Origin of the sequence: Novosphingobium aquiterrae (assembly GCF_042434435.1) — a bacterium.
GTDB classification, from domain to species: Bacteria; Pseudomonadota; Alphaproteobacteria; order Sphingomonadales; family Sphingomonadaceae; genus Novosphingobium; species Novosphingobium aquiterrae.
Genome location: NZ_JBHLTL010000004.1, coordinates 1 through 111,332, shown reverse-complemented (window position 1 = coordinate 111,332; position 111,332 = coordinate 1). Strand labels below are relative to the sequence as shown.

The following is a 111,332-nucleotide window of genomic DNA, read 5'->3' as shown; positions in this document are numbered from 1 at the left end:
CCAGGCCTGGCTCGACGCGCTCGATCCGCTTACTGCCGGGTTCAACATCGCCGAACCCTGACCCTGAAAGGCCATTCAATGAAAACGCGCACACTCGGCAAGAGCGGTCTGAACGTTTCCGCCCTCGGGCTTGGCTGCATGGGCATGAGCTGGGCCTATGGCGCCGCGCCCGACAAGGCGGCGATGATCGCGGTATTGCGCCAGGCGGTCGAACTAGGGGTGACCTTTTTCGACACTGCCGAGGTCTATGGCCCCTTCGCCAATGAGGAGCTGCTCGGCGAAGCGCTGGAACCGCTGCGCGACGGGGTGGTGATTGCCACCAAGTTCGGCTTCGACCTGACCGCCGATCCCGCCCAGGGGCCCAAGGCGGACAGCCGGCCTGAGCATATCCGCGATGTCGTCGATGCGTCGCTCAAGCGGCTGCGGACCGACCGGATCGACCTGCTCTATCAGCACCGGGTCGACCCGGCAGTGCCGATCGAGGACGTCGCCGGCACCGTCGGCGAGCTGATCCGCGCCGGCAAGGTCAAGCATTTCGGCCTGTCCGAGGCCGGTGCCCAGACCATCCGCAAGGCCCATGCGGTGCAGCCGGTAACCGCCCTGCAAAGCGAATATTCGCTATGGCAGCGCGAGGTCGAGGGCGAAATCCTCCCCACCCTGCGCGAGCTGGGCATCGGTTTCGTGCCCTACAGCCCGCTGGGCCGCGGCTTCCTCACCGGGGCGATCACCGCCGACACCGTGTTCGACAAGAACGATTTCCGCGCCCGTCTGCCCCGCTTCCAGCAGGACGCGGTGGCGGCAAACCAGGCACTGGTCGATCTGGTGCGGGATATCGCCGGGCCGCTGGGGGCAACCTCGGCGCAGGTCGCGCTGGCGTGGTTGCTCGCCCAGGGCGAAGACGTGGTGCCGATCCCCGGAACGACCAAGCTGGCGCGGCTGGAGGAAAACCTCGGCGCGATCGAGCTGTCGCTCAGCGCGGAAGACCTGACCGCGCTCGATACCGCGAGCCGCGCGGTCGAGATCGTCGGCGCGCGCTATCTTCCGGCAATGGAGGCGATGACCGGGCGCTAGAAGTCGCCGCGTTCCTTGCGGATCGTGTACCACTTCTCGACGTTGGCATTGTGTTCTTCCAGCGTGGCGGCAAAGGCGTGGCCGCCGGTGCCGTCCGCCACCATGTAGAGCGCGTCGGTCTTGGCCGGGTTGAGCACCGCGGCGATGCTGGCCCGGCCGGGGTTGGTGATCGGCCCCTTGGGCAGCCCGACCATGGCATAGGTGTTGTAATCGTTGACCGCCTGGATTTCCGACTGGCGGATGCGGCGGCCCAGCGGTTTGCCCTTGGTGATCGGGTAGATGATCGTCGGATCGGCCTGGAGCATGATCCCCTGCTTGAGCCGATTGGAATAGAGCCCGGCAACAATCTCGCGCTCCGACGGCTTGCCGGTTTCTTTCTCGACGATCGAGGCCAGCGCCAGCGCGGCTTCGGGCGTTGCCACGGCGGTGCGGTCGCTGCGCTTGGCCCATAGTTCGGCCAGGGTCCGCTGCATCGCGGTCTGCATCCGCAGCAGCACGGCCTGGCGGCTCTCGCCCTTTTCGACTTCGTAGGTGTCAGGCAGGATCGAGCCTTCGGCCGGCACCTCGATGCTGCCGGTCAGGTTGGGCTGGGCCATCAGCCGTTCGTAGACCATGATCGAGGGCATGCCTTCGGGCACGGTGACGAAGCGGCGCAACACTTCGTCGCCCTGGATGATGCGCAGGATCTTGCTGGCGCTCGCGCCCTTGGGCAGCAGGAATTCGCCCGCCTTGATCGGCGCGCCGCCCGACAGGATCCGCGCGCGCAGCTTAAAGGCGCTGGCCGATGAAATCGCGCCTTCATCCTCAAGCTTGGCGGCGACTGAACCCAGGCTGGCCTTGTCGGGCACGATGAAGGCGGTGTCCTTGGCCAATGGCCCCGCAGCATACCAGCCGCCGAAGAACCAGCCCAGCGCGCCCAGCACCAGGACCGCGGCAAGGATGACCGGCAGGCACCCCCGCCGCGAACCAAGCATTATTCTTCGAACGCCTTGACGATTACCGCGGCATTGGTGCCGCCAAAGCCGAACGAGTTGTTGAGCGCGGCACGCACCTGACGCTTGCGCGCCTTGTGCGGGACCAGGTCGACGCCTTCGGTGCCCTCGTCGGGATTGTCGAGATTCAGCGTCGGCGGGACAATCTGGTCACGGATCGCCAGGATGCAAAAGATCGTCTCGACCGCGCCGGCCCCGCCCAGCAGGTGACCGATCGCCGACTTGGTGCTGCTCATCGAAGCGCCGGTCAGGTCATCGCCGAGCACGCGCTTGACTGCGCCGAGTTCGATCGTGTCGGCCATGGTCGAGGTGCCGTGGGCGTTGACATAATCGATGTCGCCCGGCCCCATCCCGGCCTTTTTCAGCGCCATCCGCATCGCCAGTTCCGCGCCCCGCCCTTCCGGATGCGGCGCGGTGACGTGATAGGCATCGCCCGACAGGCCGTAACCGACCACTTCGGCATAGATCTTCGCGCCACGGGCCTTGGCGTGTTCGTATTCCTCAAGCACCACCACGCCTGCGCCTTCGCCCAGGACAAAACCGTCGCGGTCCTTGTCGTAGGGACGGCTGGCCTGTTCGGGCCGGTCGTTGAAGCTGCAGTTGAGCGCGCGGGCCTGGGCGAAACCGGCCACGCCAAGCGGGTTGATCGTCGATTCCGATCCGCCGGCCAGCATGATGTCGGCATCGTCGTCGCGGATCATCCGCGCGGCATCGCCGATCGAATGCGCGCCAGTCGAGCAGGCCGTAACCACGGCGTGATTAGGGCCCATCAGGCCATAACGGATCGAAACCTGACCACTGATCAGGTTGATGATCCGGCCGTGAACAAAGTGCGGGCTGACCCGCCCCGGGCCGCGCTCGTGGAGGTTGACCGATTCGAGTTCGATCCCCGGCAAACCGCCGATCCCGGCACCGATCGACACACCGGCACGCTCACGCGTCGCTTCGTCCATTTCGGTCAGCCCGGCATCCTCGATCGCCTGTCCGGCGGCATCCAGGCCGTAAACGATGAACGGATCGACCTGGCGCTGGATCTTGGGGTCGACCCGCTTGTCGGGATCGAAACCGAATTCGTGATCCTTGCCTTTCACTTCGCAGGCAATCGTCGCCTTCTGGTTCGAGGCATCGAAGCGGGTGATCTGACCCGCGCCACTCTTGCCCGCGATCAGGTTGGCCCAGGTGGTTTCGACGTCACCGCCCAGCGGGGTGACAAGACCAAGTCCAGTTACGACAACACGGCGCATTCGCATCTCCAAGGTTCAAAAATGCAACAGGCCCAGCCCGTTATGGGCTGAGCCTGTCAAAGGCCTTTAAATCCGTCAATCGCCAGGCCACGGCTTGGCGAAACAGGATGGCCAAAGGCCAGGGCGATCAGCCCTTGTTGTCGTCGATGTACTTGATCGCATCCGAAACGGTGCTGATCTTTTCAGCTGCATCGTCGGGGATCTCGACGCCGAATTCTTCTTCGAAGGCCATGACGAGCTCAACGATGTCAAGGCTGTCGGCGCCCAGATCGTCGATGAAGCTGGCGTCTTCGGTGACCTTGTCGGCTTCGACGCCAAGATGTTCGACGACGATCTTCTTAACGCGGTCGGCGGTGTCGCTCATGGTGTGTCCCTTCGTGAACGGCAGATAAACGGTTGTTGCCAAGCGCCCTAGAGAACGGCGCGGACTAAGGCAAGAGGGGGGCGATCAAGTTACCCTTTGGGCGGCTCAACGATACGTATGTGAAGCTCGCGCAGCGCCTTGGGTTCGGGCAGCGACGGCGCGCCCATCAGCAGGTCCTCGGCGCGCTGGTTCATCGGGAACAGCGTGATTTCGCGCAAGTTCTGCACCCCGCAGAGCAGCATCACCATACGGTCGACGCCTGCAGCCATTCCGCCGTGCGGCGGCGCGCCGAACTGGAACGCGCGGTACATCCCGCCAAAGCGTTCCTCGACGTCGGCCTGGCTCAGCCCGGTCAACTCGAACGCCTTGACCATCAGGTCGGGGTGCTGGTTGCGGATCGAGCCCGAGGCAAGCTCATAACCGTTGCAGACCATGTCGTACTGATAGGCCTTGATCGTCAGCGGATCCTGCGTCTGCAGCGCTTCCAACCCGCCCTGCGGCATCGAGAACGGGTTGTGGGCGAAATCGACCTTCTTGTTGTCCTCGTCCCATTCGTAGAACGGGAAGTCGATGATCCAGCAGAAGCGGAACGAATCCTTGTCGATCAGGTCAAGCTGCTCGCCCACGCGGCTGCGCGCTGCCCCGGCCAGCTTGGCCGCCTGGGCTTCGTTGCCGGCGGCGAAGAACGCGCCGTCGTCCGGGCCAAGGCCGAGCGAATCCCACAGCGCCGCCATCTTGTCGGCGCCGTGGTTCTTGGCGATCGGCCCGCCGAATTCACCGGCCTTGCGCGTGGCATAGCCGAGGCCGGCGTGGCCTTCGCTGCGCGCCCATTCGTTCATGTCGTCGAAGAACTTGCGGCTGAGACCGGCAGTGTTCGGCGCCGGGATCAGGCGGACCACCCCGCCCCCGCCAACGATCTTCTCGAACAAGCCGAAGCCTGAGGTCGTGAATTCGCTGGTGACGTCACGGATGATCAGCGGGTTGCGCAGGTCGGGCTTGTCGGTGCCGTAGTCCAGCATCGCCTGGGCATAGGGAATGCGCGGGAACTGGCCTGCGGGGGTCACCGCCTTGCCCTCGGCAAAGGTTTCGAACACCCCGGCCATGACCGGCTCCATCGTTTCCCACACTTCTTCCTGGGTGACGAAACTCATTTCCAGGTCGAGTTGGTAGAACTCGCCCGGCAGACGGTCGGCGCGCGGATCCTCGTCGCGGAAGCACGGGGCGATCTGGAAGTAGCGGTCGAACCCGGCAACCATCAGCAGCTGCTTGTATTGCTGCGGGGCCTGCGGCAGCGCGAAGAACTTGCCGGCGTGGATGCGGCTCGGCACCAGGAAGTCACGCGCGCCTTCGGGGCTGGACGCGGTCAGGATCGGTGTCGAATATTCGGTAAAGCCGATCGCTTCCATCCGCTTGCGGGTTTCGGAAATGATCTTGGTGCGCTTGACGATATTGGCATGCAGCGTCTCGCGCCGCAGATCGAGGAAGCGATAGCGCAGCCGCACGTCTTCGGGATATTCCTGCTCGCCCGCCACCGGCAGCGGCAGTTCCTCGGCCCGGCTCAGCACGGTCGCGCCGCGGGCATAGACCTCGATCGCGCCAGTCGGCAGGTTGGGATTGACCGTGGCCTCGCTGCGCGCCTTGACGTCACCGTCGATGGTGACAACCGATTCCACCCGCAAGCCTTCCAGGATCGCCAGCGCCGGGCTGTCGGCATCGGCGACGATCTGGGTCATGCCGTAATGGTCGCGCAGGTCGACAAACAGCACGCCGCCGTGGTCGCGCTTGCGGTGAACCCAGCCCGACAGGCGGATGGTCTGGCCGACTTCGGCGGCGGTAAGCGCACCGCAGGTGTGCGTACGATAAAGATGCATCGAAACTCTTTCCAATCGCCCCGCATTGGTGCAGGGGGCCATTCACTGAATGGCGCGGCTAACAGGCGATGGCCGCGTTTTTGTCAAGCCGCGGGCTCGCACGGGCCCATACAGAAAAGACCCATGAAGATACACCCACTGATTACGACGTCTGCACAGCTGGCAGACCTCTGCGCCCGGTTGTCGAAAGCCGATTTCATCTGCGTCGATACCGAGTTCATGCGCGAGAACACCTATTGGCCCGAACTGTGCCTGATCCAGGTTGCCGACGAGCATGAGGCCACGGCGGTCGATCCGCTGGCCAAGGACATCGACATGTCGCCCCTGCTCGACCTGCTGGTCGACAACGAGGACGTGCTCAAGGTGTTCCACGCCGGCGGCCAGGACGTCGAGATCGTCTACAACCTGACCGGGCGCACCCCGCACCCGATCTTCGATACCCAGATCGCGATGATGGCGATCAGCCAGAGCGAGCAGATCGGCTATTCCAACCTGGTCGAATCGTGGCTGGGGCTGCAGATCGACAAGGGCGCGCGCTTTACCGACTGGTCGCGCCGCCCGCTGTCCGAACGGCAGATCGAATATGCCATCGGCGACGTGACGCACCTCGCGAAAATATTCCCCAAGATCCTGAACCGGCTCAAGAAAACCGGACGCGGGGTGTGGCTCAACATTGAGATGGAAAAACTCGCCGATCCGGCCGGCTACCGCAACGATCCGGCGCTGTCGTGGCTGCGGATCAAGGCCGCCGGGCGCAATCCGGCGATGCTTGGCCGCTTGAAGGCGATTGCCCAGTGGCGCGAGATCGAGGCGCAGGACAAGAACATCCCGCGCGGCCGCATCGCCCGCGATGAAACCCTTGCCGATATCGCCAGCCACCCGCCCAAGAAGCAGGAAGACCTGGCCAAAGTTCGCGGGCTTTCCCCGGGGTGGAAGGATAACGAGATCGGCCGCCGTCTGATGCAGGCGATCGAGAATTCGGTTCCGCTGTCGGACGACGAACTGCCGCCGCGCACCCCGCGCGGCGCGCCCTTGGGCAAGGAGGGCGCGCTGGTTGCCGACCTGCTCAAACTCCTGCTCAAGATCCGCAGCCGCGAAATCGACGTCGCCGCGCGGCTGCTGGCGCGCAGCGAAGACCTGGAACTGCTGGCCGCGGGCGTGCGCCAGTTGCCGATGCTGGAAGGCTGGCGTTTCGAGGTATTCGGCAAGGACGCGCTCGATCTCGTCGAGGGCAAAATGGCCTTCGCGGTGGTGAACGGCAAGCTGAAGATGACTCACGTCGATGACATTGTCGAGGAGCCGGAGAGCGCCGGGTGAACAATTACCTGCCCACGCTCAAGCAGTTGCAATATCTGGTTGCACTGCACGAACATGGGCATTTCGGCCGCGCCGCTGACGCCTGCTTCGTTTCGCAATCGACGCTATCTGCAGGTCTGCGCGATCTGGAAACGCTGCTCGGCGTTGTCCTGGTCGAACGCACCAAACGCACGGTGCGGTTTACCCCGCTGGGCAACGGTGTAGTCGCCAAGGCGCACCGCGTGCTGCGCGAGGCTGAGGAACTGGGCGATATGGTCCGCTCGGCAGGCCAGCCGCTGTCCGGCGAAGTGCGGATGAGCGTCATTCCGACGATCGCGCCGTTCCTGCTCCCCCGCATGCTGCCGCGCCTGCGCCGCGAACGGCCGCAGCTGAAGCTATTCCTGCGCGAGGAAACCAGCGCGGCGGCAATCGAATCGCTCCACCACGGGCGCAGCGATTGCGTGCTGCTGGCCCTGCCCTTTGCCACCGGCGAGGTGGAGCGCGAGACGATCGAACTCGATGCGCTGTGGGTCGCTTTCCCCCGCGACGATCCACGCGATCCACCCGAGGAAATCAGCCCTGACCTGATCGACGAATCCCGCCTGCTATTGCTGGAAGACGGTCACTGCCTGAAAGAGCACGCCCTGGCTGCGTGCAACCGTCCCGAATTGCGGGCGAGTGCGACAATGATCGGCACCAGCCTGCACACGCTGGTGCAAATGGTCGACAACGGCCTGGGCCTGACCATGCTGCCCGAAATGGCGATTGACGCCGGCATCCTCAACGGCACCAATGTGGTCGCAAGGCCGCTCAAGAGCAACGGCGCCAACCGCGAGATCGCCCTGGTCTGGCGCAAGAATTCGCCCCGCAGCGACGAATTCAGACTGCTGGCCGAGGAATTGCGCGCCGGATGAGCGATCGACGACCCGCCAACCTCACCCGCAACGATGTCAGGGCTTGACCGTCGATCCGAACCATCCGCCGGCGTCATGGACCTCGGTGCGGCTGTTGCTGCGCTTGAACACGCAGATCTTGCGGTGAAAGCGGTTGGCCGAATCGTACCCGCGAACCAGACGGATCTCGACGCCGAGGGTGTCACTGGTCCTGATCTTCTGAGCCAGCACCTGCGGGCGAGCCAGTCCGCTCATTGCGATGCAGGCCCGGTTGACCCGCGTATCAAGGTTAGCCCAGCTTTCCGGCGTCGAGGCCCAGGCCGGCACCGTTGCAGCAAAGAGCGACGCTAAAACTATCATGGGACGTGCAAATTTCATGGTAGGCATTCCTCTGCTGGAAAGTGGCCGGGCAAGCTTGGGCTTCAGGTTGCGCGCTCATACCTGCACAAAGGGGAAGCTGGCATGATCGGAACGGTTCCGTTGGTTCTGCTCGGCATCGTGCTGATGGCCGCGATGCTGCTGGCCTATGAGGGCGGCTTGCGGCTGCATCGCTCGATTTCCCACCGCGCCGACGGCGGCAACAGCGAATCGAGCGACGAAGGCTATGTCCTGTCGGGGGTGTTCGGCCTGCTGGCGCTGCTGATGGCTTTTGCGTTCAGCCTTGCCCTGGGCCGCTTCGACGAGCGGCGCGCGCTGGCGGTGGCAGAAGCAAATGCCATCGGTACCATGGCCAGCCGGCTAGCACTTGTCGGTGCAGATCAGCAGCAGCCCTTGCGCCAGGCGCTGAGCGACTATGCCAGCGCGCGGGTCGCGACCGGCACGGCCGCGGACACGGCGCGCTGGGACCGACTTGGCCGGGATGCCGGGCAGCTGCATGACCGCTTTGGCAGCCGGCTGTACCAGGTCATCGCCAGCGGCCCGGCCGATGCGCGCACCACCTTGCTGGTCCAGGCCTATGACGATCTGGGCGATACCGCTGCGCTCCGGCGGTCGGCGCGCGCCGCCAGACTACCCGAGGCTGTGCTTGCGCTGCTTGCGGTCTACTGCATGGTTGGCGCGGGTATGCTTGGCTACACGATCGCGGCGAGCAGAGCGAAGCACCGCATCGCTTCGGGGATCTTCTTCCTGCTGCTGACCGCTGCCTTTGTCACCGTGCTCGATCTCGATCGTCCGCGCGGCGGGACCATCGTCGTGCCGCAAACCGAACTGGAAGACGTGGCACGGGCACTGGCTCGCCCGGCCTGATCAGATCGATCGGCATGAACTCATGGCGGCCTGGCCGGCAAAGCGCGCGGCAATCCAGTCAAGTGTGGGACCGGCGCTGTCGCGGGCGCTATGGGCATGGTCACCGCCGGGCAGGCTGAGCCACTGCACCCGGGTACCGCGCTGGCACAGCTTGCGGGCGAAGGCCCGTGTCACCGACGGGGCCACCACCGGATCGGACACACTCTGCGCGATGAACACTGGTCCCGGCACCTGCGCTGCACTGATGCTGTTCGACGCAGCAAAGCCCGACCACGGCGCCCGCGACCCGAAGTCGACTTTCTTTAACGCATTGCGCAGCGTGACGATGCCCAGGATTGTCCCCAGCTTCGGGCTCTTGTTCAATTCCACGCAATTGTTCTGCGCCAGGCGCGTGATGACGCCCTGGGTCGACTTGTTGCCCAGCGAGGAGAGCGGCGCGCCATAGTGTTTTGACCAGCTGTAGGAGGCATAAGCCGTGAGCATCGTGCGCACATTGGCGTCGCTCCCCAGCTTGAGGTTGCTGGCAAGATCGGTCGGCGGTGCGGCTGCGGCAATTCCTACCAGTGAGAGATCCGGGGCATAGCGGCGGGCGCGAATGCCCGTCCACAGCGCCGCGTGACCGCCCTGCGATTCGCCCCACACGGCAAAGCGCGACCCGGCATAGGCGCCGCTGATGCTGCGCGCGGCGCGGACCGCATCGAGCACCGAATTGCCGGTGTCGACGCCGACAAGATAGGGATGCGCGCCGCTGCTCCCCAGCCCCGGATAGTCGGGAGCGACAACCACGAAGCCGCGGCGGACCATATCGGTCAACCCCGGCGTGAACGTGAAAAAGTCGCTGCGCGCCGACAGCCCGCAGCGCTCGACAACGCCGGAGGTGCCGTGCGTCCATGCGACGACGTTGCGCGGCGCGGCAGGCTGGGCTTCGCGCGGGGCGACAACCATGCCCGTCACAGTTCGCGGCCGGTTGGCTGCATCGGCGGTGACATAGGTCACCCGCCAGGCCTGCAAGCCGCCGGGCGTATCGACGACAGGATCGGCCGAAACAAGCGTGCCGGCGGTTTGTGCAAGACCTGCCGAAGATGTTGCCAGGACTGCGCCAGCCAGAAACAGGCGAAATGAAGTTCGTGCGCGGTGCGACATGCTCAACCTCAACAGTTCGGTCGAACACAACAGCACAGAAGTGCCGGAAGCCCAATGCGTTCCCGCGCCGACTTCCCTTTAGTCCATATGCTTCAGGCCGACCCGCAGATAATCCCAGCCGGTAATCACTGTCAGCACCGCAGCGGCCCACAGCGTGGCCAGACCGACCGTGTGCGGCACATTCATTTCCAGCCCGCCCAGCTCCACGTTCCACCACGGCAGCGCATGGCCCAGAATCAGCGCACCCAGACATACCATCTGGAACGTCGTCTTCCATTTGGCCAGACGGCTGACCGGGACCGAAACCTGCAACCCGCCCAGGAATTCGCGCAGGCCCGACACCGCGATTTCGCGCGCCAGGATGATCAGCCCCGCGATGACATGGAGATCATTGACATAGGGGCCCGTCAGAACGCCCTGCGCAGCCAGGACCAGAATGACCGTGGCGACCATGATCTTGTCGGCAATCGGATCGAGAAACTGGCCCAGCTTGCTGACCGCGCCATAGGAGCGCGCGACATAGCCGTCGAAATAGTCGGTGATCCCCATCAGGCAATAGAGCCCGAAAGCCATCAGATAGCCCCACTCCCACTTCGGCCACCACAGCAGGAATGCCAGCAGTGGCAAGGTGACGATTCGCGACAGCGTCAGGATATTGGGCAGCGAGAGCATTGCGGCGGACCTTAGCGGCACAATGCCCCGTGCAAAAGAGTGCCAAGCCCTCTTGTCCGCAGGCCAAGTGCCGCTAGGGTCCGCGCCAGTGCCGGGCTGCCGCAAAGCGAGTTCATGACCACCCAGACCCATCTGATCCACAGCCGGCGCTTTCTGCCGCTGTTCGTGACGCAGCTCCTTGGTGCCTTCAACGACAACCTCTTCAAGAACGCGATGGTGCTTTACGTTGTCTACAGTGTCTATCAGTCCGAGAAGGCCGAAGGGCTGTTCAGCGCGGTCGCCTCGGGTGTGTTCATCCTGCCGTTCTTCGTGCTTTCGGCCATATCGGGACAGCTCGCTGACATGCGCGACAAGGCGCAGATCATCCGCATCGTCAAAGCGGCTGAAATCGGCATCATGATCGTCGGCGCTGCCGGTCTGTTTCTGGCGTGGAAGGGCCTTCTCGTCACCGGGCTTGCCATCCCGCTGATGCTGCTGGCGCTGTTCGGCATGGGCGTGCATTCGACATTCTTCGGGCCGATCAAGTACGCGATCCTGCCGCAGCATCTGCATGAGAACGAGGTTCTGGCCGGCACCGGGCTGGTCGAAGCGGGGACCTATATCGCGATCCTGGCCGGCACGATCGTCGCCGGATGGATTCCGGTCGAATGGGCCGCTGCCGGAGTCATCCTGACAGCATTGATCGGCTACATGGTCAGCAGGCAGGTACCCCCGGCCCCGCCCTTCCACGCTGCGGAACCGCTCGACTACCACTTCATTCGCGCCTCGATCACGCTGGTCCGCAACACCGCCCACGATCGCCGGGTGTTTCTGGCGATCATGGCAATCAGCTTTTTCTGGACCATCGGGGCGGTGCTGTTCATCCAGTTCCCGCCGCTCGCCAAGAACGTGCTGACCGCCAGCAAGGAAGTCGCCAGCCTGTTTCTGGTCATCTTCTCGATCGGCGTGGCGGTCGGCTCCCTGTCGGTCAACGCCTTGCTCAAAGGCACGGTCTCTGCCCGCTTCTCGCCGCCGTCGGTTATCCTGATGGGGGCCTTCGTCGCCGCATTCTACTTCGTCTGCCGGCAATGGGTGCCGCATCCGGAAAACGGGCTGATGGACGTGAACCACTTCATTTCCCAGCCGCTCGCGATTCCCTTGATGCTGGCGCTGCTGGGGATCGCCGTTTCCGGCGGGATGTTCGTGGTGCCGCTCTATGCCTTCCTGACGACCTTCGTCCACAGGTCGCAGACTTCGCGCACGATTGCCGCGAATAACATCGTCAATTCAGGAGCGATGGTGCTGGGTTCGCTGATCGCCACCGGGCTTTCGCTGGCCGGGGTGGCAATCGTCAACCAGCTGCTGCTAAGCGCAGCGATGTGCCTGGTGTCAGCCTGGATCGCCGCGCAACTGGTGAAGGCCGAACGCGCAGCGCTCTGATCTCAGGCGATGAACACACTGACAGCGATAAACGACGCGCAATAGGTCGCGGCCATGTCGCGGAGCATGGCGCGTGACAGGCCAGGCCAGCGCGGACGGCTGATAGCCGCCTCGTCGGTCAGACGGACATGGGCCGGAAGGCTCGCCAGGAACGGGTGCCGGGCGGCTTCGTCGGAAAGGACAAGTGCTCTTCTCATGGGCGTGAAGTTAAGACTTTCTTCACCATGCGCCAGCCGGAAAATCGTGGTTAATGAAAGGTTTCCCAGGCTGGGACAGTAACCATCCCCGGTCATCAGTTTTACGCCGCGTTGCTCCGCGGCGGCGCACTGGCTAAAGCGGCTGCATGACCCAAGCCAAGACCCTTACCGGCGGGCGCCTGCTCGTCGATTGCCTGATTGCCCAGGGCTGCGACCGGATCTTCACGGTGCCCGGCGAAAGCTTCCTTGCCGTGCTGGATGCGCTGCACGACAGTCCCGAAGTCCAGACCGTGATCTGTCGCCAGGAAGGAGGCGCCGCGTTCATGGCCTGCGCTGATGGCACAATGACCGGGCGGCCCGGCGTGTGCTTCGTCACCCGCGGGCCGGGCGCAACCAACGCCAGCATCGGGGCCCATGTCGCGTTCCAGGATTCGCAGCCGATGCTGCTGTTCATTGGCGACGTCGATCGCGGGATGAAAGACCGCGAGGGCTTTCAGGAGGTCGATTTCGGCCAGATGTTCGCCCCACTGGCCAAGTTGGTCCTGCGCATCGACGATCCCCGGCGAATCCCGGAATATGTCGCGCGGGCCTGGGCTACGGCGATTTCCGGACGGCCCGGTCCGGTGGTCATCGCCCTGCCCGAGGATATGCTGCTGGAAGAAGTTTCCGGCATCGTGCCGCGCCCTGCGGTCCACCGCCCGGCACAGGCGATGTGTCCCGATGCGATGGCCACGCTGATGCAACTGATCGGCGACGCCGCGTCACCGGTCGCGATCGTCGGCGGCGCGGGCTGGCACGCCAAGGCGCGCGAACACTTCACCACATTTGCCGAGCGGATCGGCTTGCCGGTGGCCGGGGCCTTCCGCCGACAGGACGCCGTTTCCAACGCCAGCAAGGTCTGGGCTGGCAATCTTGGCTACGGTCCAAATCCCAAGCTGGTCGAACGGATCAGGCAGGCCGATCTGGTTCTGGCAGTCGGCGCGCGGCTGGGCGAGGCGACGACCGACAGTTACACGCTGCTTACGCCCGATCATCCTGGCCAGATCCTGATCCATGTCCATCCCGATCCCGCCGAGCTCGGCCGGGTCTATCGCCCCGACCTGGCGATCTGCGCCGACATGGGCGAATTTGCCGAGATGGCCGCGCTGTGGGACGACGACGTGGTGCCGTTCGATGCCGGTGAGGCGGCGCATCTCGAATGGCTCGACTGGACCACGGCCAAGCCGGCCTTTTTTCCGCTCGACATGGCCGCCTGTGTTACCGCCATGCGCGAGACCTGGCCCGACGATGCGATCATCTGCAACGGCGCCGGCAACTTTTCAGGCTGGTGGCACCGTTACTGGCGCTACAACGGGTTCCCGACGCAACTGGCGCCGACCGCCGGCGCGATGGGCTACGGCGTCCCCGCTGCCGTTGCCGCAGGATTGCGCCATCCCGAGCGCCAGGTCGTCGCCCTGGCCGGTGACGGCGATTTCCTGATGAACGGCCAGGAACTGGCGACTGCGGTTCAGTATGGCTGCGATCTGACCGTCATCCTGATCGACAATGCGACATATGGAACCATCCGGATGCACCAGGAGCGCGAGTTTCCGGGCCGCATCTCGGGCACGGCGCTGCACAATCCCGATTTCGCTGCCCTGGCCCGCGCCTATGGCGGCTGGGCCGAGCGGGTCGAAACCACCGATCAGTTCAAGACTGCGCTGGCTGAATCGAGGGACCGCAAGGGCCTGCGGCTGATCCACGCGCTGATCGACGTCGAGCAGCTCAGTGCCGGCGGCGCGACCGTGTCGGGGTTGCGAGCGAAAGCGAAGGGTTAGGTAGGGCGTTTCGCAAGTTCGACGATATGCGCCCATTCTTCGGGTTTAACCCCGGATACCGATAGCCGGAACTTGGTGAGCAGTTCCATGTCGGCCAGCGCTGGATCGGCCTTGATTTCCTTGAGGCTGACCGGCCGCTTGAGTTTACGCACTGGCTTGACCTTGACCGAGGACCAACGCTCGGTCGGGTCGGTTGGATCGGGGAATGCCGCTTTGGATATCTTCGCGATACCAACGATTTCAAGCCCGATGTTCGAGTGATAGAAGAATACTTCGTCGCCCACCTGCATGGCCCGCAAGTTGAGCCGTGCGGTATAGTTGCGCACCCCGTCCCATGTGCCTTCGCCTTCTGCCACCAGGTCATCCCAGCTATAGACGTCGGGTTCCGATTTCATCAGCCAATAGGATTTGATTTTGGTCATGCCAGCACCCGCAAAAGCGTCTATGCGCGCGCCATAGACTGATTCTTACGGACCCGTCCACCATGGCACTAACCTCCCTCCCCGTTCTTTCGCTGGCCGATGACAAGGCCAGCTTTTCGCAGGCAATCGGCGAAAGTTTTCGCACCTTCGGATTCGCGCTGGTCAAGGATTTCGACATCGACCGCGGCCTGATCGATCAGGCCTGGCAGCTCTCGGAGCAGTTCTTCGCCCTGCCCGAAGCGGAAAAGCGCAGCTACCACGATCCGGCAATCGGCGGCGCGCGCGGCTACACGCCGTTCGGCGTTGAAATCGCCAAGGATGCCAAGCATCACGACCTCAAGGAATTCTGGCACATCGGCCGCGACTTGCCCGAAGGCAGCCCGCTGGCCGATGCATCGATGCCGCCCAACGTCTGGCCGGCGCGTCCCGACGGCTTTCAGGACGTCTTTTCGGAGCTTTACCGCCAGTTCGACGCGACCGGCGCGACGATCCTGTCGCGCATTGCGGTCTATCTCGGGCTTGACGAACACTGGTTCGATCGGGGAATCGAGGACGGCAATTCGGTGATGCGCCTGCTGCACTACCCGCCCCTCGAAAATGTCGAGGGCGAGGCGATCCGGGCCGGAGCGCATGGCGACATCAATCTGATCACCTTGCTGCTTGGTGCCGAAGAGGCCGGGCTAGAGTTACTGGGCAAGGACGGCAGCTGGATCAATGCGTCACCACCTGAAGGCGCCATGGTCATCAATGTCGGTGACATGCTGGAACGGCTGACCAACAATTACCTGCCCTCGACCATCCACCGCGTGCGTAATCCCGATGCCACGCGCGCCGCGTTCAGCCGCTATTCGATGCCGTTCTTCCTGCACCTGCGCAGCGATTTTCCAATCCGCACGTTGCCGCAATGCGTCTCGGCAGAATGCCCCGATCGCTATCCGGTTGCGATTACGGCGGACGATTTTCTGCAGCAACGGCTGCGCGAAATCGGGCTGAAAAAGTAGCGATAAGCAATAGCGCATCCCGCTCCAAAGCGGCCTTAACGCTAATTTCAGCAAACCTGTGCCATTGTGCTGTCTTGCGACAGGCAGGGGCAGAGAGCGCATGTCAATGATGGGGCCGCAGACTGGCGGACACCAAATCGATCGGACCGCAGAGCAGAGTAGCGCCAGCCGCGACCTGCTGACGCTCGGAACGGTCTTCGCCGCGTTGATGCTGTTCATCAGCACCGGTGGGACTGTGCTTTCGCGCACGATCGCTTCGATAACCGGGCATGGGCTGGGTCCGGACAACCTGCCCGCCACGGCCTTGCTGCTCAATATCGCGCTGATCGTCTTTGGCTGGCGTAGATACCGCGATCTGATGAGCGAAGTGCGTGAGCGCCGCGGTTCCGAGGCGCAGGCCCGGCTTCTGGCCGAGACTGATCCTCTGACCGGATGCCTCAACCGCCGTTCGATTGGCCCGGCCACCGATCAGCTGATTGCCGAGGCCGCGACGCGCGGCGAGGTGGTGGCCTTCCTGATGTTGGATCTCGACAACTTCAAGCAGGTGAACGATGTCCATGGCCATGCTGCGGGCGACAGACTGCTCAATGAATCAGCGCGGCGTATTGCAGCCGCCTTGCCGGGCGATGCCTTGCTGGCGCGTATCGGCGGCGATGAATTTGCCTGTGTCCTGCCTTTTGCGCCAGCGCGTCCCGATGTGGTTGACCGCCTAGCCGAGCAACTGATTGCCGCCGTTGCCGAGCCGGTCACCTTTGATGACCTCTCACTGGAGACCACGATTTCCGCCGGGGTGACCCGGAGCGACGCGAATGGCGGCAAGCAAAGCGCCCAGACCCTGATGCACATGGCCGATATCGCCATGTATCATGCCAAGAAGCACGGGCGGAATCGCCACTTCTGGTTCGAACCGGCAATGGAAAGCGAACTGCGCTTTCGCAGCGAGCTGGAAACCGGCATCCGCCGCGGGCTGCACCACGACGAGTTCGTGCCCTATTACGAAAAGCAGATCGACCTGGCGACGGGTGAGCTGGTCGGATTTGAAATGCTGGCGCGCTGGCACTCGCCAACGCTGGGCACGGTCAACCCCGATCTGTTCATCCCCATCGCCGAAGAAATCGGCGTGATCGCCCAACTCTCAGAAGGGTTGATTCGCAAGGCGCTGATCGATGCGCGTGCTTGGGCTCCCCGCCTGACCCTGTCGGTCAATATTTCGCCAGTGCAACTGCGCGATCCGTGGTTCGCGCAAAAGATCCTCAAGATCCTGGTCGAGGCCAATTTTCCGCCCAGCCGCTTCGAGATCGAAGTCACCGAAAGTTGCCTCCACGAAAATATCGGTCTGGTCCGCTCGCTGATTACCAGCCTGAAAAACCAAGGCATTCGCGTCAGCCTCGATGACTTCGGAACCGGCTATTCCTCGCTGTCGCAGCTGCGCTCGCTTCCGTTCGACCGGATCAAGATCGATCGCAGCTTCGTGACCTCGCTGCCCGGCAACAAGGAAAGCGCCACCATTGTCCAGTCGATTGCAGCACTGGGCGAAGGCCTTGGCCTGCCGATCACAGTTGAAGGGGTCGAGAACGAAGCCGTACTGCGGGAGTTGGAGCAATTCGGCAAATTCAAGGTTCAGGGCTATCTTTACGGCCATCCCGAGCCGGGCGATCGGACGGCTGCCGAATTGGGCCAGCTCAACCTGCTCCTCGAACCGCAGGTGCCCACGACCAGCGTTGTTTCAGGCAAGCGCAAGGCCGCTGGCTGAGCCGCTGAGACTGGACGCCGCGCGCGCCGCAGCCTAGAGCGCGGCCATGCGGATCGCCTTCACCAAGATGCACGGCCTGGGCAACGATTTCGTTGTGCTCGACGCGCGCGCAGCGCCGCTTCCGGCGATTACCCGCGGCTTTGCCCAAGCTCTTGCCGACCGCCGCACAGGTATCGGCTGCGATCAGTTGATCGTGCTGGAAGACGCGCAAGTCGCTGACTTTCGCATGCGCATTTTTAACGCCGACGGGGGCGAGGTCGAATCCTGCGGCAATGCCTCGCGCGCGGTTGCCTTGCTGCACGGCAAGCCGGCGCGGATTGAAACCGCTGGTGGCATGATCGAAGCGCTCCCTACCGACGCCGGGATCGCCATCGACATGGGCGAGCCGCGCTTTGAATGGAACCAGATTCCCTTGGCCTATGCCATGGATACCCTGTCCATGCCGGTCGCCTGGGAACTGCTCGACCAGCCCACGGCGGTTAACGTCGGCAATCCGCACGTGATCTTCTTCGTCGAAGATTGCGACCGGGTCGAACTCGATCGGCTGGGTCCGGAAATCGAGCATGACCCGCTGTTCCCCGAGCGCGTCAACGTCAACGTCGCCACTGTCACGGGCCGCGATGCAATCCGTCTGCGCGTCTGGGAACGCGGTGTCGGCCTGACCCGCGCTTGCGGCACCGGCGCCTGCGCGACCGCGATCGGCGCGATGCGGCGCGGCCTGGTTGACCGAGCGGTGACAGTAACCCTGCCTGGCGGGCCCCTGCGGATCGAATGGAACCGCGCGGGCCGCATCATCATGACCGGCCCTGCTGCCGAAAGCTTTCGCGGGACTTTCGACGCCCGCGACTTCGGGGGCTGAGGCGTGGCCGAAGTGGTGTCACTGGGCTGCCGGCTCAACCTGTCGGAAAGCGAAAGCCTGCGGGCCATGCTTTCGGGCAACGATGACCTTGTCGTGGTCAACAGCTGCGCCGTCACCGCCGAAGCGGTACGCCAAACCCGCCAGGCGGTCCGCCGCCTGCGCCGTGACCGGCCGCAAGCACGGTTGATCGTCACCGGCTGCGCCGCCGAAGTGGAGCGCGGCAGCATTTCCGCGATGTCCGAGGTCGACGGGCTTGTCGCCAACGCGGCCAAGCTCGATCCGCGCGCCTGGAACGTCGCAACGCCGCCTCCCGTTCTCACCCAAGAGCGCCACACCCGCGCCTTCGTCGCGATCCAGAACGGCTGCGATCACGCCTGCACATTCTGCGTCATTCCCCAGGGACGGGGCCCGTCGCGTTCGCTGACCATTGCCGAAATCATCGTTCTGGTGGCGCGCCATGTCGAAGCCGGGGTGCAGGAAATGGTGCTGACCGGCGTCGACCTGACCAGCTGGGGAACCGACTTGCCGGGCGGACCGCGCCTGGGTGATGCGGTCGCGGCGATTCTGGCAACGTTTCCCGACCTGCGCCGGCTGCGCCTGTCCTCCCTCGACGGGATCGAGATCGACCCACTGTTGTTCGAGCTGATCGCCAGCGACTGCAGGGTCATGCCACATGTCCATTTGTCGTTGCAACACGGGCATGACCTGATTCTGAAGCGAATGAAGCGCCGACACCTGCGGCGGGATGCCGTGGAGCTTGTCGCCGCCCTGCGTGCCCGGCGCCGGGATCTGGCGATTGGGGCCGATCTGATCGCCGGCTTCCCGACCGAGGATGAAGCGGCCCACCGGGCCAATCTTTCGATCATTGCCGAACTGGACGTGGTCCATGGTCACGTCTTTCCCTATTCGCCGCGCCCCGGCACCCCGGCAGCGCGAATGCCGCAGATCGATCCGCAAACGATCCGCCAACGCGCGGCAGACCTGCGCGCAGCCGTGGCGCAAGCGCGCAGCGCGTGGCTGGCATCGCTGCTCGGCCAGCCGCTCGAAGTGCTTGCCGAACGCGACGGGACCGGCCATGCGCAAAACTTCGCCCGGGTGCAGTTGCCCCCCGCCACACCTGCCGGAAGCATCGTGACCGTTACCCCCACCCGTATCATCGAAGGCCTTCTGGCATGAGTGAGGAAACCTGGTCGGACCGCGTCTTTGGCGGCCTTCGCAAGACGTCCGAGCGGCTGAGCGAAAACCTGTCCGGGATCGTCAGCAAGACCCGGCTTGATGAAGGCCAGCTCGACGATCTTGAAGATGCGCTGATCCTGTCCGACCTGGGACCGCGCGCCGCGGCGCGGATCCGCAACCGGCTGGCGTCGGAGCGCTTCGAACGCGGCGCGGACGAACTTGCGATCAAGGAGGCTGTCGCTTCCGAAATCGCTGCAATCCTGCGCCCGGTGGCCAAACCGATCGACGTGGTCGCCTTCCCGCGCCCGCAAGTGATCCTGGTGATCGGGGTCAACGGATCGGGCAAGACCACGACCATCGCCAAACTGGCGCACCTGTTCCAGGAACAGGACTATTCGGTGATGCTGGCGGCGGGTGACACGTTCCGCGCCGCCGCGATCGACCAGCTGGGCATCTGGGCCGAGCGGATCGGCGTGCCGATCGTGTTCGGCGACGAAGGCGGCGATCCCGCCAGCGTGGTGTTCGATGCGGTCCAGGCTGCGACCGAGGAAGGCACCGACGCGCTGATCGTCGATACCGCCGGACGACTGCAGAACAAGCGCGAACTGATGGACGAACTGGCCAAGATTCGCCGCGTGCTTGGCCGCCTCAACCCCGAAGCGCCGCACGATGTGGTGCTGGTGCTCGATGCCACCAATGGACAGAATGCGCTGCAGCAGATCGAGATATTCAAGGAGGTTGCCGGGGTCACCGGGCTGATCATGACCAAGCTGGACGGCACTGCGCGCGGCGGGGTGCTGGTCGCCGCGGCCGAGCAGTACGGCCTGCCGATCCATGCCATCGGCGTGGGCGAAAAGATGGAAGACCTGCGCCCGTTCGATCCCGATCTGGTGGCGCGCGTGATTGCCGGAGTGGTGTGATGAACGATGTTGTCCGACCCGTACCGGGCAAACCCAAAACGGGCTGGCTCAACCTTGTCGTCGATTACGGCCCGATCGTGGTCTTTTTCCTGACCTATCGGTTCTATTCTCCCAAGGATCATAACAGCCTGGCCGAAGTGGCCACGGTCATCCGCGCAACCGCAGCCTTCATGGCCGCGGCGGTATTGGCGCTGATCGTATCGAAGTGGAAACTCGGCCGGATTTCCCCGATGCTGTGGCTGTCGACCGCGATGATCGTGGTGTTCGGCGGGTTGACAATCGTCTTCCAGAACGCCGCCTTCATCCAGATCAAACCGACGCTGATCTACTTGCTGTGCGGGCTGGCGCTGCTGATCGGGGCGTGGCGCGGCAAGGCGCTGCTCAAGGTATTGCTCGACGCCGCGTTCGAAGGTCTGGACGATGCCGGTTGGCTCAAGCTGTCGTGGCGCTGGGGCGTGTTCTTCCTGGTCCTCGCCGCCCTGAATGAGGTGCTGCGCCATTTCTACAACCAGGCCAACGGCAATCTGGAAACGTGGATCGGCATGAAGCTGTGGCTGTTCCTGCCGCTGACCTTCCTGTTTACCTTCACCCAGATCCCGATGTTGCTGCGCCACGGCCTGGCCCAGGAAGCGGAAAAGGACGTGCTCAGCGATCCGCCGCACGAATGAGCACAAGTCGGCAAAAGGGTGTGACAAACGGCGACGTTTGCGGGTAAGCTGGTTGCGCTGCCCGGACGCGGGTAAGGGTCGGAATTGAACGCTTCGAACAAGACAAGGGGGAAGCAATGGGCAAGTTTTTCGGTAATCTGCATCTGGTTCTGGCGACCGGCGTGGTCGCGGCCATCCTGGTGATGTGGCACTTCGGTGCGTCGGCACCAGTCGATGCTAATTCGGTGCTGCGCTGGCTGCACGTGTTCTTCGGCATCGTGTGGATCGGCCTGCTCTATTACCTCAACTTCGTCCAGGTGCCGACAATGCCGGCAATCCCGGCCGAGCTGAAGGGCGGCGTCACCGGCTATATCGCCCCCAAGGTGCTGTTCTTCTTCCGCTATGGCGCTCTGCTGACGGTGCTGACCGGGCTCGCGATTGCCTTCGTCAACGGTTACGGCCACCAAGCGATGACCTTTAGCGGTGAAGGCAACGTCAACCTGATCGGGCTGGGCATGTGGCTGGCGCTGATCATGGCCTTCAACGTGTGGTTCATCATCTGGCCCGCCCAGAAGAAGATCCTCGGCATCGTCGAGGCGAGCGCCGAAGAAAAGGCCGCCGCGGCGCCGCGCGCCCTGTACGCCAGCCGCACCAACGTGCTGCTGTCACTGCCGATGCTCTATGCGATGGCCAGCGCCAACCTGGGCTGAATCATCCTGCAAATGCAAAAGGCGCGGTGCCCGTAGCGGGCGCCGCGCTTTTCTTTTGGCGGCGCACTGACTAACCCCGACGCATGACTGCACAGATCGAACCATTCCAGACCATCGCGATCAGCTTGCTGGCGCACCGATTAAAGGCCGAGGGCAGCTCGGTGATCCACATGGAATTCGGCCAGCCGTCCACCGGAGCGCCCAGCGCCGCGATAGCGCGGGCCCATATGGTTCTGGACAGCGATGCGATGGGCTATTGGCAAAGCCCTGACCTAAAGGAACGGATCTGCCGCCACTACGCCGAAAGCTATTGCGTTTCGGTAAGCCCTGAACAACTGGTGCTGACTTGCGGCGCTTCGCCGGCGCTGGTCCTGGCATTATCGGTGCTGTTCGATCCCGGTGCGCGGGTCGCCGTCGCCCGGCCGGGCTATGTCGCCTATCGCAACACGCTGAAGACGCTGCACATGGAACCGGTCGAGATCCAGTGCGGCGCAGCGGAATATTTCCAGCTGACCGCGGAGGCTCTGGCCGCGATCGATCCCGCCCCCGACGGGGTGATCCTGGCCAGCCCGGCCAACCCGACCGGCACGATCATCCCGCGTAGCGAACTGGCCGCGATTGCCGCGCTGTGCCGCGCGCGCGGCATCGCGATCATTTCGGACGAGATCTATCACGGCATTGCCTATGGCCACGAAACGCCTTCGATCCTTGAGGTCGAGCCCGATGCCATGGTGATCAACAGTTTCTCGAAATATTTCAGCATGGCCGGTTGGCGGCTCGGCTGGTTGGTCGCGCCGAAGGGCAAAGCCGGCGCGGCGATCGCGCGGATGAGCAACCTGTTCCTCACCCCGCCCAGCCTGTCGCAGCATGCTGGGCTGGTCGCAATGGACAGCCGCGCCGAACTGGACGCGAATGTCGCGACCTATACCCGCAATCGCGAATTGCTGCTGGCGGCGCTGCCTGGCTTGGGTCTGGCCAAATTCGCGCCGCCCGATGGGGCCTTCTACATCTATGCCGATGTGTCCGAATATACCGACGACAGCATGGCCTTCTGCACCGCACTGCTCGAAGCAACCGGCGTGGCCACGGCATCAGGCGTCGATTTTGATCCAGTCGAAGGCCACCATTACATCCGGGTCAGCTTTGCCATCTCAACCGAGGAGACAGAAGAGGCGATCCGCCGTATCGGCGCTTGGCTGGCGACGCAAAAGCGCGAAGCCTAGATCTCGACCTGGCTGCCGAGTTCGACCACACGGTTGGTCGGTAGGCGGAAAAACTCCATCGCGCTGGCGGCGTTGCGCAGCATCCACGCAAACAGCTTTTCGCGCCAGATCGCCATGCCCGGCTTGGATGAGGCGATCAGCGTCTGGCGGCTGAGGAAGAAACTGGTCTTCATCATCTCGAATGGACCGCCGCACATGTTGGCCGCAGTCAGCGCGGCCGGGACGTCGGTCTCCTCCAGGAAGCCGAAGCGCAGGGTCAGGCGCCAGAAGCCCTGCCCCAGGTCCTTCATCGTGCACCGCTCCCCCGGATCGACGAAGGGCACATCCTGAATCGCCACGGTCAGGATCACCACGCGCTCGTGCAGCACCTTGTTGTGCTTGATGTTGTGGAGCAGCGCAGAAGGGACGCCCTTGCTGCTGCTGGCCATGAAGATCGCCGTGCCGGGCACACGCGTGGCGCTGGAATGCGCGCTCTTGGAAAACACCTCCATCGGAATGGTGCCTTCGGTCATCGACTGGCGCATCAACTGGCGTCCGCGCGACCAGGTGGTGAGGAAGGTGAAAATAATCAGACCCATGGCCAACGGCACCCAGCCGCCATCGGGGATCTTGGTAAAGTTTGCCGCCAGATAGGCCGCATCCAGTGCAAAGAACAGGACCAGCAGCGGAACCGAGAACCACGGCTTCCACTTCCACATAGTGAACAGCACCACCGCCAGCAGGACGTTGTCGATCGCCATCGCCCCGGTGACGGCGATGCCGTAGGCTGCGGTCAGGTTGGACGATTTCTGGAACATCAACACCAGCAGGATCACCGCAACCATCAGCGCCGTATTGATCACCGGGATATAGATCTGCCCGGCGTTGACGCTGGTATACTTGATCGACATGCGCGGAATGAAGCCCAGCTGGATTGCTTGCTGGGTTACCGAAAAGGCGCCGGTGATCACGGCCTGGCTGGCAATCACCGCGGCCATGCTGGCAATGATCAGCAGCGGCCACTGGAACCAGTCGGGCGCCAGGAAATAGAACGGGCTTTCCAGCGCCGCCGGGTTGCGTGACAGCAGCGCTGCCTGGCCCAGGTAGTTGCAGACCAGCGCCGGCAACACGATCGCCAGCCACGAAACGCGGATCGGATTGCGGCCGAAGTGGCCCATATCGGCGTAGAGCGCTTCGGCCCCGGTTACGGCCAGCACGGCCGAACCCATGGCCAGGAACCCGCGAAACGGATCGGCCAGGAACATCTGGGCGGCGTGATGCGGGCTAAGCGCCCAGATAACCTCGGGCGATTGCGCAACCGACAGCAGACCCAGCGTGGCAATGACCGCAAAATAGGCCAGCATCACCGGGCCGAACAGCCGCGCCACCTTGGCCGTACCGCGGCTCTGGATCATGAACAGGAAGACCAGAATGCCGACCACCATCGGCACGACAAGGTGGGTCAGTTCGGGCTTGTAGACCGCGACACCCTCGATCGCGCCAAGCACCGAAACGGCCGGAGTGATCATCGAATCGCCATAGAACAGGGCGGTCGCGAAGACGCCCAGCAAGATGATCCCCGATGACCAGCGCTTGCCCGGGCTGTTCTGGTTGATCAGCGCCAGCAGGGCCAGGCTGCCGCCCTCTCCCTTGTTGTCGGCGCGCATGATTACCGAGACATATTTGACCGTCACGATAATCATCATCGACCAGAACATCAGGCTGATGATCCCGAACAGGTGCAGCTGATCGAGCGGCAGGCGGTGGTGCCCGGCAAACGTATCACGCATGGCGTAGAGCGGGCTGGTGCCAATGTCGCCGAACACCACGCCGATCGCCCCGATCGCCATCGGCACCAGCGAACCGTTGTGATGGCCGTGCCCGCCAAGGCCGCCAGCGACCTCCGCCGGCTCGCTGACGACGGCCTCTGCGACAACCTCTTTGCTCATTGACTGTCGCCCTTACTCGGAAGCCTGCCGCAGCATTCCCCTAAGGGAGCGGAATCCGGCTTGCGATTAGCAGTTTGGATGAGGCCCGGCAATGGATCAGCGCGCCTGATCTGTGCGGCTCTGTGCGGCGATGTAGTCGTCCAGCCGGGCCAGACGCTGCTCCAGATCGGCGCGCCACGGCGCGCCCTTGGGCGCGCGGGCAAGCAGCGCCGCCCAGGCATCGCGGCCTTCGTCCAGCTTGCCATTGGTCGCCAGTGCCAGGCCCAGGAAAAAGGCTGGGCCAGGATGCGCCGGATCGGCCTTGGCGGCGCGGTCATAGGCATACTGCGCCGCGGGGGTCAGCGTTCCGTCAGCATGGGCGACGAGATCGTTGGCCATGGCCAGCCAGGCATCGGCATTGCCGGGATCCTTGCGCACCGCGCCCAGCAGCACCCCGGCTGCGTCACTGTAGCTGCCGTTGCGGGCCAGGGCATCGGCGATGATCGCCCAGCTGTTGGGCTGGTTCTCACCCTGTGCCGACAGCTGTTTGCGCGCTTCGACCAGTGCTGCGCCTGCAGGCCGCGAAACCTCGGCGGCGGCCTTGGGCGCGCCGGACTGCGCCGGTCGGCCTTGCCAGGCAAAGCCTGCGGCGCCGAACATCAGGGCCGCGCCAACCGCTTCCCAGCCGGAGCGCGGAACCTTGAACGCAAAGACAATTGCCGCAAAGGTCAGCCCGGCCAGCGCCAGAACCGCAACCCAGGTCATGACACGTCCTTTCCGGCAAACCGCCTGCGCAGCAGCAGCCCAGCAATCAGCAGCAACATAACCGGCGCGGCGAAGAGCGGCCAGGTCAGCGCATCGATCTGCGGCTTGTAGCTGACATAGTCACCATAGCGTTCCACCAGCCAGGCACGAATTGCTTCGGGATCCTCGCCCTGCGCGATCCGTAGCCGCACCTGGTTGCGCATGTCCCCCGCAATGGGTGCATCCGAATCGGCAATCGACTGGCCCTGGCACTGCAGGCAGCGCAGCGTTTCCATCAGCGCCTTGGCCCGCGCCTCGGCAGTGGGATCGGCCAGTTGGCGATAGGCATAGGGAGCCGGGGGCAATTTGTCCTGAGCGGCGGCAGGCAGGGCCAGGATCAATGCCAGGACTGCAAGCATGAAGCGGATCACCGGTCCGCCTCCCGGAGTTTCGCCAAGATCATCGGCACCTGATCGGCGCGGATATCGCCGATGTGCTGATAGCGGATTACGCCTTTGGCATCGATCACGAAGCTTTCGGGGACACCCGATGAACCGATGGCAAATTGCACCGCGCTGACATCGTCGGCACCGATCCGGGCATAGGGATTGCCGTTGCGAGCAAGGAAGCGCTGCAGATCGGCGGTCTTGTCGCGGATGGCCACACCGTTGACCTCTACCCCGGCGCGGCGAAGCGCTTCCAGCTGCGGTGCTTCCGCCGCGCAAGGCACGCACCAGCTGGCAAAGACGTTGAGCAGCCGCGGTTTCCCGCCTTGAAAGTCGCTGGTGGACAGCGCTGGCCGCTCGGGCACCGCTTGCTTCAGCGCAAATGCCGGGAGCGGCTTGCCGATCAGCGCGCTTTTGACTTCCCGACTGGCCGGACGAAACAGTCCGATCATGACCAGCGCGACAAAGCCTGCAAACAGCGTCAAGGGCAGCCACAGCGCCCAGCGCGGTGCCTTGGCCGGGACAGAACCTGTCGTGTTCATCGGCCCTGCCTCTGGCGGCGGTAGGCAATCTTGCCGGTGGCGATCAGACGCCGCAGATCGCTGGCGACACGCCCGATCAGCGCCAGCACACCGCCCAGCGCGATTAGCACGCCGCCCAGCCATATCAGCGTCACGAACGGTTTCCACCACAGGCGCAGCTGCCAGCGGCCATCCTCGGCCTGCTCACCCAGCACGGCGTATAGCTGCCCGTTCCAGCGCGTCAGCAGGGCGGATTCGTTGGTCTGCTGCGGCGGTGACCAGAAGCTGCGCGATTGCGGGCGCAGCACCGTCGGCGCGCCTTTGCCATAAGAGGCTGCCAGTGCCCCCTCAAGCGCGGTCCAGTTCGGCCCGGCCACGGGCTCGATCGCGCGCAGGGTCACTTGCCACGGCCCGACTTGCGTCGCTTCACCCAGCTTGACAGCAACAAGTCGTTCCTGGGTGAAGGCGCTGTCCGCAGCCATCCCGAACAGCGCAACCCCTACGCCGAAATGCGCCAGCACCATGCCCCACAGCGGCAGCGTGACCGTGCGCAGGCGGCGCCCCTGCAGCGGCAGCAAGGTCGCCACCACCAGACCTGCGGCCAAGGTCATGCCCAATGCAGGCAGCACGCCGGTGCCGCGCGTGACCATGAACAGCAGCGCACCAAGAGCGGCCAGCAGCGGCAGGATAAGCCGTTTGCCGACACGGCTGAAGGCATCGCGCCGCCAGCGCAGCAGCGGGCCGATCGCCAGAACCACAAGCATCGGCAGCAGAAATACGGCCGTCATCGGATTGAAATAAGGCGGTCCGACCGAGACCTTGCTACCCAGCGCCTCGGCCAACAGCGGGTACAGCGTCCCGATCAGAACTATGCCCAGGATCGCGGTCAGCATCACATTGTTGAACACCAGCGCGCCTTCGCGGCTGGTCACGGTAAAGCGCTGCCCCTCGGTCACGGTGGCCGCGCGCAAAGCGAACAGCAGCAAGGCTCCGCCGATATAGATCGCCAGCAGGGCCAGGATGAAAGAACCGCGGGTCGGATCGACGGCAAAGGCATGGACACTGGTCAATATGCCCGAGCGGACCAGGAACGTGCCGACCATCGACATCGAGAAGGCGACCACCCCGAGCATGATGGTCCAGGCCCGCAGCGCATTGCGCGAAGCGAGCACGCTGACCGAATGGAGCAGCGCAGTCGCCGCCAGCCAGGGCATCAGGCTGGCATTCTCGACCGGGTCCCAGAACCACCAGCCGCCCCAGCCCAGCTCGTAATAGGCCCAATAGGAACCAGCGGTGATCCCCAGGGTCAGAAAAATCCATGCCCCCATCACCCACGGCCGCATCGCCCGGGCGAAAGCGGGTGAAACCTCGCGCGTCAGCAGCGCCCCGACAGCGAAGCTGAAAGCAATCGAAAGCCCGACATAGCCGATGTACAGCGTGGGCGGATGGAATGCGAGGCCGGGGTCCTGTAACAGCGGATTGAGCCCCTGGCCCTCTGGCGCAGCCGGATCGAGCCGCTCGAACGGGTTCGAGGCGATCAGCAGGAAGGCATAGAAGCCCAGGCTGACGAAAGCTTGCGCAGCCAGGGTGGCCAGCATGGTCCGCTCTGGCAAGCGCCGCTCAACCAGCGCGACGAAGCCACCCGCCAGGCCCATGACGGTCACCCACAGCAGCATCGAACCTTCGTGGTTGCCCCAGGCTCCGGCGAACTTGTAGAGGAACGGCTTGGCCGAATGCGAGTTCATCGCCACCAGTTTGACCGACAGGTCGGTCTGGCAGAACACAACGATCAACGCGGCAAAGGATATGGCGGCCAACGCGCCCTGGACGACTGCAACCGGGCGAACCAACACGGCCAGCCCGGGAATGTCGCGGCGCAAGGTCAGCCCGCCGGCCAGCAATTGCAGCACGGCAAGGGCTGCGGCGAACCACAGCGCGGCAAGGCCAAGGTTGGCGATCACCGGGTTTCCTGCACGGTCTTGCGCGCTTGCGCCGCGGTCATGTCCTTCATTTCGCGAGGCACGTATTTCTCGTCGTGCTTGGCCAGCAGGTTGTCGGCAACGAAGGTCCCGTCAGGCCCGATCCGTCCTTCGGCGACCACCCCCGATCCTTCCTTAAACAGATCGGGGACAATGCCCTTGAACCGCACCGGAACGCGCGCCGTGCCGTCACCGACAATGAAACTGAGCGTGACGCCATCGGCCGCGGTCTTGAGTGACCCGGCTTCGACCATCCCGCCCAACCGCACCGCGCGGCCTGCCTCGGGCGGATTGCTGGCCATCTGCGCCGGGAGGTAGAAATAGCTCGCCTGGTTGCGCAGCGCCCAGGCGGCGAGCAGGCCGGCTCCGATCAGCGCGGCGAGCGCGATCAGCACCAGAACCAGTCGCTGATGCTTGGCCTTGATCGCCGTGCTCATCGTTCACGGCTCCGGTCGCGCCGGGCTTCGGCGCGTGTCATCGCAAGCCACGACCACCCGGCCAGCACCGCCGTCACCGTGATGCCGACGGCATAGGCGGCAATGACGAAGGTCCAGTGGTCCAGCCCCTCACGCATCGACCGCCTCCATCGCGCGGCGGCGCAGTCGCGCCTCGGCCTGTTGATCGGCCAGAATCGCCCGCATCCGCGCCAGCACGACCCCGCCGAAGATCAGCGAAAAGCCGACTGTCGCCGCCAGCAGACCAAGCAGGAAGGGCGCTGCCATCTCTGATTTGCCCATAGCGATCGACGGCGGCTGATGCAGGCTGTTCCACCACAGCACGGAAAAATGGATGATCGGAATGTTGACCGCACCGACCAGGCCGAAGATCGCCGGAATGCGCGATTGCCCCTGCCCGTCGCGCGTCGCCGCATCGGCGAGGGCGATATAAGCCAGGTAAAGGAACAGCAGCACGAGCATCGAGGTCAGGCGTCCGTCCCAGACCCACCAGGTGCCCCAGGCGGGGCGCCCCCAAAGCGATCCGGTCACCAGACACAGCGCCGCAAAAACCGCGCCAGGCAAAGCCACTGCGCGCGCGGCTATTCCGGCCAGCGGGTGGCGCCAGACCAGCTCGGTCAGGCTGGCCACGGCAATCGCGCTCCACCCGCCCATGCCAAGCCATGCCGCAGGCACGTGAATGAACAGAATGCGGACAGAATCGCCCTGCAGAGCCTCGGCCGGCGCGCCAAACAGGCCCCATGCCAGCGAGAGCCCGGCAATCACCAGACCGCCCACCAGCAAGGGTGCGGTCAGCAACCGGGCGAGGCGCAAAAAACGGGCGGGATTGGCGTAGCCGTGCATGGGTGCGGTCAGTCGAACTCCCCCGCCCTTTGGCACTGCCGCGCTGCTCGGGCAAGGCAATTGCGCAGCCCGCCTGACGCCTTGCTGACAGCTTGACTAGCGGCCGATCAGCCGCTGCGCCATGGTATCGGCAACCTCGTCGCTGGAGCGGCCCGTTCGCGCGCTTTCCTGCCAGATCGTGCGGAGGCGGCCAGGGATCTGCTCGATCCGTTCGCGCACATCGGCCAACGAACTGGGTTTGCCCTGCTCGCGCGCCAGGTATTCCAGCGCCACGGCGATAATTCCGCCCGCGTTGATGACATAGTCGGGGGCATAGAGAATGCCCCGTCCGGCCAGCATCGCGCCATGCTCGGGCCGGGCAAGCTGGTTGTTGGCGCCACCCGCGACGATTGGCGCCTGCAACCGCGCGATGCCTTCATCGTTCAGGACCGCGCCCAGGGCATTGGGGCTGAAGACGTCGCAAGCCGTGTCCATGATCGTTTCAGCCGGAACGTGCCGCGCGCCAAGTTCGGCGGCCAGCGCCGCGGCACGATCGGCATTGACGTCGGCCAGGGTCAGCCGCGCACCGTCAGCGGCAAGCTGGCGGGCAAGACCGCCGCCGACGCTGCCCGTGCCCTGGACTGCGACGTGGACCCCAGCCATGGAATCCTTGCCCAGCTTTTCCTTGACGGCGGCCTTCACGCCCAGAAAGATGCCATAGGCGGTGAAGGGGCCCGGATCGCCTCCGGCGCTGCCCTCACCCGCAACCGGCAGTCCGGTAACGTGGCGGGTGCGCTGCGACACCGCGACCATATCGGCTTCGCTGATTCCGACATCTTCAGCAGTTACATAGCGCCCGCCAAGCGAGCCCACCGCATCGCCGAAAGCCGCAAGCATCGCAGCCGTCTTGGTGCCGTTGGCATCGGCCAGAATAACGGCCTTGCCGCCGCCCATCGGCAGGCCCGCCATCGCGTTCTTGTAGCTCATCCCGCGCGACAGGCGCAGCGCATCGCACATCGCCATGGCCGGGTCGACATAGTGCCAGAACCGGGTGCCGCCTGCGGCCGGTCCCAGATGGGTCGAATGCAGCGCGATGATCGCAGTCAGGCCACTGGCGCGGTCGCGCACGAAGTGGACCATTTCGTGATCGTCGAAATCGGGTTCTTCCCAGAAAGCAGGCACGCGCGTCTCCCGTTCGGGGCACGTCGTGCGGGGGGAAGCTGGGGCGATCGATGGGGTTCGAACCCACGACCTCCGGTACCACAAACCGGCGCTCTAACCAACTGAGCTACGATCGCCACACCCTCGCGCACGTGCCGAGACGCGGCGCCATAGGGGGCGTCAGCAGTGCCCGCAAGCGCTGTCCGACGCAGGCGCGGCCTCTTGCACAGAGGCATGCAAATGGGAAGCGAAAACTGCGCCCGCGTGTGCGACACGTAATATTGTTGCGCAGCTCGCGAGAGGCCGCGCGACGCCTTGCGAATCTCAACCGTCCGGATTCTTGCAGCGTTTGCTTAACCAACGCCTGCTAGCACTTAGGCAACATTCCGGTGCCGGGGGATAAATGGCGGTGGGAAAAGCAAAATTGCAAGAGCGGTTGGGGAACGTTGGGCGTCCGTTGACCCGTCGCGGAGAACGCCGCGCTGTCAATGCGGAGGTTATGGTCGAATCATCGCACGGGATGCGCACCACCGCACGAATCAATGACATTTCGACGTATGGGTGCAACGTCCAGACTTCTGCCGACTGGCTGCGCAGCGGGCTGTTTCTTTCGATCCACCTGACCGAGGAGCACACCGTTCAGGCCATTGTCCGCTGGGTCCGCGATGGCAGCGGCGGGGTCGAATTCCTGCGACCGATCCCCTATGCCGAGGCCGAAGCGCTTGGCGCGGCCTGGAACGGGTAACAAAAAGGGCGGCCCCGGGGCCGCCCTTTCGGTTTCTGGCAGGACAGCCGCAGGGGCCGCCGCAAGCCTTAGTTCTTCTTGAGCGAAAGCCCGCCGAAACGCTTGTTGAACTGCGCGACGCGGCCGCCCGAATCGAGCTGGCGGGTGCCGCCGGTCCATGCCGGATGCGAGGTAGGATCGATTTCCAGAACCAGCGTATCGCCTTCCTTGCCCCAGGTAGAGCGGGTCTCGAAGACGGTGCCGTCGGTCATCTGCACCTTGATCATGTGGTAGTCGGGATGGATTTCGGGCTTCATCGAACGATACTTTCGCTAGCGACCGGTTCCGACCGGTCTTGAATGGAAGCGGCGCGCTTAGCCGCGCGTTGCGGGAAAATCAACCCTCTGGCGGGTCGGCGACCATCGCGGTGAACTGGACGTCGCAAGTGACCTTGCCTTCGATCGAGGCCTTGCCCCAGAACTTGCAGACCCGGCTGCGCTTCTGGACGAAGCCGACTTCAAGGTCGAGCAGTACGCCGGGTTCGACCGGGGCGCGGAACTTGGCCTCTTCGATCGCCATGAAATAGACCAGTTTGCCCGATCCGGCGAGCTCAAGCGTCTCGATTGCCAGGATCGCCGCAGTCTGGGCCAGGGCTTCGATCTGCAGCACGCCGGGCATGATCGGCCTTCCGGGGAAATGCCCCTGGAAGAACTGCTCGTTGAAGGTCACCGCCTTCACCGCGTGGATCCGCTCGCCGATTTCCAGCGACTTGACCCGATCGACCAGCAGCAGCGGATAGCGATGCGGCAGGGCGTGGAGTATCTTCTGGATGTCGTAAACGGGGGCAGCCTGCGCTGCCCCCGCCTGTGTCGTTTCGTCAGTCATCGCTGCCCCCGGCGATGGATCAGCGGCTGTCGGGCTGCGGGCCGGCCGGACGCGGCGCGGCGGCGGCACCCGGTGTCGCGGCCTGCTGCGCCGCCTGCTGGGCGCGGGCTTCGCGGATCTGGCGCGGTTCCCAGCCAGCCGGCGGGCTCAGCGTCGCGCTGGGCAGGACGCGGTTGATCTCGTTGACGATATCCTGGCTCATGTCATAGGCGCTCGACGTGCTGAGGATGACCGACTGGGGAGCCAGAAGCAGCGACACGTTGCGGCGCGCCATCACGGCCTTGACCGCAGCGTCCATCTTTTCCTCGATCTGTTCCTTCACGTATTCGCGCGAATAGACCACGGGCTTGATGATGTTGTTGAGTTCGGCCTGGCCGGATTCCTGCATCTTCTGCAAAGCAGCGGCCTGCTGCTCCAGCGCAGCGCGATTGGCGCCAGGCGCCGCTGCGTCCTTCTGCAGCTTGGCGTTGAGCGCCTGGATCTGGGTCTGCAGCGCCTTGCCGCGGGCCTGGGCCTGATCGATCGTCGCCTTGTAGGTCACCGGACGCTGCTGCTCGCCCGTGCGGTACGCGCTGGTGTTGAGCAGAACCGCTTCGAGATCGGCCACGCCTAGCCCGGCAACCACAGTGCCCGAATTGACCGGAGCAGCGGCGGCAGGCTTGGTCTGAGCCTGTGCAGGCGAGGCGGCCAGCGCCAGGACAAGGGCGGCGCCCGCGATGGGCTTGAGAAGGGTTTTCATCAGAATTGCGTTCCTACGTTGAAGGTAAAGGTTTTGGTATCGTCGCCTTGCGCCTTGGTGATCACCTTGGCGAAGTCGATGCGGAAAGGACCGAACGGTGAGTTCCAGTTGACCCCGATCCCGATCGAGATGCGCGGCTTCATGGTGTTGCCATAGAAGAAGTCGGAGAAGGCAGGCGAATAATTGCCCTGCGGCGAGTTGTTCGGACTGGACAGACACGAAGGTGGCGCCGGGTTGATCGGATTGGTCACCGACGTCACGTCCCCAACCGCACTGCCCGGCGTGCAGACTCCGCCAACCAGCGTGGCGTTGTTGATCTGCGTGTATAGCGGCAGCCCAGTCGAATCGCGCACCGGGAAGAACAGCGTGTTCTGCACCGGATAGTTTTCGAGCTTCGGCTTGGTAATGCCCCATACCGCCCCGGCGTCCATGAAGATCGATGGACGCAGACCGAGGTCCTTGGCACCGGAACCCAGCGGAATTTCCAGTTCGGCACGAGTCAGGTAGTAATACCGTCCGCCGATCGAATCGTCCTGCCAGGTGTTGCGATCCTCATTCACGCTATCGGGATTGAGGAAGTTGTATCCCGTTCCGCAGGTTGTTCCGGCCGCGACAACCTGGCGGTCGGCAGGCGAGGTCGGCGTGGTCGTCACAGCCGGCTTGAAGCAGACATAGTTCAGGCCATCCACTGCGCCGTCGGCGTTGGTATCCTGATAATACTTGCGCACCACGCGCGGGCCAACGCCGCGGATATCGAAGCCGCGGATGGTCGGCTCGCCAAGATAGAAGCGGTCGGTCAGGAACACGCCGTCGATGCCATTCACGGTATCGCTCTTGCGGCCGAGCGAGGCGATAGCCCCGGCTTCACCCTTGACCGAGAAGATGAAGCCCTTGCCGACCGGCCAGTACTTGGCGGCGTTGAGGCGGACGCGGGCATATTTGACCGAACCGCCCAGGCCGGCGAATTCCGCCGTGACCGACGCCGATTGGCCGCGCGACGGACGCACCCGGTTGTCGAGCGAATCGTAGATCAGCGACATGCCGAGCATCGAGGTGGTGCGCTTGCCGATGGCGTCACACAGATAACGCCCGGCGATGACCGGGTCGCACTGAAGGGTCGGGCTGAGGCGGTCGGAATAATACTGGTTCTTGTCGACCGAGATATCGTCGAAGCTTAGCGTATAACTGCCCACCGCAGAGACATATTCGGTCAAGGCCAGGCCAGCACGAACGCTAAGCCCGGTCGAGGTGTTCTTGTACAGCGTGTTGCGGTTGCCGCCGCTGGTGAAGTTGAAATTGTTGTAGTCGCGGCGATAGACCGTGGCCCCCAGCGACACGTTCTTGTCGAACAGGTAGGGCTCGGTAAAGCTGACCTCGGCGCTTTTCGAATACTGCGAATAGCTAAGGCTGAGGCCGACCGTCTGGCCGCGGCCACGGAAGTTGCGCTGCTGCACCGATCCCTGGAAGATCAGCTTTTCAAGGCTGGAATAGCCTGCCGAAAGCTGCAGTTCGCCGGTCGGCTTTTCCTCGACATTGGCTTCCAGGATGATCCGGTCGGGCGCGCTGCCGGGCTTCTGTTCGACTTCGAACTTTTCCTGGAAATAGCCCAGCGAGTTGATGCGAGCGGTCGAGCGCTTGACCTGGATGGAATTGAAGGCATCGCCTTCGGCCAGACGGAATTCGCGGCGCACGACCTTGTCCTGGGTCAGGGTGTTGCCGTTGACGTCGATCTTCTCGACATAGACGCGCGGTGCCTCGGCAATGTTGAAGGTCAGACCCATGGTCAGGTCTTCCTTGCTGCGGGCGTAGTCGGGCCGCACATCGGCAAAGGCGTAACCGAAAGCGCCCAGCGTGGTGTTGAGCTGCTCGATCGTGTCTTCGACCTGCTTGGCGTCGTACCAGTCGCCCTTCTTCATAGGGAGGTTCTTGGCCAGACGCTCTTCATCAAAGTCGCGCAGCTGGCTGATGACCTTGACGTCGCCGAACTTGTAGCGCGGCCCTTCCTCGACCACGTAGGTCAGGATGAAGTCCTTCTTGTCTGGCGTCAGTTCGGCCACGGCCGAAACGATGCGGAAATCGGCATAGCCCTTGGTCAGGTAAAACTGACGCAGCTTCTGCTGGTCGAAGGCCATCTTGTCGGGATCATAGCTGGTGCCCGAGCTGAAGATCTTGGTGATCCCGGCCTGCTTGGTCATCATTTCGCCGCGCAGTTCGCCATCGTCGAACTGCTCGTTGCCGATGATGTTGATCGCGCGGACCTTGGACTTGGGCCCTTCGGAAATTTCGAACACGATGTCGACGCGGTTCTGGTCGAGCATGACCATCTTGGGTTCGACATTGGCGGCAAAGCGGCCCTGGCGCTTGTACAGCTCGATGATGCGGGCAACGTCGGCGCGGACCTTGGAGCGGGTGAAGATCTGGCGCGGGGCCATCTTGATTTCGGGAAGGATCTTGTCTTCCTTGATCCGCTTGTTGCCCTCAAGGACGATGCGGTTGATCACCGGGTTTTCCTTGACCGCGATGGTCACGACGCCATCTTCGTTGCGGATCTGGACATCGGTGAACAGTTCGGTCGCGTACAGATCCTTCAGCGCCTGGTCCGCCGCCTGTTGCGAATAGGGCTGACCGACCCGCAGCTTGATATACGAGCGGATGGTATCCGCTTCGAGGCGCTGCGAGCCTTCGACATTAACCGCTTTGATCGCGACCGGGGCAGCTTCGGCCGGAGCCGGTGCCGGCGCTGCCGCCGGGGCCGCGGTCGGTGCTGCAGCTTGGGCTAGTGCCGCCGTGGGGAGGCTGGCCAGGAATGTCGTTCCCATCAGCACCGCAACCAGCGCGGGAGCCCGGCGGGCGGTTTCGGTGCTATGCTTGGTGTGGCAGATCATCGGTACGACAGTTCCCGTAAATTGTGCGTTACGCCGGCCGCAAGGACCCAGGTATCGGGACCACCGGCGCTCTACAGACATGTCGCCGCCCTCTGCCCGATGCTGACCCGTCGATCAAGCAAAGTCGCCACAGGGTCCACGGCAAATCCGCAGCTATTTCCCGTCCCTACAGCCTAGCTGCCGAAAATCGGCAGCGAAGCCAGATCATTGAAGGTGACGAATACCGCAAGCGCCAGCACGAAGGCCAGGCCGGCACGGAACGCCCACTCCTGACTGCGTGCGCCCAGCGGTTTGCGGCGGACTGTTTCCGCGGCATACATTGCCAGGTGCCCACCGTCTAAGGTCGGGATTGGCAGCAGGTTGATGAATGCCAAATTAATTGAGATCGTCGCGGCAAACAGCAGCATCGCCTGCCAGCCAAGCGACATCGTTTGCCCGGAATATTGCGCGATCTTGACCGGTCCGCCCATCTCCTTGGCAGAGCGTTCGCCGCTGATGATCTGGCCCAGACCGACGGCGGTCATCTTGATTGCCTGAAACGAGTCTCCGATTCCCGCCCCAAGCGCCTTTACCGGGCCGACAGTCTCAAAGGTCGGAAGCACGCTGCCTATGCCGAGCATGCCCTTCTTCGAAGAACCGCCGAAGCCGTCGGTTTCGGTCTGGCTGGCCAGGGTAACGGCGCGCGATAGCGGCTGGCCGTTGCGCTCTGCCACAATGGTGATCGTGCGCCCCGGATAGAGCAGGACCTTGCGGGCGATCTCGGTAAAGTCGCGGATCGGTGCGCCGTCGATTTCGACAATGCGGTCGCCGACTTGCAGCCCGGCTGCCTGCGCCGCGGAATTGGGCGCGAAGGATCCGATCACCGGCGGGGTGACGCGCACGCCATAAACCATGGCAAAGCCGGCAAAGATCAAGACCGCGATCAGGAAGTTGGTCAGGGGTCCGGCAAAAACGATCACTGCCCGCTGCCACAGCTTGGCGCCGGGGAAAGTGCCCTTTAGTGCAACGCTATCGGCGTCCTGCAACGCCGGATCGCTCTGCCCGGCCGGGTTCATGTCGCCGGCAAACTGGACATAGCCGCCCATCGGGATCGCCGACAGCTTCCACCGGGTGCCACGCTTGTCGGTACGCCCCCACAGCTCCTTGCCGAAACCGACCGAGAAGGCGTCGGCGCGCACGCCGAAAAGCCGTCCGGCCAGATAGTGACCCAGTTCGTGCAGCACGACCAGCGGGCCAAGCACCAGCAGGAAGGCCAGAACGGCAGTCAGGACAAAGGGAATCTGCATTGCGTCAAACCAGCTCCAAAATCGCTCGCGCCCGGTGCCGCGCCTCGGCATCGACGGCGATGACATCGCCAAGCAAGGTCGGCGCGGCAGGACCATAACGCGCCAACACTTCACCGACCATTACTGCGATTTGCGTGAATGGCAGGTGTCCGGCCAGAAAGGCGGCGACCGCCACTTCGTTGGCCGCATTGAGCACCGCAGGCGCCGCTCCGCCCGCTTCGGCCGCCTCGCGCGCCAGCCGCGTCGCGGGAAAGCGATCCTCATCGGGGGCACGGAAGGTAAGTTCGCCCAGCGCCGCCAGATCGAGCGGGGTGCACGGCGTGTCCATCCGCGCCGGCCAAGCCAGGCACGATGCGATCGGCACCCGCATGTCCGATGGTCCAAGCTGCGCCAGGGTCGATCCGTCACGATATTCGACCATCGAATGGATCACCGACTGCGGATGGACCACGATCCGCAAGGCACCGAGCCCGACCGGGAACAGGTGGTAGGCCTCGATCAGTTCGAGGCCCTTGTTGAACATGGTGGCGCTGTCGACGCTGATCTTGGCGCCCATGTCCCAATTGGGATGCTTGACCGCCTGCGCCGGGGTTGCCGCAGCAAGCTGGTCCGCGCTCCAGTCGCGGAACGGGCCGCCGCTGGCGGTCAGCGTGATCGAGCGGACGTGAGCGGGATCGTTGCCGGCAAGGCACTGGAAGATCGCGTTGTGCTCGCTGTCAACCGGCAGCAGCGTGGCGCCGTGACGGGCTACCGCTGCCATCATGACGTCACCGGCAGAAACCAGCGCTTCCTTGTTTGCGAGCGCGACGGTCTTGCCCTGCTCGATCGCCGCCATGGTCGGCGCGAGACCGGCACAGCCGACGATCGCGGCAAGGGTCAGGTCGGCACCGCGCGCCGCCGCTTCAACCAGGGCCGCCGCACCGCCGGCCGCTTCGATCCCCGATCCGGCCAGTGCGTCGCGCAGTTCTGGCAGACAGCTTTCGTCGGCAACGACCGCGAGTTTAGCCGAATGTTCGCGCGCCAGCCGGGCCAGGTCCTGCGCCTGGCAATTGGCCGTCAGCGCTTCGACGCGCCAGTTCCCTCGTTCGCGCCCGATCAGATCCAGCGTGGATGTGCCAACCGAACCGGTTGCACCAAGAATGGTAATCGAACGGGTCATGCCGGACTGGGCAGCAGCGAGCCGCCGCTGGTGAGCCGGCCGAGGATTACGGCGAGCGCGAACAATCCGATCACGAAATTTACTGCCAAGAGCCCGTCGACGCGGTCGAACAGGCCGCCGTGGCCAGGAATCAGCCCGCTCGAATCCTTGACCCCGGCGCGGCGCTTCATCCAGCTCTCGAAGAAGTCACCGGCCTGGGCAACCACCGCGGCCAGTGCCCCGGCCCCCAGCGCGAGCGGAAGATGACGGGTCATCGTTTCCAGCTCGCAGTGGCCGAACGCCGGATCATAGCACGACAGCCAGTAGACATAGGCCGCGATGATCAGGGTGGCGCCAGCCATTCCACCAAGCAGCCCTGCCCAGGTCTTTGACGGACTGATCCGCGGGGCTATCTTCGGCCCGCCGAAAGTGCGGCCGCTGAAATAGGCCCCCACATCGATGGCAATCACCACCAGCACAACCAGCAGGGTCCGGCTGATCCCGAAATCGTCCATCCGCAGCGCCAGTAGCGTCGTTGCGGCAACCGCGATGTAAAGGAAGCCCAGCGCCATCCAGGCGAGGCGCTGACCAGTGCTGCGCGCAAAACCGCGGACAAGGCCAGACCACTCCCAATAGACCCCGGTTGCAACGGCAGCGACAAACAACGCCCAGAAACCGCCGCCGAGCAGCAGCGCACTGCCCGCGACGGCGACCATGACCAGCGCCGAGACGGTGCGCGTGCCGAGGTCGGATTTCTTTGCTTCACCGTCCGCCATAGCGTCGCTCGCGATTGGCAAAGGCGTCCAGCGCCTCCTGCAGGTGATCGGGGGTGAAATCGGGCCACAGCACGTCGGTGAACCACATTTCGGCATAGGCGACTTGCCACAGCAGGAAGTTCGACAGGCGCACCTCGCCCGAGGTGCGGATCAGCAGATCGAGCTGGGGCAGACCCGCGGTATCCAGCGCGGCCTCGATCGTCTCGGGGGTGATTGCACCCTTGGCCGCGGCCTGCGCTGCGGCGCGGGCAATCTCGTCGTGCGCGCCATAGTTCAGCGCCACGACCAGCGTGGTCCCGTCATTGCCCGCCGTGCGCGCCAGGGCATCGTCCAGCAAAGCGACAATATCCGGCGCCAGCGCCTTGTAATTGCCGATGATTTTCAGGCGGACATTGTTCTCGACGAATTCCGCCAGATCTTCCTGGATATAGCGCTTGAGCAGGCCGAACAGCGCCGAAACCTCGTCTTCCGGGCGGCGCCAGTTCTCGGTCGAAAAGGCGTAAAGGGTCAGGGCCTGCAGCCCCATCGCGCGCGCCGCGCGGACCAGCCTGCGCACCGCATCGACCCCGCGCTGGTGGCCGACCGCGCGCGGCAGATGGCGCTTCTTGGCCCAGCGCCCGTTGCCATCCATGATGATGGCGACATGGCGCGCGCCATGGATGGCGCGCTCATTCGTCACCGGCCGAGGATTTCCTGTTCCTTCTGCGCGGCAACGGCGTCGGCATCCTTGATCATCTCGTCGGTCAGCTTCTGCACCTCGGCCTCGCCGCGCTTGCGATCGTCTTCCGAGATTTCCTTCTTGGTCTCGTCGGCCTTGAGGTTGTCGATCCCGTCACGGCGCACGTTGCGGATCGCGATCCGGGCCTTTTCGGCGTACTGGTGCGCCAGCTTGGCCAGCTCCTTGCGGCGTTCCTCGGTCAGATCGGGGATCGGCAAGCGGATGTTGTTGCCATCGTTGATCGGGTTGAGCCCCAGCCCGGCCGAACGGATCGCCTTTTCCACCGGAGTCACGTTGGCCTTGTCCCACACCTGGACCGACAACATCCGCGGTTCGGGCGCGGAGACCGTCGCCACCTGGTTGAGCGGCATCTTGCTGCCATAGACTTCGACCATGATCGGATCGAGCAGCGCGGTATTGGCGCGCCCGGTGCGCAGTCCGCCCAGATCGCTGCGCAGCGATTCGACCGCGCCCTTCATCCGGCGTTCGAGATCGGCCTTGTCGTACTTGGTCATAGTATCAGCCCTTTCTCACGATGGTCTGGGTCCCCTCGCCGCGCAGCACCTTGGCCAGGTTGCCCTTTTCGCGGATCGAGAAGACGACGATGGGAATGTCGTTGTCGCGGCACAGCGCCACGGCGCTGGCATCCATAACCTTCAGGTTCTGTGCCAGGACCGTATCGTAATCGACTGCATCGAAACGCTTTGCCTGCGGATTGGTCTTGGGATCGCTGTCATAGACCCCGTCGACCGAGGTGCCCTTGAGCAGCGCATCGCACTGCATTTCCGCAGCGCGCAATGCAGCACCGCTGTCGGTGGTGAAATAGGGTGCGCCGACACCGGCAGCAAAGATCACCACCCGGCCCTTTTCCAGGTGCCGTTCGGCGCGGCGGCGGATCACCGGTTCGCACACCTGGTCCATCTGCACCGCCGACTGGACCCGGGTTTCGACCCCCTGCTGCTCCAGCGCGTTCTGCATCGCCAGCGCGTTCATCACCGTGGCGAGCATGCCCATGTAGTCGGCCTGGGCGCGGTCCATGCCCTTGGCCGCCCCGGCCATCCCGCGGAAGATATTGCCGCCACCGATGACAAGGCAGATTTCCAGCCCGGTTTCCTTGGCGGTCTTCACTTCCCTGGCCAGCTCGGCAACGAATTCGGGATCGATCCCGAACTGCTGGTTGCCCATCAGCACTTCGCCTGACAGTTTGAGCAATACGCGCTTGTAGGCGGGCTTGGACATGATCGTTGGCATCGCTCTCAAGGGGTTCACGCGGCCTTATACCGCTGGTCGCTAGAAGCCAAGGCTCCGGACAAACGAAAGGGCGCGCCATCAGACGCGCCCTTCCATTTCATCTGACGTCGTTCAGCCCAGTCCGGCTGCAGCAGCGACTTCCGCGGCGAAATCGCTGACTTCCTTCTCGATGCCTTCACCTAGCTGGAAGCGGACATAGTCGGTCAGCACAATCTTGGTGCCGGCGGCCTTGCCGGCCTGCTCGACGACCTGGGCGATGGGGGTCTTGTTATCCATCACGAAGACCTGGCTTAGCAGGGCGTTGTCCTTGGCGAACTTGGCCACCGCGCCATCGGCGCGCTTGGCCAGGATATCGGCTGGAATTTCCTTGCCGTTCTTCGCCGCTTCCTCAACCGCCTTGTCCAGCGCGATCTTGCGTTCGCGTTCGAGCACAGTGGGGTCGAGATCGTCGGCCGAAAGCGCCTGCGGGAAAGCGGCGGCGATGTGCATCGCGATCTGCTTGCCCAGCGGTTCGAGCACGTCGGCACCAGCTTCGCTTTCGAGCGCGACCAGCACGCCGATCTTGCCGAGCATCGGGGCGGCGGCGTTGTGCATGTAGGGGACGACCACACCCTGCTTGACCGCAACGGTCTTCATCCGGCGGACCTGCTGATTTTCACCGATGGTGGCGACGTTGTTGGTCAGCTTGTCCGCTACAGTGCCGCCGCCGGGATAGGCCGCGCCCTTGAGCGCTTCGACATCATCCGAAGCAGCGCCCAGCGCGACTTCGGTGGTCTTGCGGACAAAATCCTGGAACTGCTCGTTCTTGGCGACGAAATCGGTTTCCGAGTTGACCTCGACCGCAACGCCCCTGGTGCCCGAAACGGCCACGCCGACCAGACCTTCGGCCGCGGTGCGGCTGCTCTTCTTGGCGACGGCGGCCAGGCCCTTGGCGCGCAGCAGATCGACCGCGGCTTCCATGTCGCCGCCGGTTTCGTCCATCGCCTTCTTGCAATCCATCATGCCGGCGCCGGTGCGCTCGCGCAGGTTCTTCACGTCAGTGGCGGTATAGGCCATTGCGCATATCCTTTAAGAAAATGAGTGGGCGGCCGGGCGGTTAGGCCCGGCGCGCTACAACTTCGTGACCAACAGCCTCAGGCTTCGGTCGCGGTTTCTTCGACCGAGACTTCGTCAGCAGCCGGGGCTTCGATCACGGCGTCTTCCACCGGAGCTTCTTCCATCGCGCCGATGTCAGCACCAGAATCGACCACGCCTTCGCGGTGGCCCTTGGTCGCGGCCGCGGCAACGGCATCGACGTACAGACGGATCGCGCGGCTGGCGTCATCGTTGGCCGGGATCGGGAAGGCGATGCCATCGGGCGAAACGTTCGAATCGAGGATTGCGACGACCGGGATACCCAGGACGTTGGCTTCCTTGATCGCCAGCTCTTCCTTGTTGGCGTCGATCACGAACATAACGTCGGGAATGCCGCCCATGTCGCGGATCCCGCCAAGCGACAGCTCAAGCTTATCGCGTTCGCGGGTCAGCTGCAGGACTTCCTTCTTGGTCAGGCCTGCGGTGTCACCGGCAAGCTGTTCTTCAAGCGTCTTCATCCGCTTGATCGACTGGCTGATGGTCTTCCAGTTGGTCAGCATGCCGCCAAGCCAGCGATGGTTGACGAAGTGCTGGCCGCAAGCGCGCGCGGCCTGGGCGATCGGCTCCTGCGCCTGGCGCTTGGTGCCGACAAACAGCACCTTGCCGCCAGCGCGGACGGTCGCGTCGACGAAGTCGAGCGCACGCGCCATCAACGGCACGGTCTGCGACAGGTCAAGGATGTGAATGCCATTGCGGGCGCCGAAGATGTACGGCTTCATCCGCGGGTTCCAGCGGTGGGTCTGGTGGCCGAAGTGTGCGCCGGCCTCGATCAATTGCTGCATGGAGACGACAGGAGCCGCCATAATCAAATTCCTTCCGGTTGTGCCTCTGGCAAGCTGGAACCGTGCGGTTCAGTCCCGCTGCGGCACCGGTGTGTGGCGCTTGCCATGTGGATTTGCCTGCGAGTCGCAATGCGCCGAAAACCGCCGAATTGCCTGCAGGCCGCGCGCCCTTAACCGCCGATTGCGGCAAAATCCAGTGCAAAATTGCGGCAGTCGAGCGCAGGGCGCACGCGGGCCCTGCATTTTTCCGCTTGACGTCACAGAACAAATAGAGAACAAATGGCGTCAACGGGCCGATTTGAAACTAGTAGCCCGGAAGACAGTTATCCACAAGCTATACACACCCTGTTCACACGGTTTTGAGCAGGGGCGCAGCGAAGGACGGACCCATGCTGACCTATGCGATTGCCACTCTGTTTGCATTGACTGCGACCGCTGCCATCGCGGTTATCGCACAGAGCCTGCTGCGCGCTGCACCGCAGGTCGCGGCGCTGCGGACCGAACTGGGCCGGTGCAGTGATCGCGCTGAATTCACCTTTTGCATTGCAGAGACCGTGACCAGCGTGGACGACGGCAAGATCGTCCGTTTGCCGGTCAGGGCGCGTCTGGTTGCACCGCAGGCGCTGCGCGCCGCCGCCTGACCCGGGCATAGGCGATCCAGCCGATCGGGATGATCGCCAGATAGACGGCGCAGATCCCGATCAGCACCAGCCATGGATCGGTCAGGGCTGCGGCCCCGACCAGGCCAACCAGCACGATCACAGCAAGGCGGGCACTGCGCGGCGGGCGCAATTTGCCCCAGGACAGCGTCGGAAGGCTGGAAATCGCCAGGAAAGCGATCAGCACCAGCCAGATCGCGACCAGCAGCGGATTGTTGAAATTGGCCAGATCGGTCGCGAAAGACAGGTACATCGGCAGGAACGCCAGCCCTGCCCCGACCGGTGCGGGTACGCCGGTCAGGAAGCCGGCGGTCTTGTGCGGTTCGTCGGGCAGGTCGATCCGCGCGTTGAAGCGGGCCAGCCGCAGCGCCATGCAGACCGCAAAGGCCAGCGCGGCAAACCAGCCGAAGCGCGGCACGTCCTTGAGCGACCACATGAACAGCACCAGCGCCGGCGCAACCCCGAACGAAACATTGTCGGCCAGACTGTCGAGCTCGGCCCCGAAGCGCGACTGCGCCTTGAGCAACCGGGCGATCCGGCCGTCGATCCCGTCGAGCAGTCCGGCCAGAACCACGGCCGCAACCGCCATGCGGAACTCGCCAGTGATGGCGAAGCGGATCCCGGTCAGACCGGCGCACAGGGCCGCCGCGGTGATTGCATTGGGAGCCAGGGCGCGCAGGGTCAGGCCGCCAGGCAGCCGCTGTGGTGTCACTGCGCGACGCCCTCGATCAGGGGCTGTTTGCCGACTTCGGCAAGAATCGTCTCCCCCGCGATCGTCTTCTGGCCCATCAGCACTGTCGGTTCGGTTCCGGCGGGAAGATAGACATCAACGCGGCTGCCGAAGCGGATCAGCCCGACGCGCTGCCCTGCGGCCAGCATGTCGCCCGGCTTGACGAAGGGCACGATGCGACGCGCGATCAGGCCAGCAATCTGGGTGAAGCCGACCTTCAGGCCATCACCGCGTTCGACCAGGATGTGCTGGCGTTCGTTTTCTTCACTCGCCTTGTCAAGATCGGCATTCAAGTACTTGCCGGGAATATAAACAACGCGCCTGACTGTGCCGGAAACCGGGGTTCGGTTGATGTGCACATCGAACACCGACATGAAGATCGAAATGCGGGTGACTTCGTCCGCCTGCATGCCGGGAACGCCGCTGCCGTCATCAACCTGCAGTTCGCGCGGCGGCGCGGTCTTGGTGATCAGTGTCACCAACCCGTCGGCGGGCGAGACAATCAGGTTGTCGCCGCGCGGGGTGACGCGCTGCGGATCGCGAAAGAAGGCGCCGATGCACAGCACCAGCACACCGAGCGGCCAGGCCAGCGTCTCCCATGCCATGAAGGCGCAGGCAGCCGAAGCAGCGGCGGCGATGAGAGCAAATTTGCGGCCTTCGGGGTGGACGCTGGGCCAGGTCCAACCGGCCTGGCCGCGGCCCCGGTTGTCGAGAACTTCGTTAGACATCGGCCCCATCTAGGCACTTGGCCTTGCCCCCACAAGCGCGGCGTGCAGGCGTCCGATCATTAACCGGATCGATACCATGAAACGCCTAGGTAATCTGCCATGTACGCCGCGTTACACCTACAAGGGAACGAAAGCCTGCTGGCGCGTCTGGCACAGCGGGTGCGCAGCGACTTGCCAGTGATCGGCATCACTCTGTTTTTGTTTCAGATTTGCGCAATTGTCCTGGCCACGCGGGGGATGCATTATCAATCCGCAGCGCTGAGCCTCAACGCCCAGCTCTATGTCTGGGCGATCGGCGCCCTGATGGTGCTGCACCTTGGCCGCCTGATGGTCCGGCACCGGCCGCGCAGCCCGTTTGCCCTGATCCGACAGACCTATTTCAGCGATCAAAGCTATTTCGAACGATTTCTCGGCGGCATCCCGATTCTGTTGATGCAGATCAGCCTGCTGCCGTTCTTCTCCGCGATCAAGTCGGCGATACCGACGCTGCACCCCTACAACTGGGATACGACCTTCATCGCACTGGATCGCATGCTGTTCTTCGGCAACGATCCGTGGCGCGTGCTCCAGCCGTTCATTGGCTATGCCCCGGTTACCGCCGCTCTGGCCTTAATTTATACCGCCTGGCTGGCGCTCAACTATGTCGGCTGCGCCTGGCTGCTGTTTGCCAAGATCAGCAACAACCTGCGCCGGCAGTTCTTCCTGTGCTTTGCCCTCAGCTGGAGCGTGATCGGCGGGGTGATGGCAACGCTGTTCGCGTCATATGGTCCGGCCTTCATCGGCCCGATGATGGGTAATTCGCACTATGTCGTGCTGCGCGCCTATCTGCGCACGGTTAACCAGGAGCATTTTCCGGTGGTGACGCTGTCGGTGCAGAATTACCTGCTGTCGCACTTTCGCGACAACGACAACGGCCTGGGCAGCGGGATCAGCGCCATGCCATCGATGCACGTGGCGATCTGCTTCCTGTTCTATCTGATCGCGCGCGAACTTTCGCCGCGACTCGGCCGGCTGTTCTTCGTCTTCTTCGTCGTAATCTGGATCGGTTCGGTCCACCTCGCCTATCACTATGCCATCGACGGGCTGGTTTCGATCGTCACGGTGTGGCTGCTTTGGAAAGTCTCCGGCCGCTTCCTTGCCTGGTGGGATCGCAAGAACGGCCTGGCGCCAATCTAGGCAACCTTGCGCACGAAGACAGTCCCGGCCGAATAGCCCGCACCGAACGAGCAGATCAGTCCGGTATCACCGTCCTTCAGATCGGCCTGGTTGAGGTGGAAGGCGATGATCGAGCCAGCGCTTGAGGTGTTGCCATAGGTATCAAGCACCGTCGGGCTTTCGTCTTCGCTGGCCTCGTGCCCCAGCACCCGCTGCGCGATCAGCCGGTTCATCCCCTGGTTGGCCTGGTGCAGCCACAAGCGCCGCAACGACGCCGCATCGATACCCAGCCTGGTCGCCTCCTCGACGATCATGCTGGCAACCATCGGCACCACTTCTTTGAAAACCTTGCGACCTTCCTGGACGAACAGCTTGTCGGCCGACCCCGCGGTTTCGGGCGTAGCGCGGTTGAGGAAGCCGAAATTGTTGCGGATGTTGTTGGAAAACACCGTCTTCAGCTTTGTCCCGACAATCTGCCAATGCGGATGCGGAGCAATGTCCTCTGCCTCGACCAGGACGGCGGTGGCCACGTCACCGAAAATGAAATGGCTATCACGGTCGCGCCAGTTGAGATGGCCCGAACAGATTTCCGGACTGACCACCAGAACCGAGCGGGCATGCCCCGCGCGGACGTAATCGGCAGCGGTCTGGATCCCGAAAGTGGCGGACGAGCACGCCACATTCATGTCGAAGCCGAACCCGTCGATCCCCAGCGCGTGCTGGATTTCGATCGCCATCGCCGGATAGGCCCGCTGCATATTGGAGGCCGCGCACAGCACCGCATCGACATCCTCTGCCGCGCGGCCGGCGGCACGCAGCGCATCCTCGGCCGCCTTGACCCCAATCTCGGCCAGAACCGAGATCTCGTCGTTGGAGCGCTCGGCCCAGCGCGGGGCCATGATTGCGGGATCGAGGATCGGCGCCTTGCTGATCACATGCCGCGCCTTGATGCCGCTGGCCTTTTCGATGAATTCGACCGAACTGGGGGCCAGCTCGGCTACCGCGCCCGCTGCAATCTGGTCAGCGTGCTGCGCATTGAACTGCGCGACGTAAGTGTTGAAGCTGGCAACCAGCTCGTCGTTGGTGATGACGTCGGGCGGCGTGAACAGCCCGGTGGCCGAGATTACGGGTGTGATCATGGTCATGTCCGTCGTCTAATCCGACGCGATTGCGACGACAAGAGATGGTGGTGGACAGGGGTGGATTCGAACCACCGTACGCTCTCGCGGGCAGATTTACAGTCTGCTGCCATTAACCACTCGGCCACCTGTCCACACCAGCTTGCCGGTGACGGGTCGCCCCGAAATGCGGTCCCCACTGGGAACCTCCGGCCGAGGGAAGCGCGCCAATGCCGAATGGACCCGCCTCTGTCAACAGTTGCGTCGCGGCGCACGCACTGGCAGGGAGCGGCCATGCCAAGGGAAACAATCGGATGAGCCGCCCACGCGACGGAAAACGGGCTTTGCGCGGACGCGCAGGGCGGATGGAGGGTGGCCGCGGCTCGGGCCGGGCCAGCACAGGCGCGGTGCGGCTGTGGGGCCGCCACGCGGTCGAGGCCGCGCTCAACAACCCGGATCGCAATCACCGCAAGCTGTGGGCCACGCGCGAAGGGGTGGAATCGCTCGACGGCGAACTGCCCGCCAACTTCCCGCTGGAATATGCCGCCCCGGCTGATCTGGCCCGGCTGGTCGCGCGCGACGCGCCACACCAGGGGCTGGTGCTGGAATGCGACGCGCTGGAAGACGTGTTCCTTGCCGACGTGCTGGACGGCGATGCCGCGCGGCCGATTGTCGTGCTCGACCAGGTGACCGATCCGCACAATGTTGGCGCAGTGTTGCGCTCGGCCGCAGCGTTCAATGCCTGCGCGATCGTCACCCAGGATCGTCATGCCCCGCCCGAATCCGGAACGGTCGCGAAAAGCGCTTCGGGTGCACTGGAAGCGGTGCCTTGGGTGCGGGTGGTCAATCTTGCCCGCGCGCTCGATGAGATTGCCGAGGCCGGATACTGGCGGATCGGGCTCGACGGCGACGGGACCACCACGCTGGCCGAAGCCCTGCCTGAAGGCCCGGTCGCGCTGGTGCTCGGCGCCGAAGGGGAAGGCATGCGTCATAATGTCACGCAGCACTGCGACGCTGTTGCGCGGCTGCCGATCACCCGAACGATCGAAAGCCTGAATGTATCCAATGCCGCTGCCATCGCGCTCTATGCGGTCGCCACGCGCATCTGATCCGATCCTGAGGGGGACCGAACGATGACCAACCGCCTTTCGCTTCGCCAGGTTGCCGCTGCCGGGCTGGTGGCCGGGATGAGCCTGCTGCTGGCTGCCTGCCTGCTCTCGCCGGGCAAGTTCGTGTCGGCGCTCGACCTGCGCAAGGATGGCCGGTTCAGCTTTACCTACACCGGGCAGATTTCGATGCTTGGCCTGTCCAAGCTGGCCGAACTGGACCGCAAGGACAAAGGCGCGTTCGTGGCGGACAAGTGCTTCGACGAGGACAGCGAAGAGGACCGTCCCTGCACCGCTGCCGAGATCGCCGCGCAGAAAGTCAAATGGGAGGACGACCGCAAGGCCGCCGCCGAAAAGGCCAAGAAGGATGCCGAACAGGCCAAGGTGCTGTTCGGCGGGATCGATCCGACCAGCCCCCGCGCGGCCGAGGAAATGGCCGAGCGGCTGCGCAAGCAGGCCGGCTGGAAAAGCGTGGTCTACAAGGGCGACGGGCTGTTCGAGGTCGATTTCGCGATCGCCGGGCGGATCGATCACGACTTTGCCTTTCCGACGATCGAGCGTTTCCCGATGGCCAATGCCTTCCTCGTGCTCAACCGCCGGGCCGACGGATCGGTGCGGGTCGATGCCCCCGGATTCGGCCCGTCGTCGGGCAGCGGCAACGCGATGAGCAACCTTGCCGCGATGGCCGCGATGGACAAGGTCAAGGGCGATGGCAAGGTGCCCATGCCCGAAATGGACGGCACCTTCACCATCACCACCGACGGCCAGATCCTGGCCAACAACACCGACGATGGCCCGGCCAAGGGCACAGCAGGTCAGATTCTGAAATGGATCGTCACCCCGCGCAGCAGCGCCGCACCGACGGCGCTGGTTATGCTTGGTCATTAGGCGAACGACCATGACTCACGCCGTCTCTCCCCTCGCCCGGCCCTTTCCCGTGATCCCGCCGATTGCCGGCGTTACGCTCCGTGTGGCGCGCGCGGGGTACAAGGACTGGGGGCGCTGTGACCTGACCTATGTCGAACTGGCGCAGGGGACCAGCGTGGCCGGGGTGTTCACCCGCAATGTCTGTTGTTCGTCCGAAGTCGAACTCGGTCGCGCCAACATCGCGCAGGGACAGGCCCGCGCGCTGGTGGTCAATGCCGGCAATTCCAACGCCTTCACCGGCTATCGCGGGCGCGAGGCGGTCGAGGCGATCATGGACCAGATTGCGGCGCATCTGGGCTGCGCGCGCGAGCAGGTATTCGTGTCCTCGACCGGGGTGATCGGCGTCCCCCTGCCCAAGGACAAGGCACAGGCCGGCGTCGCCGCCGCGCTTGGCGCCGCGCCGTGCAGCTGGCAGGACGCCGCCGACACCATCGGCACCACCGATACCTTCGCCAAGGGTGCGATGGCGACAGCGATGGTCGGCGGCAAGACGGTAACGCTTGGCGCGATCATCAAGGGCAGCGGGATGATCGCCCCCGACATGGCAACCATGCTGGGCTATGTGTTCACCGACTGCGCGGTTGCGCCAGCGTTTCTGCAAGACCTGCTCAGCACCGCCAGCGCGCGCAGCTTCAATTGCATCACGGTCGACAGCGACACCTCGACCAGCGACACCGTGCTGGCCTTTGCCACCGGAGCGGCAGGCAACGCACCGCTGCATGGCTTTGACAGCCCTGGCGCCGATGCCTTCGCCGCAGCGCTGCACGACGTGTGCCTGCAGCTGGCCCACCTGGTGGTCCGCGACGGCGAAGGCGCGCAGAAGTTGATAGCCATTTCGGTCAGCGGCGCGGTCAGCAACGACAGCGCGCGGCGGGTGGGACTGGCGATTGCCAACTCGCCGCTGGTCAAGACCGCGATTGCCGGGGAAGACGCCAATTGGGGCCGCGTGGTCATGGCGGTGGGCAAGGCCGGCGAACCGGCTGACCGCGACCGGCTGTCGATCGGCTTCGGCGGCATCTGGTGCGCGCGAGAGGGCCTGCCGCTGTCCGATTACGACGAAGCCCCGGTCGCGGCGCATCTCAAGGGCCAGGACGTCACCATCGAGGTCGATCTGGGTCTGGGTCAGGGCCGCGCCACGGTGTGGACCTGCGACCTGACCCACGGCTACATCTCGATCAACGCCGATTACCGTTCGTGATCGCCGATGCCCTGACCCGTGCGGTCTATCCGGTGATCATCGATGCGGTCGAGCGGGCAATCATGCCGCGCTATCAGACGCTCACTGCCGGCCAGATCGAGGACAAGGGCGGCAATGACCTGGTCACCATTGCCGACCGCGAGGCCGAACTGATCCTGGCCGAAGGTCTGGCGCAGATCCTGCCCGAGGCGACCATCGTTGGCGAAGAGGCGGCAAGTGCCAACCCGGCGCTGCTCGAGCGGCTGGGCGACGACCTGTGCTGGATCATCGATCCCGTCGACGGCACCAACAATTTCGCGTCGGGCAAAGGTCCGTTCGGCGTGCTGGTGGCACTCAGCGAGCACGGCGAGACCAAAGCCGGGTGGCTCTACGATCCGCTCAGCGGGCGCTTCTGCCATGCAGTGAAGGACGGGGGCGCCTTCATCATGGGCGATCCGGTCTCGGCCAGTCCGTCGGGGCGGCAAAGGCCGGTCGCAGCGATCTCGCTGGTGTTCATGGACCCGGCCAAGCGCGAGGCGATGCGCCAGCACATCGCGCCGCATTACGAACTGGTCGATATTCCGCGCTGCGCCGCCGAACAGTACCCGCGCATCGCCTTTGGCATCAACGACGTCTCGATCTTCGAGCGCACCCTGGCCTGGGATCACGCGGCCGGGGTGCTGTTCGTCAACGAGGCGGGCGGCAAGGTCGCGCGTCCGGACGGGCGGCCCTACCGCGTCGACGAGGCGCACTTGCCCGGCCTGATAGGCGCGGCGAGCCCGGCCCTGTTCGACCAGCTCGCCGCGCGCTTGGCAGTGCTTTAGAGCTCGCTTTCCAGCCAGCCCTTGAGCTGGCTCTTGGGCGCGGCACCGAGCTTTTGCGCGACCGGTTCGCCGTTCTTGAACAGCACCATCAGCGGAATCGACTGGACGCCGTACTTGGCCGCGGTGTCGGTACTTTCCATGATGTCGACCTTGGCGATGGTGACCTTGTCGGCCAGTTCCTCGCTGATTTCTTCAAGGCTCGGTCCGATCATCTTGCACGGACCGCACCAGTCGGCCCAGAAATCGACCAGAACGGGCTTGTCGCTGGCCAACACGTCGGCGGCGAAGCTGGCATCGGTAACGGCTTTGGTGGCCATGGGAATCTCCTGTGTGGTTGCACCCAATTTAGGTGCCGGGGCGCGATTGGCAACGCCCGCATGGGCAAAGGATTGCTAGGCTGTGGGCAAAGCCTGCTTGTGCATCGCCAGCAGATCTGCGGGAATGACCAGCAGCTGCGGGGTCTGGGTATAGAGCAGCGCGGCTTCGACCGTGCGCCCCGGATAAACCGCCTGCAGCGCCGCCGCATAGGCGGCCATCTGGCGCAGGATCGCCACCGGCACTTCGTCCAGGCTGGCTGGCGGTCGCCGCGCGGTCTTGTAATCGACCAGGCGGATCCGCTGTCCATCGATCGCCATCCGGTCGATCGTTCCGGCGATGACCTGCCCGCCAACCGTCGCGGCGATCGGCACTTCGGCCAGCGAGCCCGGCCCGAACAGGTCAGCCCAGGCCGGGTCGGCCAGAACCTTTACCGCGGCAGATGCCATGTTTACGCGGGCGTGCTGGTCAAGATCCTGGGCAGTTCGCCCCAGCCACGCCTGCGCTGCGGCCAGCCGCTCTGTCGGCGGAACCTCGGGCAGGCGTTCGAGCAATTTGTGGAGCAGCACCCCGCGTCGCGCCGCCGCGGCGCCCGCACCTGGCGGATACGGCGGATCGGCGCCCTGATCCTCGCCCAGCGCCGATGGCGCCAGCGGGCGTGGCGGCCGGGGTTCGGCCGGTGGCTCGCGTTCCAGCCAGGGTTCCAGCAAAGACAATTTCTGCACAGTCGCCAGGACCGGAGACAACGCCGCGTCGGTCCGCGCACCATATTCCAGCCGCGCCCCCCACAACGGATCACCCAGCCAATCAGCGCTTTCGAACAGACCTTCGAGGCGCGCAAACCAGCTGTCCGGCGCAGGATCCTTCTCCTTCGGCCCCAGCGCGCCGGCAATGAACAGCGCTTCTTCCGCCCGGGTCATGGCGACGTACATCAGCCGCCAATGCTCTTGCCGCTCTTCCGTCTTCGCCTTGGCATCGGCTTCGGCCATGCGCCCGACCCGTTCCGACCGGCGCAGCGACGGCAGCGGGATCGCGCGCGGTTCGCCGCCCAGTTCGCTGGCCGGATCGACCAGTTCAAGCGGACTGCCGAGCGAGCGGTCGGGATTGTCGGCCGCATCGGCCAGGATCACGATCGGCGCCTGCAGGCCCTTGGCGCCATGCACGGTCATCACCCGCACTTGATTGCCCTGCTTTCCAGCCTCGCGCTTAAGCTCGCCCTCGCCCGCGTCGAACCAGCGAATGAAGCCCTGCAGGCTCGGCACTTCACCCGTGGCATAGGCGCTGGCCGCATTGAGCAGTTCGTCGATCGGATCGTTGGACTCTGCCCCCAGCCGCGCGACAAGCTGCCGTCGGCCCTGCCACGGTCCGGTCAGGACCCAGTGGAGCAGCGCAAGGGGCGGTTCGAAATCGGCAAGGCGCAAGAGGTCGAGCAACTGCGCCATGGTCTGTTCGACCAGCGGTGCGCGGCTGCGGCGCAGGTGCTCCCACAGCAAGACCTTGTCCGGGCGATAACCGTGTTCAAGCAAGTCTTCCTGAGACCAGCCAAGCAATGGTGAGGTCAGCAGGCAGGCCAGGTTGAGATCGTCAAAAGGCTGTGCGGCAAAGCGCAGCGCCGCCATCAGGTCGCGCACGGCCAGCGGTGCGGCAAGACGCAGACGGTCGACCCCGGCCACCGGCACGCCGGCCGCGTGCAGCCGCCCGACGATCAGCCCGGCCAGTTCCTTGCGCTTGCGCACCAGCACCATGACGTCACCGGCCTTAGCGCGACGGGCAGTGCCGGGCGCTTCGCCCTTGACCAGCGGAAAGCCCTCGTCGAGCCATTGCCGCACCTGAAGGGCGATGCGGTCGGCCAGGCGGCGGTCGGAGCGGGCGAACCAGGTATCCTCGCCCTCGTCGTCCTCGACCTCATCCTGTTCGCTGCTACTAACCACGCGCCACATGGTGACCAATCCCGGGCGGTCCTCGCCGACGTGCGGCGGCGGCTCTTCGCTCAGGCCGAAGCTGGCGTGTCCAATCCGGCCGATCGCCAGATCGACGAATTCCAGAACGCGGTGCGCGCTGCGAAAGCTGGTGCCCAGACCAAGCTCCTGCAATTCGCGTTCCCGGCGATTTGCGCGCAATTCGACGACGTTCTCGGCCAACCCCCGCATCGCGTGACGGATCCGGCGGCGTGCCCGCTCGAAGTTCTCGGGACTGGTCCCCTGAAAACGGAAGATCGCCTGCTTGTAATCGCCGACCACGAAGAGCGTGCGCAGCACTTCGCCGCGTGCGCCCTCGCCACTGAAGAAATCGCTGACCAGCGCGTCGATGATCTGCCACTGCGCAGCATTGGTATCCTGCGCCTCGTCGACCAGCACGTGGTCGAAACGGCGGTCGAGCTTGTAGCGGATCCAGTCGGCCAGTTCGGACTGGTGCAGCAGGTGCGCGGCCTGGCGGATCTGGTCGTCGAAATCGATGTACCCGGCGCGGGTCTTGGCTTCGTCCCAGGCCAGGGCAAAGCGGCGGCCAAGCTCCAGCGCGGGGGTCAGCCAGGCCGCCAGTGCGACCAGCGCCTGACGTTCGCGCACCGCCAGAACCGAGCCGAGCACCGCCTCGGCGGCATAGACGAAACTCTCTTCGAACTTGGTCAGCGACGCGGCGTTCTTGACCGTGTCCTTTTGGGTGAACAAGACCTTCGACAGGTCCGGCAGACGTTCGAGCCGCTGCGCTGGCGCAGCGCCAAGCCAGTCGGCAATCACCGCCCGGCCATCGACCCCGGTCTTGGCCGACCACTGGGCATAGGCCGCCAGGCAGCAGCGCAGTGACTCGACATCGAACACGTCGTCATCGCACAGCGCCGCAACCGAAGCTTCATCGGCATCGGCGTCGAGACCGATCAGACGCCGCACCGCAGCATCCATCGGGGGTTGCCAAGCCCCGGCCCCGAACCATGCCTGGCGCGCTTCGGCGCAGCGCAGCAGATAGCCTTCGACCGCGTCCGGGCCGAGCCGCTCCGACAGCGTCGCCACCGCCTCGAGCGTCGCCGCATCGTTGCCGCGTTCCGCCGCGAGCAGCAGATCGGCCAGCACTTCGCGCAGCAGCAGCTGGCGATCGCGGTCCTCCATTGCCCGGGTGCCGGGGGTCAGTCCGGCTTCATGCGGGAAGGCGGCGAGCAGCCACTGGGCGAAGGCGTGGATCGTATCGATCCGCAGCCCGCCGCCAGGGCAATCGAGCACTTCGGCGAACAGCGTGCGCGCGCGCGCCTGCGCATCGGGGCCGGAGGGCGCGCCGATCGCTTCCAGATCGCGGAACAGCTCGGTCGGGCTGGCCCGCACCCAGCGCGCCAGCACCTCGTTGATCCGGGTCGCCATTTCCGCCGCGCCGGCCTTGGTGAAGGTCAGGCACAGAATCTGCGACGGGCTGACGTGGTCCTGCAGCAACAGCCGTAGCACCCGCGCCGACAGCACCTGGGTCTTGCCGGTCCCGGCTGAGGCAGAGAGCCACACAACTTCGCCGGGATCGACGGCGGGGCGCTGTTCGCCGGTCAGGGGGTAGACCCGGCTCATGGCGTCATCGCCCAGGCATCGGCGCGGGTCTGCCATTCGTCGAGCCGCATCAGCTGGTCGAAATCGTTGTATCCGCCGATATCGGGATTGAGCCGGGCGACAAAGGCCTCGTCCCCCTTGATCCATCGGGCAATGGCTTCGCGCAAAAAGCCTTCGATGGTGTCAAGAAATTCGCCGCGCGGCAGGCCCGATTTTTTCTGCCCTTCCAGCACGGGCTCGCTGACATAGCCGAACTGATCGGTATTCGCCTTCTTGCCCAGCGACCAATACTCGAACCCGTCCGGCTCGCCCGCAATTCCGGAAAAGCCGCCATCGCGCGCGATCAGGGCGAGCACGCCAAGCTGCAGCGCAAAACCCCGCTCGACCATGCGCGGCGACGGCGGCGCGCCGGTCTTGTAGTCGACGATCACCAGCTTGCCATCGCCGCGCGTATCGATCCGATCGGCCCGGCCGTGGACGCGGACACCGTCGACCTGCATCGCGCCAGGCTCTTCGGTACGCAGGACCTGGCGCCCCTCCGCTTGTTGCGCCGCGATCTCCGCATCGATCCATTCGAGCGCCTTGGCCAATCGCGGCCACCACAGCGTCCGCACCAGGGGGTGTGCCTGCATCGCTGCCAGTTCTTCGGCTGCCAAGGCGAGCAATTCACCCGCGCGCCCGCCGGCCTTGTGCCAGCGATCGAGCACGGCGTGGACCACCGTGCCTTTCCACGCCGCGCTGGGCTCAGCGTCGAGCGGGTCGAGCGCGCGCAGCCTGAGGATGGCGCTGGCATAAAACTGATAGGGATCGGACCGCAGCCGGTCGATCGCGGTCACCGCCAGTGCCACGTCGCGCTGCGCGGCCGAGGGCGTCGGCGCGGGCCGCGGATAGGGCGGTGCCGGACTGGCCCGGTCGATCGTGCGCGCCAGTTCGACTGCGCGCCGTTCGCGATGATTGTCGGCCAGTTCGCCCAGCAAGGCTTCGACCCGCAATACGAAGCGGCTGGGAATGACCGGTGCGCCTTCGTCGCGATTGGCCCAGCTCAGCACCACCTCTGGCGCGCCCAAAGCCCCGGCCAGGTCATGCGCCGCCAGCCCAATGCGGAACTCGCCCGATGGCACGCCCAGTGCGCGCAGGACAGCCGGCGGCAACAAGGGCTCGGCACCGGGGCTGGCCGGCCAGGCACCCTCGGTCAAGCCGCCGCAAATGACCAGATCGGCGCGGCTCATCCGCGCCTCGAGCAGGCCGTAGATCGCCACGCGCGGATGACTGCCCCACGGCGGGCGAACCGCAATCCGGTCCATCGCATCGCGCAACACGGTGGTAATGTCATAAGCGGCGAGCGTGGTACCGACCTGATCCGCGGCATTGCGCAGATCCTCGACCAGCGCCGACAGTGCCCGCCCATCGGCATTGCCCCACAGTGCGGTCCCGCAGAGCGCTTCGGCCGCGACCACCAACCGGTCGAGGGCATCGGACAATGGCAGGGCTTCGGGCCAATCGAGCAGCGGTGCCACGATGCCCTCGACCTCGGCCCACCACGCCTGCACCCCCTCACCCAGCTTCGCCGCCGCCGCGCGCAGCGGCGGCAGGCCCGGCAGCGGGCGCGGACCGCGCAGCGCCAGATCCAGCTGGCGGGCATGGTCGAGCCACGCCGCGCGCGCCTCACCGCGACGGACCAGCGGGTGTTCAAGCAGCGCTAGCAGCGGCACCGGCGCCGCGCCGCTGGCGACGATTTCGGCCAGTTGCAGCAGCACCCGCCCCGCTGCGGTCTGCGGCAACGGCAGCCCGGCGGTATCGTCGGCGGCGATGTTCCAGCGGCGCAGGTGGGCGACGACGCGCGCCGCCAATCCGCGATCCGGAGTGACCAGCGCCACGCGCCGCTCGGGAACTTCCAGCGCCTCACGAATCAGGATGGCAACGGCCTGCGCTTCCTCGCCGGGATGCGCGCTGTTCATCAGCCGCACCCCGGCCAGGCGGCGCTGCGCAGCGGGCAGATCGACCCAGCGCGCGCTGGCGCTTGACGGCAGGAACAGATTGGAAATGGCGCGGCTCCGCTCGGGCGGGGCGGCGGCCAGACCGGCTCGATGCCACTGATCGACTTCGCCGCGGTTCACCCCCATGCGGTTGAGCAGCAGCTTCAAATGGAATTGCGGATGGGTCAGCGCGTCACGCTCGCCAAAGGGCGGATCGTCCGGCCCGGCAGGGGCGCCAGCCGTGCCAAGCAGTTCCCAGGTTTCGTCGTCAAGCGAGAGATCCAGATCGGGCAGGATCACCGCCCCGCGCGGGATTTCGGCCACTACCCGCAGCAGCCGCGCCAGAGCCGGCGATGCGCTGGTTATCCCGGCAGCGACCAGCGGCGTCTCCGGCGGCGTCTCGCGCCAGCGCTTTGCCGCATGATCGAACAGGCGATTGCGCCGCTCCGGCGGATCGACTTCGCCGCGCGCGGTCAGCTCGGCCTGCCACTGCGCCAGTACCGTCGCAAAGGTCCGGGTCGAATCGATCCAGTGCCGGGCCTGGTCGCCAACGATTCCGGCGATCCGCTCCTCGATCAGGTTGTCGAACCCCAGTCCCTCGATCGCCAGCCGGTCCATGGTCCGCCCGGTCTCGAAGGCGAGCCGCAGCAGCGCCGGGGTCGGTGGCGGATCGGGCATGGCCCCGCGCAACAGTTCGGCCAGGCGAAACAACCGCCGGGTCGGATCGGCGGCAGGCGGAATATCCGCGCCTGCCCCCAGAGGATCGAGCAGCGGCCCCAATGTTTCGTCAAGGTCGAGGTCGCCAACCACGGCCATGCGCGGCAGCAGCAAGCCGCTGCCCGACAGCCGCACGAACGCCTCGGTAACGATCCGCTCGGCGCGGCGGCTGGGCAGCAGCAGGGTCAGGCGGGCCAGGCCGAGCTCCGGCTCGGCGTATCGCGGGATCAGCCCGGCGACGAGGGCATCGGCAAAGCCGCGGTGCGCCGCGATCGAATAGACCTGGGGCCCGCCGCGCTCAGCCACCGGCGATTGCGGCCTGGGTCATCGCGATCGCTTCAGGATAGCCAACGTCGAACCATTGCCCGTCGTGGACCAGCCCGTGACAACGCCCCTCGGCGATAGCCCGATCCCAGAACACATTGGTCGAAAAGATATCGGACGGCGGATCGGTGACGATTTTCTGCGCCAGCAGTTGAATGCCGGTCCAGACATAGGGGCGTGGGCGTTTGCCACCTTCGCGGGAGAGCCTGCCATCGTCCGCCAGATCGAAATCACCCTGGCCCTGAGTGTTGCCGGCCATGGCCATTGGCACCACCAGCATCAGCACGTCCATCAACGCTGGATCCCAGGCGGCGGCCATGCGGTGCAAGGCGTGCTCGCTGGTATCGGCAAACCAGTTGTCGGCATTGATGCAGAAGAACGGATCATCGGGGATCAGCGGCAGTGCCTTGATCAGGCCGCCGCCGGTGTCGCGCAGCAACGCGCGTTCGTCCGAAATAGCGACGTCGAAATCGTCGGCATTGGCCGCCAGGTGGGCTTCGATCTGATCGGCAAGATAATGCACATTGACCACGATCCGTCCGATCCCGGCACCACGCAACAGGTCGAGCACATGATCCAGCAGCGTCGTCCCGGCGACTTCGACCAATGGCTTCGGACGATGCATCGTCAACGGCATCATCCGCGTGCCCCTGCCCGCGGCCATGATCATTGCCGTGCCAGGCATTGTGATCATTGCGTGAAGGTGCCGCCGCCCGACTGGCGCAGATCGTCAGGGATGTTGGCTTCAAACCAGGCGCGCACCGGCTCCATCGCCGGGTGGGTCAGATCGCGTTCCATTGCCCCCCAGACGCGGGGGATCAGATCGAGATAGCGGGGCTTGCCGTCGCGCTTCCACAGCCGCACGAAGATGCCGACGATTTTGGCATTTCGCTGCGCCCCAAGCCGGGCGTAGTCGGCCAGAAAATCGCTCCCGACCCCGGTCTGCGCGACGTAATAGTCGAACATCTCGGTCTCAAGCTGCGGCGAGACGTCACGGCGGGCATCTTGCAGCAGCGAGACCAGATCGTAGGCCGGATGGCCGACCAACGCGTCCTGGAAATCGAGCAGGCCCTGCTTCTGCAGCGATCCTAGCAACATGATATTTTCGGCATGATAATCGCGCAGCACGGTCACACCGGGGCGCTGACGCGGCAGCAGCTGGCTTATAACGTCTTCCCACGCCGCATCATGGCCCGCAGCATCGACGCGCAGCCCCTGTGCAGGACAATACCATTCGGTGAACAGCCGCGCCTCGCGCAGGTATTCGCTCAGCCCGTAAGTGGTGAACGGCCCCGGCGGCAGACGGTGCAGGCTGACCAGAGCGTCGATCGCGCCGCGATAGACCTCGGCCTCGTCCTGCGGCCATTCGTCGAGGTAATCGCGCATCCGCACCTCGCCGAAATCCTCGAGCAGAACCAGTCCGCGCGCCGCGTCCTCGGCCAGGATCAGGGGCGCGCGCAGACCATTGGCGTCAAGCCACTTGGCCGCTCGCAGAAACGGCGCCGGATCTTCGTTCGGAGGCGGCGCATCCATCAACATGGCCGACGCATCGCCCCTGCGGATGCGGAAATAACGCCGAAACGAAGCGTCGCCAGGCAGCGGTTCGATTGCCGCGCCAGCCCACCCGGCCCGGTCCAGAAAAGTGTCGACGTCTTCGGGCAATTGCTCGGTCATGGCATCCGCCCTAGCCAATCGGACCCGCCCTCGACAATGGCAATCCGCCCCGTTTCCGCAGTTTCAAGACGGAGCGACAGGCAGCCCGGTTCGTGCGCGAAGCCGCCGGCCTGTTCGGGCCATTCGGCGATCAGCGCGGCCCCTTCGCGGTAGTCGTCGAGACCGATCTCCTCGGCCTCTTCCGGCCGGTCTAAACGATAGAAATCGGCATGGACCAAGGGCAGTCGGACAGCGGGCGGATCGTATGTCTCGATAATCGCAAAGCTGGGTGAAGGAACCTCACCCTGATGGCCCAAGGCGGCGATGATCGCGCGGGCCAGCGTGGTCTTGCCCGCGCCCAGCCCGCCCGACAGCGCCACGACGTCGCTTGGCCGCAGCTGTGCGGCGATGCGCGCGCCAAGCTCCGAAGTCGCGGCAAGATCGGGCAGGTCGATGATCACGGCAGTTCGACAATGGCGGCGGTGCCCTGCCCCGGCTCCGACAGGAGTTGCACGGTTCCGCCATGCGCTTCGATCAACTGGCGGGCCAGCGGCAGGCCCAGGCCCTGGCGGCGTTCGATGGTCTTGCCATCGGCGCTGACTTTGATCCCTTCGAGCGCGCGGGCCAGCGTCGCCGCATCCATCCCCGGGCCGTTGTCGGACACCACGATCTGCGCCTTGCCCTTGCGTCCGGACAGCTCGACCAGAATGCGCCCGCCCGGCGGCGTCGCGGCGATGGCATTGTCGATGAGGTGACCGATGGCGCGGCCCAGCCGGCGGCGGTCGCCGGTCAACCGGCCCGCGCTGCGATCGCCGCGCATATCGAGCGCGATGTCGCCCGCCTTCACGGCGGCGCTGCGTTCCTCGACCAGCTTGGTCATGAACGGCAGCAGGTCGATTTCCTCTTCGGCCAGCGGCAGCATCCCAGCCTCGCTTTGCGACAGGTCGAGCACGTCGTCGATCTGTTCGCCGAGACGTCCGACCGAGGTCAGGATGGCATTGACGTAGTCGTTGCCTTGCTCGCTCAGTTCGCCGCCCAAGCCGGCCTGGAGCAGTTCGGCAAAGCCGCCGATCGAGGTTAGCGGGGTGCGGAATTCATAGCTCATGGTGGCAAGGAAGCGGGTCTTCATCGCGTCGGCTTCTTCCAGCGCGGCATTGCGCTGCTTCAGCGCTTCCTCCGCCTTCTGGCTGTCGGTGATGTCGAGCACCGTCAGCAGTCCGTTGCCGTCGGGCAGCGGCACCCCGGCAAACTCCAGGGTGCGCCCGTCGGCCAGCGCGGTGCGTCCGCCGGTCTGCTTGCGATCGAGCGTCGCGGCGCGGATCGCATCGCCAACCTGTTTGACCCGGCCCGGATGGACCAGGCTCTGCCCGATCCTTTCAAGCAGCGTCTCGATCCTGGGGTGTGTATCGAGGAAGGCGTCGTCCAGCCCCCAGTCAGCCGCAAAGCGGCGGTTCCATAGCTGCATCCGTCCGTCGGGGGCGAACACCGCGACCGATTCGAACAGGCTGTCGAAGGTTGCCGTACGGGTTCGCAGCAAGGTGTCGCGAACTGCGGACAGGCGCAGCTGCTCGGTACGGTCCTCGGCGATCAGCATCATCCCACCATCGGGGAGCGGCTGGGCGACCACGCGCAGGTGCGTGCCATCGGCCAGGGTCCAGCTTTCTTCCTGCGGGGTGGTTGCCGTAAACCAGGCGGTACGTTCGCGGCGCCAGGCCGGAAAATCACGCGCTTCGGGCACGCGCCCGGCATCGCGGGCAATGTCGAGCAGCCGCTCGAACGGCGGCGGGTCGAGCATCGTGGCGGGCTTCAATGCGAAGATCCGCTGGAACGGCTGGTTGGCAAAGGTCAGCTGACGCTTGGCGTCGAACTGCGCGACCCCGGTTGAGAGTTGATCGAGCATGGCGCGCTGGGCATCGCGGAAGGCACGGAAATCGCGGCTCAGTTCCTCCATGTCCTCAACATCGACGGCATAGCCCGCCACGCCTTCGCTACCCAGCGGCAGATCGGACACGCGCAGCGCGCGGCGCTGGCCGTCGATCGTGGCTGATACCATCCGCTCGATCGGCAGCTTCCTGGTGAAGGCCTGCAACGCAACCTGGCGCGCGGTCAGGCCATCGACCGCTTCGACCAGTTCGGTCCCGGCATCGGCAACCGCGCGCGCGTCATCGCCGCCGACCGCGCGGACGTAGGCCTGGTTGACCAACCGCAGATCGCCGTCGGGACTGCGGAACCACATCGGCATCGGCGCGGCTTCGATCAGCCCGACCAGCGCCGCAAAATCGCCGCGGGCGCGGGCCGCATCGTCGCGCAACTGGACCAGCTCGCTCTCGCTGTCGGAAAAATCGAACACCCAGACCAGCGCGGCGCCGCCGGGCGAAACCTGCGGGTCGGCCAGGTGGCCGCGCAGCGCCAGGCTGCGGGTCGAGCCGCGCGGGGTGGCGACCATGCGGAACGGCGCGGCCGAGCGCTGGGTGCGGCGCACCGCTTCGGTAAGTTCAGCTAGCGTTTCCGCGGTCAGCCCCCCGCCCCCGCCATCGATCCGCCCGCCGTCAAGCTCGGTCAGGAATTGCGGGACCTTTTCCAGCCCAAGCCAGTTTGCCAGACGTTGCGGTGCTTCGATCTTGCCGTCGACCCGCACCAGCAGCGGCAGCGCCGGGCTTTCGTCGACCATCCGGCCAAGCCGCCGGGCATGACGCAGGCTGGCCTCGGCGCGGCCCTGCCGTCGCCGCGCGGCCAGAATTGCCCAGCCCGCCGCGATGGTCCAGGCCGCCAAAAGCAGGCCAAGCAGAACCGAAGCGGTGGAGGACAGCGTCATGCCCCCCAGCTATGCGCCGGGGGACACTATGGCAAGGTGCGGAACGCGCCTTAGTAGCGGTAATGATCCGGCTTGAACGGACCCTGCTGCGGCACGCCGATATAGTCAGCCTGCTTCTTCGAGAGGGTGGTCAGCTTGACGCCCAGCTTTTCGAGGTGCAGCGCAGCGACCTTTTCGTCGAGGTGCTTGGGCAGCACATAGACTTCGTTCTTGTACTGCTCGTTGCGCGTGAACAGTTCGATCTGCGCCAGTGTCTGGTTGGTGAAGCTGGCCGACATCACGAAGCTGGGGTGGCCGGTGGCGCAGCCAAGGTTCACCAGGCGGCCCTTTGCCAGGATGATGATCTGCTTGCCGTCGGGAAATTCGACCAGGTCGGTGCCGGGCTTGACCTCGGTCCACTTGTAGTTGTCGAGCGCCGAGATCTGGATCTCGCTGTCGAAATGGCCGATGTTGCTGACGATCGCCATTGGCTTCATCGCCTTCATGTGTTCGGCAGTGATCACGTCCTCGTTGCCGGTGGCGGTGACGAAGATGTCGCAGCGGGTCACCGCTTCTTCCATGGTGACGACTTCATAGCCTTCCATCGCCGCCTGCAGCGCGCAGATCGGATCGACTTCGGTGACCATCACGCGGGCGCCGCCCTGGCGCAGCGAAGCGGCGCTCCCCTTTCCGACGTCGCCGAAGCCCGCGACGCAGGCGACCTTGCCGGCCAGCATCACGTCGGTGGCGCGGCGGATCGCGTCGACCAGTGATTCCTTGCAGCCATAAAGGTTGTCGAACTTCGACTTGGTGACGCTGTCATTCACGTTGATCGCGGGGAAAGGCAGCTTGCCGTCCTTGGCGATCTGGTAGAGGCGGTGGACCCCGGTGGTGGTCTCTTCCGACACGCCCTTGATGTGCGCAACCGACATGGTGAGATAGCCCGGCTTCGCCTTGATGAATGCCTTGAGCGCGCGCTGGAATTCGATTTCCTCGGCATTGGTCGGCTCGGGCATGGTGTCGCCCGCTTCTAGCCGCGCGCCCCACAGTGCGAACATCGTGGCGTCGCCGCCATCGTCCAGGATCATGTTGGCGGTGCGGCCGGTGCCGTCATCCCAGTCGAAGATCCTGCCGACATAATCCCAGTAATCGGCCAGGCTTTCGCCCTTGATCGCGAAGACCGGAATGCCGGCTGCGGCGATCGCCGCGGCGGCGTGATCTTGGGTGGAAAAGATGTTGCAGGTTGCCCAGCGCACCTCTGCGCCAAGCGCGGTCAGCGTCTCGATCAGCACCGCGGTCTGGATCGTCATGTGCAGCGATCCGGTGATCCGCGCGCCCTTGAGCGGCTGGGCTGCGCCGAATTCCTCGCGCAGGGCCATCAGCCCCGGCATCTCGGTTTCGGCAATGCGGATTTCCGCCCGGCCATAGTCGGCGAGGCCGAGATCGGCGATGACGTAATCCTTGACGGCAATATCCGCTGCGCTGGCCACGGGGCAAACTCCTTGAAATCGATCCGATGAAAGCGCGCGCCGGACAAGCGAAAGGCGGCGCCAATGATGACGCCGCCCTTAGCCTCTCATCTTTGGAGAGGCAAATATAAAGATATCTTTATATGCCTAACGAGAAGGCGCGGGCACGACCCGTTGCCCGCGCGCTCCCGGCTGCCCCCAGCCAACCCCCCGGTTGAATCGCTTAGCGGCGCGCCCAGTTGTAGCCGCTGCCACCCTGGCTATCGCCCAGCAGCTGGTCCGCCGCCTCGACCAGCGGTGCGCTGCCCTTGGCTGCAGCGAGGCTGCTGGCCACTTTCTTGAGTTGATCGCAGCCCAGCCACGGATGGCCGTTGCCGTAATCGTTGGCCATGGTCACGCTGATCTTGTCGAGCGCGCGATTGGCACCGGCGGCACCATAGCGCTTGGCCAGGCCGGCCTTCATCTCGCGGCTGGCAGCGTTGAGTTCGCCAATGTGATTGGTGGTGAACCGGCCGTAATCGGCCTGGAAATTGTACTGCGTCGTGCGGCAGCGCAGTCCGGTCACCATCAGCATGATGTCCAGACGCCGCAGCTTTTCGGCCGAGCTCATGCCCGCGGCCTGGGCCGGAACCGTAAACAGCATCGACACGGCGGCAAGTCCTGCCGCGACCCCCTTGACGTTCATTGTGCAGTCTCCCCACGAGTCTCTTCTCGCCCCTGCACAGTCGCCGATCGGGTTTACCCAAAGTTAAACCGGCCCGGTAAAGACAAATTAACCATCGCCGTCCCGCTTGCCCTGTCCGCGCCCCGCCCTATATCCAGCGGGCAATTCGCAACGCGCGCACAGGCGCTCATCCAAGGAGACGGACAATGACGATTTCGGTAGGCGACAAGCTGCCCGACGTGAAGCTGGTCAAGGCGACCGACCAGGGTCCCGAAGCAGTGCAGAGCGCCGACTATTTCAAGGGCAAGCGCGTTGCGCTGTTCTCGGTCCCCGGTGCCTTCACCCCGACCTGCTCGGCCAAGCACCTGCCGGGCTTTGTCGAAAAGGCCGAAGACCTCAAGGCCAAGGGCATCGACGAGATCGTCGGCACCGCGGTCAACGATCCCTTCGTCATGGGCGCGTGGAACAAGGCGGCCGGTTCGGACGCCATCACCATGCTGGCCGATGGCAACGGCGATTTCGCGCAGGCTGTTGGCCTGACCATGGACGGCAGCGCCTTCGGACTGGGCACGCGCGGCCAGCGCTTCTCGATGGTGGTCAACGACGGTGTCGTCGAACAGCTCAACGTCGAAGCGCCGGGCGAATTCAAGGTGAGCAGCGCCGAGCACATGCTCGACCAGCTCTGATCCGATGATGTGGGGGCAGCTGGCGATCAAGGCGGCGCTTTCGGGCGTCGTGATCGCCGCTGCCTCCGAACTGGCGCGGCGCAATGTCGGCTGGGGCGGTTTCGTCGCCAGCCTGCCGCTCACGACATTGCTGGCGCTGGCCTGGCTGTGGCGCGATGCGCCCGACCCGGCCCGCGCCGCCGACTTTATGACCGGCACCGCGCTTTACGTGATCGCCGCCCTGCCATCGTTCCTGGTCATAGCACTGGCCCTGCGCCGCGGCACCGGATTGCCGCTGGCCCTTGCCGCAGGCAGCGCCACCGCGATTGGCGGTTATCTTGTGTTGATGTGGTTAGGCCGGCGTTTCGGCCTTCCGGTCTAGTAACCCATCAGGCTCAGCACTTCCTTGCGGCTGCGGTTGTCGTCAAGGAAGCAGCCCATCATCCGGCTGGTGACCATGCTGACTCCGGGGGTCTTTACCCCGCGCCCGGTCATGCAGCCGTGCTGGGCCTCGATCACCACGGCAACGCCCTGGGGTTGAAGGTTGTCCCAGATGCACTTGGCAACCTCTGCGGTCAGGCGCTCCTGAATCTGCAGGCGTTGGGCGAATCCGTGGAGCACGCGCGCCAGCTTCGAGATGCCGACAACCTTCTGGTGCGGCATATAGGCAATAGCCGCCTTTCCAGTGATCGGCGCCATGTGATGTTCGCAGTGCGACTGGAAGGGAATATCCTTAAGCAGCACCAGTTCGTCATAGCCGCCGACTTCCTCGAACTGCCTGGCCAGATGATGTGCCGGATCTTCGCCGTAACCCAGGCAATATTCCTTCCACGCCCGCGCCACGCGCGCCGGGGTATCGAGCAAGCCTTCGCGCTGCGGATCGTCGCCCGACCAGCGGATCAGGGTGCGGATCGCATCCTGGACATCGTCGGGAACTGGCAGCTTGGCCATCGGACCGGCATCGCCGCCATCGTGATCACAGCTCATCGTCGTCGCTCCTTCAGCGCGGCTTGCGCAGCCAGCCACCACGGCGGAAAAGTCCGCGGCGTTTTGAGAGTGGTTCGAACATTTCCTCGGGCCGCTCTGGATCGAGCAGCGCGTTGTCCGCAACCGATTTCTCCGTATCGGTCAACGCGCGCAAGGCAAACGGTTCCAGTCGCTTACCCTGGCCCGGAGCGCTGGCGATCAGGTCGATCATCGAATCGCCCCTGTCCAGTGCCGCCGCCACCGCATTGACCGGCAAGCCGGAATGCTCGGCCAGCAGGCGCGCCCGAATCCTGCGGATTACCGGGACGACGTGATCGTTGCCCGGTCGCTCTGCATCGATGAACATGTCGCATTCGCTGTCGAGGCCAAGCGATCGATTGTTCATGTTGGCCGAACCGATCCGCAAGATCTGGTCATCGACGATCATCATCTTCGAATGGACGTAGATCGCCGTACCACCGGCGGTATAGGGAATGAAGATGCGGAACTTGTTGCCCGGATCGTGTCGCCCGATGGCATGACACAGTTGAATTCGTGCCCCGTCCATCGCCGCCTGTTCCAGCCAGCCCTCCGCCGTTTCAGGATTGATCAGGACGATTTCCGGCGGATCGGGCTGCGCCATCTTGGCGGCAATCGCCTCGGCAATCACCCGTGAGGCGAAATACTGGCTTTCGGCATAGATAAAGCGCTTGGCGCGCCGAATATGCTCAACGAAAAGCGCTTCGATCTCGCGCACCTCGGCAGTATCCCGATAGGCGGCCCGGGTGCGGGCGATGCCGACCTCGACATCGTGAAACTCGGCATCCAGCTTCGCCGGCCAGGCGCTTTTGTCCTGCGGTGCGCACGGCGTCAGCGGTTCGCCGCCGGCAACGTTCCAGCGATTGCGGCCCAGGGCAGCCAGGGCTTGTGCTGCATCGCCTTCAACCATCATCGTCAGATCATGCCAGGGGCCGTAAAGCTTGGTTCCGTTGGGCCGCCGCCGCCGCGGGTCGTTATCGATGTGTTCGGGGGTGTCCCAGCGGTCCGAAGTCATGTCGATCCCGCCGCAAACCGCAAAGGTATCGTCGATCACAGCGATCTTCTGATGGTGACTGCACCCCAACGGATGGGCCGCGTCGAATTTGAAATCGATCGACGGGTTCATGTACCAGCGGATCAGATCGAGGACCATCGAACCGCGGAAGACAAATTTCAGCGCCCCGAAATTCCACTTGAGCACGCGCACCTGCAGACCCGGGCTATGCTTGCAGAGCCACACGACAAAGGCTCCCAGGCGGGCCGGATGACTCTTGCGACTGGGCCCGTTCCACCACCGCCGCCCCGTCCCTAGCCGGGCCCGCGTATCGAAATCCCAGCCGATGAGATGAATCCGCTGTCGTGCCGCAAGCATCGCTTCCTGCATCAGGGAGAAATAGGCCGCAGCGTCAATGACCACATGGGCCCGGCTCGCCTTGGCAAAGCGCCAGGCTGACCGTGTTACCGAATGATCGTCGAATTGCTCTGCCTGCATGCCTACCCCTGTCGGCCGATCGCCGGCCACACGCTGCGGCCCTCGGCATCTGCCCTGCTGGCCTGGCTTTGCCACGCCAAAGTCAGCATGCAAAACGCATTCCGTGCAAATGTGTTCCTATGGCTGTCCGCCTTGGACCGGGCGGCGATCAGGACAAGGATCGACGCCTCCGAGGTCCGCCACATGTCAAAAGAGCCACCCTTGCGGATGGCTCATTTGGTATGTGGCGCGCCCGGAACGATTCGAACGTCCGACCCTCAGATTCGTAGTCTGATGCTCTATCCAGCTGAGCTACGGGCGCGTTGGAAGGGCGCACATAGGGGCGTCGCCAACGCTTGGCAAGCGGCTAATTTCACCTTTTGAGTGACCGGTGCAGCGCGCACGCCAGGGGCTGATCCAGCGGCGGCATGGACAGCGCGGCCAGCTCGTCGAGCGAGAACCAGCCGATCGCGCTCGCCTCGATCGCAGTCGGCACACCGTGCCATTCCCGACAGATGTAAAGCAGCACGACATGCGGCTGTTCGGGCCGCGCGGCAAAGCTCAAGGGCTCGAGCGCGTCGGGATCGAGCCCAATCCCCAGCTCTTCCTCGATTTCGCGCAGCAAGGCGGAAACCAGCGTTTCGGCGGTTTCGACCTTGCCACCGGGAAATTCCCACAGGCCGCCATGCGCCTTGTCCGGCGGCCGGCGCTGCATCAGCACTTCGCCCCCATCGTTGATCAGGGCGACCGCCACGACAGGAATCAATGTCGGATTATTTTGCACTTTGCGTTCCCGTGTAAACTTTTTGGTAAGGCTCGGCTGCCATTTCTTCGTCGGGACACGCTGATGCGGGGGAAGTCGAAGATGTTCAAGAGCATCATACAGAAGCTGGCCGGGGACGAACAGGGGGCCACGGCAATCGAATACGGCCTGATCGTCGCTCTGGTGGCGCTTGGCGCTGTGACGGCGATGAGCAGGCTGGGCGGTTCTTCGCAGGGCGGCCTGCAGGCAACTGCCGACGCCATTTCCCGGGCCATCGCCCCATAGGCGTGGCGACAAACCGTTAAGGAATTTTCAAGAACTGCAAGTTAACCCGGTGTCGTCCTTTCCGGGGTTCAAAGTTGAAGGGGCGGGTAAGTGAAACTGCTTAAAACTGGAGACCTATCATGAAGTTCATCAACAAACTGATCCGTGACGAAGCCGGTGCGACTGCCATCGAATATGGCCTGATCGCCGCTCTCATCGCCGTTGCTGCGATCGTGGCCATGCAGAACATGGGCAAGAACCTGCAGAACACCTTCAACACTGCTTCGAGCAAGCTGGACTGCGCCAAGACGACTTCGTGCTAAGCGCGTCCGAAGCCTGATCGCTTCGAACAGGAAACGGGGCGGCGGAGAAATCCGCCGCCCTTTTTCTATGCCCGAAGGGACCGCTCGGCAGTCCCGCGGCACTGCGATCAGGATGTTGAATTTTCAGTCGAAATTAACCCCAAATCGCCTGTGCTATTAACAGGTTGGCAAGACTTCCAAGCTATCCCGGTCTGGTCCTCTCCTGGGGTTTTTACGGAGAACGGGCGGGTAAGTGAAACTGCTTAAAACTGGAGACCAATCATGAAGTTCATCAACAAGCTGATCCGCGACGAAGCTGGTGCGACCGCCATCGAATATGGCCTGATCGCTGCCCTCATCGCGGTTGCTGCGATCGTTGCCATGCAGAACATGGGCAAGAACCTGCAGAACACCTTCAACACTGCTTCGACCAAGCTGGACTGCGCCAAGACCACGTCTTGCTAAGTCGGCTCGAAGCCTGAGGGTTTCGAACACAAGACCGAGGCGGCGGAGCAATCCGCCGCCTCTTTCTTTGTGCCGGCTGTCGGTGCGCGATGCACCGGTTCAGTAAGTCACTAGCTTGATTTTCTGACCGGCGGTGATCCGGCTTGATGCAGTCAGTCCGTTCAGCACCAAGAACCGGTCAAGCTTTGCGTCGGTATAGGCCATGCGCTGCGCCAGCGTGTTGACGGTGTCACCTGACCTTGCCGTGATCACCAGAAGCTTGCGCGGCTTCACCGCAGCGGCCTCGGTCGCAGAAATCCGCCGCATCGATCCGTACATCGAATTGAACACGGCCGCGCCGCCTGCCTGGGTGATGGTCAGGAAGTGATAGGCGTGTGTCGCGTCGAACTGATAGGCGAAGACCGTCACATCGACCTGGCTGCCGGCATTGTTGACCCGCGCAGTCGCATAGGCCGCAGGGATCCCGTTGACGGTGGTCTTGCTGATCGTGCCTGGATCGATTTTCGGCTGGTTGGCCTCGGTCAGGCCGGCGAAGGCCGCCCGGACATAGGCGTCAAGGTCGCCATTGTATTGCGCGGCCGTAAACTGCCCCTTGCCCGACTGGCCCGAGATATTCACTGCCTGGGTCCCATTGATCATGAAGAAGCCGTTGGGCGCCTCGAACCCCAGACGCAGATCGGGATGCGTAAACTTGCGGCCTTCGACCACGCCCTGCTTCGGATCATCGCCATAGGTCAGTCCGCTGATCCGGGTCAGGAAGGTATCGCGGTTGGTAATCCCCTTGGCTGCTGTACCGGCATAGGCCAGCGCCGCTCGGACACGCGACGCCGGATCCGGGTGCGTCGATGCCCACGCTGGAACCTGGTTCGTCGAACCCATCAGCCGCGCATCGAGGGCGTTCTGGTTGGCCAGGCTGGTCAACACGGTCGACATTGCGCGCGGATCGTAGCCGGCACGCTTGAGGTACGTGATGCCCAGCTGGTCCGCCTCGGTTTCCTGCCCGCGCGAATATTTGAGCGTAAGCAGCTGCGACCCTTGCAGAAAACCCTTCTGCAGCAACTGTCCGGCCTGGCTGTTGCCAAGCAGTACGCTTGACAACACAGTGCCTAGCACGCCGATGATGGTGTTCTTGGTGGCTGCACTTTGCCGCTTGGCGGCGTGACGCGCGGCAACGTGGCCGACCTCATGGCCCAGCACCCCGGCAAGTTCGGCCTCATTGTTCATCAGCGCGACGAGCTGCCGGGTGGTGTAGACATAGCCGCCAGGGATCGCGAAAGCGTTGTTCACCGGGCTGTTGAGCAGGGTCACGGTGAAATCGCTGCGTGCGCCGGACAGGCCCGATTGCACGGCAATGTTCTTGCCGATCGATTCGACATAGGCGGCCTGCGAACCGGTTTCAGCACCGCCGAATTCGGCCAGCAACTGAGGGTGTGCCTTGGCTCCGGCAGCCTTGTCGGCAGCACTGATCGTTTGGACTGCGCCGCCACTGGTCGCCGCCGTTTGCGCGATCGCGACGACAGGAAGCGCCATCAGGGAAACGCCGCTGACACAGTTGATAAATATCCGGGTGTACCGCTTCATTTGTTCCTCCTCGCGCATGGCAGGCATGCTAACCCGATCCAAACGAGGGGGAAACCGATAAGTTCCCGCGTGTTAACCCTGCATGACGCTGAAACCGCGTCAAACCTGACCGATTTTAAGGAACCGCTCTTCGCGCATTGTCCGCAGTTCGACCGGCTTCATCCGGCTCAACTTGTCCAGTTCCTCGCCGATTGCCTTGCCCACATCCAAAGCAGCCGCTTCGGGGTTGCGGTGGGCGCCGCCGACCGGTTCCTTGATGATCCGATCGATCACGCCAAGCGCCAGCAGATCTTGCGCGGTGGTCTTCATCGCTTCGGCCATTTCCTGCGCCTTGTCGGCCGTGCGCCACAGGATCGAAGCGCCGGCCTCGGGCGAGATCACCGAATAGACCGCGTGCTCCAGCATCAATACGCGTTCTGCGCTGGCCAGCGCCACGGCCCCGCCAGAGCCGCCCTCACCCACGATCACGGCAACCATCGGCACCGGCAGACCCAGGCACGCCTCGGTCGAGCGGGCGATGGCTTCGGCCTGGCCGCGCTCTTCCGCCTCGACCCCGGGGAACGCGCCCGAGGTATCGACCAGGGTCACGACCGGCAGGCCAAAGCGCCCGGCCAGTTCCATCAGGCGGATCGCCTTGCGATATCCTTCGGGCTTGCCCATGCCGAAATTGTGCTTGATCCGGCTTTGCGTATCGTTGCCTTTCTCGTGGCCGATCAGCATCACCCTGCGGCCGTTGCCATCAGGCCCCAGCCGCGCAAAGCCGCCGATGATCGCCTGGTCGTCACCGAAATAGCGGTCGCCGCCCAGTGGCATGAAATCGGTGAAGGCCGTGGCAACAAAGTCGACGAAGTGTGGGCGCATCGGATGCCGCGCGACCTGGGTCTTCTGCCACGGCGTCAGCGCGGCATAGGTGCTGGCCAGCAGATCCGCGCTCTTGGCTTCAAGCCGGCGGATCTCGGCGGAAATGTCGACATCGCCTGTGCTGGCGGTCTGGCGCAGCTCGGCAATACGGGCTTCCAGCGCCGCGACGGGCTTTTCAAACTCAAGGTAGGAAATCATCGCGCTGCGCTAGCCCTGCTTGGGCCGTACCGCAAGAGGATGCCGGGCATTGACCAGGGCAACCAGCCGCGCGCTGTCGACATGGGTATAGATCTGCGTGGTCGCGATATCGGCGTGGCCCAGCAGGGTCTGCAGCACCCGCAGGTCGGCACCGCCTTCCAGCAGGTGGGTGGCAAAGGCGTGGCGCAGCACGTGCGGGCTGACCTTTTCCGGATCGAGACCGGCACGCCCGGCGAGCGCGCGCAGCAGCTGAAACAGCCGCACCCGGCCGAGATGCCCTTGCGCGCCGCTTGACGGAAACAGCATCTTGCCGCCCGTTCCGCGCAGCGCCAACCAGCGCGACAGCGCCTGCCGCGCCCGGCCGCTGACCGGGACCATGCGCTGCTGCCCGCCCTTTCCCGTAACTGTCAGAAACGGCGCATCGCGCGGCACCGCGCTGAGCGGAAGCGAGACCAGCTCGGTCGCGCGCAAGCCCGAACCATAGAGCAGTTCGAGCAAGGCCAGCATCCGGACGGCCTCGGCCTGGTCGCCTTGCGCCTCGGCCTCTGCATGGCTGAACAGTGCGGCAAGGTCCGCATGGGAGAGCAGCCGCGGCAGGGGACGGCGGCTCCGCGGCCGCGGCAAGGCGGGCGATGGATCATCCTTGCGCCACCCTTCATCGACCAGAAATCCAAAGAACTGGCGCAGCGCCGAACACTTGCGCGCGACGCTTGATGCGGCCAGGTCGGACCAGGCACTGCCCAGCGAGGCAAGGCCTGCACCATCGGCCTTTACCAGATCGCCCAGTGCCGCTTCGGCACTCTCCAAATCGCGGCGATAGGCAGCCAGCGTATTGCCAGCCGCACCGCGTTCAGCGGCAAGCATGGCCAGAAAGGAATCGATCGCCGCGGACAGCGGCCTTACCCCCGCGCGACGGCTTCGGCCGCGATCATCTGGGCCTCTGCCGTCATGCCGACGCGGTTCAGGGCGCTGACGATGTGGAACAAGTTGACGCTGGTCATCTTGTCCCAGCCATCACCCTGCATCCCGACCCCGGCAAGAAAGGCAACAAGCGTCTTGTTGTCTACCGCCGCAGCCTGATCGATCAGGGTGGTCCAGCGGGTCTGCCGTCCGGGATCAATCCCCAGCTTGGCGGCAAAGTCCCGCGCTACGCCGGCATCCACCCGGCCCAGGCCGGCCAGCCCGGCAATCAGGAAGCGCGACTTGCGATGGGCTTCGCTGGTGTCGCCGTCATAGAAATCGTCCAGCGCGCCGCGATCGACCGCGGCCTGTCCATTCGGCGCAACCAGAACGAGCTGGCCCCAGGCGAGGCCGCCCTTCTGTGCCTGCGGCAACCAGCGCAGCGCATTGCGGTCAAGTCCGGCTGTCAGCATCGAGGCGACCAGATCACCCGAATCCTGGGCGAATGCGCCATCCGCCGGCATGCGCGCGGCGGCATAAGCCGTCAGCACCTGACGCGAATAGCGCGCCCGCGAATCCGAGCCGGTGTCCCACAGCGATCGGATCGCGGTCATCCGGTCCTGCGGCGTTGCACCGGTATAGGCAGTACGCAGCGAGTCCGCGCGATCAGCCCAATCGCCTGTGATATCGTCCTGCGCATAGATCTGGCTGTAAAGATCGACCATCGCCGCGCTGGACAAAACACCGAAGCCCGCGGCCAGATCAGCGGCTGTGGCGCGGCTGGGCAAAGGCAGCATCGGTGCCGTCGCGGCGATCAGGCTATAACGCGGTCCGGCATCGCGCATCAGATTGGCAGGCGGCTCCAGCCCCACGGCGGTTGTCAGGGCATAGCGCCATGGCGTCATCCCCTCGACATTGTCCCATTCGATCTTGACCGCCTGGCGCGACTTGCCCGCAGCGCCGGCATATTTGCGCGCCAGCAGCATATCGATCCGCGGCCAGACTCCGCCGCGCTCAAGCTGACCGAGCTGGGCCATGCCGGCCGCGCCATCGCCCTGAAAGGCGGCGCAGACCGAACGAATGACCCGCCAGTCGGCGTCCTTGCGCACCCCGCCGTGGACCGCGATCACCGGGCACATCCCGGTAATGTCGGCCGTCGCGGCATAGGCATCCATCGCGGCCTGGGTCATTGCCGGGGTATAGTTTCCGGCATCGACGTCCTGAACCAATGCACGCGCAGCCTCACCCTCGCCCATGCGGACCAAAAGGGCAGCGCGCGAAGCGGCGAAATCGGCAGGGTTCATGCCCGCCGGCGCATCGAGCCGCGAGGCCAGCGCACGGCGCAGCAGGATATGGCCCCAGCGCGATACAAGCACGCCCTTGTTACCGTCGAGCGCCGCGCGGACCAGGTTTGCCGGCTGGCGCGCAACCGACTGCGAAGGCAGGCCGCCTTCGGCGCCCGATAATACCCCCACCCGGGTCACAGAGCGGCGCGCGGCCCCTGGCATGTCGAACTTCGGCTTGAGGCCGAGCAGTTCGTCCAATTGATCGGGCGTCATGGCCTCAAGCTCGCGCAGCGTCGGAATGCGCGCGCCCGAGGGCAGGGTTGGCGCACGCGTCACCGTTCCAGCGCCGGAACTGCTTCCGCCGGGAATGGGTTGTACCACCGGAGACGAGGTTGCGTTCGGCGCAGAGGTGTCTGTCTTGGGCGCAGGCTTCGGCTTTTCAAAACCCGGCGGCAGCAGCGATTCCGGCGAATCCTGGGCAGCGGCCCAGACCGAGGTCAGCGCCAGCGCGGTACCGGCGATCAGCAATCCGGCACGCCTCATCGCGCTGCTCCGGGAAGGACGGCAGGCGCGGTCAGCGGGCGTACCGGCTCGATCCCGGCGTCCCGCCAGGCCAGGACCAGCACGGCAAGGACGGCGAGGCCGAACAAGACCAATCCCACAATCCATTCCCTGCGCAACTTCAACGCCACCCGTGACCTCTCATCCCTAATGCTTGCACGGTGGGTTAGCCTATCTATAGGCGAGACCGCAATGCAGTGCGATCAATCCACGCTTTCTCATGCCGAAATCGAGGCATTGGCACGTCGGCTCGACCGACCGGTCGTGCTGGTCGGCATGATGGGCGTGGGTAAATCGAGCGTGGGGCGCAAGCTGGCCAACCTACTGCACCTGCCGTTTATCGACGCGGACGAAGAGATCGAGCGCGCGGCGCAGATGTCGATCGCCGAAATCTTCGAACAGTTCGGAGAAGACTATTTCCGCAGCGGCGAGCGGCGGGTCATCGCCCGCTTGATCGACGGTGCCGATCATCGCTGCATCATCGCCACCGGCGGCGGTGCCTTCGTGAATCCGGAAACGCGCAAACTGATATTAGATCGCGCGGTCGTCGTTTGGCTCGACAGCGATGTCGACACGCTGATGGAGCGCGTTGGCCGCAAGGATAGCCGTCCACTGCTGCGTCAGGGCGACCCGCGCGAGATCCTGACCCGGCTGCGCAACGATCGCGCGCCATTCTATGGCGAGGCGCCAATTCACGTGAAAAGCACGCCGGGCCCGCATTCGCGCACGGTTGCGAAGGTTCTGAAGGGTATCGACGCATGGCTGTAATCCCTGTGGCTATCGCTGGCGCACCCTATGAGGTGCGGGTCGGCACCGGATTGCTGGTCGGCCTGGTCGACCAATGCCGCGGCAAGCTGCGCAAACGCCGGGTGCCGATCATTACCGACGCCAATGTCCATGCGGCCTGGGGCGCGGTGATCGAGAATGCCCTGCACGAGGGCGGTCACGAAGCGGTGTGGCGGATATTGCCCCCGGGAGAGGCGACCAAGGGCTGGGACCAGCTGGCCGCAACGCTGGACTGGCTGCTGGCCGAGGAAGTCGAACGCGGCGACCACATTCTTGCGCTGGGCGGTGGGGTGATCGGCGATCTGACCGGCTTTGCCGCTGCCGTGCTCAAGCGCGGCTGCCACTTCATCCAGTTGCCGACGACGCTGCTTGCCCAGGTCGATTCGAGCGTCGGCGGCAAGACCGCGATCAACACCTCGGCGGGCAAGAACCTGGTCGGCGCGTTCCACCAGCCCTCGCTGGTTCTTGCCGATCTCGCCGTGCTCGATACCCTGCCCCGGCGCGAACTGCTGGCCGGCTATGCCGAAGTGGTAAAATACGGCCTGCTCGGCGATGCCGATTTCTTTGCCTGGTGCGATGCCAATGCCGCGGCGATGCTGGCGGGCGATCCGGCGCTGCGCGAATATGCCGTGGCGCATTCGGTTGCCGCCAAGGCCCGCATCGTCGCCGAGGATGAGCGCGAAACTACCGGTGCCCGCGCCCTGCTCAACCTCGGCCACACCTTCGGCCACGCCCTGGAAGCCCAGACCGGCTTTTCCGATCACCTGCTCCACGGCGAGGCAGTGGCGCTGGGCATGGTCCTCGCGGCGCGCTTTTCCGCGACGCGGGGCCTGATGCCCATGGCCAGCGCCGAACACATCGCCGCACACTTGCGCGCATTGGGCATGGCGGCAGATATTTCCGGCCTGAGCCTCAATTGCGACGGCCGCTCCCTGGTGGCGCATATGCTCCACGACAAGAAAATGGATGCCGGGACACTGCCCTTCGTGCTGCTGCGCGGGATCGGCGAGGCTTTCCTGGCGCGCGACGTAGCGCTGGACGACGTCGCAGCCTTTCTTGATAAAGAACTCGCGCGCTAGCCAAACAACGCGATCGACTGCATGCCCACCGCGACCGCCTCGCCGCGAGTGTTCCAGATCGCCATGTCCTGGCTCGAACAGCCCTTTTCGGCATAGTTGCCCGCGGCGCGGAGCAGGAACCAGCCGTCGTCGGTCTCCGGCTGCGGAGTGAGCAAATTGACCAGCCAGGTCATCGAACTGATCGGCACCGGCCCGGTCAGCGGCATCACGCCGGGCGGCAGGGCATCGGCCAGCAGGATCAGCGCGACCATCGGATCGAGGCCCTCGGCATCGCGCAGCCGTTCCCACCAGCAGATCACCGGCTCCTTGCCCTCGCTTTGCGGCAGGGCAAAGCGGCGGTCGAAATTGGGGGCAAAGCTGGGCCCGGCGCGCAGCGGCAGCGGAACCGCCTGATCGAGCGGGATCAGGTCGCGCGGCAGCGGCACATCGTGCAGGTGCAGCGGGCTGTGTTCCACCGCGCCCATGAACACGAAGGTCGCGGTCAGGCCGACACCGGCCTCGGAAACGACCTGCGCGCTGATCCAGCTGGCATTGCGGCCGCGCCGGAGAATTCGCGCGCTGACCGAGACCTCGCCCGCCAGCGGCCCGACGAAGCTGACCTGGGCCGAGCGCAGTGGGGGCAAGTCATCCGCCAGGCGCTGCGCCGCATGGAGCGCCAGCGCTGCAGAAAACCCGCCATAGGCAGTGCGTCCCTGCATCCAGTCCTCAGGAATGGCGGCGGCAAATCCGTCGGCGGTCGGGCGAAGGGCGGCAAGGGCGCGGGGCAAGCTCATGCGCCTTGCCATTGACGTAAACGGAAAGCAGGTCAACACTCAGGTCATGACCCAATTCATCGATCTGTCGATCCCGATCACCACCACGGTGGTTTCCGACCCGCCGGTGATGCTCCCGCAGATCACCTATACCGACCACAGCGAGACCTGGCAGCAGATCGCGCTGTTCTTCCCCGGGCTGACCAAGCAGGACCTTCCAGACGGCGAAGGATGGGCGGTGGAGACGCTGACCCTGTCGACCCACAACGGCACCCATATGGATGCGCCGTGGCACTATCACTCGACGACTGACGACGGTGCGCGGCGTGCCCCGACCATCGACGAGGCCCCGCTCGACCGGTTCTTTCGTCCTGGCGTAAAGCTCGATTTCAGCCACCTTCCCCATGGCACCGTCGTGTTGGCGCCGCAGGTCGAAGCCGAATTGGACCGGATCGGCTACCAACTGAAGCCGCTCGACATCGTGCTGGTCCAGTCTGGCGCGATTTACGGTACCGACAATTTCACCGACCAGGGCGTAGGTCTGGGCGCGGAGGCGACGCTATGGTTGACCGAGCGCGGTGTCGAAGTGGTCGGCACCGATGCGTGGAGCTGGGACGCACCCTTCAGCCACACAGCCAGGCGCTGGGCCGAAAGCCGCGATCCGGCGATCATCTGGGAGGGCCACAAGGCCGGGCGCGTGCGGCCCTATTGGCAGATCGAGAAACTGATGAACCTGGCCGCCCTGCCCCCTCACGGCTTCACTTTCAGCTGCTTCCCGGTCAAGATAGAGGGTGCTAGCGCGGGCTGGATCCGCGCCGTGGCGCTGATTGGCTAAAACAGCCGCGATCCATTGGGTACCGGGCGATCCGGCGAGAACAGGATCACTGCGCCCTCGTTGTCGCCGAAGCCGAGCGTCAGCACTTCGGACATAAACTTGCCGATCTGGCGCGGCGGGAAGTTCACCACGGCTGCCACTTGCCGCCCCGGCAAATCCTCCAGCGCATAGCAATCAGTGATCTGCGCGCTCGATTTCTTCACCCCGATGGCCGGGCCGAAATCGATCACCAGCTTGTAGGCGGGCTTGCGCGCCTCGGGGAACGGCTCAGCCGACAGTACCGTACCGACGCGGATGTCGACCGCAAGGAATTGGTCGAAGGCTATGTCTTCGCCGCGCGGGGCATCGGGGGCGTGGCTCAGGTGCATGGTATTCAAGCTCCTCGATCAGCGTATGCAATTGCCGAATGCCGCTCGCACGGCGCTGACCTTCACGAGCGTGACGTCAAGATTAATCCGCGGCGCCGCTCCTGCAAGCCGCCAAATGGGTCGCGTAGACGTACCGGTGCACCGCGCAATATTGCGTCATGGTTGCAACAGGTGAAAGACGCACCCGAAGGGGACAATCATGCTGCAACGCTATCCATTCATCTCGCTAGACGCGTCCTTCGTGATTGCCCGGATCATGACCGCGATCTTCTTTGTGGCCCACGCGAGTGTCCGGATTGCCAGATGGACAATTCCCCAATTCGCCCTGTTCTGGGAAAATCTGGGTCTTTCGCTCAACATGGGGACTGTGATCGTCTGGGCGATCACCCTGACCGAACTGGCCTGCGGCGCCTTGTTGATCGCAGGCCGCCACGTTCGCCTTGCCACCATCCCGCTGGCCGCCATTGCAGCGGGCGGCATCGTGCTGATCCACGCCCGGCTCGGCTGGTTTGTCGGCGAGCACGGGACCGGGGGCAGCGAATACAGTGTGGCTTTGCTGGTCCTGTTGTTGCTTGTCGCCGCTCAGGACAAGGCAAAAGCTTGAGCCGCCCTGCCGATGGTATCCCGGTTATTCCAATCGCACTTTTCCGGCGCGCGGCCATTTCGAGGACTGGCGTGCAAAGGCGGCTGAACTTACCGATCAAGGCCAAGGGCACCTCAAAACCATGAAGTCCTTAGCTGCGGTCATCGCCGCCCTGGCTGCGGCCACCGCCCCAACGCCGATCGCTGATCCCGCGCTCGATCGACTTGATTGCCAATCTTTGCGCGTCGATTTCGTGCAGATGCTTCCCGAAACGATCCAGCCTCAGACCTTTCAACCGCTCGATCCGCACTTCAGTGATGCCGCACTCAATCAGCTGTAGCGCGCAGAGCAATTCGATCCGAACGGCCTGTGCCAATATCGCGATACCAACCGTTCTCAGGCTCCGACACACCAGACCGCGCGATATTCTTTGGCGATTCGATCACCGAATATTGGCCGATCGCGGATCGGCCAATGTTCAGCGGCGAAGTGCTTGGCCGCGGTGTATCCACGCAAAAAAGACGGTCAGATGCTACTGCGATTCCAGCAGGATGTGATCCAGCTGAAGCCGCGCGTCGTGCACATCATGGCTGGCTCAATGACGCAATGAAACCTGGCGATGCAACCGGGGTGCGCAGCAATATTGCTTCCATGGTTGAGCTGGCCAGGGCGCACGGCATAACCTTGATTCTGGGGAACTTGACCCCCGCCGACTCATATTGGCTGGCCCCCGGCGTGAAGCTGATGCCCTTCGTTGCCGATCACAATCGCTGGCTGCAAGCCTATGCCAGCCGCGAAAAGATTGCGCTGGTCGACTATCACGCAGCTCTGGCTGGGCCAGATGGGCGGTTTTTGCCGGGGCTGTCGAACGTCGGTCTGCACCCCAACCGGCTTGGTTTTGCCCGGATGGGGCCGCTTGCCGGCAAGGCATTACAAGCGGCGCTTCGCAACCGTCTACGGCAGCGCGCACGATAGCATCGGCTCACTCCAGCTCCAGGATCACCGCATCGACCGCCAGGCTGTCGCCCGCCTTGGCGTTGACTTTCTTGACCGTCGCGCTCTTTTCGGCGCGGAGGATGTTCTCCATCTTCATCGCCTCGACCACGGCGAGTGGCTGACCCGCCTCGACCTTGTCGCCTTCGGCCACGTTCAGCGAGACCAGCAGCCCCGGCATCGGGCAAATAAGGAACTTGGAGAGGTCAGGCGGGACCTTTTCGATCATGTGCTGGGTCAGGTGCGCGATGTGCGCGGGCAGCACGCGGACCTGGTGGATCGCTCCGCGTGTGGTCATCTTCAGCCCGGTGCGGGTGGGCTCGATCTTCACACCATAGGTGTCACCCTCGATATGGGCTTCGATCAGGCGGTCGCCGGGAGTGTAGTGAACCCCCATGTCGAGCGGCTCGCCATCGACCAGCACTTCGTCCTCAAGCGAGATGGCGAAAGTCTGGCCGCCGATGGTCACCACCCAGTCGTAGGGCGGCTCGAGCGCACCGTCGAGCTGGCCGTCGACCTGCCGGGCCCGGTCGGCGCGGGCGGTGGCGACGAACCCGGCGATCGCGGCAAGGTGGCGCTTGACCGTGTCGGAGGTCGCCGCGCCGTGGAACCCGTCGGGATATTCCTCGGCAATGAACCCGGTGGTCAGCTCGCCCGAGCGGAAGCGCGGGTGCTGCATGATCGCGCTGACGAAATCGATGTTGTGGCCCAGCCCCTCGATCTCGAACATGTCGAGCGCGGCGATCTGCTTGTCCGCCGCTTCGTCGCGGGTCTTGCCCCAGGTCACCAGCTTGGCGATCATCGGATCGTAGAACATCGACACTTCGCCGCCTTCGTAGACGCCGTCGTCGACCCGCACGCCGTCGACACCGCGGCGGCCGTTGGCCGCGCCATCGTCTTCCCAGCCGGCCACCGGCGGATCATAGCGCACCAGCCGCCCGGTGCTGGGCAGGAAGCCGCGGTAAGGGTCTTCGGCATAGACGCGGTTCTCGATCGACCAGCCATCGATGCCGATGTCGTCCTGCGTCATCGCCAGCTTTTCGCCATAGGCGACGCGGATCATCTGTTCGACAAGGTCGATCCCGGTGATCGCTTCGGTCACCGGATGTTCGACCTGCAGACGGGTGTTCATTTCGAGGAAGTAGAAGCTCTCGCCCGTCGGGTCCGCGCCCGAGACGATCAGTTCGACCGTCCCGGCGGAATAATATCCCACCGCGCGGGCCAGGGCGACACACTGCTCGCCCATGGCCTTGCGCATCTTGGGGGTGACGAAGGGCGACGGCGCTTCCTCGACCACCTTCTGGTGGCGGCGCTGGATACTGCATTCGCGCTCGTTGAGGTAGAGGATGGTGCCGTGCTGGTCGCCGAGGATCTGGATCTCGATGTGGCGCGGGTTGAGGATGAATTTCTCGATGAACACGCGGTCGTCGCCGAACGAGTTGAGCCCCTCGCGCTGGGTCGCCTCGAAGCCTTCGCGCACGTCCTTTTCGGAGTAGGCCAGCCGCATCCCCTTGCCGCCGCCGCCGGCGCTGGCCTTCATCATCACCGGATAGCCGATCTCGTTGGAGATGCGCACCGCGTGCTCGGTATCCTCGATCACCCCGACATAGCCGGGGACGACATTGACCCCCGCCTCCATCGCCAGCTTCTTGCTCTCGATCTTGTCGCCCATCGCGGCGATTGCGCCCACCGGTGGGCCGATGAAGGCGATGCCCTCCCTGGCCAGCGCCTCGGCGAACGAGGTGCGCTCGGAGAGGAACCCGTACCCCGGATGCACCGCCTCGGCCCCGGTCGCCTTGGCCGCGGCGATGATCTTGTCGGCGATCAGGTAGCTCTGCGCGGCGGGCGACGGGCCGATGTGCACCGCCTCGTCCGCCATTTGCACAAACGGCGCGCGGGCATCGGCATCCGAATAAACCGCGACAGTCTGGATACCCATCCGCCGGGCGGTCTTGATCACTCGACAAGCGATTTCGCCACGGTTGGCGATGAGGATTTTCTTGAACATCACTTCGTTCCTTATGCGTCAACCGGCGGCATATTGTGCCCGAGCAGCCGCAGCATGTCCGCCGCGCATTCGACCACGTTGCTGCCCGGCCCGTAGATCCCCTGGACCCCGGCATCGCGCAGGAAGTCGTAGTCCTGCGGCGGGATCACGCCGCCTGCCACCACCTTGATGTCGGGGCGGCCGGCGGCCTTCAAGAGTCGGATCAGTTCGGGGATCAGCGTCTTGTGGCCCGCCGCCAGCGACGAAGCGCCGATCGCATCGACGTCGTTCTCCAAAGCCAGCGCGCAGGCTTCCTCGGGGGTCTGGAACAGCGGCCCGCTGGTCACCTCGAAGCCCATGTCGGTGAAGGCGCTGGCGATCACGTTGGCGCCGCGGTCGTGGCCGTCCTGCCCCATCTTGGCGACCAGCAGCCGCGGTTTACGGCCAAGGCGGCGGGTGACAGCCTCGACCCCTTCGATCACCTGGCCATAGCGCGCGTCTTCGGCATAGGCCTTGCCGTAGATCCCCGTCACCGGGACCGGCTGGGTGCCATAGCGGCCGAAGGTTGCCTCCATTGCATCGGAGATTTCGCCCAGTGTGGCGCGCTGGCGCGCGGCGCGGACAGCGAATTCGAGCAGGTTTCCGCCCTGCTTCGCTGCGTGGGTCAGTTCCTTGAGCGCGGACTGGCAAGCGCTTTCATCCCGCGCCGCTCTTGTCGCCTTGAGCCGCGCGATCTGCGCATCGCGCACCGCGTGGTTGTCGATGTCGAGAGTGTCGAGGTGCTCTTCCTTGGCGAGCTTGTACTTGTTGACCCCGACGATCACGTCCTCGCCCTTGTCGACCCGCGCCTGCTTGGCGGCGGCGGCCTGTTCGATCCGCTGCTTAGGCATGCCGGTGGCGACCGCCTTGGTCATGCCGCCAAGGCCGTCGACCTCCGCGATCAGTTTCCACGCCTCGTCCACCAGGGTGCTGGTCAGCGCCTCGACGTAATAGGACCCGCCGAGCGGATCGACCACCCTGGTGATCCCGCTTTCCTCGGCCAGCACGATCTGGGTGTTGCGCGCGATCCGCGCCGAAAAATCGGTCGGCAAGGCAATCGCCTCATCCAGTGCGTTGGTGTGGAGGCTCTGGGTGCCGCCCAAGGTCGCGGCCATCGCCTCAATCGTGGTGCGGATCACGTTGTTATAGGGGTCCTGCTCCTGCAAGGACACGCCGCTGGTCTGGCAGTGGGTGCGCAGCATCTTGCTGCGTTCGTCCTTGGCGCCCAGCCCGTCCATCACACGGTGCCACAAGGTGCGCGCGGCGCGCAGCTTGGCCACTTCCATGAAGAAATTCATGCCGATGCCGAAGAAGAACGAGAGCCGCCCGGCGAAGGCGTCGATGTCCAGCCCCGCGGCCATCGCCCGCTGGGCATATTCCTTGCCGTCAGCGATGGTGAAGGCCAGTTCCTGCACCGCGGTCGCCCCGGCCTCGTGCATGTGATAGCCCGAGATCGAGATCGAGTTGAACTTGGGCATGTGCGCCGAGGTATAGGCGATGATGTCCGAGACGATCCGCATGCTCGGCTCGGGCGGGTAGATGTAAGTGTTGCGGACCATGAACTCCTTGAGGATGTCGTTCTGGATGGTCCCGTCGAGCTTGCTCTGATCGACCCCCTGCTCTTCCCCGGCGACGATGAAGAAGGCCAGGATCGGGATCACCGCGCCGTTCATGGTCATCGAGACCGACATCTGGTCGAGCGGAATCCCGTCGAACAGGATCTTCATGTCCTCGACCGAATCGATCGCCACCCCGGCCTTGCCGACATCGCCGACCACGCGCGGGTGATCGCTGTCATAGCCGCGGTGGGTGGCGAGATCGAAGGCGACCGACAGGCCCTTTTGCCCGGCGGCAAGGTTGCGGCGGTAGAAGGCGTTGCTCTCTTCGGCCGTGGAGAATCCGGCGTACTGGCGGATCGTCCAGGGCCGCCCGGCATACATGGAGGCGCGCACCCCGCGGGTGAACGGCGCGAAGCCGGGCAGGCCGGGATCGCCGGCGTCCTCGGCGGTGTAGAGCGGCTTGATCGGGAACCCCTCGGGGGTGTTCCAGGTCAGGTCCTTGCCCTTCACCTCCTTGGCGGCGGCGGCTTCCCATTCGGTGATCGTCGGTTTGGTCATATCGGTTCTCAAGCAGCCGCGCTGGGCCGGGCGGAGACGCGGGCGTGCCAAGCGCGCAGGGTGGAAAGTTCGTCGGGCATGGGCATGCCGATAAAGGTCGAGAAATCGAGCGTGGTCAGCAGCAGGATATCGGCCACGGTGTAGTCGCCGGTCGCCAGAAATTCGCGCCCGGCCAGCTGTTCATCGAAAAAGCGCATCGCGTCGCGAATGCGCGGGCGGTTGCTCTCGCCCCACTCCAGATTGCGCCCGGGCAGCGCAGCGGTGAACTTGTGGGTGTGGACCCAGACCGCGCCGATCGGCGGCATCAGGATCATCTCGACCCGGCGGCTCCACATCTCGACCAGTGCCTGTTCACGCGCATCGCGGCCGAACAGCGGCGGCTGCGGGTGCATGCCCTCAAGGTAGCGGCAGATCGCCACAGATTCGGCGATCACCGTGCCATCGTCGAGCTGCAGCGCCGGGGTCTGCCCGCGCGGGTTGAGCGCGACGAATTCGTCCGATTTGTGCTCGCGCGCCGGGATCGAAAGCTCGCGCGAAGGCAAGGCGATCCCCTTCTCCGCCGCGAAGATGCGGACCCGGCGCGGGTTGGGTGCCGGGTTCGGGCTGTCGAAGAACAGCATTACTTGCCCTGGAACGCCGGCTTGCGCTTCTGGATGAACGACAGGCCGCCCTCCATCGCATCGGCGCTCGCCCCGGCGACGCGCTGGCCCTCGGCTTCAGCCAGCAGCACCTGGCTCAGCGTGCCGTCGAGCGCGGTCTGGATGTTGGCCTTCATGGTCGAGTACGACACGGTCGGCCCTTCGGACAGGCGGGTGGCGAGCGCCATCGCCTCGTCCATCAGCGCTTCGTTCTCGACCGCCTTGTAGATCAGGCCCCAGTCCTCGGCCTGCTCGGCGCCGATCTTCTCGCCCAGCATCATCATTCGGGTGGCGCGGGCGCGGCCGATCGCGCGGGCGAGCAGCCAGGTCGATCCGCCGTCGGGCACCAGCCCGATGTTGACGAAAGCCTGGAGGAAATAGGCGCTCTTCGCCGCCAGTACGAAATCGCCGGCCAGCGCGATCGAGCAGCCGACCCCGGCCGCCGCGCCGTTGACCGCGGTCACCACCGGCACCGGGCAGCGCAGGATCTGCGTCACCAGCGGGTTGTAGAAGTTCTGCAGCGCGCGGTGGCTGCCGCCCTTCTGCTCCAGCGGGCTGCGCTCGCCCCGTGCCGCCAGGTCCGCGCCCGAGCAGAAGCCCTTGCCCGCCCCGGTGATCAGCACCGCGCGGGCACCATCGAGGTCATAGAACGCCGCGCCCAGTTCCTCGGCCAGCTGGATCGAGGCGGCGTTGAGCCGCTCGGGCCGGTTGAGCGTCAGCTTGAGCACATTGCCGACACGTTCGGCCAGGATGGTTTCGTATTCAGCCATGTCTCTCTCCAGTCAGATTTTGCGTGCCATCAGTTCGACCAGTGTTCCCCGGCCTTCGGCGTTTCCATGATTTCGGTGAGTATGCCGCCCATGTCCTTGGGGTGGACGAAGAAGATCAGCGTCCCGTGCGCGCCGATCCGCGGTTCGCCCAAGACGCGCTTGCCCAGGGCCTCGAACTCGGCCTTGGCGGCGTGGATGTCGGGCACTTCGTAACACATGTGATGCTGCCCGCCCGCCGGGTTCTTCTCGAGGAAACCCGCGATGGAGGTGTTGCCGGGCAACGGCTCGATCAGCTCGATCTGCGTGCCGTTCAGCGCGCCATCGGCTCCTGGCGTATCGACGAAGCAGACCTTTACGCCCTGCGATTCCAGATCGAACGGCGCATGGATCTTCGTCGCACCCATGACGTCGCGGTAGAAGACGATGCTATCGGCGATGGAGGGTGTTGCCACGCCGATGTGGTTGAGACGGCCTAGTTTCATCGTTCAGCTCCACATTTTTCACATCGAATTGACGGCGACTTGATCAAGTCGATGCCAACGAGTGAGTTTGCGCTCGATCCAACATGCCAGAAGGTGCTCACTCCGCATCCCGCGCATCTTGCTGAGCTAATTCGGACAGCAAGTCCTCCTCCAACTACCAAGCCAATTAGCGCCGTGGGCCAAGAAGCTAGATAGACCGAGATCAGCTTAACCAGACCAGCTACGAAGAATCCCAGCCGAAGCTGTTTTGCGGTGGTCAAACTTGGTGAAAAGCGTTGCATCCCAATCTCAATCACAGCGGAATGTTATCATGCTTCTTCCACGGATTCTCGAGGCTCTTGTTCCGCAGCTTCCGCAGCCCCAGTGCAATCCGCCGCCGCGTGTTGCGCGGGTGGATCACCTCGTCGATGAAGCCCTTGCTCGCCGCGACGAAGGGGTTGGCGAAGGCATCCTCGTACTCGCGCGTGCGTTCGGCGATCTTGTCGGGATCGCCGATGTCCTGGCGGAAGATGATCTCGACCGCACCCTTGGCGCCCATCACGGCGATTTCGCCGGTCGGCCAGGAATAGTTGAGATCGCCGCGCAGGTGCTTTGAGCTCATCACGCAATAGGCCCCGCCATAGGCCTTGCGGGTGATCACGGTGATCTTGGGCACGGTCGCCTCGGCATAGGCGAACAGCAGCTTCGCGCCGTGCTTGATGATCCCGCCGTATTCCTGCGCGGTGCCAGGCAGGAAGCCAGGGACATCGACGAAGGTCAGGATCGGGATCTCGAAGGCATCGCAGAACCGCACGAAGCGCGCCGCCTTCTTGCTGGCGTTGATGTCGAGCACGCCGGCCAGCACCATCGGCTGGTTGGCGACCACGCCCACGGTGCGTCCCTCGACCCGGCCGAAGCCGACGATGATATTGGCGGCGTGAGTCGGCTGGATCTCGAAGAAATCGCCTTCGTCCAGCACCTTGCGCACCACTTCGTGCATATCATAGGGCTGGTTGGCATTGGCCGGGATCAGGGTGTCGAGGCTGTCCTCGATCCGGTCATAGGGGTCGCTGGTCGGCCGTTCGGGCACGCCTTCGCGGTTGTTGGCGGGAAGGAAATCAATCAGGTCGCGCGCGGTCAGCAACGCCTCGATATCGTTTTCCAGCGCAAGGTCGGCGACCGAGGTCTTGGTGCTGTGCGTCACCGCCCCGCCCAGTTCCTCTTGCGTGACGATCTCGTTGGTCACGGTCTTGACCACGTCGGGACCGGTGACGAACATGTAGCTCGAATCCTTCACCATGAAGATGAAGTCGGTCATCGCCGGGGAGTAAACCGCCCCGCCCGCGCATGGCCCCATGATGAGCGAAAGCTGCGGGACGACGCCGCTGGCGAGCACGTTGCGCTGGAAGATCTCGGTGTAGCCGCCCAGGCTGGCGACGCCTTCCTGGATGCGCGCGCCGCCGCTGTCGTTGAGGCCGATCACCGGCGCGCCGACCTTCATCGCCGCGTCCATGATCTTGCAGATCTTCATCGCGTGGCGTTCCGACACGGCCCCGCCGAAGACGGTGAAATCCTGGGCATAGATATAGACCAGCCGGCCGTTGATCGTGCCGCTGCCGGTTACCACTCCGTCGCCGGGGATGGTCTGCGCCGCCATGCCGAAATCGACGCAGTTGTGTTCGACATACATGTCGACTTCTTCGAAGCTGCCTTCATCGAGCAGGATCAGCAGCCGCTCGCGCGCGGTCAGCTTGCCCTTGGCGTGCTGCGCATCGGTGCGCTTCTGCCCCCCGCCCATCCGTGCGGCGGTGCGGCGTTTTTCCATTTCGGCGATGTTTGCGGACATTCCAACCCTATCCCAATTGCCCAAGCCTGCGATCTGCTCCGCGCCGCGGGCAATGTCCAATGTGAACTTGCGAAGTTGCGAAGTGATAGTTTGCAAAGTAGGATGCAGCCATGTCCCAGCGCCGCCTGTTTGCCGGAGCCCAGCTTCGCGCCATTCGCACCGAACGCCGACTCAAGCAGGCGGAACTCGCCGCCGCGTTGGCGATCAGCACCTCGTACCTCTCGCAGCTTGAGAACGACGATCGCCCACTGACCCCGGCCCTGCTCGACCGGCTGAGCCGCGCTTTCCCGCTCGACTGGCGCGAGATCGGGGCCGGTGATGCCGAGACGCGGCTGGCGGCGCTGCGCGAGGCCAATGCCGATCCGCTGTTCCCCGAGCCGCTCGATGCCGGGCAGCTCGCCCGCTTTGCCGAGCAGCAGCCGCTGCTGGCCGAACGCTTCATCGCGCTGCATGAGGCCTATCGCCGCGGCGGGCAGCGGCTGGCCATGGTCGACGAGGCGCTGGCAAGCGAAAGCACCGGAACCGCGCGCCTGCCGTGGGAGGATGTGCGCGACTGGTTCCATCTGGAGAACAATTACGTCGACAGCCTCGACCGCGCGGCCGAGGCGCTGGCCAGGCGGCTTGGTGGTCTTTCGCCCGATACTGCGGCGATCGAGAGTTACCTGAAGGATGCCCTGTCGATCTCACTGATCTACTCAGGGCAAGCGGGCCTGCGCAGCTATGACGCGGAAATGGGCCACCTGACGATCGATCCCGGCCAGCCGACCGAAAGCCGCCGCTTCCAGCTGGCCCACCAGCTCGCCGCGCTGGCGCTGAAGGACGAGATCGCCGCGGTAATCGAGAACGCCGGGCTGCGCGCACCGGCCAGCCGCCAGCTGCTCTTCGTCGGGCTGTGCAACTATGCCGCGGGCGCGCTGCTGATGCCCTATCGCCGCTTTCGCGATGCCGCGCGTGCGGTGCGGCACGATATCGACCGCCTCTCGCAGCAGTTCGGCACCAGCTTCGAGCAGACCTGCCACCGCCTTTCGACCCTGCAGCGGGGCGATGCCAAGGGGGTGCCGTTCTTCTTCTGCCGGGTCGACATGGCCGGCAACATCACCAAGCGCCATTCGGCCACGCGGCTGCAATTCGCCCGCTTCGGCGGGGCTTGTCCGCTGTGGATCGTGCACGAGGCGGTGGCGATCCCCGACCGGATCCTGGTCCAACTGGCCGAAACCCCCGACGGGGTGCGCTATGTTTCGATGGCCAAGGGGCTGGTCAAGCCCAGCGGCAGCTATGACCGGAGCCCGCGCCGCTATGCCGTCGCGCTGGGCTGCGAGGCGGACCACGCCGGCGAATTCGTCTATGCTGACGGGCTCGACCTGGGCAGCCCGCGCGCGGCGGCGCGGATCGGCATATCCTGCCGCATCTGCCCCCGCCCCGACTGCGACCAGCGCGCCTTCCCGCCCAGCGACCGGACGATCACCGTCGATCCCGACCAGCGCGGCGTGGTGCCGTACCGGGTGGGGTAGAACACATATAGATCCTCTCCATTTTCGCGTATCGCAAATGGGGAGGTGGCGCGCCCACAGGGCGTGACGGAGGGGTATCGACGCCAGCCTGCAAAACCCCTCCGTCTCGCCTTCGGCGATCCACCTCCCCATTTGTGGCATTCGCCAAAAATGGAGAGGATCGTTTGGCGTCAGACCTTGACCACGCCCTTTTCGATCAGGCTGCGCGCGCAGTCGAGGATGCTCTCCTCGGGCGGACGCGGGCTCCAGCCGAGCACCGCCTGCGCGTGCGCCGAACTGGTCGCCCGGACCCGGCCCAGTTCGCCCAGCAGTTGCCGCGCCGGCGGCATCACCATGGCCAGCAGCCGCACGCCCCAGTTGGGCATGTTGCGGCTGGGCACCTTGCGCGCCTGGGGGCCCAGGTTGTCACGCAGGACCCGGGCCACGTCGGCGAATTTCTGGAACGGCCCGGACGAACCGATGAAGCGTTCGCCGTGGATCGTGGCGGCCGGGGCCTCGAGCGCGCGGATATGCAGATCGGCAATGTCGCGGACATCGACCACGCTGAAGCCCACGTTGGGAATCGCCGGAATCGAACCGTTGAGCAGCCGCTCGACGATCTCGATCGAGGCGGCAAAATCGCCGCTGGCAACCGGGCCCAGCACGGCAACCGGACAGACCGCGCAGTAATCCATTTCGGGCGCATTGGCAGCAACCCAATCGCGCGCGGCGCGCTCGGCGATGGTCTTCGACTTGATATAGGGTTGCACGCCGGGGGCATCGATATTGGTCCAGTCGCTCTCGTCGTACTGGCTCTTGCCCGGGGGGTGGCCATAGGCGATCGCGGCGGCCGAGCTGGTCATGACAAAGCGCCGGATCCCGGCAGCGTGGGCAAAGCGCAGCGCGCGCAACGCACCTTCGCGCGCCGGGACGATCAGCTCGTTCTCATCCTTCGGCACCGCCGAGGGGAACGGTGAGGCCATGTGGCAAACCGCGTCGCAGCCGGCCATCGCTTCGGCCCAGCCATGATCGCTGGTCAGGTCGGCGGCGAAGAATTTCAGGCTCTCGGCCGTGCCGCCCAGCTGCGCGCGCAGCTCGGCCTCGCGCGACAGGCTGCGCACCGAGGTGTGTACCGCCCAGCCCCGCGCCAGCAATTGGCGGATCGTTTCCCCGGCAATATAGCCGCTGCCGCCCGATACGAATACGGTGCCTGTCATCGCGTCTCTCCCCGTCAGAACCTGATCATGATCCGCCGCGCCAGCGCGGGCGAGATCGAATGGACCACTTGCAGCAGCTTGACCATGCCGACGTTGGCTTCATTCGCGTTCCGCTCCATCGCAACGACGAACTGGCGGGCGCATTCCTGCGGCGGCATTTTCTTGCTGTCCCGGCCCGCGGTCATCTTGGTCTCGACGACAGGCGGCAGGGCTTCGAGCACATGGATCCTGGTGCCCTTGAGCTGTTCGCGCAGCGCCTGGGTATAGCTTCTGAGGCCCGCCTTGGTCGCGCAATAGACCGGGCCGCCGGCACGCGGAGCAATAGCCAGGCCCGAGGTGACGTTGACGATCATCGCTTCGGGGCGCGACTTGAGCGTGGGCATCAACGCGGTAATCAGGTGGATCGGGGCATCGAGGTTGAGGAAGATCGCCAGGTCGGCAGCATCGGCATCGGGCGCTGCTTCACGAAAGTCGTGATCGACGCCCGCCGCGGCGTTGTTGACCAGGATATCGATCGGACGGCCCGCCGTGGCGGCGACAACGCTGGCCACCCCGGTGCGGGTCGAGAGATCGGCTTCGATCACTTCGAACCCGTCGGCACGGGTGGCGGCGCAGCGTTCGGGATTGCGCCCTTGGGTGATCACCGTGACGCCCTTGCCGCGCAATTGCCGGATCAGCTGCGCGCCGATCCCGTCGGTCCCGCCGGTCACGAGTGCGGTCTTGCCAGCCAGGTTCATCGCATGCTCCCCTATAGTTGTTGCGACGTATCTAGCCGATTGGTTGCGAATTGCAACCTAGCGCATCAAGACCAGCTCTTCCGCCATCGAGGGATGCAGCGCGATGGTATCGTCGAACTCCGCCTTGGTCAGTCCGGCGCGCACGGCAATCGCCACGGCCTGGAGGATTTCGGGCGAATCCGGGCCGATCATGTGGACCCCCAGCACCCGGTCGCTCGCCGCGTCGACCACCAGCTTGTAGAGCCCGCGCTCGTGCCGGCTGGCAAAGACGTTCTTCATCGGGCGGAAGTCGGCAGTGAAGATCTTGACGTTGCCGGCAAACATTTCGCGCGCCTGGGCTTCGGTCAAGCCGACCGAGGCGAGCGGCGGCTGCGAGAAGACCGCGCTGGGCACGGCGTCGTAATGGGTCTTGCGCAGGGTCCCACCGAACAGCGTATCGGCCACGGCATGGCCCTCGCGGATCGCGATCGGGGTGAGCTGGACCCGGTCGGTCACGTCGCCCACGGCATAGATGCTAGCGCAGGCGGTCTTGCTGTATTCGTCGACCGGAATCTCGCCGCCCTGACCGAGTGTGATCCCGGCGCTTTCCAGCCCGAGGCCGTCGGTCTTCGGGCGGCGCCCGGTGGCGATCAGCAGGACGTCGGCCGGGATCGGATCCTGATCGCCAACGCTGACCATCAGGCTGCCGTCAACCTGCTTCTCGACCAGTTTGATCGGGCAGTTGAACTTGTATTCGATCCCGCGCGCCATGGTGATCTGCAGCAAGCGGTCGCGCAGCGCGGCGTCATAGCCGCGCAGCATGGTCTCGCTGCGGTTGACGACGGTCACATGGCAGCCCAGCGCATTGAAGATCCCGGCAAACTCCATCGCGATATAGCCCGCGCCCTGGACGATCACCCGCTTGGGCAAACTGGACAGGTGGAACACCTCGTTCGAAGTGATGCAGTGCTCGTTGCCCGGAAAGTCGGGCATTACTGGCCAGGCTCCGACGGCGATCAGGATGTACTGCGCGGTGATTTCCCGGCCCGAGGCAAGCTTGACCGAATGCGGCCCGGTCACCGTGGCGCGCTCGTGGAAGTGGTCGACCTTGTTGTTGTCCAGCGTAGTCGTATAGGCCGCTTCCAGCCGGTCGACATCGCGCAGCACGGTATCGCGCAGCACGTTCCAGTCGAACGTCATGCCTTCGACCGACCAGCCGTAATGCGCGGCGTCCTGCAGTTCCTCGGCAAAGTGCGAGCCATAGACCAGCAGCTTCTTGGGCACGCAGCCGCGGATCACGCAGGTCCCGCCGATGCGGAACTCCTCGGCCACCGCCACCCGCGCGCCATGCGAGGCCGCGATGCGGCTCGCCCGCACCCCGCCTGAACCCGCGCCGATCACGAAGAGGTCGTAGTCGTAGTCTGCCATGTGCTGCTCCTGTTGCCGCGCGATATGGGGCGGCGGCGACGTATTTGCCAACCCAGTTTTGACCACCCGTGCACCACTCGACCTACCCGCGGGTATCCGGGCCGTTTGTGATTGCGATTATGCGCCTTGGCGACCATCCTTTGGCCATGGCTGCATTGCGTTACTGGGCCGGAATATTCGCGTTGGGATTTGCGCTCGGCGTGATCCGCACGCTGTGGCTGACGCCCTTGTTGGGTGCACCGCTGGCCGTGACCTGTGAACTGCCGATCATGCTGAGCGCTAGCTGGCTTTGGGCAAGGCACCTGGTCGCACGCCATCACGTCGCTGCAGGAGCTCCTGCCATCGCCATGGGCGTGCGCGCTTTCGTGTTGTTGATGATTGCCGAGTTCGTGCTTGGCGCTGTCGGCTTCGGGCAGAGCCCTGCCGATTGGTTCGCCAGCTTCGCGCAGCCGGAAGGCAAGATCGGCCTTGCTGGTCAGATGGCCTATGCCTGCCTGCCGTTCTTTGCCGCGCGGACCCGGCGCTAACGCCTACTTGATCCCCGCCTCGGCCAGCAGGGCTTCGGTGCTGGGATCGAAGCTGGCACTGCCGGCAACAATCGACTTGGCGATTTCCTTGCCCAGCTCGACCCCGAACTGGTCGAACGAATTGATCCCCAGCAGGACCCCGTTGCAGAAGGTGCGATGTTCATGAAACGCGATCAGCGCGCCCAGTGTGGCCGCGTTGAGGTCCTCGCATAGCATCGTCGCCGAGGGCCGGTCGCCGGGATAGGCGCGCGCGCCGTCCTTGCTGGCCTTGCCCGCCATCAGCGCCGCGCCTTGCGCAAAGCAGTTGGCCAGCAGGTTGCGGTGATGGTCGGGCGACAGGCTGTCCCCCGGAATGATCGCGGCGATGAAATCGACCGGGACTAGGTTGGTGCCCTGGTGGAGCAGCTGGAACACCGCGTGCTGGGCATCGGTCCCCACACCGCCCCAGGTGATCGGTGCGGTCGGGCGCCCGACCGGCTGACCGTCCAGCGTCACCGACTTGCCGTTCGATTCCATCTCGAGCTGCTGGAGATAGCTCGGCAGCAGCCGCAACCGCTCGTCATAAGCGAAGCAGGCCCGGGTCTGGGTTCCGCGCAGCTGCGTGTAATAGAGATCGGCAAAGGCGGCGCGCAGCGGCAGGTTGGCCATGCCCTCGGCGCTTTCGAAATGCCGGTCAATCGCCGCCGCACCGTCAAGGAACGCGGCAAAGTCGTCCCATCCCACCGCCAGGGCGATCGGAAAGCCGATCGAGGACCACAGCGAATAGCGTCCGCCGACCGACTCGGCGAAAGGCAGCACGCGGGTCTCGTCGACGCCCCATTCGACCGCCTTGTCGGGATAAGCGGTCAGCGCGATTACCCGGCCATAAGGATCGGCAACGCCGTTCTGGCCGAGCCAGTCGAGCGCCGAATGGGCGTTGGTCATGGTTTCGGTAGTGGTGAAGGTCTTGGACGCAACCGCGACCAGCGTGGTCGCTGGATCGCAGGCCTTGAACGCCGCTTCCAGTGCGCAGCCATCGATATTCGAGACGACATGGACGTCGACCAGCGGCTCGTCGCGGGCCAGCGCATCGACCGCCAGGTTGGGACCAAGCGCCGAACCGCCGATGCCGATGTGGATCAGGTGCCTCACCTCGCCCAGCGCGCCGGCATGGATCGCCTCGACCAGGCTCTTCATCCGCAGGTGCAGTGCGTGGGCCTCCTCGACGCTGGTCTCGCGGCCGACCCCGCGCAGGGCGGTGTGTTCGACCGCGCGGTCCTCGGTCACGTTGATATGCTCGCCAGCGAACATCGCGGCGCGGCGCGGCGCGAAGCCGGCGGCCTCGGCCAAGGCCGTGAACCCCGCGACGTGGGCACCGTCGAGATGGGTCTTGGACCAGTCGAAGCGGATCGTGCCGCCGGGCAGGTTCAGCTGGGTCGAATAGTCCGCCAGCCGGTCGCCCGCCGCGAACAGCGTATTGAGGCTCGGCTTGTCGAGCGCGGCCAGCGAAGCCCAGGCAGCATTGGTTGCGTCGGTCATGTCGTACTCCTTGCCGGGGCGAATCCGATCGCTGCTATGGCCGGTCGGCCGCGCCGCGCCAAGGCGGGAAACGTATGCACTGACGTGCCGATTGTCGTTAGTGCGGTATTCATATAATACACCTTAGGCCTTGACGCGAAGCCCCAGCACCAACATGGACAGCGCCATGACCGAAACGCCCACCGTCGTGCCAGGCGCCACCGCCGCGCCCGACAGCCCTGCCCAGATGCCGGAAACACCGACCAAACCCGCCAAGAAGGAAGACAGCTTCGGCGTCTTTCTGATCAAGCTGATCGTCTTCGTCGCGCTGTTCCGCAGCTTTTTCATGGCGCCGTTCTACATTCCCAGCGAATCAATGCTGCCGCGCCTGCTCGTCAGCGATTACCTGCTGCTGGCCAAGTGGCCCTATGGCTATTCGCGCAAGAGCCTGCCGTTTGGCGTGCCGCTGCTGCCCGAAAGCCGGATCTTTGCCCACCAGCCGCAACGCGGTGACGTGGTGGTGTTCAAGGCCCCGCCGGAAAACAAGGATGACTGGATCAAGCGCGTGATCGGGCTGCCCGGTGATACCGTGCAGATGCAGGGCGGCGTTCTGTGGCTTAACGGCCAGGCCGTGCCCAAGGTCCGAATTGCCGACTTCGAAGTGCCGGTATCGCCCAACACCCGCTGCTATTCGACCGAATTCGCGGCCAAGCGTGCCGATGGCACCGATGTGTGCCGCTATCCGCAATACCGCGAAACCCTGCCCGGCGGCAAAAGCTACGCCGTTCTCGACTTCGGCCCGCGCGACAATGACGATACCGATCCGGTCATGGTGCCCGAGGGAACCGTCTTCCTGATGGGCGACAACCGCGACAATTCCGCCGACAGCCGGGTTTCGTTCGATCGCGGCGGCTTGGGCGGCCCGGTCCCCCAGGACAATCTGATCGGCCGCGCCACGGTGATGATGTTCTCGACCGATGGCAGCGCAGATTGGATCAAGCCGTGGACCTGGTTCAGCGCGGCGCGCTGGAACCGCATCGGCGGCGGGTTCTAGCGCCGGTGCTGGGGAGCGACACCCACGCCTTCCTGACCGGTCTGGCCGGCCGCGCGCCCACTGACGAAGCGCTCTGGCTCGAAGCCCTGACTCACGGCAGTACCGGTGCGGCGCGCGATTACCAGCGACTTGAATTCCTGGGCGACCGGGTCCTCGGCATGGTCATCGCCGAATGGCTCTATGCGCTGGAAGACGCCGACGAAGGCCGCCTGTCGCAGCGCCTCAATGCCCTGGTCAGCCGCGCGACCTGCGCCGATGTCGCCCGCGCGATCGGCCTGGGTGAACATATGCGGCTGGGCAAGCAGGCCCGCGATGACGGCGGCAAGGACAGCGACAATATCCTGGGCGACGTCATGGAGGCGCTGATCGGTGCCAGCTTCGTCACCCACGGCTTCGACGCGACCCGCGACATGATCCGCCGCATCTGGGCCGACGCGGTCGGCGGCAAGGCAGGCCAGGCCAAGCATCCCAAGTCGGCACTGCAGGAATGGGCTGCGGGCAACCGCCGCCGCGGCCCCGAATACCGCCTGGTCGAACGCAGCGGCCCGGACCACGCGGCACGGTTCACCGTCGCGGTCGAGATCAAGGGCGTCGGCGAGGCCGAAGCCACCGGCACCTCGATGCGCGAGGCCGAGACGGCGGCGGCAGAAGCGTTTATGAAGAGGTTTGGATGACCCAGCCCAGCCCCACCCCCCACTGCGGCCTCGTCGCTGTCATAGGCGCGCCCAATGCGGGCAAGAGCACCCTGGTCAACGCGCTGGTCGGGCAGAAGGTGGCGATCGTCAGCGCCAAGGCCCAGACCACCCGCGCCCGGCTGATGGGCATCGCGCTGGAAGGCCCGGCGCAGATCATCCTCGCCGATACCCCCGGCCTGTTCGAGCCCAAGCGCCGGCTCGACCGGGCGATGGTCCACGCGGTGTGGGACGGCGCGGCCGAGGCCGATGCGATCCTGCTGGTGGTCGATGGGCGCAAGAAGAAGCTGGCCTATCTCGATCCGATCCTCGCCAGCCTCAAGGACCGGCCCGAGCGCAAGATCCTGGTGCTCAACAAGGTCGACGAGACCGCCAAGGAGCCGATGCTGGTCGCAGCGCAAGCGCTGGCGGGAGAAGGCCAGTTCGACGAGGTGTTCTTCATCTCCGCGCTGACCGGCGACGGGGTGCCAGAACTGAAGGCGCGGCTCGCGGCGCTGATGCCCGAAGGCCCGTGGCACTATCCCGAGGACCAGGTTTCCGACGCCAGTGAGCGCCTGCTTGCCTGCGAAATTACCCGCGAGCAGCTCTATCGCCAGCTCCACGACGAACTGCCCTATGACAGCGCGGTCCGCCCCGAAAGCTACACCAGCCGCAAGGACGGCTCGGTCGAGATCCACCAGCAGATCGTCATCGCCCGCGACAGCCAGAAGGGCATCGTTCTGGGCAAGGGCGGCTCAAAACTGAAAGCGATCGGCGAGGCGGCGCGCAAGGAACTTACCGAGCTGCTCGGGGTCAAGGTCCACCTGTTCCTTCACGTCAAGGTCGACGAGAAGTGGAGCGAGGACAAGGAGATCTATGAGGAACTGGGGCTGGAGTGGGTGAAGTAACTTAACGCAGCTTCGCGATCCCGATCCCGTCGATCTTCGCCCGCTCCTTGGTCGATTCCTCGCTGCGGCTGAGTGCCTTGGCGATTTCCTTGAGGCCCTTGCCCTTGCCCGCCAGGGTGCGCAGCTTGGCGACCTCGTCGGCCTTCCAAGGCTGTTTGTGCTTGGTGAATTGCTCGGCCATCAGCTTGCCGCCTTCTTCTTCGCCGGGGCCTTCTTCGCCGCGGCCTTCTTCTTCGGGGCAGCCTTCTTCTTGCCCTTGGCCGGGCCCTTGGCGGCGCGTTCGGTGATCAGGACCACCGCTTCTTCCTCGGTCAGGTCTTCGGGCTTCTTGTCGCGCGGCAGGGTGGCGTTGGTGGTGCCGTCGGTGACGTAGGGGCCATAGCGTCCGGCCATCAGCTTGATCGCCCCGCCGCTTTCGGGATGCGCGCCGAAGGTCTTGAGCGGTTCGGCCGCGGTGCGCGCACCCCTGCCCCCGCCACTGGCCGCCTCGGCCAGCTTGGCCACGGCACTGTTCATCCCGGTCTCGAAGATCTCGGCGGTGCCGCGCAGCTTGGCGTATTTGCCGTTGTGGGCCAGATAGGGCCCATAGCGACCAAGACTGGCGGTGATCGGCTCGCCGGTCTCGGGGTGCGTGCCGATGGTGCGCGGCAGGCTGAGCAGTTTTACCGCCCAGTCGAGGTCAAGCTCGCCAATGTCCTTGGGGATCGAGCTGCGCGCCGCTTCCTTGCCGCTGCCCATCTCGATGTAGGGGCCGAAACGGCCGACCTTGCGGGTGATCGGCTCGCCGGTCTCGGGATGCTTGCCGATCTCGCCGTCCTCGCCCGCGTCGCCATTGCCGCCGGGCTGGGCGAATTTGCGGGTGTACTTGCATTCCGGATAGTTGGCGCAGGCGACGAAGGCGCCGTAGCGGCCACCGCGCAGCGCGAGCCGTCCCCCTGTTCGCCCCTCGGCTTCGCACAGCGGGCAGCGGCGCGGATCGGTGCCGTCAGCAGTTGGCGGAAACAGGTAGTCGGAGAGGAATTCGTCGAGCGCCTCGGTCACTTCGGAGGGCTTGCGCTCCATGACTTCGTCGCTCTTGGGCTTGAAATCCTTCCAGAACTTGGCGAGCAGGTCCTTCCACGCCTCGCGCCCGCCCGACACGTCGTCAAGCTCGTCCTCCATCCCGGCGGTGAAGTCATAGGCGACATAACGCGGGAAGAAGCGTTCGAGAAAAGCGGTCAGCAGGCGGCCCGATTCCTCGGCGAAGAAGCGGTTCTTCTCGGTGCGGACATAGGCGCGGTCCTTGATCACCTGGATCGTCGCGGCATAGGTCGAGGGGCGGCCGATGCCGAGCTCTTCGAGACGCTTGACCAGCGTGGCTTCGGAATAGCGCGGCGGCGGCTGGGTGAAGTGCTGGGTCGCGTCGACGCCCTGTCTGGCCGGCTGGTCGCCGTTGTTGAGCACCGGGAGCATGGCGCTCTCGTCCTCGTCATCGCCCGGTTTGGCATCGAGCGTCTCGTCGTAGACCGCCAGGAAGCCGGGGAACTTGATCACCTGGCCGGTGGCGCGCAGCTCGTGCTTGCCGGTGCCGTCGCGCAGGGTGACGGTGGTGCGCTCGATATTGGCGCTGGCCATCTGGCTGGCGATCGCGCGCTTCCAGATCAGCTCGTAGAGCCGGCCTTCGTCGCCGCTGCCGTACTTGTCCTTGGCAAAGTCGGTCGGCCGGATCGCTTCGTGCGCCTCTTGCGCGTTCTTGGCCTTGGATTCGTAGATGCGCGGCTTTTCAGGCAGATAGTGGCCATTGCTATAGCGATCACTGATCGCAAGTCGCGCCGCAGAAATGGCGCTGGAATCCATCTGCACCCCGTCGGTGCGCATATAGGTGATTGCACCCGCCTCATAGAGGTTCTGCGCCACGCGCATGGTGTGGCTGGCGGAAAAACCCAGCTTGCGCGCGGCCTCCATCTGCAAGGTCGAAGTTGTGAACGGCGGATAGGGATTGCGCCGGGTCGGGCGGGTATCGACTTCCTCGACCCGAAACGTCGCGCCTTCAACGGCGGCCTTGGCGCGTTCAGCGCTGCCGGCATCGCCCAGTGTCAGCTTATCCAGCTTCTGCCCGTCGAACTTGACCAGCCGCGCCGGGAACTGCGTGCCGAGGTGCTCCATCCGCGCGATGACCGACCAGTATTCCTGGGGACGGAACGCCTCGATCTCGCGCTCACGCTCGACAATCAAACGCAGCGCCACCGACTGGACGCGACCCGCGCTTTTGGCTCCGGGCAGCTTGCGCCACAGCACCGGCGAAAGGGTGAAGCCGAACAGGTAATCCAGCGCACGGCGGGCCAGATAGGCGTCGATCAGATCCTGGTCGAGCTCACGCGGGGCCTTCATCGCCGCCAGGATCACATCCTTGGTGATCGCGTTGAAGGTGACCCGCTCAACCTCCTTGGGCAGCGCCTTCTTCTTGGCCAGCAGCTCGCGCACGTGCCACGAAATCGCCTCGCCCTCGCGGTCGGGGTCGGTGGCAAGGATCAGGCGGTCGGCGGTCTTGGCGGCGTCGGTGATCGCCTTCACCTGGCGCGCCTTGTCACCATAGAGCTCCCAGTCCATCGCGAAGTCCTCGTCCGGGCGGACCGAGCCGTCCTTCGGCGGCAGGTCGCGGACGTGGCCGAAGCTGGCGAGGACCTTGTAGTCCTTGCCCAGGTACTTCTCGATGGTTTTGGCCTTGGCGGGGGATTCAACGATGACAAGTTGCATGATGGTTTGTGACGGCCTTCTACGCGTATGTGTACACGCGCGAGGGTGAGAGCTTCGCTAGAGGCCCGTCAAGGGGCAGTCCGCCGCCAGGCAAGATAGAACCCCAGCCCCAACAGCAAATCGACCACGGCAAAGGCGGCAACCGGCCTGTTCACCGGATATCCTTGGGCAAACAGCGCCAGGCAGGGGCCGCCGAACACGACCTTTTCGGCCACTGCGGGCAGCATCAGCGCACGATAGCGCTGCGGATCGCTGCCGATAATCCAGAACAACGTCTGGAAAACCAGCGCCAGGCCGACGAAGCCGAGGAACACCTCACCACCCTGCGGCGGCAGCGGGGTGAAATAGAGCGGCAGCAGCACGATCACGCCATAGATCGCCGCCCAGCGGAACATGCGGGAAGGAAAGCTGCTCATTCTCGTTCTCCGTGCCCCAGTGTTACGATGCCAGACTGACCCGGCCAGCAGCGTGGCGTTGCAGCCGCCCCGACAGCTCCAGCTCAAGCAGCGCAAGCTGCACCGCGGCCGCACTCTCTCCACTCTGGCGGATCAGTTCGTCGATGGCCACCGGCGCTACCGTAAGCAGGCCGGCAATGTCGGCCGGACTGCTCCCAAGGTCGTCGGGCAGCCCGGCGAAATCACTCGCATCCTCACGGAAATGCGATCGCGGCGTGCCATCGAAACTGCTGAGCAGTTCGATCACGTCGGCGGCGGACTGGACCAGCACCGCCCCCTCGCGAATCAACAGATTGCATCCCTGCGAACGCGGCTCGAGCGGGGAACCGGGCACCGCCATCACCTCGCGCCCCGCCTCCCCCGCCAGCCGCGCAGTAATCAGCGATCCGGATTTCGGGGCCGCCTCGACCACCACAGTTCCCGCGCTTAGACCGGCGATGATGCGGTTGCGCGAGGGAAAGTGGCGCGCCAGCGGTTCGGTCCCCGGAGGCTGTTCGGCCAGCAACAGGCCCTGGCTTGCGACGGCTTCCTGCAGTTCGGTGTGTTCGGGAGGATAGGCAATGTCGATCCCGCTGGCGATCACGCCGATCGTCCCGCCAGAGAGCGAAGCCTGATGCGCGGCGCCGTCGATGCCGCGGGCCAGTCCTGAAACGACGACGTAACCGGCTTCGGCCAGATCGCCGGCAAACTGCCGCGCCAGCTTTACCGCGGCTGCCGACGCATTGCGTGCGCCGACGATCGCGACACAGGGCCGCGCCGCCAGCCCCGCATCGCCGCGAAAGGTCAGGATCGGCGGGGCGCTGTCGAGTTCACCTAGCAGCTGGGGATAGTCCGTCGCATCATGGAACAGATATTTGGCCCCGGATTTGCGCACGGCGGCAACTTCATCGGCAATCCGGCCCTCCGGTGCCACGCGGTAGCCGCCGCCCCCGCGCCAGGCGAGATCGGGCAAGGCTTCCAGCGCAGCCTGGGCATTGCCGAAGCGGCGCAGCAACTGGCGATAGCACACCGGCCCGACGTTGGGCGAACGCAGCAGGCGGATGCGGGCAAAGGCTTCGTCCTGCGACAGCACGGGCTCAGCCTTTCTGGCCGATCCTGGGTTCGCTTCCGGCGCGCAGGCGGGCGATGTTGGCGCGGTGCCGCCACAGCACCACCAGCGCGATCCCGGCCAGCGGGACAATCAATTCGCCGCGGCAAAGTGCCCAGGCTGCAAGTGGCCCGGCCAGCGCCGCAGTCATCCCGCCGAGCGAGGAAATCCGGGACACGGCGACGACAGCGAGCCACACGCCGGCGCAGGCCAGCGCGACCGGCCACGCCAGCGCCAGCGCGATGCCCAGCGCGGTGGCCACGCCCTTGCCGCCCTTGAAGCCGAGCCAGACCGGAAAACAGTGCCCGACGATTGCCCCGAACGCGGCAAGCGGCGCGGCGTGCGGCCAGCACTGCGCAGCAATCCACACCGCCAGTGCTCCCTTGCCGGCATCAAGCAACAGGGTGGCCGCAGCCAGCCCCTTGCGTCCGGTGCGCAGCACATTGGTGGCACCGATACTGCCCGATCCGATGCTGCGCAGATCGCCCGCACCGAACAGTCGGGTCAGGATCAGGCCGAAAGGGATCGATCCCAGCAGGTAGCCAAGCGCCAACGCGTAAACAGAATCCATCGCGGGTCCCTTCCCTTTACCGCTGCGTCGTAGCTACAAGGCGGCCACGCCGACAAGGGTCGATAGGGGGATTGCCACGGAAATGGATGCTGCTGCGCCGTTGCTGCTGTTCGATTCCGGCGTCGGCGGGCTGTCGGTGCTGGGCGAGGTGCGCAAAGCCCTGCCCCAGGCACCGGTCATCTATGCTGCCGACAACGGCGGCCTGCCCTATGGCACCAAGAGCGAGGCGGAGATTGCGGCGCGGGTCTGCGGCCTGCTGGGGCGGATGAGCGAGCGGTTTCGCCCCCGGCTGATCTGCATCGCCTGCAACACCGCCTCGACCATCGCGCTGGCCATGGTCCGCGACGTGCTGGCGGTGCCGATCGTCGGCACGGTCCCGGCGATCAAACCGGCCGCAGAGCAAACCCGCAGCGGCGTCATCGGCCTGCTCGGCACGGCGGCAACGGTGCGGCAGGGCTATGTCGACCGGCTGGAAGCAGAATTCGCCGCCGGCAAGTCCCTGCTGCGCTTTGCCGCCAGCGAGCTGGTCGGCGCCGCAGAAGCCAAGCTGCGAGGCGCACCGGTCGATCCGGCGATCATCTCTCGGGCCGTTGCCGGGCTGCGCAATCAGCCGGGCGGTGCACAGATCGATACGGTGGTGCTGGCCTGTACGCACTTTCCCCTGCTGCTTGATGAGCTGACCGCCGGATTTGGCCCTGGGGTGCAGTTTGTCGACGGTGCCGCCGGGATCGCACGGCGCATCGTTCATTTGACGCAAGGTCAGGATTTTGCGCGCCACGGACCGGATCTCGCGCTGTTTACCAGGGACGACCCCACCCTTCCCGCGCTGCAACCAGCCCTGGCACGTTACGGCCTTGACCGCATGGAGGTGCTGCAATGACCCGGCGGCTCAACTGGACCATCGCAATCGTGCTGCTGCTGTTCGCAGTGCCCTATTACTGGCTGCTGCTGGACAACCGACCTGGCGATGCGCAGGCCAAGCCCGTGTCGATCGCCCAGCTGCGGCAACTGGCCGACAGCCTGCCCGGCCCGCATCCGGCAAGCGTGGAAATGGAGCTGATCGGCTGGCGCCGCTTGCCGGGCAATCTGCTGGCCGCAGGCAGTGGCCTCAAGCGCCGGCTGATCGGGATCATGGCGTTCCGTCTGCCGGTTCCTGGTGGACGAGCGATCGTGATCGACAGCGGCATTACCCGCCAGGATGCCGATGCGATGGGCCTGGAAGCCCGACTTGCCGAACGCCAGGACAAGGTCGACCAGGCAATGAACCAGGCCGGACTGATCCTCATAACGCACGAACATCCCGACCATATCGGCGGCCTGATCGCCTGGGCCGGCCGGGATTCATTCACCAAGGCGGCGCTGAACGGGCCACAGAAAATCGAGGTGGGTAACCAGCTGCACGTCCCGGTGGCCGGTGCAGAGAAGACGGTTACCGGCCAGCCCTATGCCATTGCCCCCGGCGTTGTGGTGATCCCCGCACCCAGTCACACCCCCGGATCGCAAATGTACTTCGTCCGTTTGGCCAGCGGGCGCGAATACCTGTTCACCGGCGATATTGCGACGATGGACGTCAGCTGGCGCGAGCTGCGCGCCAGGTCCCAGCTGGCCGGATCGGTCATTGCACCCGAGGATCGCCGCGAAGTCTATGCCTGGCTCAAGACGATCCGCGCGCTTGCCGCTGCCGATCCCGGCCTGGTTGTCGTCCCCGGCCATGACACCGGCGCTATTCTTGCCGTGGACCGGCCCACCGGCATCCGCAACGGCTTCAATTTGTCACAGATCAAGGCGCCAACGCATTAATCACCTAGTTTCCGCGCAAGGCTTGGCGTATGGGGCGCCAGATTCTGCGTTTCGACTCCGGATGTCGGCGCAACGGAGGGCAAGACCCGCGTGAATTACGAACACATCTTCGATCAGGCGATCGAGCGTCTCCATGCCGAGGGGCGCTACCGCGTCTTCATCGACATCCTGCGCAACAAGGGTGCCTATCCCAACGCGCGCTGCTTTGCCGGGCACAACGGGCCCAAGGACATCACCGTGTGGTGTTCGAACGATTACCTGGCGATGGGCCAGCACCCCAAGGTGATCGCGGCGATGGAAGAGGCGCTGAACGATGTCGGCGCCGGTTCGGGCGGCACCCGCAACATCGGCGGCAACACGCACTATCACGTCGATCTTGAAGCCGAACTGGCCGACCTGCACGGCAAGGACGGGGCGCTGCTGTTCACTTCGGGCTATGTCTCGAACGATGCGACGCTGTCGACCCTGGCGCGGATCCTGCCGGGCTGCGTGATCTTCTCCGACGAACTGAACCACGCCAGCATGATCGCCGGGATCCGCAATGCCGGCTGCGAGAAGCGCGTGTTCCGCCACAACGATCTGGAACATCTTGAGGAACTGCTGGCCGCCGAAGACCCGGCCGCGCCCAAGCTGATCGCCTTCGAAAGCGTCTATTCGATGGAAGGCGATGTCGCCCCGATCCACGCGATCTGCGACCTGGCCGAGAAGTACAACGCGCTGACCTATATCGACGAGGTCCACGCGGTGGGCATGTACGGCCCGCGCGGCGGCGGGATCACCGACCGCGACGAGGCGGCGCACCGCATCGACATCATTGAAGGCACGCTGGGCAAGGCCTTTGGCGTGATGGGCGGCTATATCGCCGCCGACACCCGGATCATCGACGTGATCCGCAGCTATGCCCCCGGGTTCATCTTCACCACCAGCCTGTCGCCGGTGCTGGTCGCCGGCGTGCTGGCCTCGGTCCGCCATCTCAAGGCCTCGAGCGTCGAGCGCGAGGCGCAGCAGGCCAATGCCGCCTTCCTCAAGCAGGCCTTCCGCAGCGCCGGCTTGCCGGTGATGGATTCGACGACGCATATCGTCCCGCTGATGGTCGGCGATCCGGTCAAGGCCAAGAAGATCAGCGACATCCTGCTGGCCGAGTACGGCGTCTATGTTCAGCCGATCAATTACCCGACCGTGCCGCGCGGCACCGAACGCCTGCGCTTCACGCCGGGTCCGGCCCACACCCCGGCGATGATGACCGAACTGACCAGCGCACTGACCGAAATCTGGCAGCGCATGGACCTCGCGCTCGCCGCCTGAGCAAGCGAATCGTGATCACGGATGCGGCGGCGGTGAGCTGGCTTGTCCCGCCGCTTCGCTTTCCATGACCGAGATGCTAGGCTTCCAACCCTTGCCGGGATCGAGATAGCCGGCGTCATTGACGGTCCGGCGCGGCGCAACTTCGCCGTCAGGCAGCGCACTATCAGGTGCCGCGTCGCTGGCCGGATCGGTCGAAAGTGGTGGCGGAGCGACCAATTCCCCCGGTTCGGTCCCGCTATAGCGTGCGGTAAAGACTTCCCGCCGGCCCCATCCCTGCGGCCATCGATAGAACAGGTGCTGACCGACCACGGCGACTTTTTCCAGGCGTGGTGCCCAGACGGGATAAACGTAATCGGCATGATAATGCGTCGCCATGCCCACGGCCTTGTCGACCCGCCCCGCCAGCGCATCGCGCGCTTCGCGCAGCGTGCGTTCCCAAAGCTTCGGCAGCGGCGGCCGACTGCGCGCGCCATCACATGCGAAAGTGAACTGGCAGGTCACGTCAGTGCGCTGGTAGACGACGTCGCAGACACTGTGCGGAAACGCCGGATGCCGCACCCGGTTGAGCACGACCTGCGCTACCGCGCGGCGGCCCTGCTCGCCCTCAAAGGCGGCCTCGTAATACATTGCCTCAGCCAGACACTGCGCGGCTTTGTCCCGAATGACCGGATCGGACGCAGCGGCAAAAGGCGCAGCAGCCTCAAGCGCGCGAGGGACGACTGCAAGTGCGGCATTGGCCCGGCGCGCCGCATCGGCTTCGGAAATAATCGACCGGTTGTCGGCAGTCACTGCGATCAGTTCGCCAGTCGCAATGGGTACCGGCGCGGCGGAAGGAGGCTGGGCGACACCTGAACCCCGGTCGGGGCGGATCAACATCGCCATCGCGACAAGCGCAGCGATCATTGCCAAACCGAGGCCCAGCACTGCCACACTTCGCTGCTTCAAGCCTGCAATCACTCCGGCCCGTAGGTCCGCCTTTCCGTAACGCCGAGGAACTCGCGCAAGCGGTTCTCGCGGGCCAGCAGCGCATATTCCGAAAGCACTACGCTGGCCTTGGACGAAGCGCGCTCTCCCGAAGCGGCAAAGGCTGCACTTTGCGCGTCGAGCACGTCGAGCAACGAGCGCCGCCCGATGCCGAATTGCGCACGGTACGAATAGACCACGTCCTTGGCGATCTGCGCGTGCAGTTCCTGCTCGCTTGCCTTGGTCCGCCAGGTGCCGAGCTGCTCCCAGTCATCGCGCACCCCGCGTTCGCTGTCGCGCTGCGCCTGGATCAGGGCTTCCGCCGCTTCATAGCTCTTGCCCATGGCTTCGCGCACGCGCGCCGCGGTGACGCCGCCATCGAAAAAGCGCCAACGCATCGACACCATCGCCGAATAGTCGTTGGTCTTGCCGCGAAATCCGTCGAAGTCGTTGCCGGTCCGTGCGCTGCCCTGCGCATCGACGCTGGGCAGCCCGTCAGCCTTGGCGCGGCGGACCATCGCCTGGGTCGTTTCGACGTCGTGCCTGGCGCTGCGCACCTTGGGATCGAGCCGATCGGCATTGGCAATCGCCTCGTCCAAAGTCGGCGCGATCGCGGCGGCGGCGCTGGGCGGTTCGACCAGTTCGGTCGGCTCGCGTCCGACCAGCGAGAGGAACAGGTTCCGCGCGGTGCCCGCATCCTTTTCGGCATCGGCCAGACGGACCCGGGCCAGCTGGCGGCGCTCGTCGGCTTGCTGGCGTTCGGACACGCTCATCGCGCCCTGCGCCACGCCTTCGCGCATGTCGGCGGCCAGCTTGTCGTGAAACGCCATGTTCTCCTTGGCGTTGTTCAGCAGCTCCCCATAAAGCAGCACGATGACATAGGCGCGTGCGACCTGGAAAGCCGCTTGCTCGGCGGTTTGCTCGCGGTCTTCCTTCAGCGATTTGACCCGCGCCGACTGCGCCGCGATCGTGTTCTGCCGACGGCCCATGTCGTAGATCGGCTGGTCGAGCGAAATCCCGACGTAGAGCGGCTTTTCGTTCACTGCCGACAGGCCCAGGCTGTTCCGCGCAGAGTTTTCCAGGCGGCGAACGCCGATATTGGCTTCGGCGGTCAGCTTGGGCAGCCAGTCGCGCTTGGCTTGCGATTTCGCCGCCTCGCCCTGCATCACCCGGGCCTCGGCCTGTCCCAATTCGGGACTGCGCGACAGGGCAATCGCCGCTGCCTGCTGCAGCGATAATGGCTCGGCAATGGCTGCCGCGCTGCATGCGGTTCCGGCCAGAAGGACGGCTGCGCGGACAAATCGGCCCGATGGGGTCATCGTGGAGGTTCCTCTCGAATCCCGGTGTCGATCATTCAACCGTTTCGCACATGGACATAATATTGCCCTGGCCGATCCGAAGGAACGGTTGTTTTCACACCTGCCTACCAGCCAAAAGCGATTCGCGCCAAGCGAGTCATGACAGCCTCGCCCGCTGGTTGGTTAACTATGACACGCATCGCCGGGTGCGCAGCAAACCGTGGAATATGCTGGTAATCCTGTATTGACCGGTTTCCGAATCGTGTTAGTCCTTTAACCAACAAGGGTCGTCCTGCACCTGCCGAGTCGGCATGAAATGCAAGGGCGGAAAATTCCGCAAATCGAAATTGAAAGCTTCTCCGGAGCGGTCGTGCCGACTGCATCCGCGACAGGGCTTTGTGCTGGAAAGGATGTACGATGGCCACCCCGATCAATGTCATCAATTTTGACACCACGTTGGGCAATCCTGCTGATCCCTTGGCGGACGATTACAATGCCAGCGACGCGGGGTGGTACACTGCTGCATTCCTGAACATGCCGTTCTACCTAAAGCACTACAGTGTCGACGAAAGCCAGTTCATCGGCGCAACCGGTACCGGGTTGTTCAATCCGTTCCTCAATATGAACGGCGATTCAACGCTGCGCGGTTTCAACACCGACATCGATTACGCCAACAAGGATATCTCTGACGCGGGACTCGACATTTCGAATCCCAATACCGATTCCTTGCGCCTTGGTGACATTCCGATCGTTTACCGCGACCTGGACGGAGACGGCACAGCCGAGGCCTACTACCAGATCAATCTCGATATCAACGAAAACACCAACAGCCAGGTTTCGCTGGAACAACTGCAGATCTACACCTCGCACGCCTATGCGACGCTGCCCGACTATCATTTCGACGCGAACAACCCCGATACTTCGCTGGCCTTTGCCAACAATGCCGCCGATGCGGCAACCGACTTCGTCCTGCGCTTCAATATGCGCGCCACCGGCACCTATCTGATCCTGCGCGATGACGGCGCCGGCCAGGGCAAGCTGGACTATGCCTTCTACTTCCCGGTCGCGATGTTTGCCGGCGCGGCGCCGACCGATTTCGTCACCCTTTTCTCGCAGTTCGGTCCGACCCCGCCCGATGATGCCGGTTTTGCTGAATGGAACACGATCAACGCCGCCAAGATCACCGGGATCAAGTTCAACGATCACGACAATGACGGGGTCCGCGACAACGGCGACGAAGGGCTTGGCGGCTTCACCGTCTACATCGATCAGAACGCCAACAACAAGCTGGACTCGGGCGAGCAGTACACACTGACCGCGCCCGACGGCAGTTTCACCTTCTACAGCCTGCTGCCCAACAGCAGCTATACCGTGCGCGAAGTGCTATCGAGCGCCGACCGCGGCACCGGCTGGACCGATGGCGCCTGGACCGCCCTGCTCCCGCCCAATGCGGGCACCTGGTCGCAGAGCACCGATCCGCTTAACGATGGTGACCAGACCGTGGTCGTCGGCGCGCCCGGCATCTACACCGTGCTGGTCGGCAATCACGCGCTGACCCCGCACATCGCCATCGACAAGGTCTTCGTCAACGTCACCGACGGCCCCGACGTGTTGGGCGGCACGACCGTTATCAATGGCGTCGGCGATATCGCCAACTACACCATTGCGGTGACCAACGACGGCGAAGTCGCTCTGAACAACGTCAACGTCACCGACACGCTGGCCGATGCCGGCGCGGTTGCCGTGATCGTCGGCGGTTTCAACCAGGGTGACCTCGACCACGACGGCATCCTCGATGTTGGTGAGACGTGGTATTACACCGCGACCCAGACCGCGACGCAGGGCGATCTTGATACCCGCGGCGGCGGCGACAACGACAAGGACAATTCCGCAACCGTAACCGCCACGCCGATCGGCTCGGCCACCCCGGTCACGGCGACAGACGCTGCTGCGGCCCCGATAGTCGCGAATGCCTCGATCGCGATCACCAAGGTCTTCAACAGCTGGTCGGGCGGCGATGGCGATTCGCTGGGCGATCACGCTGGCGATATTGCCAACTATACCATCGTGGTAACCAACAACGGCAACGTCACCCTGACCAACGTCCGTGTGACAGATCCGCTGACCGGCAACACGTACGTCGTCGGCACGCTTGCGCCTGGTGCATCAAGCGCCCCGATCGCAGAAGCCTATACCCTGACCCAGGCCGATCTCGATTCGAACGGCACGGTCGAAGCGAACAACTTCCAGTCCGGCTCGATCGAGAACACTGCGACTGCCACCTCTAACCAGACAGGTCCGGCCTCGGCCAGCGCGGTCGCGCCGATCACGCTCGATCCGGCCTTCACCATCGATAAGACCATCGATTCGATCGTCGACGGCGCCGACTGGGGCGCGACGGGGCAGATCGACAGCGCCGGAGACCGGATCAACTACCGGATCGTCATCACCAACACCGGCAACCAGACGTTGACGCTGCAGTCGATCGTCGACCAGCTTGAAGCGCAGGGTATCCCTGTTGGCGCGTCGGACTTCCTCGAAAGCATTGCCGACAACAACAAGCTTGATGTCGGCGAAACCTGGACCTGGACCTGGACCGAAGAGGTCAATCAGACCGAACTCGACGCCATCTGCGCAACCGATGAGCAGATCACCAATTCGGTAAGCGCCACCTTCGTTTCTTCGACCGGCACAGTGATCACGCACAGCGATTCCATTACCACCGATGTTGCCTGCACCCCGGCGCTCAATATCCTGAAGGACGTCACCTCGATCACCGGCGGCGTGGGTGCGGGTGGCCTTGGCGGTGCCGACAGCGCGGGCGACAAGATCAACTACGCGATCACCGTCCAGAACACCGGCAACATCAGCCTGACCGGGATCAC

At 64.7% G+C, this 111,332-nt stretch carries 110 protein-coding genes and 3 tRNA genes (1 of these 113 running past the window's edge); 42 read left to right on the top strand and 71 right to left on the bottom strand.

Going from position 1 to position 111,332, the window contains the following annotated elements; genetic code table 11:
• Both ACFFF7_RS06520 and ACFFF7_RS06515 read left to right on the top strand, forming a co-directional pair.
• Window positions 1–61: the 3' portion of an alkyl/aryl-sulfatase gene (locus ACFFF7_RS06520; RefSeq protein ID WP_379480570.1), read on the top strand. It extends 1,895 nt beyond the left edge of the window; only the last 61 of its 1,956 coding nucleotides appear in the window; its start codon lies off the left edge, out of view; its stop codon occupies window positions 59–61.
• 17 nt (window positions 62–78) lie between these two features.
• Window positions 79–1,071, top strand: coding sequence for an aldo/keto reductase (locus ACFFF7_RS06515; RefSeq protein ID WP_379480569.1), 993 nt, complete (start codon window positions 79–81; stop codon window positions 1,069–1,071).
• Here the strand turns inward: ACFFF7_RS06515 and mltG are convergent.
• The 4 genes from mltG to aspS all read right to left on the bottom strand — a co-directional run bounded on the left by mltG (window position 1,068) and on the right by aspS (window position 5,542).
• A complete protein-coding gene (gene mltG, locus ACFFF7_RS06510) occupies window positions 1,068–2,045 on the bottom strand; it encodes an endolytic transglycosylase MltG (protein WP_379480568.1) in 978 nt (325 codons plus the stop codon). The genes ACFFF7_RS06515 and mltG overlap by 4 nt on opposite strands.
• A complete protein-coding gene (gene fabF, locus ACFFF7_RS06505) occupies window positions 2,045–3,307 on the bottom strand; it encodes a beta-ketoacyl-ACP synthase II (protein ID WP_379480567.1) in 1,263 nt (420 codons plus the stop codon). The genes mltG and fabF overlap by 1 nt, the downstream gene beginning before the upstream one ends.
• A 127-nt stretch (window positions 3,308–3,434) precedes the next feature.
• A complete protein-coding gene (locus ACFFF7_RS06500) occupies window positions 3,435–3,671 on the bottom strand; it encodes an acyl carrier protein (protein ID WP_379480566.1) in 237 nt (78 codons plus the stop codon).
• Window positions 3,672–3,760: 89 nt separating this feature from the next.
• Complete coding sequence (gene aspS / locus ACFFF7_RS06495) at window positions 3,761–5,542, bottom strand: aspartate--tRNA ligase (RefSeq protein WP_379480565.1); 1,782 nt, start codon at window positions 5,540–5,542, stop codon at window positions 3,761–3,763.
• Window positions 5,543–5,665: 123 nt separating this feature from the next.
• Here aspS and rnd point away from each other — a divergent pair, with 123 nt between their 5' ends.
• Together rnd and ACFFF7_RS06485 are read left to right on the top strand one after the other, a co-directional pair.
• Window positions 5,666–6,859, top strand: a complete 1,194-nt coding sequence (gene rnd / locus ACFFF7_RS06490) for a ribonuclease D (protein ID WP_379480564.1) — start codon at window positions 5,666–5,668, stop codon at window positions 6,857–6,859.
• A complete protein-coding gene (locus ACFFF7_RS06485) occupies window positions 6,856–7,752 on the top strand; it encodes a hydrogen peroxide-inducible genes activator (RefSeq protein WP_379480563.1) in 897 nt (298 codons plus the stop codon). The genes rnd and ACFFF7_RS06485 overlap by 4 nt, the downstream gene beginning before the upstream one ends.
• A 36-nt stretch (window positions 7,753–7,788) precedes the next feature.
• Here the strand turns inward: ACFFF7_RS06485 and ACFFF7_RS06480 are convergent, their stop codons facing one another.
• Entirely contained in the window at window positions 7,789–7,986 is a 198-nt protein-coding gene (locus ACFFF7_RS06480) for a hypothetical protein (RefSeq protein ID WP_379480562.1), read from the bottom strand.
• Window positions 7,987–8,193: 207 nt separating this feature from the next.
• Between ACFFF7_RS06480 and ACFFF7_RS06475 the strand changes: the two genes are divergently transcribed.
• A complete protein-coding gene (locus ACFFF7_RS06475; RefSeq protein ID WP_379480561.1) occupies window positions 8,194–8,976 on the top strand; it encodes a bestrophin-like domain in 783 nt (260 codons plus the stop codon).
• Here the strand turns inward: ACFFF7_RS06475 and ACFFF7_RS06470 are convergent, their stop codons facing one another.
• Together ACFFF7_RS06470 and pgsA are read right to left on the bottom strand one after the other, a co-directional pair.
• Window positions 8,977–10,119, bottom strand: coding sequence for an alpha/beta fold hydrolase (locus ACFFF7_RS06470; RefSeq protein ID WP_379480560.1), 1,143 nt, complete (start codon window positions 10,117–10,119; stop codon window positions 8,977–8,979).
• A gap of 78 nt (window positions 10,120–10,197) precedes the next feature.
• Window positions 10,198–10,791, bottom strand: a complete 594-nt coding sequence (gene pgsA, locus ACFFF7_RS06465) for a CDP-diacylglycerol--glycerol-3-phosphate 3-phosphatidyltransferase (protein WP_379480559.1) — start codon at window positions 10,789–10,791, stop codon at window positions 10,198–10,200.
• 114 nt (window positions 10,792–10,905) lie between these two features.
• On the opposite strand from pgsA, the gene ACFFF7_RS06460 reads away from it, so the two are divergent.
• Window positions 10,906–12,210, top strand: coding sequence for an MFS transporter (locus ACFFF7_RS06460; RefSeq protein WP_379480558.1), 1,305 nt, complete (start codon window positions 10,906–10,908; stop codon window positions 12,208–12,210).
• Window positions 12,211–12,212: 2 nt separating this feature from the next.
• Here ACFFF7_RS06460 and ACFFF7_RS06455 read toward each other — a convergent pair whose 3' ends face one another.
• Window positions 12,213–12,407 carry a hypothetical protein gene (locus ACFFF7_RS06455; RefSeq protein ID WP_379480557.1) on the bottom strand — a complete coding sequence of 65 codons (195 nt, stop codon included), beginning with the start codon at window positions 12,405–12,407 and terminating at the stop codon, window positions 12,213–12,215.
• 146 nt (window positions 12,408–12,553) lie between these two features.
• Between ACFFF7_RS06455 and ACFFF7_RS06450 the strand changes: the two genes are divergently transcribed.
• Window positions 12,554–14,224: a thiamine pyrophosphate-binding protein gene (locus tag ACFFF7_RS06450; protein ID WP_379480556.1), complete on the top strand. Its 1,671-nt coding sequence runs from the start codon at window positions 12,554–12,556 to the stop codon at window positions 14,222–14,224.
• Here ACFFF7_RS06450 and ACFFF7_RS06445 read toward each other — a convergent pair.
• Window positions 14,221–14,646, bottom strand: coding sequence for an EVE domain-containing protein (locus tag ACFFF7_RS06445; protein ID WP_379480555.1), 426 nt, complete (start codon window positions 14,644–14,646; stop codon window positions 14,221–14,223). The genes ACFFF7_RS06450 and ACFFF7_RS06445 overlap by 4 nt on opposite strands.
• Before the next feature lie 62 nt (window positions 14,647–14,708).
• Here ACFFF7_RS06445 and ACFFF7_RS06440 point away from each other — a divergent pair, with 62 nt between their 5' ends.
• From ACFFF7_RS06440 to ACFFF7_RS06405, 8 genes are all read left to right on the top strand, one after another.
• The gene (locus tag ACFFF7_RS06440) at window positions 14,709–15,647 is read left to right on the top strand and encodes an isopenicillin N synthase family dioxygenase (protein ID WP_379480554.1); all 939 of its coding nucleotides are present in this window, start codon (window positions 14,709–14,711) and stop codon (window positions 15,645–15,647) included.
• Window positions 15,648–15,756: 109 nt separating this feature from the next.
• Window positions 15,757–17,400, top strand: a complete 1,644-nt coding sequence (locus tag ACFFF7_RS06435; protein ID WP_379480553.1) for a putative bifunctional diguanylate cyclase/phosphodiesterase — start codon at window positions 15,757–15,759, stop codon at window positions 17,398–17,400.
• 46 nt (window positions 17,401–17,446) lie between these two features.
• Window positions 17,447–18,259: a diaminopimelate epimerase gene (dapF, locus tag ACFFF7_RS06430; protein ID WP_379480552.1), complete on the top strand. Its 813-nt coding sequence runs from the start codon at window positions 17,447–17,449 to the stop codon at window positions 18,257–18,259.
• A 66-nt stretch (window positions 18,260–18,325) separates the two neighbouring features.
• Window positions 18,326–19,435 (top strand): MiaB/RimO family radical SAM methylthiotransferase, encoded by a 1,110-nt coding sequence (locus ACFFF7_RS06425; protein ID WP_379480932.1) that lies wholly within the window; start codon window positions 18,326–18,328, stop codon window positions 19,433–19,435.
• Window positions 19,432–20,355, top strand: coding sequence for a signal recognition particle-docking protein FtsY (gene ftsY, locus ACFFF7_RS06420; protein WP_379480551.1), 924 nt, complete (start codon window positions 19,432–19,434; stop codon window positions 20,353–20,355). Before ACFFF7_RS06425 ends, ftsY begins: the two co-directional genes overlap by 4 nt.
• Window positions 20,355–21,023 carry an inner membrane-spanning protein YciB gene (locus tag ACFFF7_RS06415; protein WP_379480550.1) on the top strand — a complete coding sequence of 223 codons (669 nt, stop codon included), beginning with the start codon at window positions 20,355–20,357 and terminating at the stop codon, window positions 21,021–21,023. The genes ftsY and ACFFF7_RS06415 overlap by 1 nt, the downstream gene beginning before the upstream one ends.
• 116 nt (window positions 21,024–21,139) lie before the next feature.
• Window positions 21,140–21,712, top strand: coding sequence for a urate hydroxylase PuuD (locus ACFFF7_RS06410; protein WP_379480549.1), 573 nt, complete (start codon window positions 21,140–21,142; stop codon window positions 21,710–21,712).
• An 83-nt stretch (window positions 21,713–21,795) separates the two neighbouring features.
• The gene (locus ACFFF7_RS06405; protein WP_379480548.1) at window positions 21,796–22,935 is read left to right on the top strand and encodes a pyridoxal phosphate-dependent aminotransferase; all 1,140 of its coding nucleotides are present in this window, start codon (window positions 21,796–21,798) and stop codon (window positions 22,933–22,935) included.
• Here the strand turns inward: ACFFF7_RS06405 and ACFFF7_RS06400 are convergent.
• The 10 genes from ACFFF7_RS06400 to ACFFF7_RS06355 form a co-directional block, all read right to left on the bottom strand.
• Window positions 22,932–24,863 (bottom strand): potassium transporter Kup, encoded by a 1,932-nt coding sequence (locus tag ACFFF7_RS06400; protein WP_379480547.1) that lies wholly within the window; start codon window positions 24,861–24,863, stop codon window positions 22,932–22,934. The two genes, ACFFF7_RS06405 and ACFFF7_RS06400, sit on opposite strands and share 4 nt — an antisense overlap.
• A gap of 96 nt (window positions 24,864–24,959) precedes the next feature.
• Window positions 24,960–25,607, bottom strand: a complete 648-nt coding sequence (locus tag ACFFF7_RS06395) for a tetratricopeptide repeat protein (protein ID WP_379480546.1) — start codon at window positions 25,605–25,607, stop codon at window positions 24,960–24,962.
• Complete coding sequence (locus ACFFF7_RS06390; protein ID WP_379480545.1) at window positions 25,604–26,005, bottom strand: cytochrome c-type biogenesis protein; 402 nt, start codon at window positions 26,003–26,005, stop codon at window positions 25,604–25,606. The genes ACFFF7_RS06395 and ACFFF7_RS06390 overlap by 4 nt, the downstream gene beginning before the upstream one ends.
• Window positions 26,006–26,013: 8 nt before the next feature.
• A complete protein-coding gene (locus ACFFF7_RS06385; RefSeq protein ID WP_379480544.1) occupies window positions 26,014–26,574 on the bottom strand; it encodes a DsbE family thiol:disulfide interchange protein in 561 nt (186 codons plus the stop codon).
• Window positions 26,571–28,514, bottom strand: a complete 1,944-nt coding sequence (locus ACFFF7_RS06380; protein WP_379480543.1) for a heme lyase CcmF/NrfE family subunit — start codon at window positions 28,512–28,514, stop codon at window positions 26,571–26,573. The genes ACFFF7_RS06385 and ACFFF7_RS06380 overlap by 4 nt, the downstream gene beginning before the upstream one ends.
• Complete coding sequence (gene ccmE, locus ACFFF7_RS06375) at window positions 28,511–28,969, bottom strand: cytochrome c maturation protein CcmE (protein ID WP_379480542.1); 459 nt, start codon at window positions 28,967–28,969, stop codon at window positions 28,511–28,513. The genes ACFFF7_RS06380 and ccmE overlap by 4 nt, the downstream gene beginning before the upstream one ends.
• Window positions 28,966–29,106 carry a hypothetical protein gene (locus ACFFF7_RS06370; protein WP_379480541.1) on the bottom strand — a complete coding sequence of 47 codons (141 nt, stop codon included), beginning with the start codon at window positions 29,104–29,106 and terminating at the stop codon, window positions 28,966–28,968. The genes ccmE and ACFFF7_RS06370 overlap by 4 nt, the downstream gene beginning before the upstream one ends.
• Window positions 29,099–29,830, bottom strand: a complete 732-nt coding sequence (ccmC, locus tag ACFFF7_RS06365) for a heme ABC transporter permease CcmC (RefSeq protein ID WP_379480540.1) — start codon at window positions 29,828–29,830, stop codon at window positions 29,099–29,101. Before ccmC ends, ACFFF7_RS06370 begins: the two co-directional genes overlap by 8 nt.
• A gap of 96 nt (window positions 29,831–29,926) precedes the next feature.
• Window positions 29,927–30,991, bottom strand: a complete 1,065-nt coding sequence (locus ACFFF7_RS06360) for a Glu/Leu/Phe/Val family dehydrogenase (RefSeq protein WP_379480539.1) — start codon at window positions 30,989–30,991, stop codon at window positions 29,927–29,929.
• Window positions 30,992–31,030: 39 nt separating this feature from the next.
• Window positions 31,031–31,107 (bottom strand) — tRNA-His (locus tag ACFFF7_RS06355).
• A 266-nt stretch (window positions 31,108–31,373) separates the two neighbouring features.
• Between ACFFF7_RS06355 and ACFFF7_RS06350 the strand changes: the two genes are divergently transcribed.
• Window positions 31,374–31,715 (top strand): PilZ domain-containing protein, encoded by a 342-nt coding sequence (locus tag ACFFF7_RS06350; protein ID WP_379480538.1) that lies wholly within the window; start codon window positions 31,374–31,376, stop codon window positions 31,713–31,715.
• 68 nt (window positions 31,716–31,783) lie between these two features.
• On the opposite strand, the gene rpmE is transcribed toward ACFFF7_RS06350, so the two are convergent.
• From rpmE to rpsB, 12 genes are all read right to left on the bottom strand, one after another.
• Window positions 31,784–32,011, bottom strand: a complete 228-nt coding sequence (gene rpmE, locus ACFFF7_RS06345) for a 50S ribosomal protein L31 (protein ID WP_379480537.1) — start codon at window positions 32,009–32,011, stop codon at window positions 31,784–31,786.
• A 79-nt stretch (window positions 32,012–32,090) separates the two neighbouring features.
• Complete coding sequence (fabZ, locus tag ACFFF7_RS06340; protein ID WP_379480536.1) at window positions 32,091–32,579, bottom strand: 3-hydroxyacyl-ACP dehydratase FabZ; 489 nt, start codon at window positions 32,577–32,579, stop codon at window positions 32,091–32,093.
• A 19-nt stretch (window positions 32,580–32,598) separates the two neighbouring features.
• On the bottom strand, window positions 32,599–33,318 hold the full coding sequence (locus tag ACFFF7_RS06335; protein WP_379480535.1) for an OmpH family outer membrane protein: 720 nt from the start codon (window positions 33,316–33,318) through the stop codon (window positions 32,599–32,601).
• Window positions 33,318–36,203 carry an outer membrane protein assembly factor BamA gene (gene bamA / locus ACFFF7_RS06330; RefSeq protein WP_379480534.1) on the bottom strand — a complete coding sequence of 962 codons (2,886 nt, stop codon included), beginning with the start codon at window positions 36,201–36,203 and terminating at the stop codon, window positions 33,318–33,320. Before bamA ends, ACFFF7_RS06335 begins: the two co-directional genes overlap by 1 nt.
• A 173-nt stretch (window positions 36,204–36,376) precedes the next feature.
• Window positions 36,377–37,489, bottom strand: a complete 1,113-nt coding sequence (rseP, locus tag ACFFF7_RS06325) for an RIP metalloprotease RseP (protein WP_379480533.1) — start codon at window positions 37,487–37,489, stop codon at window positions 36,377–36,379.
• A gap of 4 nt (window positions 37,490–37,493) precedes the next feature.
• Window positions 37,494–38,648 carry a 1-deoxy-D-xylulose-5-phosphate reductoisomerase gene (gene dxr / locus ACFFF7_RS06320; RefSeq protein ID WP_379480532.1) on the bottom strand — a complete coding sequence of 385 codons (1,155 nt, stop codon included), beginning with the start codon at window positions 38,646–38,648 and terminating at the stop codon, window positions 37,494–37,496.
• Window positions 38,645–39,403, bottom strand: coding sequence for a phosphatidate cytidylyltransferase (locus tag ACFFF7_RS06315; RefSeq protein WP_379480531.1), 759 nt, complete (start codon window positions 39,401–39,403; stop codon window positions 38,645–38,647). The genes dxr and ACFFF7_RS06315 overlap by 4 nt, the downstream gene beginning before the upstream one ends.
• Window positions 39,390–40,034 (bottom strand): polyprenyl diphosphate synthase, encoded by a 645-nt coding sequence (gene uppS, locus ACFFF7_RS06310; RefSeq protein ID WP_379480931.1) that lies wholly within the window; start codon window positions 40,032–40,034, stop codon window positions 39,390–39,392. The genes ACFFF7_RS06315 and uppS overlap by 14 nt, the downstream gene beginning before the upstream one ends.
• 44 nt (window positions 40,035–40,078) lie before the next feature.
• Complete coding sequence (frr, locus tag ACFFF7_RS06305; RefSeq protein ID WP_379480530.1) at window positions 40,079–40,636, bottom strand: ribosome recycling factor; 558 nt, start codon at window positions 40,634–40,636, stop codon at window positions 40,079–40,081.
• A 4-nt stretch (window positions 40,637–40,640) separates the two neighbouring features.
• Window positions 40,641–41,360, bottom strand: coding sequence for a UMP kinase (gene pyrH, locus ACFFF7_RS06300; RefSeq protein ID WP_379480529.1), 720 nt, complete (start codon window positions 41,358–41,360; stop codon window positions 40,641–40,643).
• A 123-nt stretch (window positions 41,361–41,483) separates the two neighbouring features.
• A complete protein-coding gene (gene tsf / locus ACFFF7_RS06295) occupies window positions 41,484–42,428 on the bottom strand; it encodes a translation elongation factor Ts (RefSeq protein WP_379480528.1) in 945 nt (314 codons plus the stop codon).
• 77 nt (window positions 42,429–42,505) lie between these two features.
• On the bottom strand, window positions 42,506–43,309 hold the full coding sequence (gene rpsB / locus ACFFF7_RS06290; protein ID WP_379480527.1) for a 30S ribosomal protein S2: 804 nt from the start codon (window positions 43,307–43,309) through the stop codon (window positions 42,506–42,508).
• 368 nt (window positions 43,310–43,677) lie between these two features.
• Here rpsB and ACFFF7_RS06285 point away from each other — a divergent pair, with 368 nt between their 5' ends.
• On the top strand, window positions 43,678–43,929 hold the full coding sequence (locus ACFFF7_RS06285) for a hypothetical protein (protein WP_379480526.1): 252 nt from the start codon (window positions 43,678–43,680) through the stop codon (window positions 43,927–43,929).
• Here the strand turns inward: ACFFF7_RS06285 and ACFFF7_RS06280 are convergent.
• Together ACFFF7_RS06280 and ACFFF7_RS06275 are read right to left on the bottom strand one after the other, a co-directional pair.
• On the bottom strand, window positions 43,883–44,659 hold the full coding sequence (locus ACFFF7_RS06280) for a CDP-alcohol phosphatidyltransferase family protein (RefSeq protein ID WP_379480525.1): 777 nt from the start codon (window positions 44,657–44,659) through the stop codon (window positions 43,883–43,885). The genes ACFFF7_RS06285 and ACFFF7_RS06280 overlap by 47 nt on opposite strands.
• Window positions 44,656–45,405: a phosphatidylserine decarboxylase gene (locus ACFFF7_RS06275; protein WP_379480524.1), complete on the bottom strand. Its 750-nt coding sequence runs from the start codon at window positions 45,403–45,405 to the stop codon at window positions 44,656–44,658. Before ACFFF7_RS06275 ends, ACFFF7_RS06280 begins: the two co-directional genes overlap by 4 nt.
• Before the next feature lie 237 nt (window positions 45,406–45,642).
• Between ACFFF7_RS06275 and ACFFF7_RS06270 the strand changes: the two genes are divergently transcribed.
• Window positions 45,643–46,581, top strand: a complete 939-nt coding sequence (locus ACFFF7_RS06270) for a phosphatase PAP2 family protein (protein WP_379480523.1) — start codon at window positions 45,643–45,645, stop codon at window positions 46,579–46,581.
• On the opposite strand, the gene ACFFF7_RS06265 is transcribed toward ACFFF7_RS06270, so the two are convergent.
• Both ACFFF7_RS06265 and ACFFF7_RS06260 read right to left on the bottom strand, forming a co-directional pair.
• Window positions 46,578–47,699, bottom strand: a complete 1,122-nt coding sequence (locus tag ACFFF7_RS06265; protein WP_379480522.1) for a beta-ketoacyl-ACP synthase III — start codon at window positions 47,697–47,699, stop codon at window positions 46,578–46,580. The genes ACFFF7_RS06270 and ACFFF7_RS06265 overlap by 4 nt on opposite strands.
• A gap of 48 nt (window positions 47,700–47,747) precedes the next feature.
• Window positions 47,748–47,833 (bottom strand) — tRNA-Tyr (locus ACFFF7_RS06260).
• A 159-nt stretch (window positions 47,834–47,992) separates the two neighbouring features.
• Between ACFFF7_RS06260 and rlmB the strand changes: the two genes are divergently transcribed.
• The 4 genes from rlmB to ACFFF7_RS06240 are packed head-to-tail and all read left to right on the top strand — an operon-like array spanning window position 47,993 to window position 51,712.
• On the top strand, window positions 47,993–48,787 hold the full coding sequence (rlmB, locus tag ACFFF7_RS06255; RefSeq protein WP_379480521.1) for a 23S rRNA (guanosine(2251)-2'-O)-methyltransferase RlmB: 795 nt from the start codon (window positions 47,993–47,995) through the stop codon (window positions 48,785–48,787).
• A gap of 24 nt (window positions 48,788–48,811) precedes the next feature.
• Complete coding sequence (locus tag ACFFF7_RS06250; protein ID WP_379480520.1) at window positions 48,812–49,672, top strand: hypothetical protein; 861 nt, start codon at window positions 48,812–48,814, stop codon at window positions 49,670–49,672.
• 10 nt (window positions 49,673–49,682) lie between these two features.
• Window positions 49,683–50,909: a bifunctional glutamate N-acetyltransferase/amino-acid acetyltransferase ArgJ gene (gene argJ, locus ACFFF7_RS06245; RefSeq protein WP_379480519.1), complete on the top strand. Its 1,227-nt coding sequence runs from the start codon at window positions 49,683–49,685 to the stop codon at window positions 50,907–50,909.
• Window positions 50,906–51,712, top strand: a complete 807-nt coding sequence (locus ACFFF7_RS06240; RefSeq protein WP_379480518.1) for an inositol monophosphatase family protein — start codon at window positions 50,906–50,908, stop codon at window positions 51,710–51,712. Before argJ ends, ACFFF7_RS06240 begins: the two co-directional genes overlap by 4 nt.
• On the opposite strand, the gene trxA is transcribed toward ACFFF7_RS06240, so the two are convergent.
• The 9 genes from trxA to ACFFF7_RS06195 form a co-directional block, all read right to left on the bottom strand.
• A complete protein-coding gene (trxA, locus tag ACFFF7_RS06235; RefSeq protein ID WP_379480517.1) occupies window positions 51,709–52,029 on the bottom strand; it encodes a thioredoxin in 321 nt (106 codons plus the stop codon). The genes ACFFF7_RS06240 and trxA overlap by 4 nt on opposite strands.
• Before the next feature lie 75 nt (window positions 52,030–52,104).
• The gene (gene addA, locus ACFFF7_RS06230) at window positions 52,105–55,572 is read right to left on the bottom strand and encodes a double-strand break repair helicase AddA (protein WP_379480516.1); all 3,468 of its coding nucleotides are present in this window, start codon (window positions 55,570–55,572) and stop codon (window positions 52,105–52,107) included.
• Window positions 55,569–58,550: a double-strand break repair protein AddB gene (gene addB, locus ACFFF7_RS06225; RefSeq protein ID WP_379480515.1), complete on the bottom strand. Its 2,982-nt coding sequence runs from the start codon at window positions 58,548–58,550 to the stop codon at window positions 55,569–55,571. The genes addA and addB overlap by 4 nt, the downstream gene beginning before the upstream one ends.
• Entirely contained in the window at window positions 58,543–59,253 is a 711-nt protein-coding gene (locus tag ACFFF7_RS06220; protein WP_379480930.1) for a nucleotidyltransferase family protein, read from the bottom strand. Before ACFFF7_RS06220 ends, addB begins: the two co-directional genes overlap by 8 nt.
• A gap of 5 nt (window positions 59,254–59,258) precedes the next feature.
• Entirely contained in the window at window positions 59,259–60,242 is a 984-nt protein-coding gene (locus ACFFF7_RS06215) for an aminoglycoside phosphotransferase family protein (RefSeq protein ID WP_379480514.1), read from the bottom strand.
• Window positions 60,239–60,682 (bottom strand): tRNA (adenosine(37)-N6)-threonylcarbamoyltransferase complex ATPase subunit type 1 TsaE, encoded by a 444-nt coding sequence (gene tsaE / locus ACFFF7_RS06210; protein ID WP_379480513.1) that lies wholly within the window; start codon window positions 60,680–60,682, stop codon window positions 60,239–60,241. Before tsaE ends, ACFFF7_RS06215 begins: the two co-directional genes overlap by 4 nt.
• The gene (locus ACFFF7_RS06205) at window positions 60,679–63,036 is read right to left on the bottom strand and encodes a sensor histidine kinase (RefSeq protein WP_379480512.1); all 2,358 of its coding nucleotides are present in this window, start codon (window positions 63,034–63,036) and stop codon (window positions 60,679–60,681) included. Before ACFFF7_RS06205 ends, tsaE begins: the two co-directional genes overlap by 4 nt.
• 50 nt (window positions 63,037–63,086) lie before the next feature.
• Complete coding sequence (gene ahcY, locus ACFFF7_RS06200; protein WP_379480929.1) at window positions 63,087–64,487, bottom strand: adenosylhomocysteinase; 1,401 nt, start codon at window positions 64,485–64,487, stop codon at window positions 63,087–63,089.
• A gap of 220 nt (window positions 64,488–64,707) precedes the next feature.
• Window positions 64,708–65,169: an S-adenosyl-L-homocysteine hydrolase gene (locus tag ACFFF7_RS06195; RefSeq protein WP_379480511.1), complete on the bottom strand. Its 462-nt coding sequence runs from the start codon at window positions 65,167–65,169 to the stop codon at window positions 64,708–64,710.
• A 185-nt stretch (window positions 65,170–65,354) separates the two neighbouring features.
• Between ACFFF7_RS06195 and ACFFF7_RS06190 the strand changes: the two genes are divergently transcribed.
• Both ACFFF7_RS06190 and ACFFF7_RS06185 read left to right on the top strand, forming a co-directional pair.
• A complete protein-coding gene (locus ACFFF7_RS06190; RefSeq protein WP_379480510.1) occupies window positions 65,355–65,834 on the top strand; it encodes a peroxiredoxin in 480 nt (159 codons plus the stop codon).
• A gap of 4 nt (window positions 65,835–65,838) precedes the next feature.
• Window positions 65,839–66,195: a DUF3147 family protein gene (locus ACFFF7_RS06185; protein ID WP_379480509.1), complete on the top strand. Its 357-nt coding sequence runs from the start codon at window positions 65,839–65,841 to the stop codon at window positions 66,193–66,195.
• Here the strand turns inward: ACFFF7_RS06185 and folE are convergent.
• From folE to ACFFF7_RS06165, 4 genes are all read right to left on the bottom strand, one after another.
• A complete protein-coding gene (gene folE / locus ACFFF7_RS06180; RefSeq protein WP_379480508.1) occupies window positions 66,192–66,800 on the bottom strand; it encodes a GTP cyclohydrolase I FolE in 609 nt (202 codons plus the stop codon). The genes ACFFF7_RS06185 and folE overlap by 4 nt on opposite strands.
• 13 nt (window positions 66,801–66,813) lie before the next feature.
• A complete protein-coding gene (locus ACFFF7_RS06175) occupies window positions 66,814–68,310 on the bottom strand; it encodes a phospholipase D-like domain-containing protein (protein ID WP_379480507.1) in 1,497 nt (498 codons plus the stop codon).
• Between the two features lie 224 nt (window positions 68,311–68,534).
• Window positions 68,535–68,611, bottom strand: a tRNA-Arg gene (locus tag ACFFF7_RS06170).
• 51 nt (window positions 68,612–68,662) lie between these two features.
• Complete coding sequence (locus tag ACFFF7_RS06165; protein ID WP_379480506.1) at window positions 68,663–69,043, bottom strand: (deoxy)nucleoside triphosphate pyrophosphohydrolase; 381 nt, start codon at window positions 69,041–69,043, stop codon at window positions 68,663–68,665.
• Between the two features lie 111 nt (window positions 69,044–69,154).
• Here ACFFF7_RS06165 and ACFFF7_RS06160 point away from each other — a divergent pair, with 111 nt between their 5' ends.
• The 3 genes from ACFFF7_RS06160 to ACFFF7_RS06150 all read left to right on the top strand — a co-directional run bounded on the left by ACFFF7_RS06160 (window position 69,155) and on the right by ACFFF7_RS06150 (window position 70,083).
• Window positions 69,155–69,337 (top strand): Flp family type IVb pilin, encoded by a 183-nt coding sequence (locus tag ACFFF7_RS06160; protein ID WP_379480505.1) that lies wholly within the window; start codon window positions 69,155–69,157, stop codon window positions 69,335–69,337.
• A gap of 119 nt (window positions 69,338–69,456) precedes the next feature.
• A complete protein-coding gene (locus ACFFF7_RS06155) occupies window positions 69,457–69,639 on the top strand; it encodes a Flp family type IVb pilin (RefSeq protein WP_296678815.1) in 183 nt (60 codons plus the stop codon).
• Window positions 69,640–69,900: 261 nt separating this feature from the next.
• The gene (locus ACFFF7_RS06150; RefSeq protein ID WP_296678817.1) at window positions 69,901–70,083 is read left to right on the top strand and encodes a Flp family type IVb pilin; all 183 of its coding nucleotides are present in this window, start codon (window positions 69,901–69,903) and stop codon (window positions 70,081–70,083) included.
• A 99-nt stretch (window positions 70,084–70,182) separates the two neighbouring features.
• On the opposite strand, the gene ACFFF7_RS06145 is transcribed toward ACFFF7_RS06150, so the two are convergent.
• The 4 genes from ACFFF7_RS06145 to ACFFF7_RS06130 form a co-directional block, all read right to left on the bottom strand.
• The gene (locus ACFFF7_RS06145) at window positions 70,183–71,664 is read right to left on the bottom strand and encodes a M48 family metalloprotease (protein ID WP_379480504.1); all 1,482 of its coding nucleotides are present in this window, start codon (window positions 71,662–71,664) and stop codon (window positions 70,183–70,185) included.
• 99 nt (window positions 71,665–71,763) lie between these two features.
• Entirely contained in the window at window positions 71,764–72,723 is a 960-nt protein-coding gene (locus tag ACFFF7_RS06140; RefSeq protein ID WP_379480503.1) for an acetyl-CoA carboxylase carboxyltransferase subunit alpha, read from the bottom strand.
• A 9-nt stretch (window positions 72,724–72,732) separates the two neighbouring features.
• Window positions 72,733–73,617, bottom strand: a complete 885-nt coding sequence (locus ACFFF7_RS06135; RefSeq protein ID WP_379480928.1) for a tyrosine recombinase — start codon at window positions 73,615–73,617, stop codon at window positions 72,733–72,735.
• Between the two features lie 5 nt (window positions 73,618–73,622).
• Window positions 73,623–75,452, bottom strand: a complete 1,830-nt coding sequence (locus ACFFF7_RS06130) for a hypothetical protein (RefSeq protein ID WP_379480502.1) — start codon at window positions 75,450–75,452, stop codon at window positions 73,623–73,625.
• A gap of 210 nt (window positions 75,453–75,662) precedes the next feature.
• Between ACFFF7_RS06130 and ACFFF7_RS06125 the strand changes: the two genes are divergently transcribed.
• Window positions 75,663–76,238 (top strand): shikimate kinase, encoded by a 576-nt coding sequence (locus ACFFF7_RS06125; RefSeq protein ID WP_379480501.1) that lies wholly within the window; start codon window positions 75,663–75,665, stop codon window positions 76,236–76,238.
• Entirely contained in the window at window positions 76,229–77,335 is a 1,107-nt protein-coding gene (aroB, locus tag ACFFF7_RS06120; RefSeq protein WP_379480500.1) for a 3-dehydroquinate synthase, read from the top strand. The genes ACFFF7_RS06125 and aroB overlap by 10 nt, the downstream gene beginning before the upstream one ends.
• Here aroB and ACFFF7_RS06115 read toward each other — a convergent pair.
• A complete protein-coding gene (locus ACFFF7_RS06115) occupies window positions 77,332–78,108 on the bottom strand; it encodes an acyl-CoA thioesterase (RefSeq protein WP_379480499.1) in 777 nt (258 codons plus the stop codon). The genes aroB and ACFFF7_RS06115 overlap by 4 nt on opposite strands.
• A gap of 46 nt (window positions 78,109–78,154) precedes the next feature.
• On the opposite strand from ACFFF7_RS06115, the gene ACFFF7_RS06110 reads away from it, so the two are divergent.
• Window positions 78,155–78,922 carry a cyclase family protein gene (locus ACFFF7_RS06110; protein ID WP_379480498.1) on the top strand — a complete coding sequence of 256 codons (768 nt, stop codon included), beginning with the start codon at window positions 78,155–78,157 and terminating at the stop codon, window positions 78,920–78,922.
• Here the strand turns inward: ACFFF7_RS06110 and ACFFF7_RS06105 are convergent.
• On the bottom strand, window positions 78,919–79,290 hold the full coding sequence (locus ACFFF7_RS06105) for a tRNA-binding protein (RefSeq protein WP_379480497.1): 372 nt from the start codon (window positions 79,288–79,290) through the stop codon (window positions 78,919–78,921). The genes ACFFF7_RS06110 and ACFFF7_RS06105 overlap by 4 nt on opposite strands.
• Before the next feature lie 199 nt (window positions 79,291–79,489).
• On the opposite strand from ACFFF7_RS06105, the gene ACFFF7_RS06100 reads away from it, so the two are divergent.
• The 3 genes from ACFFF7_RS06100 (at window position 79,490) to ACFFF7_RS06090 (ending at window position 80,848) form a co-directional block, all read left to right on the top strand.
• Window positions 79,490–79,894 (top strand): DoxX family protein, encoded by a 405-nt coding sequence (locus tag ACFFF7_RS06100; RefSeq protein WP_379480496.1) that lies wholly within the window; start codon window positions 79,490–79,492, stop codon window positions 79,892–79,894.
• Window positions 79,863–80,213, top strand: coding sequence for a hypothetical protein (locus tag ACFFF7_RS06095; RefSeq protein WP_379480495.1), 351 nt, complete (start codon window positions 79,863–79,865; stop codon window positions 80,211–80,213). Before ACFFF7_RS06100 ends, ACFFF7_RS06095 begins: the two co-directional genes overlap by 32 nt.
• Before the next feature lie 134 nt (window positions 80,214–80,347).
• Window positions 80,348–80,848 (top strand): GDSL-type esterase/lipase family protein, encoded by a 501-nt coding sequence (locus tag ACFFF7_RS06090; protein ID WP_379480494.1) that lies wholly within the window; start codon window positions 80,348–80,350, stop codon window positions 80,846–80,848.
• 7 nt (window positions 80,849–80,855) lie between these two features.
• On the opposite strand, the gene ACFFF7_RS06085 is transcribed toward ACFFF7_RS06090, so the two are convergent.
• The 6 genes from ACFFF7_RS06085 to ACFFF7_RS06060 all read right to left on the bottom strand — a co-directional run bounded on the left by ACFFF7_RS06085 (window position 80,856) and on the right by ACFFF7_RS06060 (window position 88,724).
• The gene (locus ACFFF7_RS06085) at window positions 80,856–82,874 is read right to left on the bottom strand and encodes an ATP-binding protein (RefSeq protein ID WP_379480493.1); all 2,019 of its coding nucleotides are present in this window, start codon (window positions 82,872–82,874) and stop codon (window positions 80,856–80,858) included.
• A gap of 11 nt (window positions 82,875–82,885) precedes the next feature.
• Entirely contained in the window at window positions 82,886–85,009 is a 2,124-nt protein-coding gene (gene scpA / locus ACFFF7_RS06080) for a methylmalonyl-CoA mutase (protein WP_379480492.1), read from the bottom strand.
• 8 nt (window positions 85,010–85,017) lie between these two features.
• Window positions 85,018–85,629, bottom strand: a complete 612-nt coding sequence (locus ACFFF7_RS06075; RefSeq protein ID WP_379480491.1) for a glutathione S-transferase family protein — start codon at window positions 85,627–85,629, stop codon at window positions 85,018–85,020.
• A complete protein-coding gene (locus ACFFF7_RS06070; RefSeq protein WP_379480490.1) occupies window positions 85,629–86,417 on the bottom strand; it encodes an enoyl-CoA hydratase-related protein in 789 nt (262 codons plus the stop codon). Before ACFFF7_RS06070 ends, ACFFF7_RS06075 begins: the two co-directional genes overlap by 1 nt.
• Window positions 86,418–86,446: 29 nt before the next feature.
• Entirely contained in the window at window positions 86,447–86,899 is a 453-nt protein-coding gene (mce, locus tag ACFFF7_RS06065; protein ID WP_379480489.1) for a methylmalonyl-CoA epimerase, read from the bottom strand.
• A gap of 292 nt (window positions 86,900–87,191) precedes the next feature.
• Window positions 87,192–88,724, bottom strand: a complete 1,533-nt coding sequence (locus ACFFF7_RS06060; protein WP_379480488.1) for an acyl-CoA carboxylase subunit beta — start codon at window positions 88,722–88,724, stop codon at window positions 87,192–87,194.
• 110 nt (window positions 88,725–88,834) lie between these two features.
• On the opposite strand from ACFFF7_RS06060, the gene ACFFF7_RS06055 reads away from it, so the two are divergent.
• The gene (locus tag ACFFF7_RS06055) at window positions 88,835–90,235 is read left to right on the top strand and encodes a helix-turn-helix domain-containing protein (protein ID WP_379480487.1); all 1,401 of its coding nucleotides are present in this window, start codon (window positions 88,835–88,837) and stop codon (window positions 90,233–90,235) included.
• 170 nt (window positions 90,236–90,405) lie between these two features.
• Here the strand turns inward: ACFFF7_RS06055 and ACFFF7_RS06050 are convergent, their stop codons facing one another.
• The 3 genes from ACFFF7_RS06050 to gorA are packed head-to-tail and all read right to left on the bottom strand — an operon-like array spanning window position 90,406 to window position 93,575.
• Entirely contained in the window at window positions 90,406–91,431 is a 1,026-nt protein-coding gene (locus tag ACFFF7_RS06050) for an NAD-dependent epimerase/dehydratase family protein (protein WP_379480486.1), read from the bottom strand.
• A 14-nt stretch (window positions 91,432–91,445) separates the two neighbouring features.
• Complete coding sequence (locus ACFFF7_RS06045) at window positions 91,446–92,168, bottom strand: SDR family oxidoreductase (RefSeq protein ID WP_379480485.1); 723 nt, start codon at window positions 92,166–92,168, stop codon at window positions 91,446–91,448.
• A gap of 57 nt (window positions 92,169–92,225) precedes the next feature.
• Window positions 92,226–93,575 carry a glutathione-disulfide reductase gene (gene gorA / locus ACFFF7_RS06040; protein ID WP_379480484.1) on the bottom strand — a complete coding sequence of 450 codons (1,350 nt, stop codon included), beginning with the start codon at window positions 93,573–93,575 and terminating at the stop codon, window positions 92,226–92,228.
• A gap of 146 nt (window positions 93,576–93,721) precedes the next feature.
• On the opposite strand from gorA, the gene ACFFF7_RS06035 reads away from it, so the two are divergent.
• Window positions 93,722–94,102 carry a hypothetical protein gene (locus ACFFF7_RS06035; RefSeq protein WP_379480483.1) on the top strand — a complete coding sequence of 127 codons (381 nt, stop codon included), beginning with the start codon at window positions 93,722–93,724 and terminating at the stop codon, window positions 94,100–94,102.
• A gap of 3 nt (window positions 94,103–94,105) precedes the next feature.
• Here the strand turns inward: ACFFF7_RS06035 and pgi are convergent, their stop codons facing one another.
• Window positions 94,106–95,620, bottom strand: a complete 1,515-nt coding sequence (gene pgi / locus ACFFF7_RS06030) for a glucose-6-phosphate isomerase (protein WP_379480482.1) — start codon at window positions 95,618–95,620, stop codon at window positions 94,106–94,108.
• A 226-nt stretch (window positions 95,621–95,846) separates the two neighbouring features.
• On the opposite strand from pgi, the gene lepB reads away from it, so the two are divergent.
• From lepB to era, 3 genes are read left to right on the top strand one after another with little or no spacing between them, the layout of a single operon-like run.
• A complete protein-coding gene (lepB, locus tag ACFFF7_RS06025) occupies window positions 95,847–96,653 on the top strand; it encodes a signal peptidase I (RefSeq protein WP_379480927.1) in 807 nt (268 codons plus the stop codon).
• A 5-nt stretch (window positions 96,654–96,658) separates the two neighbouring features.
• Window positions 96,659–97,327: a ribonuclease III gene (gene rnc / locus ACFFF7_RS06020; protein WP_379480926.1), complete on the top strand. Its 669-nt coding sequence runs from the start codon at window positions 96,659–96,661 to the stop codon at window positions 97,325–97,327.
• Window positions 97,324–98,232, top strand: coding sequence for a GTPase Era (gene era, locus ACFFF7_RS06015; protein ID WP_379480481.1), 909 nt, complete (start codon window positions 97,324–97,326; stop codon window positions 98,230–98,232). The genes rnc and era overlap by 4 nt, the downstream gene beginning before the upstream one ends.
• A 1-nt stretch (window position 98,233) precedes the next feature.
• On the opposite strand, the gene ACFFF7_RS06010 is transcribed toward era, so the two are convergent.
• The 5 genes from ACFFF7_RS06010 to plsY form a co-directional block, all read right to left on the bottom strand.
• Window positions 98,234–98,413: a hypothetical protein gene (locus tag ACFFF7_RS06010; protein WP_379480480.1), complete on the bottom strand. Its 180-nt coding sequence runs from the start codon at window positions 98,411–98,413 to the stop codon at window positions 98,234–98,236.
• On the bottom strand, window positions 98,413–100,968 hold the full coding sequence (gene topA, locus ACFFF7_RS06005; protein ID WP_379480479.1) for a type I DNA topoisomerase: 2,556 nt from the start codon (window positions 100,966–100,968) through the stop codon (window positions 98,413–98,415). Before topA ends, ACFFF7_RS06010 begins: the two co-directional genes overlap by 1 nt.
• A 68-nt stretch (window positions 100,969–101,036) precedes the next feature.
• Complete coding sequence (locus ACFFF7_RS06000; protein WP_379480478.1) at window positions 101,037–101,384, bottom strand: hypothetical protein; 348 nt, start codon at window positions 101,382–101,384, stop codon at window positions 101,037–101,039.
• 22 nt (window positions 101,385–101,406) lie between these two features.
• A complete protein-coding gene (gene dprA, locus ACFFF7_RS05995) occupies window positions 101,407–102,495 on the bottom strand; it encodes a DNA-processing protein DprA (RefSeq protein ID WP_379480477.1) in 1,089 nt (362 codons plus the stop codon).
• 4 nt (window positions 102,496–102,499) lie between these two features.
• Complete coding sequence (gene plsY, locus ACFFF7_RS05990; protein WP_379480476.1) at window positions 102,500–103,081, bottom strand: glycerol-3-phosphate 1-O-acyltransferase PlsY; 582 nt, start codon at window positions 103,079–103,081, stop codon at window positions 102,500–102,502.
• An 82-nt stretch (window positions 103,082–103,163) separates the two neighbouring features.
• On the opposite strand from plsY, the gene murI reads away from it, so the two are divergent.
• The 3 genes from murI to hemA all read left to right on the top strand — a co-directional run bounded on the left by murI (window position 103,164) and on the right by hemA (window position 106,186).
• Window positions 103,164–103,961 (top strand): glutamate racemase, encoded by a 798-nt coding sequence (gene murI / locus ACFFF7_RS05985; RefSeq protein ID WP_379480475.1) that lies wholly within the window; start codon window positions 103,164–103,166, stop codon window positions 103,959–103,961.
• Window positions 103,958–104,881 (top strand): MBL fold metallo-hydrolase, encoded by a 924-nt coding sequence (locus tag ACFFF7_RS05980; protein ID WP_379480474.1) that lies wholly within the window; start codon window positions 103,958–103,960, stop codon window positions 104,879–104,881. The genes murI and ACFFF7_RS05980 overlap by 4 nt, the downstream gene beginning before the upstream one ends.
• Window positions 104,882–104,971: 90 nt before the next feature.
• Window positions 104,972–106,186, top strand: a complete 1,215-nt coding sequence (gene hemA / locus ACFFF7_RS05975; protein WP_379480473.1) for a 5-aminolevulinate synthase — start codon at window positions 104,972–104,974, stop codon at window positions 106,184–106,186.
• Window positions 106,187–106,201: 15 nt separating this feature from the next.
• Here hemA and ACFFF7_RS05970 read toward each other — a convergent pair whose 3' ends face one another.
• Both ACFFF7_RS05970 and ACFFF7_RS05965 read right to left on the bottom strand, forming a co-directional pair.
• Complete coding sequence (locus tag ACFFF7_RS05970) at window positions 106,202–107,131, bottom strand: cell wall hydrolase (RefSeq protein WP_379480472.1); 930 nt, start codon at window positions 107,129–107,131, stop codon at window positions 106,202–106,204.
• Window positions 107,132–107,139: 8 nt separating this feature from the next.
• A complete protein-coding gene (locus ACFFF7_RS05965) occupies window positions 107,140–108,468 on the bottom strand; it encodes a TolC family protein (RefSeq protein ID WP_379480471.1) in 1,329 nt (442 codons plus the stop codon).
• Between the two features lie 396 nt (window positions 108,469–108,864).
• On the opposite strand from ACFFF7_RS05965, the gene ACFFF7_RS05960 reads away from it, so the two are divergent.
• On the top strand, window positions 108,865–111,332 hold a 2,468-nt coding region (locus tag ACFFF7_RS05960; RefSeq protein WP_379480470.1), incomplete at its 3' end, for a CLIPPER-2 domain-containing protein.

Coding starts and splice junctions, on each gene's coding strand:
- era (WP_379480481.1), top strand. CDS start 97,324: ATGACCCAGCCCAGCCCCACCCCCCACTGCGGCCTCGTCGCTGTCATA.
- ACFFF7_RS06195 (WP_379480511.1), bottom strand. CDS start 65,169: ATGAACGTCAAGGGGGTCGCGGCAGGACTTGCCGCCGTGTCGATGCTG.
- ACFFF7_RS06450 (WP_379480556.1), top strand. CDS start 12,554: ATGACCCAAGCCAAGACCCTTACCGGCGGGCGCCTGCTCGTCGATTGC.
- trxA (WP_379480517.1), bottom strand. CDS start 52,029: ATGGCCACCAAAGCCGTTACCGATGCCAGCTTCGCCGCCGACGTGTTG.
- ACFFF7_RS06350 (WP_379480538.1), top strand. CDS start 31,374: ATGGCGGTGGGAAAAGCAAAATTGCAAGAGCGGTTGGGGAACGTTGGG.
- murI (WP_379480475.1), top strand. CDS start 103,164: ATGGATGCTGCTGCGCCGTTGCTGCTGTTCGATTCCGGCGTCGGCGGG.
- ACFFF7_RS06285 (WP_379480526.1), top strand. CDS start 43,678: ATGCTGACCTATGCGATTGCCACTCTGTTTGCATTGACTGCGACCGCT.
- ACFFF7_RS06155 (WP_296678815.1), top strand. CDS start 69,457: ATGAAGTTCATCAACAAACTGATCCGTGACGAAGCCGGTGCGACTGCC.
- ACFFF7_RS06410 (WP_379480549.1), top strand. CDS start 21,140: ATGGGCAAGTTTTTCGGTAATCTGCATCTGGTTCTGGCGACCGGCGTG.
- ACFFF7_RS06480 (WP_379480562.1), bottom strand. CDS start 7,986: ATGAGCGGACTGGCTCGCCCGCAGGTGCTGGCTCAGAAGATCAGGACC.
- uppS (WP_379480931.1), bottom strand. CDS start 40,034: ATGGATGGCAACGGGCGCTGGGCCAAGAAGCGCCATCTGCCGCGCGCG.
- ACFFF7_RS06400 (WP_379480547.1), bottom strand. CDS start 24,863: ATGAGCAAAGAGGTTGTCGCAGAGGCCGTCGTCAGCGAGCCGGCGGAG.
- tsf (WP_379480528.1), bottom strand. CDS start 42,428: ATGGCCTATACCGCCACTGACGTGAAGAACCTGCGCGAGCGCACCGGC.
- frr (WP_379480530.1), bottom strand. CDS start 40,636: ATGACCAAGTACGACAAGGCCGATCTCGAACGCCGGATGAAGGGCGCG.
- ACFFF7_RS06435 (WP_379480553.1), top strand. CDS start 15,757: ATGGGGCCGCAGACTGGCGGACACCAAATCGATCGGACCGCAGAGCAG.
- ACFFF7_RS06145 (WP_379480504.1), bottom strand. CDS start 71,664: ATGAAGCGGTACACCCGGATATTTATCAACTGTGTCAGCGGCGTTTCC.
- ACFFF7_RS06415 (WP_379480550.1), top strand. CDS start 20,355: ATGAACGATGTTGTCCGACCCGTACCGGGCAAACCCAAAACGGGCTGG.
- rlmB (WP_379480521.1), top strand. CDS start 47,993: ATGAGCCGCCCACGCGACGGAAAACGGGCTTTGCGCGGACGCGCAGGG.
- ACFFF7_RS06055 (WP_379480487.1), top strand. CDS start 88,835: ATGTCCCAGCGCCGCCTGTTTGCCGGAGCCCAGCTTCGCGCCATTCGC.
- rnd (WP_379480564.1), top strand. CDS start 5,666: ATGAAGATACACCCACTGATTACGACGTCTGCACAGCTGGCAGACCTC.
- bamA (WP_379480534.1), bottom strand. CDS start 36,203: ATGATCTGCCACACCAAGCATAGCACCGAAACCGCCCGCCGGGCTCCC.
- ACFFF7_RS06045 (WP_379480485.1), bottom strand. CDS start 92,168: ATGAACCTGGCTGGCAAGACCGCACTCGTGACCGGCGGGACCGACGGG.
- ACFFF7_RS06085 (WP_379480493.1), bottom strand. CDS start 82,874: ATGTTCAAGAAAATCCTCATCGCCAACCGTGGCGAAATCGCTTGTCGA.
- ftsY (WP_379480551.1), top strand. CDS start 19,432: ATGAGTGAGGAAACCTGGTCGGACCGCGTCTTTGGCGGCCTTCGCAAG.
- ACFFF7_RS06460 (WP_379480558.1), top strand. CDS start 10,906: ATGACCACCCAGACCCATCTGATCCACAGCCGGCGCTTTCTGCCGCTG.
- rseP (WP_379480533.1), bottom strand. CDS start 37,489: ATGCAGATTCCCTTTGTCCTGACTGCCGTTCTGGCCTTCCTGCTGGTG.
- ACFFF7_RS06185 (WP_379480509.1), top strand. CDS start 65,839: ATGATGTGGGGGCAGCTGGCGATCAAGGCGGCGCTTTCGGGCGTCGTG.
- ACFFF7_RS06060 (WP_379480488.1), bottom strand. CDS start 88,724: ATGTCCGCAAACATCGCCGAAATGGAAAAACGCCGCACCGCCGCACGG.
- ACFFF7_RS06370 (WP_379480541.1), bottom strand. CDS start 29,106: ATGCGTGAGGGGCTGGACCACTGGACCTTCGTCATTGCCGCCTATGCC.
- ACFFF7_RS06475 (WP_379480561.1), top strand. CDS start 8,194: ATGATCGGAACGGTTCCGTTGGTTCTGCTCGGCATCGTGCTGATGGCC.
- ccmC (WP_379480540.1), bottom strand. CDS start 29,830: ATGCACGGCTACGCCAATCCCGCCCGTTTTTTGCGCCTCGCCCGGTTG.
- ACFFF7_RS06315 (WP_379480531.1), bottom strand. CDS start 39,403: ATGGCGGACGGTGAAGCAAAGAAATCCGACCTCGGCACGCGCACCGTC.
- ACFFF7_RS06110 (WP_379480498.1), top strand. CDS start 78,155: ATGACCCAATTCATCGATCTGTCGATCCCGATCACCACCACGGTGGTT.
- pgsA (WP_379480559.1), bottom strand. CDS start 10,791: ATGCTCTCGCTGCCCAATATCCTGACGCTGTCGCGAATCGTCACCTTG.
- ACFFF7_RS05980 (WP_379480474.1), top strand. CDS start 103,958: ATGACCCGGCGGCTCAACTGGACCATCGCAATCGTGCTGCTGCTGTTC.
- ACFFF7_RS06265 (WP_379480522.1), bottom strand. CDS start 47,699: ATGATCACACCCGTAATCTCGGCCACCGGGCTGTTCACGCCGCCCGAC.
- ACFFF7_RS06405 (WP_379480548.1), top strand. CDS start 21,796: ATGACTGCACAGATCGAACCATTCCAGACCATCGCGATCAGCTTGCTG.
- ccmE (WP_379480542.1), bottom strand. CDS start 28,969: ATGAGCACGGCGATCAAGGCCAAGCATCAGCGACTGGTTCTGGTGCTG.
- ACFFF7_RS06390 (WP_379480545.1), bottom strand. CDS start 26,005: ATGCTTGCAGTCCTGGCATTGATCCTGGCCCTGCCTGCCGCCGCTCAG.
- ACFFF7_RS06220 (WP_379480930.1), bottom strand. CDS start 59,253: ATGCCTGGCACGGCAATGATCATGGCCGCGGGCAGGGGCACGCGGATG.
- mltG (WP_379480568.1), bottom strand. CDS start 2,045: ATGCTTGGTTCGCGGCGGGGGTGCCTGCCGGTCATCCTTGCCGCGGTC.
- pgi (WP_379480482.1), bottom strand. CDS start 95,620: ATGACCGACGCAACCAATGCTGCCTGGGCTTCGCTGGCCGCGCTCGAC.
- ACFFF7_RS06050 (WP_379480486.1), bottom strand. CDS start 91,431: ATGACAGGCACCGTATTCGTATCGGGCGGCAGCGGCTATATTGCCGGG.
- aspS (WP_379480565.1), bottom strand. CDS start 5,542: ATGCATCTTTATCGTACGCACACCTGCGGTGCGCTTACCGCCGCCGAA.
- ACFFF7_RS06115 (WP_379480499.1), bottom strand. CDS start 78,108: ATGAGCTTGCCCCGCGCCCTTGCCGCCCTTCGCCCGACCGCCGACGGA.
- aroB (WP_379480500.1), top strand. CDS start 76,229: ATGGCTGTAATCCCTGTGGCTATCGCTGGCGCACCCTATGAGGTGCGG.
- ACFFF7_RS06125 (WP_379480501.1), top strand. CDS start 75,663: ATGCAGTGCGATCAATCCACGCTTTCTCATGCCGAAATCGAGGCATTG.
- ACFFF7_RS06175 (WP_379480507.1), bottom strand. CDS start 68,310: ATGCAGGCAGAGCAATTCGACGATCATTCGGTAACACGGTCAGCCTGG.
- ACFFF7_RS06395 (WP_379480546.1), bottom strand. CDS start 25,607: ATGACCTGGGTTGCGGTTCTGGCGCTGGCCGGGCTGACCTTTGCGGCA.
- ACFFF7_RS06190 (WP_379480510.1), top strand. CDS start 65,355: ATGACGATTTCGGTAGGCGACAAGCTGCCCGACGTGAAGCTGGTCAAG.
- ACFFF7_RS06445 (WP_379480555.1), bottom strand. CDS start 14,646: ATGACCAAAATCAAATCCTATTGGCTGATGAAATCGGAACCCGACGTC.
- ACFFF7_RS06140 (WP_379480503.1), bottom strand. CDS start 72,723: ATGATTTCCTACCTTGAGTTTGAAAAGCCCGTCGCGGCGCTGGAAGCC.
- folE (WP_379480508.1), bottom strand. CDS start 66,800: ATGAGCTGTGATCACGATGGCGGCGATGCCGGTCCGATGGCCAAGCTG.
- ACFFF7_RS06205 (WP_379480512.1), bottom strand. CDS start 63,036: ATGACGCTGTCCTCCACCGCTTCGGTTCTGCTTGGCCTGCTTTTGGCG.
- lepB (WP_379480927.1), top strand. CDS start 95,847: ATGCCGGAAACACCGACCAAACCCGCCAAGAAGGAAGACAGCTTCGGC.
- gorA (WP_379480484.1), bottom strand. CDS start 93,575: ATGGCAGACTACGACTACGACCTCTTCGTGATCGGCGCGGGTTCAGGC.
- ACFFF7_RS06455 (WP_379480557.1), bottom strand. CDS start 12,407: ATGAGAAGAGCACTTGTCCTTTCCGACGAAGCCGCCCGGCACCCGTTC.
- rpsB (WP_379480527.1), bottom strand. CDS start 43,309: ATGGCGGCTCCTGTCGTCTCCATGCAGCAATTGATCGAGGCCGGCGCA.
- ACFFF7_RS06035 (WP_379480483.1), top strand. CDS start 93,722: ATGGCTGCATTGCGTTACTGGGCCGGAATATTCGCGTTGGGATTTGCG.
- argJ (WP_379480519.1), top strand. CDS start 49,683: ATGACTCACGCCGTCTCTCCCCTCGCCCGGCCCTTTCCCGTGATCCCG.
- ACFFF7_RS06160 (WP_379480505.1), top strand. CDS start 69,155: ATGTTCAAGAGCATCATACAGAAGCTGGCCGGGGACGAACAGGGGGCC.
- fabZ (WP_379480536.1), bottom strand. CDS start 32,579: ATGACTGACGAAACGACACAGGCGGGGGCAGCGCAGGCTGCCCCCGTT.
- ACFFF7_RS06440 (WP_379480554.1), top strand. CDS start 14,709: ATGGCACTAACCTCCCTCCCCGTTCTTTCGCTGGCCGATGACAAGGCC.
- ACFFF7_RS05965 (WP_379480471.1), bottom strand. CDS start 108,468: ATGACCCCATCGGGCCGATTTGTCCGCGCAGCCGTCCTTCTGGCCGGA.
- ACFFF7_RS06070 (WP_379480490.1), bottom strand. CDS start 86,417: ATGGCTGAATACGAAACCATCCTGGCCGAACGTGTCGGCAATGTGCTC.
- dapF (WP_379480552.1), top strand. CDS start 17,447: ATGCGGATCGCCTTCACCAAGATGCACGGCCTGGGCAACGATTTCGTT.
- ACFFF7_RS06515 (WP_379480569.1), top strand. CDS start 79: ATGAAAACGCGCACACTCGGCAAGAGCGGTCTGAACGTTTCCGCCCTC.
- rpmE (WP_379480537.1), bottom strand. CDS start 32,011: ATGAAGCCCGAAATCCATCCCGACTACCACATGATCAAGGTGCAGATG.
- ACFFF7_RS06105 (WP_379480497.1), bottom strand. CDS start 79,290: ATGCACCTGAGCCACGCCCCCGATGCCCCGCGCGGCGAAGACATAGCC.
- ACFFF7_RS06335 (WP_379480535.1), bottom strand. CDS start 33,318: ATGAAAACCCTTCTCAAGCCCATCGCGGGCGCCGCCCTTGTCCTGGCG.
- addA (WP_379480516.1), bottom strand. CDS start 55,572: ATGAGCCGGGTCTACCCCCTGACCGGCGAACAGCGCCCCGCCGTCGAT.
- plsY (WP_379480476.1), bottom strand. CDS start 103,081: ATGGATTCTGTTTACGCGTTGGCGCTTGGCTACCTGCTGGGATCGATC.
- ACFFF7_RS06075 (WP_379480491.1), bottom strand. CDS start 85,629: ATGCTGTTCTTCGACAGCCCGAACCCGGCACCCAACCCGCGCCGGGTC.
- ACFFF7_RS06215 (WP_379480514.1), bottom strand. CDS start 60,242: ATGACCGAGCAATTGCCCGAAGACGTCGACACTTTTCTGGACCGGGCC.
- ACFFF7_RS06470 (WP_379480560.1), bottom strand. CDS start 10,119: ATGTCGCACCGCGCACGAACTTCATTTCGCCTGTTTCTGGCTGGCGCA.
- ACFFF7_RS06250 (WP_379480520.1), top strand. CDS start 48,812: ATGACCAACCGCCTTTCGCTTCGCCAGGTTGCCGCTGCCGGGCTGGTG.
- ACFFF7_RS06425 (WP_379480932.1), top strand. CDS start 18,326: ATGCTTTCGGGCAACGATGACCTTGTCGTGGTCAACAGCTGCGCCGTC.
- dxr (WP_379480532.1), bottom strand. CDS start 38,648: ATGACCCGTTCGATTACCATTCTTGGTGCAACCGGTTCGGTTGGCACA.
- ACFFF7_RS06270 (WP_379480523.1), top strand. CDS start 45,643: ATGCATTATCAATCCGCAGCGCTGAGCCTCAACGCCCAGCTCTATGTC.
- mce (WP_379480489.1), bottom strand. CDS start 86,899: ATGAAACTAGGCCGTCTCAACCACATCGGCGTGGCAACACCCTCCATC.
- topA (WP_379480479.1), bottom strand. CDS start 100,968: ATGCAACTTGTCATCGTTGAATCCCCCGCCAAGGCCAAAACCATCGAG.
- ACFFF7_RS06090 (WP_379480494.1), top strand. CDS start 80,348: ATGTTCAGCGGCGAAGTGCTTGGCCGCGGTGTATCCACGCAAAAAAGA.
- ACFFF7_RS06000 (WP_379480478.1), bottom strand. CDS start 101,384: ATGAGCAGCTTTCCTTCCCGCATGTTCCGCTGGGCGGCGATCTATGGC.
- ACFFF7_RS06130 (WP_379480502.1), bottom strand. CDS start 75,452: ATGAGGCGTGCCGGATTGCTGATCGCCGGTACCGCGCTGGCGCTGACC.
- ACFFF7_RS06150 (WP_296678817.1), top strand. CDS start 69,901: ATGAAGTTCATCAACAAGCTGATCCGCGACGAAGCTGGTGCGACCGCC.
- ACFFF7_RS06500 (WP_379480566.1), bottom strand. CDS start 3,671: ATGAGCGACACCGCCGACCGCGTTAAGAAGATCGTCGTCGAACATCTT.
- ACFFF7_RS06385 (WP_379480544.1), bottom strand. CDS start 26,574: ATGAACACGACAGGTTCTGTCCCGGCCAAGGCACCGCGCTGGGCGCTG.
- pyrH (WP_379480529.1), bottom strand. CDS start 41,360: ATGTCCAAGCCCGCCTACAAGCGCGTATTGCTCAAACTGTCAGGCGAA.
- fabF (WP_379480567.1), bottom strand. CDS start 3,307: ATGCGCCGTGTTGTCGTAACTGGACTTGGTCTTGTCACCCCGCTGGGC.
- ACFFF7_RS06100 (WP_379480496.1), top strand. CDS start 79,490: ATGCTGCAACGCTATCCATTCATCTCGCTAGACGCGTCCTTCGTGATT.
- scpA (WP_379480492.1), bottom strand. CDS start 85,009: ATGACCAAACCGACGATCACCGAATGGGAAGCCGCCGCCGCCAAGGAG.
- ACFFF7_RS06275 (WP_379480524.1), bottom strand. CDS start 45,405: ATGTCTAACGAAGTTCTCGACAACCGGGGCCGCGGCCAGGCCGGTTGG.
- ACFFF7_RS06010 (WP_379480480.1), bottom strand. CDS start 98,413: ATGGCCGAGCAATTCACCAAGCACAAACAGCCTTGGAAGGCCGACGAG.